General features: G+C 67.0%; 104 protein-coding genes, 1 tRNA gene and 2 riboswitches (2 of these 107 only partly in view). Of the genes, 53 read left to right on the plus strand and 52 right to left on the minus strand.

The features are described 5' to 3' along the window. The 3 genes from ABE463_RS07615 to ABE463_RS07625 form a co-directional block, all read right to left on the minus strand. Positions 1–161, minus strand: the beginning of a protein-coding gene (locus ABE463_RS07615; RefSeq protein ID WP_346467731.1) for a nuclear transport factor 2 family protein. The gene continues 286 nt to the left of window position 1, outside the view; the window shows 161 of its 447 coding nt (coding positions 1–161); the start codon lies at positions 159–161; its stop codon lies beyond the left edge, outside the window. A 24-nt stretch (positions 162–185) separates the two neighbouring features. Continuing rightward, positions 186–1,031, minus strand: coding sequence for a type 1 glutamine amidotransferase domain-containing protein (locus ABE463_RS07620; protein ID WP_346467732.1), 846 nt, complete (start codon positions 1,029–1,031; stop codon positions 186–188). Positions 1,032–1,121: 90 nt separating this feature from the next. Then, on the minus strand, positions 1,122–2,138 hold the full coding sequence (locus ABE463_RS07625; RefSeq protein ID WP_346467733.1) for a helix-turn-helix domain-containing protein: 1,017 nt from the start codon (positions 2,136–2,138) through the stop codon (positions 1,122–1,124). A 68-nt stretch (positions 2,139–2,206) separates the two neighbouring features. Between ABE463_RS07625 and ABE463_RS07630 the strand changes: the two genes are divergently transcribed. Further along, positions 2,207–2,950, plus strand: coding sequence for a hypothetical protein (locus ABE463_RS07630; protein ID WP_346467734.1), 744 nt, complete (start codon positions 2,207–2,209; stop codon positions 2,948–2,950). Here the strand turns inward: ABE463_RS07630 and ABE463_RS07635 are convergent. From ABE463_RS07635 to ABE463_RS07645, 3 genes are all read right to left on the minus strand, one after another. Next, a complete protein-coding gene (locus ABE463_RS07635) occupies positions 2,945–3,394 on the minus strand; it encodes a nuclear transport factor 2 family protein (RefSeq protein WP_123730020.1) in 450 nt (149 codons plus the stop codon). The genes ABE463_RS07630 and ABE463_RS07635 overlap by 6 nt on opposite strands. A 105-nt stretch (positions 3,395–3,499) precedes the next feature. Beyond that, positions 3,500–6,295, minus strand: a complete 2,796-nt coding sequence (locus tag ABE463_RS07640; protein WP_346467735.1) for a PAS domain-containing protein — start codon at positions 6,293–6,295, stop codon at positions 3,500–3,502. Positions 6,296–6,425: 130 nt separating this feature from the next. Continuing rightward, positions 6,426–7,493, minus strand: coding sequence for an SDR family oxidoreductase (locus ABE463_RS07645; protein WP_346467808.1), 1,068 nt, complete (start codon positions 7,491–7,493; stop codon positions 6,426–6,428). A gap of 83 nt (positions 7,494–7,576) precedes the next feature. Here ABE463_RS07645 and ABE463_RS07650 point away from each other — a divergent pair, with 83 nt between their 5' ends. The 3 genes from ABE463_RS07650 to ABE463_RS07660 are packed head-to-tail and all read left to right on the plus strand — an operon-like array spanning position 7,577 to position 9,816. Beyond that, positions 7,577–7,957 carry a helix-turn-helix domain-containing protein gene (locus ABE463_RS07650; RefSeq protein WP_346467736.1) on the plus strand — a complete coding sequence of 127 codons (381 nt, stop codon included), beginning with the start codon at positions 7,577–7,579 and terminating at the stop codon, positions 7,955–7,957. A 57-nt stretch (positions 7,958–8,014) separates the two neighbouring features. Further along, a complete protein-coding gene (locus ABE463_RS07655; protein ID WP_346467737.1) occupies positions 8,015–9,046 on the plus strand; it encodes a histidine kinase in 1,032 nt (343 codons plus the stop codon). Further along, positions 9,043–9,816: a LytTR family DNA-binding domain-containing protein gene (locus ABE463_RS07660; RefSeq protein WP_346467738.1), complete on the plus strand. Its 774-nt coding sequence runs from the start codon at positions 9,043–9,045 to the stop codon at positions 9,814–9,816. Before ABE463_RS07655 ends, ABE463_RS07660 begins: the two co-directional genes overlap by 4 nt. Here ABE463_RS07660 and ABE463_RS07665 read toward each other — a convergent pair. The 3 genes from ABE463_RS07665 to ABE463_RS07675 all read right to left on the minus strand — a co-directional run bounded on the left by ABE463_RS07665 (position 9,725) and on the right by ABE463_RS07675 (position 11,837). Further along, the gene (locus ABE463_RS07665; RefSeq protein WP_346467739.1) at positions 9,725–10,204 is read right to left on the minus strand and encodes a hypothetical protein; all 480 of its coding nucleotides are present in this window, start codon (positions 10,202–10,204) and stop codon (positions 9,725–9,727) included. The genes ABE463_RS07660 and ABE463_RS07665 overlap by 92 nt on opposite strands. A 9-nt stretch (positions 10,205–10,213) precedes the next feature. Then, positions 10,214–11,128 (minus strand): serine hydrolase domain-containing protein, encoded by a 915-nt coding sequence (locus ABE463_RS07670; protein ID WP_346467740.1) that lies wholly within the window; start codon positions 11,126–11,128, stop codon positions 10,214–10,216. Between the two features lie 115 nt (positions 11,129–11,243). Beyond that, positions 11,244–11,837: a TetR/AcrR family transcriptional regulator gene (locus ABE463_RS07675; protein WP_346467741.1), complete on the minus strand. Its 594-nt coding sequence runs from the start codon at positions 11,835–11,837 to the stop codon at positions 11,244–11,246. 111 nt (positions 11,838–11,948) lie between these two features. On the opposite strand from ABE463_RS07675, the gene ABE463_RS07680 reads away from it, so the two are divergent. Both ABE463_RS07680 and ABE463_RS07685 read left to right on the plus strand, forming a co-directional pair. Continuing rightward, positions 11,949–13,157, plus strand: a complete 1,209-nt coding sequence (locus ABE463_RS07680; protein ID WP_346467742.1) for an MFS transporter — start codon at positions 11,949–11,951, stop codon at positions 13,155–13,157. 40 nt (positions 13,158–13,197) lie between these two features. Beyond that, positions 13,198–14,391, plus strand: a complete 1,194-nt coding sequence (locus ABE463_RS07685) for an MFS transporter (RefSeq protein ID WP_346467743.1) — start codon at positions 13,198–13,200, stop codon at positions 14,389–14,391. Positions 14,392–14,604: 213 nt separating this feature from the next. On the opposite strand, the gene ABE463_RS07690 is transcribed toward ABE463_RS07685, so the two are convergent. Continuing rightward, complete coding sequence (locus tag ABE463_RS07690; protein WP_184997192.1) at positions 14,605–14,778, minus strand: hypothetical protein; 174 nt, start codon at positions 14,776–14,778, stop codon at positions 14,605–14,607. Positions 14,779–14,803: 25 nt separating this feature from the next. After that, positions 14,804–14,944, minus strand: a complete 141-nt coding sequence (locus tag ABE463_RS07695; RefSeq protein WP_184997194.1) for a hypothetical protein — start codon at positions 14,942–14,944, stop codon at positions 14,804–14,806. 198 nt (positions 14,945–15,142) lie between these two features. Between ABE463_RS07695 and ABE463_RS07700 the strand changes: the two genes are divergently transcribed. Next, positions 15,143–17,767: an excinuclease ABC subunit UvrA gene (locus tag ABE463_RS07700; RefSeq protein ID WP_346467744.1), complete on the plus strand. Its 2,625-nt coding sequence runs from the start codon at positions 15,143–15,145 to the stop codon at positions 17,765–17,767. 14 nt (positions 17,768–17,781) lie between these two features. On the opposite strand, the gene ABE463_RS07705 is transcribed toward ABE463_RS07700, so the two are convergent. The 5 genes from ABE463_RS07705 to ABE463_RS07725 form a co-directional block, all read right to left on the minus strand. Next, on the minus strand, positions 17,782–20,301 hold the full coding sequence (locus ABE463_RS07705) for a sulfite reductase flavoprotein subunit alpha (protein ID WP_346467745.1): 2,520 nt from the start codon (positions 20,299–20,301) through the stop codon (positions 17,782–17,784). A gap of 179 nt (positions 20,302–20,480) precedes the next feature. Continuing rightward, complete coding sequence (locus ABE463_RS07710) at positions 20,481–21,041, minus strand: TlpA disulfide reductase family protein (RefSeq protein ID WP_346467746.1); 561 nt, start codon at positions 21,039–21,041, stop codon at positions 20,481–20,483. Next, the gene (locus tag ABE463_RS07715) at positions 21,038–23,410 is read right to left on the minus strand and encodes a protein-disulfide reductase DsbD domain-containing protein (protein WP_346467747.1); all 2,373 of its coding nucleotides are present in this window, start codon (positions 23,408–23,410) and stop codon (positions 21,038–21,040) included. The genes ABE463_RS07710 and ABE463_RS07715 overlap by 4 nt, the downstream gene beginning before the upstream one ends. After that, positions 23,410–23,748 carry a divalent-cation tolerance protein CutA gene (cutA, locus tag ABE463_RS07720; RefSeq protein ID WP_346467748.1) on the minus strand — a complete coding sequence of 113 codons (339 nt, stop codon included), beginning with the start codon at positions 23,746–23,748 and terminating at the stop codon, positions 23,410–23,412. Before cutA ends, ABE463_RS07715 begins: the two co-directional genes overlap by 1 nt. A gap of 72 nt (positions 23,749–23,820) precedes the next feature. Then, entirely contained in the window at positions 23,821–25,608 is a 1,788-nt protein-coding gene (locus tag ABE463_RS07725; RefSeq protein ID WP_346467749.1) for an endonuclease, read from the minus strand. Between the two features lie 293 nt (positions 25,609–25,901). On the opposite strand from ABE463_RS07725, the gene ABE463_RS07730 reads away from it, so the two are divergent. Further along, a complete protein-coding gene (locus ABE463_RS07730) occupies positions 25,902–26,189 on the plus strand; it encodes a co-chaperone GroES (RefSeq protein WP_019183551.1) in 288 nt (95 codons plus the stop codon). Positions 26,190–26,280: 91 nt separating this feature from the next. Further along, complete coding sequence (gene groL / locus ABE463_RS07735; protein ID WP_019183552.1) at positions 26,281–27,930, plus strand: chaperonin GroEL; 1,650 nt, start codon at positions 26,281–26,283, stop codon at positions 27,928–27,930. 105 nt (positions 27,931–28,035) lie between these two features. Here groL and ABE463_RS07740 read toward each other — a convergent pair whose 3' ends face one another. Beyond that, positions 28,036–28,935: a LysR substrate-binding domain-containing protein gene (locus ABE463_RS07740; RefSeq protein ID WP_346467750.1), complete on the minus strand. Its 900-nt coding sequence runs from the start codon at positions 28,933–28,935 to the stop codon at positions 28,036–28,038. 166 nt (positions 28,936–29,101) lie between these two features. Between ABE463_RS07740 and ABE463_RS07745 the strand changes: the two genes are divergently transcribed. Then, a complete protein-coding gene (locus tag ABE463_RS07745) occupies positions 29,102–29,737 on the plus strand; it encodes a glutathione S-transferase family protein (RefSeq protein WP_346467751.1) in 636 nt (211 codons plus the stop codon). 7 nt (positions 29,738–29,744) lie between these two features. Further along, the gene (locus ABE463_RS07750; protein WP_346467752.1) at positions 29,745–30,803 is read left to right on the plus strand and encodes an LLM class oxidoreductase; all 1,059 of its coding nucleotides are present in this window, start codon (positions 29,745–29,747) and stop codon (positions 30,801–30,803) included. Positions 30,804–30,844: 41 nt separating this feature from the next. On the opposite strand, the gene ABE463_RS07755 is transcribed toward ABE463_RS07750, so the two are convergent. Continuing rightward, positions 30,845–31,129: a hypothetical protein gene (locus ABE463_RS07755; protein ID WP_346467753.1), complete on the minus strand. Its 285-nt coding sequence runs from the start codon at positions 31,127–31,129 to the stop codon at positions 30,845–30,847. Positions 31,130–31,259: 130 nt separating this feature from the next. Between ABE463_RS07755 and ABE463_RS07760 the strand changes: the two genes are divergently transcribed. The 6 genes from ABE463_RS07760 to ABE463_RS07785 all read left to right on the plus strand — a co-directional run bounded on the left by ABE463_RS07760 (position 31,260) and on the right by ABE463_RS07785 (position 35,125). Continuing rightward, positions 31,260–31,754, plus strand: a complete 495-nt coding sequence (locus tag ABE463_RS07760) for a MarR family transcriptional regulator (protein WP_346467754.1) — start codon at positions 31,260–31,262, stop codon at positions 31,752–31,754. Beyond that, positions 31,751–32,491, plus strand: a complete 741-nt coding sequence (locus ABE463_RS07765) for a DNA alkylation repair protein (protein WP_346467755.1) — start codon at positions 31,751–31,753, stop codon at positions 32,489–32,491. The genes ABE463_RS07760 and ABE463_RS07765 overlap by 4 nt, the downstream gene beginning before the upstream one ends. Before the next feature lie 14 nt (positions 32,492–32,505). Beyond that, a complete protein-coding gene (locus ABE463_RS07770; protein WP_346467756.1) occupies positions 32,506–32,853 on the plus strand; it encodes a DUF6616 family protein in 348 nt (115 codons plus the stop codon). A 271-nt stretch (positions 32,854–33,124) separates the two neighbouring features. Further along, positions 33,125–34,198, plus strand: a complete 1,074-nt coding sequence (gene aroG / locus ABE463_RS07775; RefSeq protein ID WP_346467757.1) for a 3-deoxy-7-phosphoheptulonate synthase AroG — start codon at positions 33,125–33,127, stop codon at positions 34,196–34,198. Between the two features lie 177 nt (positions 34,199–34,375). Then, positions 34,376–34,645, plus strand: a complete 270-nt coding sequence (locus tag ABE463_RS07780; RefSeq protein ID WP_346467758.1) for a DUF1778 domain-containing protein — start codon at positions 34,376–34,378, stop codon at positions 34,643–34,645. A gap of 3 nt (positions 34,646–34,648) precedes the next feature. Continuing rightward, a complete protein-coding gene (locus ABE463_RS07785) occupies positions 34,649–35,125 on the plus strand; it encodes a GNAT family N-acetyltransferase (protein ID WP_346467759.1) in 477 nt (158 codons plus the stop codon). A gap of 117 nt (positions 35,126–35,242) precedes the next feature. On the opposite strand, the gene ABE463_RS07790 is transcribed toward ABE463_RS07785, so the two are convergent. The 4 genes from ABE463_RS07790 to ABE463_RS07805 all read right to left on the minus strand — a co-directional run bounded on the left by ABE463_RS07790 (position 35,243) and on the right by ABE463_RS07805 (position 43,396). Further along, complete coding sequence (locus ABE463_RS07790; RefSeq protein ID WP_346467760.1) at positions 35,243–38,308, minus strand: efflux RND transporter permease subunit; 3,066 nt, start codon at positions 38,306–38,308, stop codon at positions 35,243–35,245. Further along, on the minus strand, positions 38,305–41,412 hold the full coding sequence (locus ABE463_RS07795; protein ID WP_346467761.1) for an MdtB/MuxB family multidrug efflux RND transporter permease subunit: 3,108 nt from the start codon (positions 41,410–41,412) through the stop codon (positions 38,305–38,307). The genes ABE463_RS07790 and ABE463_RS07795 overlap by 4 nt, the downstream gene beginning before the upstream one ends. Beyond that, entirely contained in the window at positions 41,409–42,524 is a 1,116-nt protein-coding gene (locus tag ABE463_RS07800; protein ID WP_346467762.1) for an MdtA/MuxA family multidrug efflux RND transporter periplasmic adaptor subunit, read from the minus strand. The genes ABE463_RS07795 and ABE463_RS07800 overlap by 4 nt, the downstream gene beginning before the upstream one ends. Before the next feature lie 254 nt (positions 42,525–42,778). Beyond that, complete coding sequence (locus ABE463_RS07805; RefSeq protein WP_019183564.1) at positions 42,779–43,396, minus strand: trimeric intracellular cation channel family protein; 618 nt, start codon at positions 43,394–43,396, stop codon at positions 42,779–42,781. Positions 43,397–43,488: 92 nt separating this feature from the next. Continuing rightward, positions 43,489–43,580, minus strand: a riboswitch (glycine riboswitch). An 8-nt stretch (positions 43,581–43,588) separates the two neighbouring features. After that, positions 43,589–43,682: riboswitch (glycine riboswitch) on the minus strand. A 44-nt stretch (positions 43,683–43,726) separates the two neighbouring features. On the opposite strand from ABE463_RS07805, the gene ABE463_RS07810 reads away from it, so the two are divergent. Beyond that, positions 43,727–43,996, plus strand: a complete 270-nt coding sequence (locus tag ABE463_RS07810) for a GIY-YIG nuclease family protein (RefSeq protein ID WP_121040315.1) — start codon at positions 43,727–43,729, stop codon at positions 43,994–43,996. A gap of 86 nt (positions 43,997–44,082) precedes the next feature. Further along, the gene (locus ABE463_RS07815) at positions 44,083–44,427 is read left to right on the plus strand and encodes a ribonuclease E inhibitor RraB (RefSeq protein WP_346467763.1); all 345 of its coding nucleotides are present in this window, start codon (positions 44,083–44,085) and stop codon (positions 44,425–44,427) included. On the opposite strand, the gene ABE463_RS07820 is transcribed toward ABE463_RS07815, so the two are convergent. Next, positions 44,428–45,720, minus strand: a complete 1,293-nt coding sequence (locus tag ABE463_RS07820) for an NAD(P)/FAD-dependent oxidoreductase (protein ID WP_259258941.1) — start codon at positions 45,718–45,720, stop codon at positions 44,428–44,430. It abuts the gene before it with no gap. A 162-nt stretch (positions 45,721–45,882) separates the two neighbouring features. On the opposite strand from ABE463_RS07820, the gene ABE463_RS07825 reads away from it, so the two are divergent. After that, entirely contained in the window at positions 45,883–46,644 is a 762-nt protein-coding gene (locus tag ABE463_RS07825; protein WP_102788585.1) for an NYN domain-containing protein, read from the plus strand. Between the two features lie 9 nt (positions 46,645–46,653). Here ABE463_RS07825 and ABE463_RS07830 read toward each other — a convergent pair whose 3' ends face one another. Beyond that, positions 46,654–46,857, minus strand: coding sequence for a hypothetical protein (locus ABE463_RS07830; RefSeq protein ID WP_259258942.1), 204 nt, complete (start codon positions 46,855–46,857; stop codon positions 46,654–46,656). Between the two features lie 101 nt (positions 46,858–46,958). On the opposite strand from ABE463_RS07830, the gene ABE463_RS07835 reads away from it, so the two are divergent. After that, positions 46,959–47,579: a glutathione S-transferase gene (locus tag ABE463_RS07835; protein WP_346467764.1), complete on the plus strand. Its 621-nt coding sequence runs from the start codon at positions 46,959–46,961 to the stop codon at positions 47,577–47,579. Between the two features lie 35 nt (positions 47,580–47,614). Here ABE463_RS07835 and ABE463_RS07840 read toward each other — a convergent pair whose 3' ends face one another. Then, complete coding sequence (locus ABE463_RS07840) at positions 47,615–49,795, minus strand: primosomal protein N' (protein WP_346467765.1); 2,181 nt, start codon at positions 49,793–49,795, stop codon at positions 47,615–47,617. Positions 49,796–50,232: 437 nt separating this feature from the next. Here ABE463_RS07840 and ABE463_RS07845 point away from each other — a divergent pair, with 437 nt between their 5' ends. The 4 genes from ABE463_RS07845 (at position 50,233) to sppA (ending at position 55,260) form a co-directional block, all read left to right on the plus strand. Continuing rightward, positions 50,233–51,237, plus strand: a complete 1,005-nt coding sequence (locus tag ABE463_RS07845) for a hypothetical protein (RefSeq protein WP_259258944.1) — start codon at positions 50,233–50,235, stop codon at positions 51,235–51,237. After that, positions 51,230–51,793: a DUF3106 domain-containing protein gene (locus ABE463_RS07850; protein ID WP_259258945.1), complete on the plus strand. Its 564-nt coding sequence runs from the start codon at positions 51,230–51,232 to the stop codon at positions 51,791–51,793. Before ABE463_RS07845 ends, ABE463_RS07850 begins: the two co-directional genes overlap by 8 nt. A 119-nt stretch (positions 51,794–51,912) precedes the next feature. Next, positions 51,913–53,277, plus strand: a complete 1,365-nt coding sequence (locus ABE463_RS07855) for an MATE family efflux transporter (protein ID WP_259258946.1) — start codon at positions 51,913–51,915, stop codon at positions 53,275–53,277. Between the two features lie 75 nt (positions 53,278–53,352). Further along, positions 53,353–55,260, plus strand: a complete 1,908-nt coding sequence (sppA, locus tag ABE463_RS07860) for a signal peptide peptidase SppA (RefSeq protein ID WP_123730052.1) — start codon at positions 53,353–53,355, stop codon at positions 55,258–55,260. A gap of 73 nt (positions 55,261–55,333) precedes the next feature. Here sppA and ABE463_RS07865 read toward each other — a convergent pair whose 3' ends face one another. Beyond that, a complete protein-coding gene (locus tag ABE463_RS07865; RefSeq protein ID WP_259258948.1) occupies positions 55,334–55,570 on the minus strand; it encodes a hypothetical protein in 237 nt (78 codons plus the stop codon). Between the two features lie 154 nt (positions 55,571–55,724). Between ABE463_RS07865 and ABE463_RS07870 the strand changes: the two genes are divergently transcribed. Next, entirely contained in the window at positions 55,725–56,501 is a 777-nt protein-coding gene (locus ABE463_RS07870) for an SDR family oxidoreductase (protein ID WP_259258949.1), read from the plus strand. A gap of 94 nt (positions 56,502–56,595) precedes the next feature. Here ABE463_RS07870 and ABE463_RS07875 read toward each other — a convergent pair whose 3' ends face one another. The 9 genes from ABE463_RS07875 to ABE463_RS07915 all read right to left on the minus strand — a co-directional run bounded on the left by ABE463_RS07875 (position 56,596) and on the right by ABE463_RS07915 (position 66,065). Further along, positions 56,596–57,246, minus strand: coding sequence for a DUF4124 domain-containing protein (locus ABE463_RS07875; RefSeq protein ID WP_346467766.1), 651 nt, complete (start codon positions 57,244–57,246; stop codon positions 56,596–56,598). Positions 57,247–57,271: 25 nt separating this feature from the next. After that, positions 57,272–58,021 carry a DUF4124 domain-containing protein gene (locus tag ABE463_RS07880; protein ID WP_346467809.1) on the minus strand — a complete coding sequence of 250 codons (750 nt, stop codon included), beginning with the start codon at positions 58,019–58,021 and terminating at the stop codon, positions 57,272–57,274. Between the two features lie 96 nt (positions 58,022–58,117). After that, positions 58,118–58,678, minus strand: a complete 561-nt coding sequence (locus ABE463_RS07885) for a Sua5/YciO/YrdC/YwlC family protein (protein ID WP_346467767.1) — start codon at positions 58,676–58,678, stop codon at positions 58,118–58,120. 64 nt (positions 58,679–58,742) lie between these two features. After that, complete coding sequence (locus ABE463_RS07890; protein WP_346467768.1) at positions 58,743–61,250, minus strand: DNA topoisomerase I; 2,508 nt, start codon at positions 61,248–61,250, stop codon at positions 58,743–58,745. Positions 61,251–61,444: 194 nt separating this feature from the next. After that, a complete protein-coding gene (locus ABE463_RS07895; protein WP_259258955.1) occupies positions 61,445–62,353 on the minus strand; it encodes an RDD family protein in 909 nt (302 codons plus the stop codon). A 45-nt stretch (positions 62,354–62,398) separates the two neighbouring features. After that, positions 62,399–63,166, minus strand: coding sequence for a pilin (locus ABE463_RS07900; RefSeq protein ID WP_346467769.1), 768 nt, complete (start codon positions 63,164–63,166; stop codon positions 62,399–62,401). Between the two features lie 38 nt (positions 63,167–63,204). Further along, on the minus strand, positions 63,205–63,678 hold the full coding sequence (locus ABE463_RS07905) for a DUF494 family protein (protein WP_088433666.1): 474 nt from the start codon (positions 63,676–63,678) through the stop codon (positions 63,205–63,207). Positions 63,679–63,720: 42 nt separating this feature from the next. Next, positions 63,721–64,860, minus strand: a complete 1,140-nt coding sequence (gene dprA / locus ABE463_RS07910) for a DNA-processing protein DprA (protein WP_346467770.1) — start codon at positions 64,858–64,860, stop codon at positions 63,721–63,723. Positions 64,861–64,934: 74 nt separating this feature from the next. After that, on the minus strand, positions 64,935–66,065 hold the full coding sequence (locus ABE463_RS07915; protein WP_346467771.1) for a LysM peptidoglycan-binding domain-containing protein: 1,131 nt from the start codon (positions 66,063–66,065) through the stop codon (positions 64,935–64,937). A gap of 126 nt (positions 66,066–66,191) precedes the next feature. On the opposite strand from ABE463_RS07915, the gene def reads away from it, so the two are divergent. From def to ABE463_RS07940, 5 genes are all read left to right on the plus strand, one after another. Beyond that, positions 66,192–66,704 carry a peptide deformylase gene (gene def, locus ABE463_RS07920; protein ID WP_123730063.1) on the plus strand — a complete coding sequence of 171 codons (513 nt, stop codon included), beginning with the start codon at positions 66,192–66,194 and terminating at the stop codon, positions 66,702–66,704. A gap of 99 nt (positions 66,705–66,803) precedes the next feature. After that, complete coding sequence (fmt, locus tag ABE463_RS07925; RefSeq protein WP_259258962.1) at positions 66,804–67,727, plus strand: methionyl-tRNA formyltransferase; 924 nt, start codon at positions 66,804–66,806, stop codon at positions 67,725–67,727. 1 nt (position 67,728) lies between these two features. Beyond that, entirely contained in the window at positions 67,729–69,072 is a 1,344-nt protein-coding gene (rsmB, locus tag ABE463_RS07930) for a 16S rRNA (cytosine(967)-C(5))-methyltransferase RsmB (RefSeq protein ID WP_346467772.1), read from the plus strand. 26 nt (positions 69,073–69,098) lie between these two features. Further along, positions 69,099–70,820: a glycosyltransferase family 39 protein gene (locus ABE463_RS07935; protein WP_259258964.1), complete on the plus strand. Its 1,722-nt coding sequence runs from the start codon at positions 69,099–69,101 to the stop codon at positions 70,818–70,820. Between the two features lie 36 nt (positions 70,821–70,856). Next, positions 70,857–72,158 (plus strand): O-antigen ligase, encoded by a 1,302-nt coding sequence (locus ABE463_RS07940; protein ID WP_259258966.1) that lies wholly within the window; start codon positions 70,857–70,859, stop codon positions 72,156–72,158. Here the strand turns inward: ABE463_RS07940 and ABE463_RS07945 are convergent. Next, positions 72,143–72,961, minus strand: coding sequence for a glycosyltransferase family 2 protein (locus ABE463_RS07945; RefSeq protein ID WP_346467773.1), 819 nt, complete (start codon positions 72,959–72,961; stop codon positions 72,143–72,145). The genes ABE463_RS07940 and ABE463_RS07945 overlap by 16 nt on opposite strands. On the opposite strand from ABE463_RS07945, the gene ABE463_RS07950 reads away from it, so the two are divergent. Beyond that, entirely contained in the window at positions 72,960–74,018 is a 1,059-nt protein-coding gene (locus ABE463_RS07950; protein WP_346467774.1) for a CDP-glycerol glycerophosphotransferase family protein, read from the plus strand. The two genes, ABE463_RS07945 and ABE463_RS07950, sit on opposite strands and share 2 nt — an antisense overlap. A 38-nt stretch (positions 74,019–74,056) precedes the next feature. On the opposite strand, the gene ABE463_RS07955 is transcribed toward ABE463_RS07950, so the two are convergent. The 4 genes from ABE463_RS07955 to ABE463_RS07970 form a co-directional block, all read right to left on the minus strand. Continuing rightward, positions 74,057–75,574: a PH domain-containing protein gene (locus ABE463_RS07955; protein WP_346467775.1), complete on the minus strand. Its 1,518-nt coding sequence runs from the start codon at positions 75,572–75,574 to the stop codon at positions 74,057–74,059. Then, complete coding sequence (locus ABE463_RS07960; RefSeq protein WP_346467810.1) at positions 75,571–76,023, minus strand: PH domain-containing protein; 453 nt, start codon at positions 76,021–76,023, stop codon at positions 75,571–75,573. The genes ABE463_RS07955 and ABE463_RS07960 overlap by 4 nt, the downstream gene beginning before the upstream one ends. 158 nt (positions 76,024–76,181) lie before the next feature. Continuing rightward, the gene (gene ribA, locus ABE463_RS07965; RefSeq protein WP_346467776.1) at positions 76,182–77,315 is read right to left on the minus strand and encodes a GTP cyclohydrolase II RibA; all 1,134 of its coding nucleotides are present in this window, start codon (positions 77,313–77,315) and stop codon (positions 76,182–76,184) included. Between the two features lie 68 nt (positions 77,316–77,383). Further along, positions 77,384–78,301 carry a lauroyl acyltransferase gene (locus ABE463_RS07970; protein ID WP_346467777.1) on the minus strand — a complete coding sequence of 306 codons (918 nt, stop codon included), beginning with the start codon at positions 78,299–78,301 and terminating at the stop codon, positions 77,384–77,386. An 85-nt stretch (positions 78,302–78,386) separates the two neighbouring features. Between ABE463_RS07970 and dtd the strand changes: the two genes are divergently transcribed. The 4 genes from dtd (at position 78,387) to ABE463_RS07990 (ending at position 82,591) form a co-directional block, all read left to right on the plus strand. Continuing rightward, on the plus strand, positions 78,387–78,827 hold the full coding sequence (gene dtd / locus ABE463_RS07975; protein ID WP_346467778.1) for a D-aminoacyl-tRNA deacylase: 441 nt from the start codon (positions 78,387–78,389) through the stop codon (positions 78,825–78,827). Positions 78,828–78,917: 90 nt separating this feature from the next. Then, positions 78,918–80,765: an RNA polymerase sigma factor RpoD gene (rpoD, locus tag ABE463_RS07980; protein ID WP_123730073.1), complete on the plus strand. Its 1,848-nt coding sequence runs from the start codon at positions 78,918–78,920 to the stop codon at positions 80,763–80,765. Positions 80,766–81,058: 293 nt separating this feature from the next. Further along, positions 81,059–82,459: a type II toxin-antitoxin system HipA family toxin YjjJ gene (yjjJ, locus tag ABE463_RS07985; RefSeq protein ID WP_346467779.1), complete on the plus strand. Its 1,401-nt coding sequence runs from the start codon at positions 81,059–81,061 to the stop codon at positions 82,457–82,459. A 56-nt stretch (positions 82,460–82,515) separates the two neighbouring features. Then, a tRNA-Ile gene (locus ABE463_RS07990) sits at positions 82,516–82,591 on the plus strand. Between the two features lie 7 nt (positions 82,592–82,598). Here ABE463_RS07990 and ABE463_RS07995 read toward each other — a convergent pair. Together ABE463_RS07995 and ABE463_RS08000 are read right to left on the minus strand one after the other, a co-directional pair. Then, positions 82,599–83,933, minus strand: coding sequence for a Fic family protein (locus ABE463_RS07995; RefSeq protein WP_346467780.1), 1,335 nt, complete (start codon positions 83,931–83,933; stop codon positions 82,599–82,601). A gap of 266 nt (positions 83,934–84,199) precedes the next feature. Beyond that, positions 84,200–84,856, minus strand: coding sequence for a hypothetical protein (locus tag ABE463_RS08000; RefSeq protein ID WP_346467781.1), 657 nt, complete (start codon positions 84,854–84,856; stop codon positions 84,200–84,202). Positions 84,857–84,965: 109 nt separating this feature from the next. Here ABE463_RS08000 and ABE463_RS08005 point away from each other — a divergent pair, with 109 nt between their 5' ends. Further along, the gene (locus ABE463_RS08005; RefSeq protein ID WP_346467782.1) at positions 84,966–86,021 is read left to right on the plus strand and encodes a DUF5694 domain-containing protein; all 1,056 of its coding nucleotides are present in this window, start codon (positions 84,966–84,968) and stop codon (positions 86,019–86,021) included. A gap of 33 nt (positions 86,022–86,054) precedes the next feature. Here the strand turns inward: ABE463_RS08005 and ABE463_RS08010 are convergent, their stop codons facing one another. Continuing rightward, entirely contained in the window at positions 86,055–88,256 is a 2,202-nt protein-coding gene (locus ABE463_RS08010) for a TonB-dependent receptor plug domain-containing protein (protein ID WP_346467783.1), read from the minus strand. Positions 88,257–88,377: 121 nt separating this feature from the next. On the opposite strand from ABE463_RS08010, the gene ABE463_RS08015 reads away from it, so the two are divergent. The 3 genes from ABE463_RS08015 (at position 88,378) to ABE463_RS08025 (ending at position 93,750) form a co-directional block, all read left to right on the plus strand. Next, positions 88,378–89,262, plus strand: coding sequence for an AraC family transcriptional regulator (locus ABE463_RS08015; RefSeq protein ID WP_346467784.1), 885 nt, complete (start codon positions 88,378–88,380; stop codon positions 89,260–89,262). Positions 89,263–89,438: 176 nt separating this feature from the next. After that, positions 89,439–90,905, plus strand: coding sequence for a SulP family inorganic anion transporter (locus ABE463_RS08020; RefSeq protein WP_346467785.1), 1,467 nt, complete (start codon positions 89,439–89,441; stop codon positions 90,903–90,905). Between the two features lie 250 nt (positions 90,906–91,155). Beyond that, positions 91,156–93,750, plus strand: a complete 2,595-nt coding sequence (locus tag ABE463_RS08025) for a methyl-accepting chemotaxis protein (RefSeq protein WP_346467786.1) — start codon at positions 91,156–91,158, stop codon at positions 93,748–93,750. Between the two features lie 16 nt (positions 93,751–93,766). Here ABE463_RS08025 and ABE463_RS08030 read toward each other — a convergent pair whose 3' ends face one another. The 3 genes from ABE463_RS08030 to ABE463_RS08040 all read right to left on the minus strand — a co-directional run bounded on the left by ABE463_RS08030 (position 93,767) and on the right by ABE463_RS08040 (position 96,474). Beyond that, positions 93,767–94,891 carry an acyltransferase gene (locus tag ABE463_RS08030; protein ID WP_346467787.1) on the minus strand — a complete coding sequence of 375 codons (1,125 nt, stop codon included), beginning with the start codon at positions 94,889–94,891 and terminating at the stop codon, positions 93,767–93,769. A 166-nt stretch (positions 94,892–95,057) separates the two neighbouring features. Then, positions 95,058–96,122, minus strand: coding sequence for an ACR3 family arsenite efflux transporter (arsB, locus tag ABE463_RS08035; protein WP_346467788.1), 1,065 nt, complete (start codon positions 96,120–96,122; stop codon positions 95,058–95,060). A gap of 25 nt (positions 96,123–96,147) precedes the next feature. Next, on the minus strand, positions 96,148–96,474 hold the full coding sequence (locus ABE463_RS08040; protein WP_346467789.1) for a metalloregulator ArsR/SmtB family transcription factor: 327 nt from the start codon (positions 96,472–96,474) through the stop codon (positions 96,148–96,150). Between the two features lie 74 nt (positions 96,475–96,548). Between ABE463_RS08040 and arsC the strand changes: the two genes are divergently transcribed. Then, positions 96,549–96,983: an arsenate reductase (glutaredoxin) gene (arsC, locus tag ABE463_RS08045; RefSeq protein WP_346467790.1), complete on the plus strand. Its 435-nt coding sequence runs from the start codon at positions 96,549–96,551 to the stop codon at positions 96,981–96,983. Between the two features lie 31 nt (positions 96,984–97,014). Here arsC and ABE463_RS08050 read toward each other — a convergent pair whose 3' ends face one another. Continuing rightward, positions 97,015–97,404: a DUF2628 domain-containing protein gene (locus tag ABE463_RS08050; protein ID WP_346467791.1), complete on the minus strand. Its 390-nt coding sequence runs from the start codon at positions 97,402–97,404 to the stop codon at positions 97,015–97,017. A gap of 194 nt (positions 97,405–97,598) precedes the next feature. Here ABE463_RS08050 and ABE463_RS08055 point away from each other — a divergent pair, with 194 nt between their 5' ends. The 6 genes from ABE463_RS08055 to hemC all read left to right on the plus strand — a co-directional run bounded on the left by ABE463_RS08055 (position 97,599) and on the right by hemC (position 103,698). Beyond that, the gene (locus ABE463_RS08055) at positions 97,599–97,778 is read left to right on the plus strand and encodes a hypothetical protein (protein ID WP_346467792.1); all 180 of its coding nucleotides are present in this window, start codon (positions 97,599–97,601) and stop codon (positions 97,776–97,778) included. A gap of 516 nt (positions 97,779–98,294) precedes the next feature. Continuing rightward, positions 98,295–100,202, plus strand: coding sequence for a glucans biosynthesis glucosyltransferase MdoH (gene mdoH, locus ABE463_RS08060; RefSeq protein WP_346467793.1), 1,908 nt, complete (start codon positions 98,295–98,297; stop codon positions 100,200–100,202). A gap of 73 nt (positions 100,203–100,275) precedes the next feature. Then, a complete protein-coding gene (locus tag ABE463_RS08065; RefSeq protein WP_259259629.1) occupies positions 100,276–100,941 on the plus strand; it encodes an alpha/beta hydrolase in 666 nt (221 codons plus the stop codon). Positions 100,942–100,945: 4 nt separating this feature from the next. Continuing rightward, positions 100,946–101,992: a histidine kinase gene (locus tag ABE463_RS08070; protein ID WP_259258995.1), complete on the plus strand. Its 1,047-nt coding sequence runs from the start codon at positions 100,946–100,948 to the stop codon at positions 101,990–101,992. 10 nt (positions 101,993–102,002) lie between these two features. Further along, a complete protein-coding gene (locus tag ABE463_RS08075; RefSeq protein WP_346467794.1) occupies positions 102,003–102,731 on the plus strand; it encodes a LytTR family DNA-binding domain-containing protein in 729 nt (242 codons plus the stop codon). Between the two features lie 55 nt (positions 102,732–102,786). Next, the gene (gene hemC, locus ABE463_RS08080; RefSeq protein ID WP_346467795.1) at positions 102,787–103,698 is read left to right on the plus strand and encodes a hydroxymethylbilane synthase; all 912 of its coding nucleotides are present in this window, start codon (positions 102,787–102,789) and stop codon (positions 103,696–103,698) included. A 111-nt stretch (positions 103,699–103,809) separates the two neighbouring features. Here the strand turns inward: hemC and ABE463_RS08085 are convergent, their stop codons facing one another. Both ABE463_RS08085 and ABE463_RS08090 read right to left on the minus strand, forming a co-directional pair. Then, on the minus strand, positions 103,810–104,586 hold the full coding sequence (locus tag ABE463_RS08085) for a DUF481 domain-containing protein (protein ID WP_123730094.1): 777 nt from the start codon (positions 104,584–104,586) through the stop codon (positions 103,810–103,812). A 122-nt stretch (positions 104,587–104,708) separates the two neighbouring features. After that, on the minus strand, positions 104,709–105,320 hold the full coding sequence (locus tag ABE463_RS08090) for a hypothetical protein (RefSeq protein ID WP_346467796.1): 612 nt from the start codon (positions 105,318–105,320) through the stop codon (positions 104,709–104,711). A gap of 90 nt (positions 105,321–105,410) precedes the next feature. Between ABE463_RS08090 and ABE463_RS08095 the strand changes: the two genes are divergently transcribed. Continuing rightward, positions 105,411–106,376 carry a YafY family protein gene (locus ABE463_RS08095; protein WP_121040104.1) on the plus strand — a complete coding sequence of 322 codons (966 nt, stop codon included), beginning with the start codon at positions 105,411–105,413 and terminating at the stop codon, positions 106,374–106,376. Positions 106,377–106,489: 113 nt separating this feature from the next. After that, positions 106,490–107,284 (plus strand): MetQ/NlpA family ABC transporter substrate-binding protein, encoded by a 795-nt coding sequence (locus ABE463_RS08100; protein ID WP_346467797.1) that lies wholly within the window; start codon positions 106,490–106,492, stop codon positions 107,282–107,284. Between the two features lie 72 nt (positions 107,285–107,356). Here ABE463_RS08100 and glpK read toward each other — a convergent pair whose 3' ends face one another. The 3 genes from glpK to ABE463_RS08115 all read right to left on the minus strand — a co-directional run bounded on the left by glpK (position 107,357) and on the right by ABE463_RS08115 (position 111,179). Beyond that, positions 107,357–108,856 (minus strand): glycerol kinase GlpK, encoded by a 1,500-nt coding sequence (glpK, locus tag ABE463_RS08105; RefSeq protein WP_346467798.1) that lies wholly within the window; start codon positions 108,854–108,856, stop codon positions 107,357–107,359. 48 nt (positions 108,857–108,904) lie between these two features. Beyond that, a complete protein-coding gene (gene glpD, locus ABE463_RS08110; RefSeq protein ID WP_346467799.1) occupies positions 108,905–110,398 on the minus strand; it encodes a glycerol-3-phosphate dehydrogenase in 1,494 nt (497 codons plus the stop codon). Between the two features lie 148 nt (positions 110,399–110,546). Beyond that, complete coding sequence (locus ABE463_RS08115) at positions 110,547–111,179, minus strand: OmpW family outer membrane protein (RefSeq protein ID WP_019183623.1); 633 nt, start codon at positions 111,177–111,179, stop codon at positions 110,547–110,549. 192 nt (positions 111,180–111,371) lie between these two features. Between ABE463_RS08115 and ABE463_RS08120 the strand changes: the two genes are divergently transcribed. The 4 genes from ABE463_RS08120 to lpdA form a co-directional block, all read left to right on the plus strand. Further along, positions 111,372–111,893 carry a DNA-deoxyinosine glycosylase gene (locus tag ABE463_RS08120; protein ID WP_346467800.1) on the plus strand — a complete coding sequence of 174 codons (522 nt, stop codon included), beginning with the start codon at positions 111,372–111,374 and terminating at the stop codon, positions 111,891–111,893. Positions 111,894–112,093: 200 nt separating this feature from the next. After that, positions 112,094–113,503: a dihydrolipoyllysine-residue acetyltransferase gene (gene aceF, locus ABE463_RS08125; protein ID WP_346467801.1), complete on the plus strand. Its 1,410-nt coding sequence runs from the start codon at positions 112,094–112,096 to the stop codon at positions 113,501–113,503. A 29-nt stretch (positions 113,504–113,532) separates the two neighbouring features. After that, positions 113,533–114,147: a hypothetical protein gene (locus tag ABE463_RS08130; protein WP_259259630.1), complete on the plus strand. Its 615-nt coding sequence runs from the start codon at positions 113,533–113,535 to the stop codon at positions 114,145–114,147. Between the two features lie 17 nt (positions 114,148–114,164). Beyond that, a protein-coding gene (gene lpdA, locus ABE463_RS08135) for a dihydrolipoyl dehydrogenase (protein ID WP_346467802.1) crosses the window boundary here: on the plus strand, positions 114,165–114,263 show its beginning. The gene runs 1,719 nt beyond the window's last position; only the first 99 of its 1,818 coding nucleotides appear in the window; its start codon is at positions 114,165–114,167; its stop codon lies beyond the right edge, outside the window.

A 114,263-nucleotide genomic window follows, 5' to 3' on the forward strand; every position in this document is an offset into this window, starting at 1 on the left:
ACGTCCTTGGCCAACGTGTTGTCGGCAGTGATGTAGGCGCGCATGAAGGTCTGCATGACCTTGTCCACCGCCTCACGATCGGTGCTCTGCGCCATGGCCGAGGTGGGGAGCAGCAGGAACAGGCTGGCGGCAAGGCCGACGGATCGAATCGATACTTTCATGGTGTTTCCTCGGGGTTTGGGAGATCAGGGTTGAGCGGCTGCCTGGTTGGACGCCTGCACGGTGTGGATGCGAAGCGCCTCGACCACGGCCTGCGCCACCGGCGTTGCAGAGGCGTAGTTCTGCCCGGTCACCAGCCGGCCATCGACTTCGACATGCGGGTCATCGCTTTCCACCGTCCGGAAGGCACCGCCGCGGGACACGACGGTCTGGCGGATCAGGAACGGGAACTGTTTGAAGTACGGCGCATCCTGGCGTTCGTGCTCTTCGGGATAGCCGCTGATGCGCTTGCCCGAGACCAGGTACTGGCCACCGGCAAGCTGGAGATTCACGATGCCGGCCGTCCCGTGGCAGACAGCCGAGATCACCCCGCCGTTGCCCTCGTAGACCTGCATGGCAATGCGCTGCAGCGCCACGCTCTCGGCGACCCCGTACATGGCATTGCTGCCGCCCACGTAGTACACCGCCCGGTACTGCGTGGGATCGATCTGTGACGGGGTGACGGTGCCGCGCAGCCCGCGCATGATCCGGGCATCGTCCAGACGGTGCGCCACGTCGTCGCTGACGTAGTCATCCAGAATCGGTACGGCGCCGCCGTCGGGCGACACGAAGTCCACCGCGTAGCCGGCGGCATGGAAGACATCCCAGGCATGCACCACCTCGCCAAAGCTGACGCTGGCCGGGAGCGTGGAGGTTCCATGCACCTTGGCGCTGGCGATGATGAACAGGATGCGGTCCTGCTGGCCGCTGGCGGGCTGTCCCATGGCGGTGGGAACCGTGGTCCGCGGCGCAGCGTCGGTGGTGCAGGTACCGCCCAGCCAGACGCTGAGCAGGAGCAATACGAAGGTGGCGATGGTACGTAACGTCTGCATGGCGCTGACTCGCAGGAAGGAGCCAGCACCGTATCCAATCGCTTTCAAATCAATGTATTGCAGCGTCTTCCCGGAGTGCGGAAATCGATTCTAGGAGTGTGTGGCGGCCGTGCGGTAGGCCGCCGGGGTGACGCCCTCGCACTTCTTGAATGCGCTGTAGAAGGTCGACATGGACTGGAAGCCCGCTTCCTGCGCCACGATATCCAGCGGCTTGGGAGGCTGCTGTTGCAGGATCGCCTTGGCTTCGATCACCCGCAGCTGGGTAAGGTACTGCTTGAACGAGGTCTGGTTGTTGTCGTTGAGCAGCTGCGACAGCCGGGTCTGGGGCATGCCAAGCCGGCGGGCGAGGCGGGGCAGGGTCAGGGCAGGGTCCAGATGCAACCGCTCGCGCGCCATCAGCTCGGCCAGGGCCTGCAGTTGAACGGCGGCGTCGGACTCGGGGATCCGACGGTCCTGATAGGGCTCGATCGTTGCCCGGCCCGAGCGCAGGCGGAGCCCGACCAGAACGCTTACCGCGAGAACGAACGTGAAGGACAGCGCGCCGACGATATAGGACGTGTATCCCGCCGTGTAGTACGCGATCCAGATGATCCAGATGCCCCCCAGCGCCCCAAGCAGAAGCGTGGCGGACGGCGAGGACCGCAGCCGCGCACGGTGGCGATACACCTGCACGGTGGTGAGCAGCAGATAGCCCAGCCAGGCATAGTTGATGCCCGGCGTGATGACGTATCGCCACAGTTCGATGTTGCGGGTGTAGGGCAGCAGGACATTCACTACAACGGCGATCCCCAGCAGCGCGGCGAGGTGCCACCGGCCGTTTGTGTCCGTTCCCGCAGTCTCGCGTTGGCTGGAGCGCACCAGAAAGTAGAGGCAGGGGCCGATCAGGAAACAGGCGGTCAGCCCGAGCTGGAGAACGACCAGCGGAATATCCGGCCAGAAGTGGAAGGCCACGGATTTTCCCGTTCGCACACCCACCATCAGGATCAGCAGTGAGAGCCAGCGCTGCGTGGGCTCACCCTTGGCGCGCCACCACAATACCGACGCCGCGACGATGCCATTGAAGGCGCCCAGCATGGCGAAGAAGAAGAGAAAGTGTTGGCTGAGCATTGGCGCAGTATTGAGAAAATACGCGGCCCGTCAAGCGGGTCGCTTTTACCCCCGTGTATTCTCTGCACATGGATGACACTCAATTTCTGGCGCGGCGGCGCCTGCTGTTGGCCGCGCTTGCGGGCGCCGCATTGTTGCCCTCGTGCGCGCGCGGCAATGCCGCGGAGGGGGCGGCGGCCGTGCCGACGCTTGAGTCCGAGCGGGCGGGGATGGCGCCGTATCTGTTCCTGACCGTCACCAGCGCCACACGCAGCGTGGAGGAACTCGCGCAGCTGGTGCAGTCCACGCTGCTGCCGGCGTTGGCACCAGCAGACATCCTGCATGCTTATGGTCCGGTGGCCGGCGCGATACAGCTGTGGATGGCGCTGGAGCCTCACATGCTGGACCACTACGGTGTGAGCGTGGATGCCGCGCTGTCCCTGCTGGCGGGCGCCGTGGACGGCACCGTGGGCCCGGTGCCGGGCCGCAACACACTCGATGCGTGGGCGATCCAGCGCACCCACACCCGGGCCGAGGTGAACGCCAACGACATCACGCTGTCGCTGCCAGGCGAGAGCCACGCACCGTTGTTTGCCTTGGGCAGCTCGCACTACGCGCTGGCGCCCCCGCCGTGGTCGAGCCAGGCCTGTTACTCCTTCATGCTCGAGCCACGCCGTCGCGTGGTCGCACCGTTCGAGCAGCACTGCCAGGCACTGCTCGACGCTGCGGCCGACGTCCTCCCCGATGATCTGCAGATCCAGATGGGACGACTGGGGGATTTCATGAAGGCCGTGCCGACGCTGTACGTGAGCATGAAGGATGAAGACTCATGACGCCGGCGACTTGCGTTGGCCGCTCCATGATTTGCTCACGATCATCCACTTGCCATCGATTTTCAGCAGGGCAAGGTAGTCTTCGCCATCCCAACCAGGGTAGTCCAGCGTCAGCTTCACCTGCGCAGCGTGTGGGGTGACGTCCAGGATCCGGTAACTGCGTTTGCGCTGCGCCTCATCCGTGGCCGGCTCGCCAGTGAAGCCTTTGGCCCATTCTTCCGTGGTCTGCGTGACCATGCGGCCGGCGGCGGGGGAGTAGCCCACCACCACGCCATCTTTCCTGAGTACCTCGAATATCAGCGCCGGGTCGCCTGCCTCGAAGCCACGCAGCATCTTCTGCATGAGCTGGTCTACGGCGTCATGGTCACTGGTCTGTGCCAGAACGGTGGTGGGCGAGAACAGCAGCGCGGCGGAGAAGAGGGCGCAGAGCAGTGAACGTTTCATGGTGGACCCAGGCAGGCAGGAGCCAGCAGGCTGTCTGATCCGTGTCGAATCAAGGGCGTGCACTACGTTCCAGGACTCCGGAATTCGATTCCCGGAGTCCTCGCGTCAGCGCACCTCGGCAAGCACCGCGCGCACTCGCAGGGCCAACTCCTCCAGCGTGAACGGCTTGCCGATCAGGTGGACGCTGGGGTCCAGTACGCCGTCGTGCTCCAGCGCATTGCGGCTGTAGCCGGTGGTGAACAGCACTTTCAGATCCGGCCGTCGCTTGAGTGCCTCATCGGCCAGCTGCCGCCCGTTGACCTCGGGCATCACCACATCGGTGAACAACAGCGCGATGTCCGGATGGCTGTCGAGCAGCGCCAGCGCCGCGGCGGCACCCTCGGCGGCGAGCACCGGGTAGCCCAGCTCGCTCAACGCATCGATGGAGAACTGGCGGACGCCGGGCTCGTCTTCCACGATCAACACACGTTCGCGGCCCCCGCTCAGCGGAGCGGTACCGCTGGTTGTCGGCGAAGGCGCGGCGGCGATGTCGGCCATGAGGCGCGGCAGATACAGGGTCACCGTTGTTCCCTGCCCGACGGCAGAGCGGATCTTCACGTGACCGGCCGACTGTTTGACGAAGCCATACACCTGCGACAGGCCAAGCCCCGTGCCTTGTCCCACCTTCTTCGTTGTGAAGAACGGATCGAATGCCTTGGCGATGACCTCCGGCGGCATGCCGCTGCCGTTGTCGGTGACGGTGATCAGAACGTACTGGCCGTCGGGAACATCCGCCGGCGCGGAGGCTGTGCCCGCCGTGATCTCGCCGTTGGCGGTTTCCACCGTGAGGCGCCCACCGCCAGGCAGCGCATCGCGCGCATTGACGGCCAGGTTGAGAATCACGTTCTCCAGCTGATTGGCATCGGCGAACGTCCGCCACGGGTCGGCGGCCAGTACGGTCTGCAAGCGGATGCTGCTGCCCAGGGAATGCACCAGCAGGTCGGACATGCCTGCCACCAGCTGGTTCACATCCAATGGCACCGGCTGCAATGGCTGCTGGCGCGAGAACGCCAGCAACCGCTGGGTGAGCTGTGCCGCCCGGGTGGCGCCATCGATGGCCATGTCGATGTAGCGCTTGGCGCGCGGGTCGTTGTCGCCGAGCCGCATCGCCAGCAGATCCAGCGGGCCGATCACGGTCGCCAGCATGTTGTTGAAGTCGTGGGCGATACCGCCGGTGAGCTGGCCGACGGCCTCCATCTTCTGACTCTGCCGAAGCGCATCTTCCACGCGGGTGCGCTCGGCGACCTCTTCGAGCACGCGGCTTTCCAGGTGCTCGTTCAATTCTTTCAGGCGCGCATCGGCGATCTTGCGCGCGGTGATCTCGATCACCACCCCCACCACGCGCACGCAGCGGTCGCCCTCGAAGTGACCGCGGCCTTTGGCTGCGACCCAGCGAACGACGCCGTCCTCTTTGCCGATCGTGCGGTACTCCACGTCGTAGAGGGCACGCTGCACCGGGTCGGCTGCGGCGGCGAAGGCGGCCAGGGTCGCTTCGCGGTCGTCGGGGTGGATGCCGTCGTTGAAGTCACGCAGTGACACCGGGACATCGGGAGAGATGCCGAACATCGCCTTGGTCCGGGGCGGCCAGATCAACGCATCGCGGACCAGGTCGACATCCCAGAAGCCCATGTCGCCTGCCTCGGTGGCAAAACGCAGGCGCTCCTCGCTTTTGGCCAGGGCGGCCTCGGCGGCTTCACGTACGGTCAGGTCCAGCATCGCGCCGATCATCCGCAGCGGTTCGCCGCCTCTGCCCCGCAGGACGGTCCCGCGGTCGAGCACGGAGGCGAAGCTGCCATCGGTGCGTCGGAACCGGTATTCGTTGTTCCACGCGGTGCCGTCGCCTTCGATCACGGCATGGATATCCGCATCGACGCGCGCACGGTCATCGGGGTGGATATGGTCCAGCCACCACTGCGCACTGGTTTCACTAAGCGCATGGCCGAACAGGGTGGTCAGCGCCTCGTTCCAGATCACGTGGCCATCGGAGATACGCCAGTCCCAGATCGCATCGTTGGTGGCGTGGGCCGCCAGCCGGTAGCGCTCTTCCGCCTCCAGATGACGGGCTTCGGCGGCCTTGCGGTCGGTGATGTCCAGTGACGTGCCGACCAGCCCGATCACCGTGCCGTCGGGGTCGCGAAGCGGCGACTTGGTCGACAACCAGTGGGCGCGCCGGCCATCGCGGAAACTCACTTCTTCTTCCAACTGCTCGGTCTGCCCACTGGCCATGACCCGTTCGTCGGTAGCCATGACGGTGGCGGCCTGCACAGGATCGGCAAGCAGCTCGGCATCGGTACGGCCCACGTAGGCGTCGGGCGGCAGGCCGATCAGATCGGTGGTGCCGCGGTTGCCGATCAGGATCCGGCCCTGCCGGTCCTTGGCGTAGACCACGCCGGGCGCCGCTTCGACGAAGGAACGCAACAGGGTCTGTGCCTGATCGCGTTCGGCCTCCACGCGGCGGCGTTCATCGATATCGATCAGGACGCCCGGAAACCCGACCGCGTTGCCCTGGGCGTCCAGGTCGACACGGCCGATGGCCTCGATCCAGCGGTAAGCACCGTCCGGACCGCGGGTCCGGTACTGGTGGGCATAGCGCCCGCCGCGGCGGACGGCTTCGTCGATCGCCTGCGTCAGCCCCTGGCGATCGTCCGGGTGAACCACGGAGACCACCTGCTCCAGGCGCAGTTCGCTGCGGGCCAGCGCCGGGTCCAGGCCATGTGCCTGGGCGAGTGCATCGTCGACGGTGAGGCTGTCCTGGGCAACATCCCAGAACCAGGTGCCGATGATCGCGCCAGCGGCCAGCGCCAGCTTGACGCGCTCGGCATCACGTTCGCCGTGGGTACCGGTGGAGGGTGAGGAGCTCAAGCGGTACCTGCGATCAGGGGGGGCGGTCAGGCTCCCAGGTCTCCCGGACTGCAGGCGACCCGAGGCAGCCGCCATAGCGTATCGCTGCGGGGGGCCGCTGTGGAACCCTCTCAGCGTTGGTGGCAGCGCTTCAGGGAATCAACCTGGCCGCCCGCAGCCTGGCGAACAGCGCAAAGAAGGCATCGTCGCTGGGCTGGTAATCCAGGAACCCCATCCGGCGGCTCTTGGACATGTCCGTGATCACCTCCAGCGGGCGCCCGAGATCGGCATCGGTGTGCCAGGGAGAGATCAGCCGGTGGATATCCGGCTCTGCCAGACCGTGCGTGGCGGCCAGTGCAGACCATGGCGCAGCATCGTTGGCCATCTGCACCGCCAGCGGCTGCACCTCACCGCTGAACGGCACGGCCTCGATATCGAACCACGCGGCGATCCGGCCCCACATCCAGCGCCAGCGGAATACATCGCCGTTGACCACGTTGAAGGCCTGATTGGCCGCCGCCGGGGTCCGGGTGGCCCACAGCAGGTGCCGTGCCAGCACGCCGGCATCGGTCATGTCGGTCACCCCTTCCCACTGCGCGCGCGAGCCCGGGAACTGGAACGGGCGCCCGGTGTGGCGGCACAGGGTGGCATGCACGGCCACCGTGGTGCCCATGTTCATGGCATTGCCGACCGCCGCACCGATCACCGTATGCGGGCGATGCACGCTCCAGTGAAACCCATCGCGCGCGGCGGCGGCGAACACCTCGTCTTCCTGTGCGTAGTAGAAATTGTCCACCGGCAGGCGCGGTTGTTCTTCACGGAATGGGGTCTGCGGCAGGTTGCCCTGCGCATAGGCTTCGAACGGCCCCAGGTAGTGCTTCAGGCCCGTGACCAGTGCTACATGCTGCACCGTGCCGGCCGGCTGCAGTGCATCCAGCAGATGGCGCACCATCGCGCTGTTGACCCGGATGTTCTCGGCCTCGTTGGCCTGCCGGGACCAGGTGGTGATGAACACATGCGTGGGTGCCAGTCCGGAAAGCGCTTCACGTGTGGCCTGGGCATCACGCAGATCAGCCGAAACGCCGTGGGCGCCCGCCGGCAAAGACGCGGGCCGACGCGCCAGGCCATGCACCTCCCAGCCTTCCTGCAGCAACTGCTGGATCAGCGCACTGCCGACGATCCCGGTGGCACCCACCACCAACGCTTTCTGCCTCACGATGTTGCCTCTTTCATTGCTTTACAGGCGCACACCTTAGGATATCGAGGTACGCCTCGAAAGAAGGCACCAAACGGTAACCACACATGAAAGCCGGCAGTCCCGAAGAACACTGGCAGGAGGATTGCGCGCCCCGGCGGGTGCTGGAGCTGTTCAGCACCAAGTGGACCTCGATGGTGCTGCATACCCTGGCCGTGCGCCACGACGGCACGGCCCGCAGCAACACCCTGCACCGCAGCCTGCCGGCCATTTCGAAGAAAATGCTGATCCAGACCCTGCGCGACATGGAGCATGCCGGGATCGTGCTGCGCACCGAGTACCCCACCGTGCCGCCCTCGGTGGAGTACTCGCTGACCCCGCTGGGGCGGCAACTGGTGGAACCGATCGAACTGATCTACGACTGGGCGCGCCGCAACGCCAGCGCCCTGGACGCGCTGCAGCCGCGGATGACGTCGCGCCGGCGCTGAGCGGGGGCGGCCAGCCGGATCGGGTAGAGTACGGCTCCCCTCCAGCGGATCGATGCAGTGACCCCACGCTTCTGGCTCCTGCACGTGCTGGGTTGGTCGCTGTTCGCGCTGATCGCCTTCATTGCGCGACCGAGTGAAGCGTCCGTGCCGGACGCGCTTCAGTTCCTGGCGGTGGCTGCGGTCAGCATCGGTGGCCTCCTGGCCAGCTTGGGGCTGCGCTGGTTGTACCGCAAGGTGCAGGCCGACGGCTATGGGGAGCTGCGCTGGCTGGGCATGCTGCTGGTCGCCAGTGTGCTCGCCGCGGTTGGTGTGGACGTGGTGGTGTATCTGCTGCTCTCTTTGCTGGCAGGCCTCTCGCCGGGGCTGGCGGCTCTGCACGATGCACAGCCGATGATCTCGCGTGCGCCACTGCTGGCGCCGGCCTTCATCGCCTGGAGCCTGCTGTATCTGGCCATCAGCCGGCAGACCCGGTTGGCCGAAGCGGCCCGTCACCAGAAGGATCTGCAGCTGGCGCTCAAGGAAGCGCATCTGCAGCGCCTGCTCGGGCATATCAGCCCGCACTTCACCTTCAACACCCTCAACAACATCCGCGCGCTGATCCTCAAGGATCCGGACCTGGCACGTGAGCAGATCACGCGGTTTGCCAGCACGTTGCGTTACCAGTTCACCGGCAGCGAGGACGCGCTGGTGACCGTGGAAGAAGAGATGGCGGTAGTGCGCGATCACCTGAGTCTGGTCGGTCTGCAGTTGGGTGCACGGTTGCGCTACAGCGAGCGGGTGGACGCGGTGGCGCTGCACCGGCAGGTGCCGCGTTTCTGCGTGCAGTTGCTGGTGGAGAATGCCGTCAAGCATGGGCTGGGGCTCAGCAGCACCGGCGGGGATCTGCACGTCGCCATTGCCGCGCCGGCCGGCGGGTTGCGCATCGAGGTGCGCAACAGTGGCCAGCTTCGAGCGCCCGATGGCACCGGCACAGGCTTGAACAATCTCAGGCAGCGGCTGCAGTTGTCCTTCGGCAGCGATGCAGGCCTGAGCCTGGAAGAACAGGGCGACAGCGTCGTCGCCCGTGTCTGGATCGGGAGCGCAGCATGATCGACGCCGTCATCGTCGAAGACTCGGAACTGGCGCGTTTCGAGCTGGAGCACCAGCTCAAGGCGTACCCACAACTGAGTGTGGTTGGCCATGCCGGCGATGTGGATGCCGCCATCGCCTTGATCGAGTCCACCACACCGGACGTGGTGTTCCTGGATATCGATCTGCCCGGCGGTAATGCCTTCGATGTGCTCGCGCGGCTGACCCAGGTGCCGCGCATCGTGTTCACCACTGCCTTCGATGCACATGCGCTCAAGGCCTTCGGCTACAACACCGTGGATTACCTGCTCAAGCCGATCGAGCCGCAGCGGCTGGCGCAGGCCATCCACAAACTGACCGAGGCAGTGGCCGTCACGCCGGTACGGCGTTCGATGGACAGCCCGATCTTCATCAAGGATGGCGAGCAGTGCTACCTGGTCAAGCCGCGCGACGTGCGGGTGATCGAGGCGGTCGGCAACTACAGCCGGGTCTACTTCCAGCAGCACGCACCGCTGCTGTATCGCCCGCTGGGCGCGATTGAAACGCAGCTGGCACCGGAGAAGTTCTTCCGGGCCAACCGCCAGTACATCGTCAACCTGGATTACGTGGAGCAGGTGGCGCCCTGGAGCAATGGCGGGCTGATGCTCACCCTGCGCGGCGGGCTCGAAGTGGAGGTCTCCCGCCGCCAGAGCGCGCGCTTCAGGGATGTGCTGAGCCTGCAGCCGGGGCGGTCACGGCCGGCGCACGGTAGCCGACGGTATCGCCCATCAGGCGGTCGTGCACGGTCATGACCGCGCGGCCGTCGTCGGCAGTGGCGAAGCTCAGGGCATCCAGACCGCCATCGAAGTAGTAACGGCCATCGGTGCCGGGGCTGACCGCGACCGGCTCCTCCCCTTCGCCCTGGCGAAGCAGCTGCAGGTGACCATCGACCAGCGACAGCACCCGCACGTCATCGTCGGCCAGCACGTAGCGGCCGAGCCAGACGGCGTCCTTCGCACTGGGTGCCACGGTGGCCGCATACGGGACATCGGCGGCAATCGCGGCCAGGCGTACGGTCAGCGTGGTCGGATCGAGAAACTCCGCATTGGTCAGCACCGTGGCGAACACATCCGGTGCCTTGAGCTGCACCACGTAGCTGTTGAAGCCGTTGATGAAGCCGCCATGCTCCACATCGGCCACGCCCTGTACCTAGCCGATGATCCAACCGAAGCCGTACGGCGATGCCTTGCCGTCGGCCAGCGCGGTCTTGCTCATGGCCTGCGCCAGCAACGCGGCGGGTACGAGCGTGCCGTCGCGCAGTGCCTGGTGCCAACGTGCGAGATCGTCCACCGTGCTGATCAGGCCACCCGCGCCCTGGGGCTGGGTCATGCTGATGAAGTCCGCGTTCTGCAGCACGCCCTGCGCTTTCCGATAGCCATGCGCACGGCCCGGGATGATGGCCAGGTGGGTGTCATAGCGGGTGTGCTGCATGCCCAGCGGCTGGAAGATCGCCTGCTGCATGTATTCGGCATAGGACTGGCCGGACAGGCGCTGGATCAGGTGGGTCAGCACGATGTAGTTGGAGTTGCTGTAGCGGAACCGCGTGCCGGAGGCGAACTCCAGCGGCAGATCCTTGAAGTAGCCGATCAGGCTGAGCGCATCGGCCTCCTCGCGACGCGCGGCCCGCGATGCCGGAATGCTGCTGACGTTCTTGATGCCGGAGGTATGGGTGAGCAGCTGCTGGACGGTTACCTTGCCCATCGGGCCTGCCAGGCTTGGGTCCAGCGTGTCGAGCGGGGCATCCAGGCGCAGCGTGCCGGCCTGCACCAGCTGCAGCACGGCAACGGCGGTGAACTGCTTGGTCACCGAGGCCAGCCGCAGCGTGGCCTCCGGTCGCATCGCCACGCCATTCTCGATATCGGCCATGCCATAGGCCCGGCGCAGCAGGACCTGGTCGCCCTGGGTCACCAGGACCACGCCGCCCGGCTGCTGGTCCTTGAAGAACGCATCGGCCTCGCGGACCAGCGCCGCTGTCCGGTCCGTGGCCGGGGCAGCGTTCTTTGCCGCGGTCGGGCCGCTCATCACCAGCGCCGATGCCATCAGCACAACACCCAGAATCTTCATGCGTCCTCTCCTTCAGTAGATGGGAGAAGCGTAGGGGTGGCCCTGCGATCACATGGAGCGATATATGACCTGCGGTCAGGGACTGGATCCAATGGCGGCCTGACCGGATGAGCGGTCAGTGCTGTGGGGTGACCCGCAGCCCACGCAGCAGCAGGTCGAGCGCCGCCACGCTCTGTGCCAGCCGCGCATCGCCATCGTCGCCATCGGCGATCCAGAACGCTGCCTCGGCCAGGCTGCCGTACACCAGCGAGGCGAGGGCCTGCGGGTTGGCCTCGGCGACCACGCCCTGATCGATCAGGCAGGCGAGCAGGCGCTGCATGGAATCGATGCAGTGGCGCTGCGATTCCGGCGAGGCACCGCCCAGTACCGCGCGCGCGTCGCGCAGGACAATGCGCTGGATGGTCGGCTCCAGTGCCATCTCCAGGTACCCCATGCAGCGCAGACGAAAGCCCACCCACGGGTCCTCGGCGGCGTCGGAGATGGCCTTGAGGCGGTCGTCCATCTCGGCGTCGATCTGATCGACGACGGCCGCGAGCAGGCCCTGCTTGTCACCGAAGTGGTGATACAGCGCGCCACGGGTGAGTCCGGCCTGCGCGGTGAGATCGTCCATGGAGGTCTCGGCGTAGCCACGCGCGCTGAAGACCGCGCGGGCGGTGGCCAGCAGCGTGGCACGGGTCTGCTCCATGTCGGCGCGGGTGCGGCGAACCATCATCATCTCCTTACATACGTGACGGATGATTGTTTACATCCGATGCGTATGTATATAGGATTTTAAACATACGATGTGTATGTAAGTGGCGCAAAGGCAGTGCAGAGAACCGTGACCAACCCCTATCGACAGCTGTTCGCAGCCCCGGGCAGCCTCGGCTTCGCGTTGGCCGGCCTGCTGGCGCGGCTTCCCTTGCCCATGACCGGCATCGGCATCATTACGCTGCTCGCCCAGGTGCGGGGCAGCTATGCCCTGGCCGGCGCGGTGGCGGCCACCTTCGTGCTGACCTACGCGCTGCTCTCACCGCAGGTCTCCCGTCTCGTCGACCGGCATGGACAGCGCCGGGTACTGCCGCTGGCCACCGGCGTCAGCGTGGCCGGGCTGCTGCTCCTGCTCGGCGCCTCGTGGTGGGAGGCGCCGACCGCGCTGCTCTTCGTCGGCGCACTGCTGGCCGGCGCGATGCCCAGCATGTCCGCGATGGTGCGCGCGCGCTGGACCGCGATCTATCGCGGCCAGCGGCAGCTGCAGACCGCGTACGCGCTGGAAACCGTCTTCGATGAGGTCACCTTCATCGCCGGGCCGCCGCTGTCGATCGGCCTGGCGGTCGCGGTGCTTCCCCACGCCGGTGTACTCGCCGCTGCGGTGCTGTTGCCGATCGGCGTGCTGGTCTTGATCGCCCAGCGCCGGACGGAGCCGCTCATCGAGGCAGTCCTGCCGACCGCCATGCGCGACGGGTCTGTCATGCACCTGCCCAGCGTGCGCTGGCTCGCGCTGTTGATGGTCGCCATGGGCGTGATCGTGGGCACGGTGGATGTCGTCAGCGTCGCCTTCGCCGCGCACGTTGGCCAGCCGGCGGCCGCGAGCCTGGTGTTGTCCGCCTATGCCGCCGGCTCCTGCCTGTCCGGGGTAATGTTCGGCGCCTTGAAGCTGCCGGCGCCGTTGCACCGCTGGTTGCTGCTGGGCGGTCTGGCGACCGCACTGACGACACTGCCGCTGTGGTGGGCAGGCAGCCTGTTCGGCTTGGGCGCGGCGGTGTTCGTGGCCGGCGTGTTCTTCGCACCGACCATGATCGTGGCGATGTCGCTGATCGAGCAACAGGTGCCGGCGCGTCAGTTGACCGAAGGCATGACCTGGCTGCTGGCGGCATTGAACGTCGGTGTCGCATTGGGTGCCGCCGCGTCCGGCCAGTGGGTGGATGCCCATGGGGTGCGCGCGGGATTCCTCATCGCGGTGTGTGCCGGCGGCGCGGTGCTGCTGGCCGCGATGTCCGCGCATCGCAGGTTGCGTCTGCCCCCGGCACACGCCTCGGGGGATGCCTGATGCAATTACCTGGAACACTCACACCACACGGAGCTGCAGCATGACGCCCCCCCTTCCCGGACGACAGCCCGATGCACGCCACCCCTGGTGGGCGGTCACCGCCGTGAGTCTGGCCACGTTCTCGGTCGTGACCACCGAGATGCTGCCGGTCGGGCTGCTGACCCCGATCGCCGACGCCCTGCAGGCCAGCACCGGCACCGCAGGCCTGATGGTCTCGCTGCCGGCGTTGCTGGCGGCGTTGTTCGCCCCGCTCGTGGTCATCGCCTCCGGCCGGCTGGACCGACGCGCGCTGCTGTGCGGGCTGCTGGGCCTGCTGGTGATCGCCAATCTGGGCGCGGCCTTCGCACCCACGCTGGGCTGGATGCTGGCGGCGCGCGTGTTGGTCGGGTTGTGCATGGGCGGCATCTGGGCGATTGCCGGCGGGCTGGCCATGCGGCTCGTGCCGACGCGATCGGTCGGTCTGGCCACCTCGCTCATCTTTGGCGGTGTGGCGGCGGCCTCGGTGCTGGGCGTTCCCCTCGGCGCCTTGATCGGTGAGCTGTTGGGATGGCGCTGGGCCTTCGGCAGCATGGCCCTGCTCAGCGCTGCGGTACTCGGCCTGCACTGGGCTGTCGTGCCCAGGCTGCCGTCCACCCATACCACCACCGTGCGCCAGTTCGGTGAGCAGCTGGGCAACCGGGGGCTGCAGCTCGGGCTGCTGCTGACCCTGCTGCTGGTCGCCGGACACTTCACTGCCTTCACCTTCGTGCGGCCGATGCTCATGACAGTCTCAGGATTCGACGCGCGCTGGGTGGGGCTGCTGTTGTTCTGCTACGGCGCTGCCGGGATGGCCGGGAATTTCCTCGCGGGCATTGTGGCGGCGCGATACACGGCACCGACGGTGGTGCTGATCGCGGCGGGCCTGGTGCTGGCGCCGCTGCTGTTTCTGTCCATCGGTGACGCGCGCGCCGGCGGTGCCATCGCGCTGATCGCGTGGGGGCTGGCCTACGGCGGCGTATCGGTCGGGTTGATGACCTGGATGATGAAGGCTGCGCCCGGCGCGGTGGAGGTGGCTTCCGCGGCCTACGTCGGCGTCTTCAACATCGGTATCGCGTCGGGCGCATGGCTGGGCGGTCAGGCGCTCGACCGGCACGGTTTGAGCGCCAATCTCTGGCTGGCCGGCGGCTTCGCGGCGACCGCAGTGCTGGTGTGCGTTGTGGGGCGCCGGCTGCAACGACCCGCCCGGGTGATCTGAGCCGGGGCGTGCATGCCGCACCGATGCGTTGAAACGCCCCGGATGTGCCATGCTGCGGAACATCCAACCGGGAACGCTGCCATGGCCAAGGGCCTGAACAAGCAGAAAGAAACGAAAAAGAAGCCTGCCAAGACGGCGAAGGAAAAGAAGGCCGAGAAGAACGAAAAGAAGACCACCCGCGGTTTCGCACCGGTCTGATCGATCCCGGCACGTCTAGAGCGTGCTGGAATCCACAAGCTGGCGACCGGCCTGGGTCAGGTCGATGTCGCCATCTTCGGCCTGGGCTGCATAGCCGGCCTTCACCGCCCAGTTGGCGTCCTCGTCACTGACCGGCCGCGTGGCATTGATGTCATCGAGGATGCGGCGCTGTTCGTCGGTCAATGGCATTCGGCAGTCCTCCCGGCAGCGTCGCTCATGGCGCAGGGGCATCCACGCTGATCACGCGCTGGGCCAGCCGGGCGCGTTTGGCCCGCCGATGATTCACCCACCACACCAGCCCCGGCAGGCCGTAAAGCAGTGCACCGGCGAGCAGGAAGATTTTCAAGGCGGTCATGGCGGTCTCTCTCCGTACGGCGTGGCGTGTTGGCGGCAATCCACCGCACTCCCAGCGGTAGTTCAGCGCAATCGCTGTGAAGGTGCTGTTCCCTTCTTCACTCTCGCACGTTCGGACCGGCGTGGCCGGTGCCGGATCAACGCGCCCTTCACGGGCCCTCACCGGCGGTGAGCCAGTGCGGTTCGCTATCCTGCGCCCATGAAGAAGCCAGCGCGTCGTACCCCGCCCAGCACCGCCGTCGTCCGCGTCCGCGGCGCACGCGAACACAACCTCAAGAACGTGGATGTCGACATCCCGCGCGATGCGCTGGTGGTGTTCTCCGGCATCTCCGGTTCGGGAAAGTCATCGCTGGCGTTCGGCACGCTCTACGCCGAGGCACAGCGCCGCTACCTGGAATCACTGTCGCCGTATGCGCGCCGGCTGATCGACCAGGTCGGCGTGCCGGATGTGGATGCGATCGAAGGGCTGCCGCCGGCCGTGGCCTTGCAGCAGCAGCGCGGCACGGCCAGCGTGCGCTCCAGCGTCGGCAGCGTGACCACGCTGTCGAGTCTGCTGCGGATGCTGTACTCGCGCGCCGGTACCTATCCGGCCAAGCAACCCATGCTGTACGCCGAAGACTTCTCGCCGAACACGCCGCAGGGCGCCTGCCCGAACTGCCACGGCCTGGGCTACGTGTATGAGGTGACCGAGCAGTCCATGGTACCCGATCCGTCGCTGAGCATCCGCGAGCGCGCCATCGCCGCATGGCCGCCGGCGTGGCACGGGCAGAACCAGCGCGACATCCTGGTCACGCTTGGCTACGACGTGGATGTTCCCTGGCGCGATCTACCGAAAAAGCAGCGCGACTGGATCCTGTTCACCGAGGAACAGCCGGTGGTGCCGGTGTATGCCGGCTTCACCCCGGCCGAAACCCGCGCCGCCGTGCGTCGCAAGGAGGAGCCCAGTTACATGGGCACCTTCAGCGGAGCCCGCCGTTACGTACTGCATACCTTTGCCACCACGCAAAGCGCGATGATGAAAAAGCGCGTGGCACGTTACATGATCGGCGCAAAGTGCCCGGTCTGTGATGGCCGCCGGCTGAAGCGCGAAGCGCTCTCGGTGACCTTCGCCGGCATGGATATCGGCACGTTGTCGCAACTGCCGCTCAGCGCCATGGCACAGGCATTGCGTCCGGCGGCAGAGGGGCATTTCGAGGTAGCGGCAGCAACCGCCACGCGCAGCCGCAGCGCCGGCAAGCAGGCCACGGCCAAGCGGGTAGCTGCCGGTGGCAACGCGCACGCCGGCGGCAGCGACGTACGTAGGACGCCGGATCTGTCCGAAGAGAAACGCATCGCGGCCCAGCGCATCGCGCACGATCTGGTCGAACGGATCGGCACGCTGCAATCGCTCGGTCTGGGCTATCTGTCGATGGACCGCGCGACCCCGACGCTGTCGCCGGGCGAACTGCAGCGCTTGCGCCTGGCCACGCAGATCCGCTCCAGCCTGTTCGGCGTCGTGTACGTGCTCGATGAGCCCACCGCCGGCCTGCATCCCGCCGATGGCGAGGCCCTGTACGACGCACTGGCCCAGCTCAAGGCTGGCGGCAACACGCTGTTCGTGGTGGAACATGATCTCGAGATGCTGCGCCGCGCGGACTGGTTGGTGGATGTCGGCCCGGGTGCGGGTCAGCACGGCGGCCAGGTGCTCTACAGCGGTCCGCCCGACGGCCTGCGCACGATCAAGGCCTCGGCCACGGCGCCGTATCTGTTCCAGGACGCCGCCGGTCCGCGCCGCACGCCGCGCGCGCCGTCCGGCTGGCTGGGCCTGCAGGGCGTTCACCGCAACAACCTGCATGGCGTGGATGCACGCTTTCCACTTGGGGCGTTCACGGCGGTGACCGGTGTCTCCGGCTCGGGCAAGTCGAGTCTGGTCAGCCAGGCGCTGGTCGAGCTGGTCGGCGAGCACCTGGGGCAGGAGCCGGTCATCGAAGAGACCGACACCGACCTGCCGCAGCCCAGCCGCATCGAACGCACCCGTGGCCGGTTGAGCGGGGCCAAGGCGATCAAGCGTCTGGTCAACGTCGACCAGAAACCGATCGGGCGGACGCCGCGCTCCAACCTGGCCACCTACACCGGCCTGTTCGATCATGTGCGCCGTCTGTTTGCCGGCACCCGCTCGGCCAAGGCACGCCGCTACAGCGTGGGCCGCTTCTCGTTCAACGTCGCGGCAGGCCGCTGCGAAACCTGCGAAGGCGAGGGCTTCGTCCACGTCGAGCTGTTGTTCATGCCCAGCGTCTACGCGCCATGCCCGACCTGCCATGGGCAGCGCTACAACGCCAAGACGCTGGAGGTGCAGTGGAACGGCCGCAACATCGCGCAGGTGCTGGCGATGACGGTGGAGGAAGCCTTGGCCTTCTTCGCCGAAGAGCCGCCCGTGCAGCGGCCGCTGCAACTGCTGCGGGATATCGGCCTGGGCTATCTGCGCCTGGGCCAGCCCGCCACCGAGCTGTCCGGTGGCGAGGCGCAGCGGATCAAGCTGGCGACAGAGCTGCAGCGCAGCCAGCACGGCAACAGCCTGTACGTGCTGGATGAACCGACCACCGGCCTGCATCCGGCCGATGTGGACAAGCTGATGACGCAACTGCACGGCCTGGTCGATGCCGGCAACACGGTGGTGGTGGTCGAGCACGACCTGCGCGTGGTGGCCGATGCGGACTGGGTGATCGATGTGGGGCCAGGCGCGGGCGAGGAGGGCGGCCGGATCGTGGCCGAAGGCACGCCGGCCCAGGTCAGTCGCGCCAGGCAGGGGGCTACCGCACGCTATCTGCGCCGCTGGTTTCCCTGAGCGGCGCAGGCCCCTCAATACACGTCGCGGCGATAGCGTCCGTCGTTGAGCAGGGCATCGACCGGATCGTCGCCCAGCACCTCGCGCAGCACCGCATCGACCCCTTCGGCCATGCCGTGCAGCGAGCCGCACACGTAGAGGCTGCCGCCCAGATCCACCCACGCGCGCAGTGCCTCCGGCGCGGCACGCAGGCGGTCCTGCACATAGCCGCCGCCGTGGGGATCGCGCGAGAACGCCAGGTCCACCCGGCTCAGATGGCCCTGTGCCTGCCACGCCTCGATCTCCCCGCGGTACAGGAAGTCGTGCGCGCGGGTGCGTTCGCCGAACACCAGCCAATGCCCGCGATCACCACGCGCGTCTGCCTCACGCAGCAGGCTGCGCAAACCGGCGATACCGGTGCCGTTGCCGATCAACAGCATCGGGGCATGTTCGGGATGGCGATGGAACCCGCTGTTCGGGCGCACCCGGGCGCAGATGATGTCCCCATCAGCGGCATGTACGCACAGCCAGCCCGAGCCAAGGCCGTGGCGGCCATCGGGCAGGTCGGTCAGCCGGATCACCAACTGCACGACGTCATCGCTGGGGATCGAGGCCATGGAGTACTCGCGATGCGGCAGCGCCGGCAGACGCGCCAGCCAGCGTGCGGCATCGGTCGTTGCAGTGGTATCAAACGCCTCCGCGGTCTGCTCCGGCAGCACCCGCGCGGCGGCGGCCTCGGCCAGCGTCGTGATGCGTCCATCCACCGTCACCGGTGCCTGCGGATCCAGACCGTTGCGGGTGAGCACGGCCAGCACCTGTGCCTGCCCATGGCGCGGTGCGATCTCCAGAATGTCACCGGCCTGCCAGTGGGTGTGTGCCGGCGGCCGCAGTGACACTTGCCAGATGGCCCCGGCGGCGCTGCCGGGATTGAGCTGCGCGCGCGCGTCCAGCGCCCACGGTTGCAGGTCGACCGGCGCGGGCAGCGGCGTGTGGTCCTCCACCCCGGTCACCGTGGCCAACTGCTGCTGCCACTGCCCCAGCGCGACGGCATCGGTGCGGTCCATCTCGATGCTGGCAAACAGGCGCTGGGCGCCCTGCGTGGCCAGCCAGGTGTCCACCTGCCGCGAGAAGCCACAGAAACGCGCGTACTCGCGGTCGCCCAGCCCCAGCACGGCGTATGCCAGCCGCTGCAGTGACCTGGATGACATCAGTACCTGTCGCTCGAACGCACGCGCGGCATCGGGCGCTTCACCATCGCCGAAGGTGCTGATGACGAACAACGCCTTGTCCGTGGTGGCCAGCAGTGCCGCGTCCACCTGCGCGAGCGGGCGCACCTGCACCGGCAGGCCGGCCGCCTGCAACTGGGCGGCAGCACGCCAGGCCAGCTGCTCGGCAAACCCACTCTGGCTGGCGAACGCGACCAGCCACGGCTGTCCATTGCCCATGGCCGCGGCGAGAGGCAGGCGTGAGGCACGCACCTCGCGTTTCTTGCGGCGGCGGTCCAGGTACAACATCCAGCCGGTGATGAAGAACACCAGCATGCCCAGGCTGGACAGCATCACGATGATCCGCCCGGGCAGGCCGAAGAAGCTGCCCGAATGCAGCGCGAACATGCTGACGATGATCTTGCCGCCGGAGTTTTTGGCGGCGTATGGCTCCAGCGAGAGCAGCGCGCCAGTCGCCGGATCCAGTTGCACGATGTCCTGCGCGCGGTCATGCGCGGCATCGGCGCCCTGCACGCGGCTGGTGAGCGCGCGGCCGGGCTTGGCCGGGAAGCGCAGATCGATGTAACCGTGGCGAACGCCGTCCAGCGCGTACAGGGTGGCCTGCACCTTGTGCAGATCCAGTGGGCCGCCGCGGGTGCGCGGTTGGCTCTGCTCGGCGCTCGAGCCGCCGAGCAAGGTGGTCACGCTCTTGCGGTACCAGTCGAACGACCACCACAGCCCGGTCAGTGCGATCAGCAGGTACACCAGCAGTACCCAGGTGCCGACCACCGAGTGCAGGCTCCACAGGAAACTGCGCCCCGTGCGCGACCATTCCACTGCCAGCCAGGTGCGCCAGTGCCACCAGCGTCGCGGCCAGCGCAGATACAGCCCGGACAGGCAGAAAAACACCAAGGTGATCGCGCAGCTGCCGGTGATCAGGCGGCCACGTTCGCCGCTGACCAGCTGGCGGTGCAGGTCTTCGACGAAGGCGAAGAACGCCAGCCCCCGCAACCCGGTGAGTACGGTGCCGGTGTACGGATCGAAGTAGCGCCAGTTGGCCTGGCCGCCTTCGAAACGCGCGACCGACAGGCGCTGCCCGGTGGCATCCACGCGCAGCCGCTGCAGCGCGTGCGGCATGTCCTGCTGCAATCGCGGTAGCAGCTCGGTGAGCGCCAGCGGCTGATCACCGGCTGCATGGCGTTCCACCACCTGCGCAAGCGCCGGATTGGCCACGCGCATCAGCTCATCTTCAAAGGACAGCGTGGCGCCGCTCAGCCCCATCACCGCCAGCACGGTGCCGGCGGTGATGCCCAGCAGCCAATGCAGCTGGAAAAGAACGGTCTTCAACATGGGGCGGTTCCGGCGGCAGAAGGCAGCGCGGCCAGCCACGCAGGCGGCGTGACACTGCCCGGCAGCGAATGAGAATGAATCTCGTCATTGTTGGGGGTGCCGCAACGGCGGTCAAGACCTTCGGCGAGGTTGCGCGGCATCACCATCAACGGCCACGCTGTCGACGATGGCAGACGGCCTTAGTGCCGCGCCCACGGCTCGATCTCGCCTGCGGAGAACGGCCCCAGCTTCTGTTTTACGATGCGCCCTTCGGCATCGACCAGCACCGAATAGGGCAGCAGGCCCTGTGCATTGCCCAGGCGCACGCTGGCATCGGCAGGGCCGGGTGTGTCGAGCACGATCGGGTAGGTCACGGGAATGCGGGCCAGGAAATCGCGCACGCCCTCGGGGGTATCCAGCGCCAGCCCGAGCACCTGCACACCGCTGGCGCCCTGGGCGTCGGCAAACGCGGTCAGCGCGGGCATTTCCTCCACGCAGGGGCCGCACCAGCTGGCCCAGACATTGATCAGCAGGGGGCGGCCACGGAAGCGGGCCAGATCCACGGGTTGTCCGTGGATGTCGGGCAGGGTGATCGCCGGCATCGGATCGCCGGGTTGGGCTGCGGCCACCGCCGGGCGCTGCGGTGGTGGGGCGATCGCCGGGCGGGTGTCATCCCCGGCGAACCACACCCCCGTGCCGATGCCCAGCACGGCCGCGATCACGACCACCACGACCATCTGCCGTGGTGGTCGCAGGCTCATCGTGCGGTCCGCAGCAGCGCTTCTTCCACCAGCGCCTGGGTCAGCACGGTCGGCAGCACCGTCGGCGGTGCGCCCGGGCCGTAGACCACATACAGCGGCACGCCGACGGCCTTGTGCTCATCCAGGAAGGCGGTGATCTGCGGGTCGACATTGGTGTAGTCGCCGCGCATGTAGACCGCGTTGGTCCGGCGCAGGGTGTCGCGGAAGGCATCGGTGCCCAGCACCGCGCGCTCGTTGGCCTTGCAGGTCACGCACCAGTCGGCGGTCATGTTGACGAACACCACGCGGTTGTCCTGGCGCAGGCGGTCCAGCATCTGCGGTGAGTACTCCACCACGTTGTCGCTGGCGGGCTGCGCGGCCTTGGCCGGCGGATCCAGGCGGGTCACGCCCCAGACCGGATACAGCGCGGCCAGCACCAGCAGCAGGGCCAGCAGGCCGCCCACGCGCTGGCTGCGCCAGCGGCTGCGCTCGAACCACCACAGCGCCAGCGACAGGATCACCAGACCGCCCAGCACCAGCGCCATCGCATCCACGCCGCGCTGCTTGCCCAGCACCCACAGCAGCCAGATCGCCGTGCCGTACATCGGGAAGGCCAGCACCAGCTTGAGGGTTTCCATCCACGCGCCGGGGCGCGGCAGGCGACGGGCCAGCGACGGCACGAAGCCGATCAGCAGGAACGGAAGGGCCAGGCCCAGGCCGAGTGCCAGGAACACCAGCATCGCCTGCAGGCCGGGGGCAGCAAAGGCATAGGCCAGTGCCGGGCCCATGAACGGGGCCACGCACGGGCTGGCGACCACACAGGCGAGCACGCCGGTGAAGAAATCGCCGACCGGGCCGCTGCGCGAGGCCAGCGACTGGCCGACCCCGCCCATGCTGCCGCCCAGGGTGAACACGCCCGACAGGCTCAGGCCGACGGCGAACATCAGATACACCAGCGCGGCGATGAACCACGGGTGCTGCAGCTGGAAGCCCCAGCCCGCGGCCTGGCCCGCCGCACGCAGCGCGATCACCAGTGCGCCGATCGCAGCGAAGGCGACCAGCACGCCGGCGGTGTACCAGAGTGCATGGCTGCGTGCGCGCTGGCGGCTCTCGCCACTCTGTGCCACACCCAGCACCTTCAGCGACAGGATCGGCAATACGCACGGCATCAGGTTGAGGATCAGGCCACCGGCCACGGCGAACAGCAGCAGCACCAGCAGGTTGCCCGGTGCGGCGGCCGGTGAGGCCGGCGGCGGGGTGCGCTGTGCGTTGTCGGCGCTGGCATCCGGGGTGGCGGCGGTGTCGCCCGGTGCGGCCAGGGCGGGCTCGTTCGGACGGATCAGCATCGGCTGGCTGCCGGTGCCGGCTTCACCGCGCTCACGGGCGAGGGCTCGCTTGTCGCGATTGGGCAGGGGCGCGATGACCTCGGTCTTCTGCGCGACGTCATTCGCCTTGGCGTTGATCGTGCCGGCCGGCAGCGCCAGCTTCACCCGGCGCGTCATCGGCGGGTAGCAGATGCCATCTGTCTGGCAGCCCTGGAAGGTGATCACCAGCGTGGCATCGGTTGCACTGGCCGTACTGCGGCGCAGCGGCAACGGCACGTCGATCTGATCGAAGTACACCGCCACATCGCCGAAATGCTCATCGCGGTGCGATTTGGCGGCCGGCCATGTCGGCTTGTCCGCGCGGATGCCCGGCGCGCCTTCCAGCGCCAGCGAGGTGCGGTCGCGATACAGGTAGTAGCCCGGCGCCGGCGTGAAACGCAGCAGCACGGTGTTGCCATCGCCGACGATGGCATCGAAGCCGAAGGCGCGCTCGGAGGGCAGCGGCAACGCCTGGGCGTTGCTGGTGCCGGGCAGGCGCAGCCCGCTGCCGGTGGTGTTGGCGAGTGGGGTGTTGAACGGCGAGGCGGCAGCGCTGGCGGCGGCCGGTGCGGCACTGGCCGTTCCGCTGCCACCGGCCGGCAGCTTCACCTGCAGCGTGCGCTTCTGCGGCGGGTAGCACACGCCCGCATCGGCGCAGCCCTGGTAGCGCACTTCCAGCGTGACAGTGTCGGTGCCATCGGCGGCCTTGCCCGGCAGTACGCCGGTCAGGCGTTCGCGGTAGGTCTCCACCTCGCCGAAGAAATCATCATGGTGCTTTTTGCCGGCCGGCAGCTGCAGCGCCTCGGCGTCGAATCCGGCATCGGCCTTGACCGTGGTGCGGTGGCGATACAGGTAATAGCCCGGGGCGATCTTCCAGCTGATCTCCACGCGATCGCGGTCGCGCGCCTGCGCGGTAAGCCCGAAGGCCTCATCGACCGGGAGCAGATCCTTTTCGCTGACCGCCCAGGCCGGCAGGGAGACCACGAGCAACGCGCACAGCGCGGCAACACGACGAAACAGCGTCATCAATCACTTTCCTCACGGGTCTGCGCCCGAATCCAATCCAGGTACGCCGGCAGGCCGGCGCGGGTTTCGACCGCGATGCACTCGGGGAGTTCATACGGGTGCAGGGCCTGCACGCGCGCGATCGCCGCGTCCAGGCGGCTGCCGGTGGTCTTGATCAACAGTTGGACCTCATGGTCCTCGGTGACCTCGCCCTGCCAGCGGTAAGTCGAATGCGCCCCGTCCAGGCGTGTCACGCAGGCCGCCAGGCGTTCGTCCACCAGCACGTGTGCCAGCCGCGTGGCGCAGGCCACGTCGGGGCAGGTGGTGAACAGCAGGAAGACGGGATCGGCAATCGACATGACCGCCGAGTATAGGACCGCCAGAGGCCAATGGTCCGACCGGCACCGCGAGGGGGCGCCGGTCGGCCGGGCTCAGTTGGCCAGCTGGCAGGTGGCCGGCTTGGCCGAGGTGAACAGCGTCGGGGTGGCCCACTCCGGGTGGTCGATGAACGGATTGCGGTTGCCCTGGAAGCTGAAGATCACTTCGTTGCGAGCGCGTTCTGCCGCGTCCGGCGGGTCGGACAGGTGCCAATCGATCAAGGTCGAGAGCAGGCCCATGTAGGCCGGCGAGGCCGATGTCTTGACGATCTTGCTGCGGTCGTCGGTCAGCTCCAGGTCCGGCTCGGACTGCCCGGTTTTGGCATCTTTACCGCCTTCATAACGGATCGCCATGTACATCACCGCACGCGCCATATCGCCCTTGCGGTGGCCCCACACTTCGAACGAGCCGCCATTGCCATCCGGCGTGCGCACCCAGTTGGAGGTGCCCGGGTAGCCACCACTGCCGCCGCCGAATCCGTTGTTGGCCTCGGTCGCGCGTTCACCGCAGTTGCTGTCGCATTTGGCAAAGGGCTTGTTGCCGCGGTCCGCATTCCACTGTGCATCGGTCAGATACAGCATGTGGGTGTCGGTATAGGGCGCGTAGGGCAGGCCCTTGTCGCCGGTGGTGCTGGCAAAGCCCAGCGAGTTGGGCCAGGTGTGTTCGCGGTTGTAGGTCAGCCCGCTGCCGGTGCCTGCGCGCCCGCTGACCTTGGTGTAGCTGCGGTTGCGGTAGGCATCGAGGATCTTGCCGCTGTTGTTGGGATCTTCGTCGGCGATTTCCAGGATGGTCCAGGTGCTGGTGCCCGAGCCGCTGTATGGATAGGCGGTGTGACCCTTGATGGTCTCGTGCAGCGAGCAGCGCAACTGGCTGGGGGTGGAGGTGTTGACCCGGGCGTAGTACTCCCCGGGCGTGCCGGGGTTGCCCGGATCGGGCGTGGTGGCGGTGGCCACGGTGAAGGCGATGCGTGTATCGGCGGCCGGGCGGGCGCCCTGGGCATCCTTCACGCGGGTAGCGCGGATGTCGAAGCGGCAGGCTTCCCCCGCCACCAGCGCGGTGTTGGTGGCCAGGGTGAAGCGGGTGCCGGTGGTCGGGTGGCTCAGCGCGACCGTGCCGGACTGGCCGCAGCTCAGCGCGAAGGCGCCGCTGGACAGGGTGACCGGCTCACTGAAGGTGACGCTCAGGTCGGCAGCGGCCGGGAAGGTGCTGGCGCCCTGCTCGGGCGTGGTGGCGGTGACCGAGGGCGCCGTATTCGGGCCGGTTGGGCCTCCGCCACCACTGAAGGTCTGGCCGTGGTTGCAGGCGCCGAAGGTCTGCGTGGCCGATTCGGCCCAGGTGAAATGGGCGTACTGGCTGCCACTGCCGGTCAGCTGCAGGGAGGTGCCCGGGGCGGTGCTGTTGGTCTCGCTGACCGGGATGTTCTGGCTGGTCAGGCCCGCGGCGGGGCCGCCGGCGGCCGTGATGGTGCCCTCATAGCTGAGGAACTGGACCACCTTGCCGGTGGGATCGACCAGCGCGATGCCGTCGTTGGGACCGTTCTGGATCCCGTTGGTCGGGTAGCTGACCGTGGCCAGCCGGGCGCCGCCGCAACTGGCGGTGCCGGCCGGGACCGCGTTGTTGGCGTAGACCGCGGCAGCCGAAGGGTTGCTGCCGTTGTAGAGATAGAGCCGGTAGCCGGACAGGTCCTCACCGGCGGTGGCGACCACTTCGATCGCCTCGCCGACGTCCCCGGCCGGGGTGCTGTCGTCGTAATGCAGTTCATTGATGAATACATCGGCCCGGGCCGGGCTGGTGGCCAGCACCAGCAGGCAGGCCAGGGACAGCGGCGTCAGCAACCTCATCTACGGCTCCTTGTGATTGGTCAATGCCGATCGAATCTACTCACTCCAGATGACACATCCGTAGGTCTGTCGGATTCGACCTTTCGCGTTGAGAACTGCGTCAAACATTCACATCCAGGCCGGGGTCCGCGAAAAAATCCGGCCCACTGCCCTTGAAAGGGGAGGGGCCAGCACCATCTCTGCTCTGTCCCGCACCGTCGGGTTTTTTCGTGAGCGTGGCTGGCAGTCGCCCTGTGCGAGTGCTAACATCGCCAGACTTTCCTAGACCAATCAACAACTTAAAAGGGTCTCACATGAGCATCAAGCCGCTTCATGACCGCGTCGTAGTCAAGCCGATCGAAGCCGACGAAATCTCGTCCGGCGGCATCGTGATTCCGGATTCCGCCAAGGAAAAGTCGACCAAGGGTGAAGTCGTGGCCGTCGGCCCGGGCAAGCCCCTGGACAACGGCAGCGTGCGCGCGCCGTCGCTGAAGGTCGGTGACAAGGTCATCTACGGCCAGTACGCCGGCAGCAGCTACAAGTCCGAAGGCGTCGAGTTCAAGGTCCTGCGCGAAGACGACATCCTCGCCATCGTCGGCTGAGTGATGCGGCCGGCCCCGTGCCGGCGCTTCCGCACTTCCTCCCGTTCAAGCAGCCGGGCATCGCCCGGCTCTACATAAAAAGGTAATCGCAATGGCTGCCAAAGATATTCGTTTCGGTGAAGACGCCCGCGCCCGCATGGTTCGCGGCGTCAACGTTCTCGCCAATGCCGTCAAGGCTACCCTGGGCCCGAAGGGCCGCAACGTCGTGCTCGAAAAGAGCTTCGGCGCGCCGACCATCACCAAGGACGGCGTGTCTGTCGCCAAGGAAATCGAACTGGCTGACAAGTTCGAGAACATGGGCGCGCAGATGGTGAAGGAAGTCGCGTCGCGCACCAACGATGACGCCGGCGACGGCACCACCACCGCCACCGTGCTGGCCCAGGCCCTGATCCGCGAAGGCGCCAAGGCCGTCGCTGCCGGCATGAACCCGATGGACCTCAAGCGCGGTATCGACAAGGCCGTGATCGCCGCCGTCGCCGAGCTGAAGAACATCTCCAAGCCGACCGCTGACGACAAGGCGATTGCCCAGGTCGGCACGATCTCGGCCAACTCGGACGAGTCGATCGGCAACATCATCGCCGAAGCGATGCGCCGCGTGACCAAGGAAGGCGTCATCACCGTTGAAGAAGGCTCGGGCCTGGACAACGAGCTGGACGTCGTGGAAGGCATGCAGTTCGACCGTGGCTACCTGTCCCCGTACTTCATCAACAACCAGCAGTCGCAGACCGCTGACCTGGATGATCCGTACGTGCTGCTGCACGACAAGAAGATCTCCAACGTGCGCGATCTGCTGCCCGTGCTGGAAGGCGTCGCCAAGGCCGGCAAGCCGCTGCTGATCATCGCCGAAGACATCGAAGGCGAAGCGCTGGCCACCCTGGTGGTCAACACCATCCGTGGCATCGTCAAGGTTGTGGCCGTCAAGGCACCGGGCTTCGGCGATCGTCGCAAGGCGATGCTGGAAGACATGGCCGTGCTGACCGGCGGCACCGTGATCTCCGAGGAAATCGGTCTGTCGCTGGAAAAGGCGACGATCAAGGACCTGGGCCGCGCCAAGAAGGTGCAGGTCTCCAAGGAAAACACCACGATCATCGATGGCGCCGGCGAGAAGGCCAACATCGAAGCGCGTGTCACCCAGATCAAGACCCAGATCGAAGACACCTCCTCGGATTACGACCGCGAGAAGCTGCAGGAACGCGTGGCCAAGCTGGCCGGCGGTGTTGCCGTGATCAAGGTCGGTGCCTCGACCGAAATCGAAATGAAGGAAAAGAAGGATCGCGTCGACGACGCCCTGCACGCGACCCGTGCAGCCGTTGAAGAAGGCGTGGTCCCGGGCGGCGGCGTTGCGCTCGTTCGTGCGGTCACCGCGCTGAGCGGCCTGAAGGGTGCCAACGAAGACCAGAACCACGGCATCCAGATCGCCCTGCGCGCGATGGAAGCCCCGCTGCGCGAAATCGTGGCCAATGCTGGCGAAGAGCCGTCCGTGATCGTCAACAAGGTCAAGGAAGGCACCGGCAGCTTCGGCTACAACGCCGCCACCGGCGAATTCGGCGACATGCTGGAATTCGGCATCCTGGACCCGACCAAGGTGACCCGTTCGGCGCTGCAGAACGCAGCCTCGATCGCTGGCCTGATGATCACCACCGAAGCCATGGTTGCCGAAGCCCCGAAGAAGGATGACGGCGCTGGCGCAGCTGGCGGCGGCATGGGCGGTATGGGTGGCATGGGCGGCATGGACTTCTGATGTAGAGGCCGGCCTTCGGTCGGCACGCATCGGAGCAGTAATGCGCCAACGCAGTACGAAAAACCCCGCCGGAAGGCGGGGTTTTTTTGTGCGCGTATCACGGGCTCACAGCGCGCTGGTCGGCGCCTCGACCTCTTCCTGCAGCCAGCGCAGGAATGCCGCGATGGCCGGGTTCTCCTCGGCGCAGGGCAGGGTCACGGCGTAGTACGCAAACCGCGTCGGCCAGGGATGATCCAGCACGACGGCCAGCCGCCCGCTGGCCACTTCGGCTTCCACATACAGGTCACGCACCAGCGCGATGCCCTGGCCCGCTTCTGCGGCACGGATCAGCAACACGTCGTCATCGAATGCCGGGCCACGTTCGACGCGCGGATCGGGTGGCAGGCCCAGCGCGCGGAACCACAGCGACCAGTCGCTGCGGTCCGAATCCTGCAGCAGCGGGTACTGCAGGCAGTCCACGGCCGAGTGGATCGGCGGGCCCTCGGCGAGCAGCGCCGGGCAGGCCACCGGCAACAGCACCGGCGCCGCCAGTGGGCGTGAGACCAGGCCGGGATAGTCACCGAGACCGTGGCGGATGGCGATGTCGATGCGGTCGCGACGCAGATCCGCCAGCGCCGATGAGGCCTCCACACGCACTTCGATCGCCGGGTGGCGTTCGGTGAACCGCCCCAGCCGCGGCACCAGCCAGGACGCGGCGAAGCTGGGCACGGTGCTGAGGGTGAGCGTCTGCCGGGCATGGATGGCCTCCAGCGTCGCCATGCTGTCCTGGATCTGATCGAACGCGCGCAGCAGGGCCGGGTGCACCTGTGCGCCGGCCGGGGTAAGCGCGACCCCGTGAGGGGTGCGGGTGAACAGCACAACGCCGGTGCGCGCCTGCAACAACTTGAGCTGCTGGCTGATCGCGCCCGGGGTGACCCCCATGACCGCAGCAGCGGCCTTGAGGCTGCCATGACGGCCGGTTTCGACGAAGGCGCGCAGCGCGAGCAGGGGAAGGACGGCGCCCATGACCTTAGATTTTCTCTCTTGGCAGTGCAGGAAGAATCGTTCTACAGGGCGCGTTGGCCTGCGTAGCATCGTGATCATGTTGAATCGATGCCGTTTAGTCCAGCTGCATTGATCCAACACTGCTACGCGAACCCTGCCCGCTGTTCCGCCTGCCAAGGAGACCGCTGTGTCCCCCGTTTCGCTGCACCTGTACACCGACAGCTCCCCCAATGGTTTCAAGATCACCATCGCGCTGGAAGAACTCGGCATCCCTTACGTACTGCATCACGTGCGTATCGACGAAGGTGAGCACCGCCATCCCGATTTCCTGCAACTGCATCCGCACGGCCGCATTCCGGTGCTGGTCGATGACGCGACCGGTATCACCGTGTTCGAATCCGCCGCCATCCTGCTGTATCTGGCCGAGCAGAGCGGACGGCTGTTGCCCGACGCGCCACGCGCGCGCTGGGAGGCCATCACCTGGTTGATGTTCCACTCCGCCAGCGTCGGGCCGATCCTGGGGCAGCGTGTGCACGTTGAGATGTTCGCCAAGGAGCGGCATGCGCCTGCGATCGAACGCTACCGGCGCCTGAGTGCCGAATTCTTCGCCACGCTGGATCAGCGCCTCGCAGACCGTCCATGGCTGGCCGGTGAGGCGTATTCGATCGCCGATATCGCCGGCTATGGCTGGACCCATATCGCGCGGCTTATCGGCTTCGATTTCAGCGCCTACCCGCACGTGAGTGCATGGCACCTGCGCATGGCACAGCGGCCTGCGGTGCAGCGCGGCGTGCAGCTCCCCCAACCGGCCACCGGCCCCTGATCCAGGCATGACCATGATGACGCAGTTGACCGATATCACCGCGAAGCAGGCTCCGCTGACCGGCGCCTCCGCCCCGATGTTCGCCCGGCATACCGGCTACCAGCGCATGTTCCGCGAGGGGGCGCTGACGCTGGGTGTGTTCCTGCCCCTGCGCTTCTATCACGGCGACATGCAGGTGCTGGCCGGGCAGGCGGATCTGGTGAGCCAGCTGGACCGCGATGGCTTTGCCGCGACCTGGGTACGCGATGTGCCGTTGTTCGACCCGTTGTTCGGCGACGCAGGGCAGGTGTTCGATCCGTTCACCTACCTGGCCTACCTGGCCGCGCGCACCGAGCGGCTGGCGTTGGCCACCGGCAGCGCGATCTTCTCGTTGCGGCACCCGATCGATCTGGCCAAGTCGGCTGCCACCATCGACCAGCTCTCCGGCGGACGCCTGGTGCTGGGCATCGCCTCCGGTGATCGGCCAGTGGAGTTCCCGGCCTATGGCTTGGAGCATGCAGACCGCGGCGAGCGCTTCGCCGCATCGGTGGCGTACGTGCGCCAGCTGATGCAGCACGGGCCCCTGCAGATCGACTCGCCACTGGGCGCACTGCAGGGCGTGGAGCTGCTGCCCAAGCCGGTGGCCGGCGCGATCCCGCTGCTGATCACCGGCACCTCGCGGCAGACGCTGGACTGGGTCGGGCAGCATGCCGATGGCTGGCTGACCTATCCCGAAGCCACCCACGATGCGGCCGGGCCGAAGCGACTGGCAGCCAAAATCCAGGCGTGGCGTCGTTTGATTCCCGACGGTGGCTTCCGTCCGCACGTCACCAACGAGTGGCTGGATCTGGTCGAGGGCCCGAACCATCCCCGCACGCCGCTCAGTGGCGGCTACACGCTGAGAACCGGCCGCAACGGATTGATCGATCTGCTGGGCGAGTGGCAGCGTGCCGGCGTGAACCATGCTGCGCTGGGCATCCAGTTCTCGCAGCGCCCGGCGGCCGAGGTGCTGCAGGAACTGGCCGAGTACGTGCTGCCGTTGTTTCCTTCGCATGACGCGCCGCTGCCGGCCGGCACGCGCTGGTAGGCGTGCACTCCGCTCCGCCATGAGGGGCAGCGCGGTACCTGTCAGGCCGGAGAACGCACCGCGCGCCGACGCTCGCGCCAAGCGAGGGCGAGATGCGCAAGCAGGAACGACAGTGCGCCGCCCACCATCATTCCCTGCGCGTACGCCATGGGCAGCCATATCGCTGCCGCTGCCCCCAGCGCCATGCCGACCATGCTGAAGGTGACGGCAACGCGTTGTCGCGCCAGATGTTGCGCCTGTGCGCGCTGACGCTGCTGTACGGCCTCGCGCTTGTTATCCGGCCGCAGGATGGCCTGGGCAATGGCGTCAGCTTGGGAAGGGGTCATCTACGCATCCTTGTGGGTGATCCTGTCCCGGATCTTCGCCTGTCACCGGGGCGACGTAAAGTGCGGAGGGGTTCCAGATATGTCGCAGTGGCGATATAATTAGCCGCCGTACTATGTAGGATCTGCCTGCATGCTGGAAATCAAACACCAGGCTTTCCTGACCGAGATGGAACGTCGTGGCCAGCCGGATACGGGTGAGTTGGCGTTGTGTTTCCAGGTGCTGTCGTTGGCCAGTGCGATCGACCAGGACTGCGCGAGTCGTCTGGCACCGCTGGGCCTGAGCGAAGGGCGTTTCGTGCTGCTGTTCCTGCTGCGCGGCGCGGACACGGCACTGTCGCCGCACCAGTTGGCCGAGCGCGCCGGTGTCACCCGCGCCACCGTGACCGGCCTGCTGGATGGCCTGGAGCGCGAGCAACTGGTGAGCCGCCACAGTGATCCGGACGACAAGCGACGCATCCAGGTGCAGTTGACTGCAGCGGGCCAGACGTTGGCTGCGCAACTGTTCGACCAGCAAACCCACTGGATCGCCTCGCTGTTCGCCGATATCAGCCCCAGGGAACGGCGCACGCTCGGCACGCTGCTGCAACGCGTGTGGTCGCGCACTGACGCAGGACGTGCCGCATGAAACCGCCCGTCACCCGCGAGCGACGCGGACAGCTGGATCGCGGTGAAACCGAAGCCACGCACTTGGCCGAAGTGCTGGCCGTCGATTTCGCCAAGCTGATGGCCCATGTCGCACCCGGTTTGCCAGCCTCTGCGATCACCCCGATGCGCAACGCCGCCAAGCGCGGCATCACCCTGCGCATGCAGGGCGCAGCCACTCTGCTGCGCGTGCATGGTCACGGCGATCACGCGCAGTGGTCACGCCATGCCAGTGACACGGTGCGTGGCTGGGCCTGCTATCTGATCGGCAGCGAGCCTGGGTTGTCACTGGAGCACAAGCTGGATGCGCTGCGCGCGCTTGCCGATGACGCGCATTTTGGCGTGCGCGAGTGGGCGTGGCTGGCCGTGCGTCCGCATATCGTCTCCGAACCGCTGCGCGTGCTGACGCACCTGCACGGCTGGAGTACCGACGCCTCACCCAACGTGCGCCGCTTTGCCTGCGAAGCATTGCGCCCGCGTGGCGTATGGGCCGCGCACATCACGCTGTTCAAGCAGGAGCCACACCACGCCCTGCCGTTGCTGCAGGCGCTGTGTTGTGACGCCTCGCGGTACGTGCAGGATTCAGTAGGCAACTGGCTCAACGACGCCGGCAAAAGCCAGCCCGACTGGGTCCGCGCGCTGTGCAGCGAATGGCAGCAGCACCACGCCGATGATCCGGCCAACACCTATATCCGCAAGCGCGCACTGCGCTCGCTCTGACCTCAAGGACTGCCATGTCGCACATGTTGATCGAGCTGTACACCGCCACCCCTGCCTGGACCGCGCTGGACCCGGTGTCGCGCGGGGCGCTCTTCGCCCGCATCGGTGCGGGCATGCAGAACGTGGATCCCGCACGCGTCACACCGGTAGCGATGGGCCGTATCGAGCAGGACGTACCGCACACCACGGTCGAGCAGTTCTATGCGGTGTGGCAGTGCGCCGAGCGGCTGGATGCCGATGCCTTGCTGGCCGCGATCGGCGCGACCGGCTGGCATGAGTACTTCACCACCACGCACGCGGTAGGTGCAGCGGGCACCCTTCAGCAGCATCTGGCCGAGCTGGCGGCGTTGCCGCCGGGGTGATGCAGCAGGCCGGGTCGGCAGCGGCTGAATGGTCATCGCAGTTGCGAATGAAACAGTTGGCACCTCCAAACCCCTGTGTTATCAATACTCCCCAATGAACGCACGCCCCGCCAATTCCTACTTTTGGTATTACTTTCCGAAGCCACCGGCGGAGGAAGGCATGCGCTCACCCTGAAGAAAATTTCAGACGCATTCCCGAAAGCCGCCAGCGCACTTGGCGGCTTTTTTGTTGCCGCCGCGCTGGGGACCCCCACTGCCAAGGAGTTACCCCATGCCCCCCCATACCGACGACCTGCGCATCCGCAAGATTGAACCGTTGACCCCGCCGGCGCAGCTGCTGGCGATGCTGCCCTGCGACGACGAAGCCTCCGATACGGTCAGCGCCTCGCGCGCGGCCCTGCACGAGATCCTGCACGGCCGCGACGACCGCCTCGCGGTAGTGATCGGCCCGTGCTCGATCCATGATCCGGTGGCCGCCATCGAATACGCCCAGCGCCTCAAGCCGCTGCGCGACGCCTATGCCGATGAGCTGGAAATCGTCATGCGCGTGTACTTCGAAAAGCCCCGCACCACGGTGGGTTGGAAAGGCCTGATCAACGATCCGGACCTGGACGGCAGCTTCAACATCAACAAGGGCCTGCGCGTGGCGCGTGGTCTGCTGCGCGACATCAACAAGCTGGGCCTGCCCGCCGGCGTCGAGTTCCTCGATGTGATCTCGCCGCAGTACATCGCCGACCTGGTCGCTTGGGGCGCCATCGGCGCGCGCACCACCGAAAGCCAGGTGCACCGCGAACTGGCGTCGGGGTTGTCGTGCCCGGTCGGGTTCAAGAACGGCACCGACGGCAACATCAAGATCGCCGCCGATGCGATTGGTGCCGCGTCGAATCCGCATCACTTCCTGTCGGTGACCAAGGAAGGCGGCACCGCCATCGTCGCCACCGCCGGCAATCCGGACTGCCACGTGATCCTGCGCGGCGGCAAGACGCCCAACTATGATGCCACTCACGTGGAAGCGACCAGCCAGACCCTGGCCAAGTCGCACCTGGCCGCGCGCATCATGATCGATGCCAGCCACGCGAACAGCAGCAAGAATCCGGAAAACCAGCCCAAGGTCATCGCCGACATCAACGCGCAGCTGGCCAACGGCGAAGAGCGCATCGTCGGCGTCATGGTCGAGAGCCATCTGGTGGCCGGCCGGCAGGACCTGGTCGACGGCCAGCCGCTGACCTACGGCCAGAGCATCACCGACGGCTGCATCGGCTGGGACAGCTCGCTGGCGGTGCTGGAAAGCCTGGCCGAGGCGGTGCGTGCGCGGCGGGCGGTGCGGATCAGCAAGGCCGCCTGAGGGGTCGGAGCGCCCCTGCGCGGGAAGTTGCGGCCTACCAAATTCTGGGGAAACTCCCTATTTTTCATTGAGAACCAACGGCATACCCTTGCCTCACCGTTTGCAACGAGGGGTGTGCCGTTGAGCGATCATCCAGTTGTGTGTACATTGTATGCACAGACATCCGGAGTGCCTCCTGTGGCCCTCGCCAGCAAAGTCATCAACTTCCGGGCGCCCGCCGACAAGCAGGCGCTGATAGACCGTGCCGTCGAGATTGCCGGGGTAAGCCGAACCGAGTTCATTCTGGATGCGGCCTGTGAAAAGGCGCGGGAGGTACTGGCGGACCAGACCCAGTTCTCCCTGAGTCCTCAGGAGCTGCGGCGCTTCAATGCACTGCTGGATGCACCGCTGGAAAGCAACGCCGCTATCAGGAAGCTGTTGAGCACGCCCGCACCTTGGGAGCGCTGAACAGTGCGGTTGTCTGCGCCGCAAGCGCTTGCCCAAGGGCATCGACTGGAGCAGTTCCGATGCAGCGCCGCGGAGCTGACCTCGTGGTTGGTGGAGCGTGCGCATCAGAACCAGGCATCGGGTGCATCGCGGTGTTTTGTTGTCTGTGATGCGCAACACAACGTGGTCGGTTACTACGCACTTGCTGCCGGCGGCGTTTCACATCACGTGGTTCCCGGCCGCCTTCGCCGGAACATGCCGCATCCCATTCCGGTCGTCGTGCTGGGCAGGCTGGCCGTCCATGCCGACTGGGTCGGCCAAGGCGTCGGCGCGGGGCTGCTGAAGGACGCTGTACAACGCACGCTGCAGGTCTGCGGGCAGGTCGGCGCGCGTGCCTTGTTGTGCCATGCGTTCGACGAGACGGCCAAAGCGTTCTATCTCAAGCATGGCTTCATCGAGTCGCCGATGGATGGCATGACGCTGATGTTGCCGATGGCCTAAGGTGTCCAGCCCGGGTATAACCACCCCATGGGTGGCTGCGCGGAGTACCGCAGCGCCATATGCAGAAGCAGCCACGCATGGCGTGGCTCTACCCGCAGTGCGTCACGCACCCGCTGATCATGAGGCGCGCCGCAGCTTCGCCAACGCCAGATAGATCGCTGGCGTGGTGTACAGGGTCAGCCACTGGCTGACCAGCAACCCGCCCACGATCGCAATGCCCAGCGGCTGGCGCATCTCCCAGCCTTCGCCGGTGGCCAGCATCAGCGGCAACGTGCCCAACAGCGCGGCCACGCTGGTCATCAGGATCGGCCGGAACCGCAGCCGTGCCGCCTCGCAGATCGCGTCGTACGGCGACAGCCCGCGCTCGCGTTCGGCCGACAGCGCGAAATCGATGATCAGGATGGTGTTCTTCATCACCACGCCCACCAGCAGGAACAGGCCGAGCAGCGAGATCAGGTTCAACTCATTGCCGAAGGCCATCAGCGCCAGCAATGCACCAACACCCGCCGAGGGCAGCGTGGACAGGATCGCCAGCGGTTGCACGAAGCTCTCGTACAGCACGCCCAGCACCAGATACACCGCCAGCATCGCGCCGAGGATCAGCCACAGCTGGCGCTCGCGCAGCTTCTCAAAGCCGCCGGCCTCGCCACTGAGCCGCGCCTGAACATGGGTGGGCAGCATGATCCTGGCCATGGCCTGGTCTACAGCCTTCACCGCCTGGTCCAGGGTGACGCCGGGCGCCAGCGCGAACTCGATCCAGACCGAGGCGAACTGCTGGCTGTGATAGATCCGGTCCGGCGCCATGCCGTAGTCCCACCGCGCGATGGATGACAACGGCAGGCGCTGGCCGTCCTTGCCGATCACATGGATCTGTTCCAGCGTGGAGGGATCCTGGGTGTAGCGTGGGTCCAGCTCCATCACCACGCGGTATTGGTTGAGGGTGTCGTACAGCGTGGCGACCTGGCGTTGGCTGAAGGCGTTGTTGAGCACCGAAGCGATCATGCGCATGTCCACGCCCAGGCGGGCGGCGGCATCGCGGTCGATGTCGAGCACCACCTGGCGCATCCCTTCATCGCCCTTGGATTCCACATCGACCAGCTCGGGCAGGGCGCGCAGTGCATCGGCCACCCTGGGCGTCCATTGCCGCAGCGGTTCCAGTTCGCCGGAGAGCAGCTGGAACTCGTACTGGCCGCTGTCGCCACTGCCTTCCAGCTTGATGTCCTGGTCCACCCACAGGAACATGCCGCCACCGGGAATCTTCGGCATGTTGGCGCGCAGGCGGTCGATCACCTGCTGGCTGGAGACCTTGCGCTCGGCGAGCGGCTTCATCTTGATCATGATGAAGGCGTTGTTGACCCCGCTGCGGCCGCCGATGTACCCGATGATGTCGCTGATCGCAGGGTCCGCCAGCAGCAGTTGGCGGTAGGCCTCGATCTTGGGCTGCATGACCTGGAACGAGAGGCCGTCGTCGCCGCGCGCGAAGCCACGCAGCTGGGCGGTGTCCTGCTTGGGCACGATGCCCTTGGGCACCTGCTGGAACAGCCACACATTCAGCGCGATCACACCGGCGAACAGCAGCAGCGGCAGCGCGAGCCAGCGCAGCATCCTCTGCAGGCTGCTCACGTAGCCGCCGCGCAGTCGCTCGAACAGCGCGGTGCCGGCGCGCTGCAGCCCATTGCCGGGACCGGGCCGGGGCTGCCCGAGCAGGCGTGCGCACAGCATCGGGGTCAGGCTCAGTGAAACCAGCAGCGAGACGCCCATCGCCGCCACCAGGGTCAGCGAGAACTCGCGGAACAGCCTCTCGACGAAGTCATCCAGGAACAGGATCGAGATGAACACCACGGCCAGCGCGATGTTCATCGACAGCAGCGTGGCACCGACTTCACCCGCGCCCCGCAGCGCGGCGGTCATTGGCGAGGCGCCTTCTTCGCGATGGCGGGCGATGTTTTCCAGCACCACGATCGCATCGTCGACCACCAGCACCGCGGCCACGATCAGCGCCATCAGCGAAAGCGTGTTGAGCGAGAACCCGAGCAGGGCGATGATCGCCAGCGCGCCCAGCAGCGAGACCGGGATCGCCACGGTCGGCACCAGCGCCGCGCGCCAGTGACCCAGGAAGGCCAGCACCACCAGCACCACCAGGGCGATCGCCAGCAACAGCGTCAGCTCGGCCTCGCGCAGCGTGGCGCGGATCACCGGCGAGCGGTCCATCACCACCTGCATGTCGATGGTGGCCGGCAGCAGTGCCTGCAGCGTGGCCATCTGCGCCTGGATGGCGTCGACGGTCTCGATGATGTTGGCGTCCGGCTGGCGGCTGACGATCAGCAGCACCGCCGGGCGCTCGTTGTGGAAGCCGCTGGCGTAGCGATCCTCGACGCCTTCGCGGATCCCGGCCACATCCTCCAGGTACACCGGGCGGCCGTCGCGCATCGCCACGATCAGGCGGCGGTACTCGCCAGCGGTGCGCAGCTGCAGCGTGGCTTCCAGCTGCCATTGTTGGGCCTGGCTGGCCACCGTGCCCAGCGGCTTGAGCGCGTTGGCGTTGCGGATCGCTGCGGCGATGTCGTCCAGCGCGATGCGGTGATGGTTCAGGGCATTGGGGTCGAGCGAAACGCGCACCGCGGGCAGTGAGCTGCCGCCCACCTGCACCTCGCCGACGCCGGGAATCTGCGCCAGCTTCTGCGCGATCACGGTGGAGGCCACGTCGTAGATCTGCCCCGGCGCGAGGCTGTCCGAACTCAGCGCCAGCGCCATGATCGGCGCCTGCGAGGGGTTCACCTTGCGGTACTGCGGCATGCCCGGCATGCCGCTGGGCAACTGCGCACGTGCGGCATTGATCGCTGCCTGCACGTCGCGCGCGGCATCGTCCACGTTGCGGCCGAGCGCGAACTTCAGCTCGACCTGGGTCGAGCCCTGGGTGCTGGCCGAGTCGATCCCGGTCAGCCCCGGGATGGTGCCCAGCGCACGTTCCAATGGCGTGGCGACGTTGGCCGCCATCGACTCGGGGCTCGCGCCCGGCAGGCTGGCGCTGACGTTGATCGCCGGGTAGTCGACCTGCGGCAGCGGCGCGACCGGCAGCAGGCGCAACCCGAGCAGGCCGGCCAGTACCACCGCCACTGCCAGCAGCACGGTGGCGACGGGATGCTGCACGAACCAGCCGATCGCCCGCGACAGCGGGCTCACGCCAGCGCCTCGTCAGCCTTGTCGGTCACCGGCGCGGGGCGCTGGCGGAAGCGGTCGAAGAACAGGTAGATCACCGGCGTGGTGAACAGGGTCAGCACCTGGCTGACGATCAGCCCACCGACCATCACCAGGCCCAACGGCTGGCGCAGCTCGGCGCCCGAGCCACTGGCGAACATCAGCGGGATCGCGCCGAACAACGCGGCCAGCGTGGTCATCAGGATCGGGCGGAAGCGCAGCAATGCGGCCTGATGGATGGCCTGGCGCGGCGCCATGCCGTGCTCGCGCTCGGCCTCCAGCGCGAAGTCGATCATCATGATCGCGTTCTTCTTGACCAGCCCGATCAGCAGCACGATGCCGATCACCGCGATCAGGTCCAGGCTGCGCCCGCTCACCAGCAGGGCAAGCAACGCGCCCACCGTGGCCGAGGGCAGGGTGGAGAGGATGGTGATCGGGTGGATGAAGCTCTCGTAGAGCACGCCCAGCACCAGGTACATCACCACCACCGCGGCCAGCACCAGCCACAAGGTGCTCGACAGCGAGGCGCGGAACGCATCGGCCGCGCCCTGCAGGCGAAGCTCTACGCTGGCCGGCAGGCCGATCGCGGCGCGGGCGCCTTCGATGGCATCCACCGCTTCGCCCAGCGATGCCTCCGGGGCGAGGTTGAACGAGAACGTCACCGCCGGGAACTGGCCGACATGGTTGATCAGCAGCTGCGCGGGGCGCTGTTCGATCCGCGCGATGCCGCCCAGCGGCACCTGCCGACCATCCGGGCCGGTGACGTGCAGGCGTGCGATCGCATCCGGGCCGAAGGCCACGTCCGGGCGCGCTTCCAGCACCACGCGGTACTGGTTGGCCTGGGTGAAGATGGTCGAGATCTGGCGCTGCCCGAACGCGTCGTACAGCGCATCGGCGATGGTCTCCACGCTGATGCCCAGGCGCGCTGCGGCGACCCGGTCGATCACCACATGTGCCTGCAGCCCTTGGTTCTGCAGATCGCTGGCGACGTCGGCCAGTGCCGGTGCCTGCTGCAGATGCTCGAGCAGGCGCGGCGCCCACGTCTCCAGCTGCGCGATATCCGGGCTGGTCAGAGTGAACTGATACTGGGTACGGCTGATCCGGTCCTCGATGCCCAGTTCCTGGACCGGTTGCAGATACAGTTTGATGCCCGGGACATGCGCCACGCGCTGCTGCAGCCGCGCGATGATCGCCTGTGCATCGGCAGCGCGCTGTGCGTGCGGTTTCAATTCGATCAGAAGACGCCCACTGTTGAGGGTGGCGTTGTTGCCGTCCACGCCGATGAACGAGGACAGGCTGGCCACGTCCTCATCTTCCAGCAGCGCCGCCGACAAGGCCTGCTGGCGCTGCGCCATCGCCTGGAAGGAGATCGACTGCGGCGCCTCGCTGATGCCCTGGATCAGCCCGGCATCCTGCACCGGGAAGAAGCCCTTGGGCACCCACACGTACAGCAGCGCTGTCAGTACCAGCGTGGCGACAGTGGCGGCCAGCATCAACGGCTGGCGCTGCAGCACCCAATGCAGCTGGCGATCATAGACCGCCACGACGCGGTCGAACGGGTCGCCCTGCTGGGCCGATTCCTGCCCATCGGCATCGCGACGGGTCGCATGGCCGGCCTTGAGCAGGCGCGCGCACATCATCGGCGTCAGCGTCAGCGAGACCAGCAGCGAGATGCCGATCGCCACCGCCAAGGTGATCGCGAATTCGTGGAACAGCTTGCCGACCACGTCGGCCATGAACAGCAGCGGGATCAACACGGCGATCAGCGACAGGGTCAGCGAGATCAGCGTGAAGCCGATCTGCCTGGCACCCTTCAGCGCTGCCTGCATCGGCGTGGCACCGCGCTCCAGATGACGGGCGATGTTCTCCAGCATCACGATCGCATCGTCCACCACGAAACCGGTGGCGATGGTCAGCGCCATCAGCGTGAGGTTGTTGAGCGAGAAGCCGGCCAGCAGCATCACCCCGAACGTGCCGACCAGCGACAGCGGGACCGCGATGCTGGGAATGATCGTGGCCGGGATGTTGCGCAGGAACAGGAAGGTGACCATCACCACCAGTGCGATCGCGATCAGCAGCTCGTGCTGCACGCCACGGATCGAGGCGCGGATCGATTCGGTGCGATCGCTGAGGATGGCCACATCCACACCGGCCGGCAGCGAGGATTGCAGCTGCGGCAGCAGCGCACGCACCTGGTCGACCACGGCGATCACGTTCGCGCCGGGCTGGCGCTGGATGTTGATCAGCACCGCCGGGGTGGTGCCCGACCACGCGGCCAGCTGGCGGTTCTCGGCGCCATCTTCGATGGTGGCGACATCGCCCAGACGCAGCGGTGCGCCATCCTTCCAGGCCAGGATCAGGGCGCGGTACTCGGCCACCGAGCGCATCTGATCGTTGGCATCGAGCATGATCGCGCGGGTCGGCCCGTCGAAGCTGCCCTTGGGCATGTTGACGTTGGCCGTGCCGATCGCGGTGCGGATGCTGGCCATGCTCAGCCCGTTGGCGGCCAGCGCGGACGGATTGACCTGGATGCGGACCGCCGGGCGCTGCCCACCAGCGAGGCTGACCAGCCCGACCCCAGGCAGCTGCGAGAGCCGCTGCGCCATGCGGGTATCGACCAGATCGTGCACCTGCGGCAGCGAGAGGCCCTGCGAGGTCACTGCCAGGGTCAGGATCGGGGTGTCAGCCGGGTTGACCTTGCGGTACACCGGCGGCACCGGCAGATCGTCGGGCAGGAAGCTGTCGGCGGCGTTGATCGCGGCCTGCACTTCCTGCTCGGCCACGCCGAGCGCGACCTCCAGCGAGAACTGCAGGGTGATCACCGACGCGCCGCCGGAGCTGGTCGAGGACATCTGCTTCAGGCCGGGAATCTGCCCGAGTTGCCGTTCCAGCGGCGCGGTGACCGCGCTGGTGGTGACGTCCGGGCTGGCGCCGGGATACAGCGTGGTGATCTGGATGATCGGGTAATCGACCTGCGGCAGTGCCGCGACCGGCAGCAGGCGATAGGCCATCACGCCGGACAGCAGCAGCGCCACCATCAGCAGCGTGGTCGCGACCGGGCGCTCGATGAAGGGGCGCGAGAGGTTCATGCGCCGGTCCGCGGCGGGTCCTGCTCCACCACCTCGACCTTGGCGCCTTCGCGCAGGCCGTCGATGCCTTCCACCACCACGCGCTCGCCCGCCTTGAGGCCTTCGCGCACCGAGACGCGTTCGCCATCGGCCGGGCCGAGCACCACGGTGCGCAGCGACGAGGTGTCATCGGCCGCGATCACGTAGACGTAGCTGCCCTTGCTGCCGAACTGCACGGCGGCATTGGGAATCACCACCGCATCACTGCTGCTGACCTGCAGGCGCACGTTGACGAACTGGTTGGGGAACAACGATTCATCCGCGTTGGCGAACTGCGCGCGCAGTTTGAGCGTGCCGGTGGCGGTATCGATGCGGTTGTCCAGGCTGGAGAGCACGCCATCGCCCAGCGCGGTGCGCTCCTCGCGGTCCCAGGCTTCCACGGTCAGCTGCGGATTGGCGCGTGCGGCAGCCACCACCGCCGGCAGGTCCGGCTCGGGCACGGTGAACAGCACGCTGATCGGGGTGGTCTGGGTGATGGTGGCCAGCGGCTCGGTATCGCCACTGCGCACCAGGTTGCCGACATCGACGTTGCGCAGGCCCATACGCCCGGCCACCGGTGCGGTGATGCGGGTGTACTGCAGCTGCAGGCGTGCTTCATCCACCGCCGCCTGGTCGGTCTGGCGACGGCCCTGCAGCTGGCGCACCTTGCTCTGCTGATCACTGAGGTCCTGCGCGGAGACGAAGTGCTTGCTCTGCAGTTCGGCGAAGCGCTTGAGCTGGCTTTCGGCATTGTCCAGCTCGGCCAGGTTCTGCTGCTGGGTGCCCAGCGCACGCGAGAGCTGCACCTGGAACGGGCGCGGATCGATCTCGGCCAGCAGCTCGCCGGCGGTGACGTGCTGGCCCTCGGAGAATGCCAACCGAAGCAGTTCGCCATCCACGCGGCTGCGGATGCTCACCGTATGCAGCGGGGTCACCGTGCCCAGCGCTTTCAGGCGCACCACCAGATCTTCCTGCGTCGCAGTGGCCACACGCACCGGGGTCGGCTGCGGCCCCCCGGACGGGCCGGCGGCGGGGGCGGGCGCGAGCAGTTTCCATGCAGCGATGGCGGCCAGGCCGACAGCGGCAGCGATCAACAGCGGTGTGACCAAACGACGGCGAGACGACGGGGGCGTTGAAGCGGACATACGCATCCTGCGCACCCTCCACCGGAGCAGTGCGTCCATGGGGACCGGCCGACGGCGGCAGGTCAACGGGGGAGAGGGTGTCTGGCGGGGCAGCGGGTGGTACACCGCCGCGTGGCTGGATGCCGTTCGAATGGAACGGGAGCGCCATGATACAGGGCCGGGCCGCTCAAGCTCCCGTGACCTTGGTCATGCCCGCGGGTGCGTCAATGCACCTCGTCGCGGTACACGAACTTCGGCATTTCCCACTTGAAGTGGATGGCCAGCAGGCGGAACAGGAAGCCGCCGCCCAGGCACCACAGCGTGGCGGCGTTGAGTGACACGCCGAGTTCCAGCAGGGTCAGGTAGGCCGCACCGGTGAGCAGGGTGATCACGGCATACAGTTCTTTCTGGAAGATCAGCGGCACCTCGTTGCACAACACATCGCGCAGCACGCCGCCGAACGCACCGGTCAGCATGCCGGCGATCAGGATGATCGGCACGGTGTGCCCGCCTTCGCGCGCGACCGCGCACCCGATCAGAGTGAACGCGATCAGGCCCAGGCCATCGAGCACCAGGAAGGTGCGCCGGAAGTGATGCATCCAGCGCGCCACCCAGGTCGCGATCAGTGCTGCGCAGATGGTGAAGCCCAGGTACTCCGGGTGCTTCACCCAGCCCAGCGGGTAGTGGCCGAGCACGATGTCGCGCAGCGAGCCGCCGCCGAGCGCGGTGACGCAGGCGATGATGACCACGCCGAACAGGTCCATGCGGCGGCGGCCGGCCGACAGCGCGCCGGTCATGGCTTCGGCCGAGATGGCGATGAGGTAGATCAGGGAGAGCAGCATGGGGGGGCTCCGGGAAACACGTCAGGCGGGGACGGAAACGCGCACGCATCACGCCAGCGCCGCTGCACTGTCGTGGGGTGGGATTCCGTTGCCGCTCCCGCTGTCCTTTTGCCTGAGAGTTCGGTGGCCAAGGCCACGTGCCCCTTCGGCGGGTCATTGAAGACCTCTCTCCAGATCGGCGTGTCGGATGCATGGTTGGTGGCTGTGCAGCCACCGGCCTGAGCGATTATGGGAGCCTGCGCCTTCGGCGGGCGCCAGCGCGGCGCCTCTCTCCTGCATCCGGGGCGGATTCTAGCAGCCGCCGGGCCCGTGCCGGGGGATAATCCCGGTATGCCCGCTGAACCCGCCCTCTGGTACCTGTACCTGCTTGAATGCCGCAACGGCAGCTATTACGCCGGCATCAGCAACGACGTGGACGCACGCTTCCAGGCCCATCTCGCCGGCAAAGGGGCGAAATACACGCGGGCCAACCCACCGGTGAAGGTGCTGGCGATGCGCGCCTACCCGGACCGCGCGGCCGCGTCGAAGGCCGAGTGGCAGCTCAAGCGGCAACCGCGCGAGCGCAAGCTGGCGTGGCTGGCGCTGCCCGATCCCACGTAGCCGCGCGTGCGGGTTGTTCGGGCCTTCGTTGGCGGCATACCATCGACCCTCGTTCGTTGATCCGCTTGCCCAAGCCCTGGAGTGCCATGTCCCGCGATCTGTCGTTGTACCCGGAAGATGAGAATGGCGATGTGCTCTGGAACATGCTGCAGGATGGCGACGATCTGTCGATTCCGCGCGAGGTGGATTTCGCGCTGATCTTTCCGACCCAGGATGTGGCGATCGCCTTCGCCGTGCACCTGCTCAAGAACGACCAGAAGGTGTCCTTCGCCGCCTACGAGGGCAACGACGACTACCCCTGGCAGGTGGTGGTGCATCCGCTGATGCTGCCGACCCACCAGAACATCGCCGGCTTCGAAGGTCTGCTGGCCAGCGAGGCGGTCTCCTACAGCGGCCAGGTGGATGGCTGGCGATGTCTGTCGCAGGGATGATCAGGGCGTGGGCGGTCGTTTCGGCCGGCGATCGTCCTGTGCATCACCGAAGATGATCCGTGCGCTGCGCTGGTAGCTCCAGTACGCCACCGCCCAGTTCAACAGCACCACCACGCGGTTGCGGAAGCCGATCAGGAAGAACACGTGCGCGGCCAGCCAGAACCACCAGGCCAGCACGCCGGAAAGCTGCAGCCGGCCGAGGTGGACGATCGCCGCCATGCGGCCGATGGTCGCCAGGTTGCCGAAGTCCTGGTATTTGAACGCACCCGGCGCGGGCTTGCCGGCCAGGCGTGCCTGGACGGTGGTGGCCACGTGCTTGCCCATCTGCTTGGCCGCCGGCGCGACGCCGGGCACCGGCTTGCCGTCGGCCTGGGTCAGTGCCGCCAGGTCACCGGCAACGAAGATCTCCGGGTGGCCCTCCAGGGTGAGGTCAGGCTGCACCGGCACGCGGCCGGCGCGGTCCAGTGGTACGTCCAACGTACGTGCCAGCGGTGAGGCGGCGACACCGGCGGCCCAGACCACGGTGCGGGCCTCGACGAAGCGCTCGCCGAGCTGGAAGCCTTCGGCAGTGATGTCGCTGACCGGCGTGCCGGTGAGCACTTCCACGCCCAGCTTTTCCAGCTGCCGCCGCGCCTTGAGCGAGAGCACCTCGGGGAAGGTGGACAGCACGCGCGGGCCGGCTTCGACCAGGCGGACCTTGGCCGAGGCGGGATCGATATGGCGGAACTCATTGCGCAGCGTATGCCGTGCGATCTCGGCCAGGGTGCCGGCCAGTTCCACGCCGGTGGGGCCGCCACCGACCACGGCGAAACTCAGCCACGCCGCTTTGCGCGCGGGATCGGGTTCGGCCTCGGCACGCTCGAAGGCGAGCAGCAGCTTGCGGCGCAGCGCGATGGCATCGTCCAGCGTCTTCAGGCCCGGCGCATCGGCGGCCCATTCGTCGTGGCCGAAATACGCGTGGGTGGCGCCGGTGCACAGCATCAGGGTGTCGTACGTAATCTGCGTGCCATCGGCCAGCGTCGCGGTGCGCGCGGCCTTGTCGATGTCGGTCACTTCGCCCAGCCGCACTTCGACATTACGCTGGTGACCGAGGATGTGGCGCAGCGGTGCGGCGATATCCGGCGCGGACAGGCCTGCGGTGGCCACCTGGTAGAGCAGCGGCTGGAACAGATGATGGTTGCGACGGTCCACCAGGGTGATGCGCACGTGCGCCGAGGCGAGGGCACGGGTGGCCCAGAGGCCGGCAAAACCGCCACCTATGATGAGCAGGTGGGGCGTGGGATCGCGGGTCATGCTTCACTCCTTGGCGGGCGCCGGCGGGGGGCGGCGCAGGTCGTCTCGTGATGCGGCCCATGGTCGCACGTGAAGCGCGATGTTCACGTCGATGGCCGATACTGGGTTCAGGGGCCATCGCGCTTGCCCGATGGCCGATCCGATCCTGTCCAGGAGACCGAGATGTCCGAACCGGAAAAGCGCATCGCCCTGTTGATCGATGCCGACAACGCGCCCTCATCCAAGATTGATGCGGTGCTGGCCGAAGTGGCCCGCTACGGCGTGGCCAATGTCCGCCGTGCCTACGGCAACTGGAAGAGCCCGCGGTTGAAAGGGTGGGAGTCCGTGCTGCACGAGTACGCGATCCGCCCCATCCAGCAGTTTGCCTACAGCCGCGGCAAGAACGCCTCGGACATGGCGATGGTGATCGACGCGATGGACATGCTGTACGCCCGCAATCTGGATGGTTTTGCGATCGTCTCCAGTGATGCCGACTTCACCCCGCTGGTGATGCGCCTGCTGACCGACGGGGTCAAGGTGTACGGCTTCGGCGAGAAGAAAACGCCCGAGCCATTCGTCAACGCGTGCTCGAAGTTCACCTACATCGAAGCCCTGGGGCAGCCGCATGCGGCCGATCAGGAGGTGGAGCAGGACAACGAGGAAACCCGCCCGCGCAAGAGCGGCCCGGAGCTGCGCAATGACACCCGCCTGGTGCAGATGCTCCGGCGCGCGGTGACCTCGGCCGAAGCCGAGGATGGCTGGTCACACCTGGGCCCGGTCGGCAGCCAGATCGGCAACCAGGCCTCGTTCGATTCGCGCAATTACGGGTACGGCAAACTCAGTGATCTGCTGGCCGCGACCGGTTTGTTCGAGATGAAGAAGGACGGCAAATCGACCTATGTGCGCGCGCTGCCCAAGAAGAGTGCGGCCAAGGCGACGAAGTAAGCGCTGGCCTCAACGCAGCAGCGCGGCCAGCGGGCGGGCCGTGCTGCCGTTGAAGCCATCGGAGAAGCCTCGCACGGCGTCAGGCAGCATGCCGCTGGCCAGCAGCAACAGCGCGGCGCTGAGCAGCAGATTGCGATGGTGGCGGCGATAACCGACCACCAGGGCACCGATGCCGGCAACGAGCAACACGATTTCGAGTGCGTAGAGGATCATTGTTTTTCATCCATGACATGACGGTGGGCCCGCCGTTGGGCGTATCGTAGCGGCACCGCGCGACCCCGCTGCCGCGCATCGAACGATACGGGAATCCGATCATGCTGAACATCTGGGGCCGTCGCAATTCCAGCAACGTGCGCAAAGTGCTGTGGTGTGCCGAGGAGATCGGCGCGCCTTACGAGTCGATCGAGGTCGGCGGTGCATTCGGTGGCACGCAGTCGCCGGAATACCGGGCGATGAATCCGAACGGGCTGGTGCCGGTGATCGAGGACCAGGGCCTGCCGCTGTGGGAATCCAACACGATCGTGCGCTATCTCTGCGCGCGCTACGCGCTGGGCACGCTGTACCCGGAAGACGTGGTGGCGCGCGCGCAGTCGGAGAAGTGGATGGACTGGACCACCTCGACCTTCGCCGGCGTGTTCCGCGATCTGTTCTGGGGCACGTTGCGGACCGCGCCCGCTGATCGGGATGAGGCGCGCATCGCTGCCGCACTGGTGCGCTCGGGCGAGTTGCTGGCGATGGCCGATGAGGCCTTGTCGCGGCAGCCGTATCTGTCCGGCGAGCAGTTCGCGATGGGCGATATCCCGCTGGGTGCCTTCATCTATGCCTGGTTCGAGATGCCGATCCAGCGGCCGGACCTGCCGCACCTGGCCGTCTGGTACGAGCGGTTGAAACAGCGGCCGGCGTATCAGCGCGGGGTCATGACCGCGCTGACCTGAGCGGCCGTGCCGACCCACGGTCGGCACCTACCGGCCTAGTACAGATCCATCGGATCCACATCCAGCGACCAGCGCACCTTGCGTGCCTGCGGCAGCGCGGAGATCTGCGGCGTCACCTGATCCAGCACGCCATGCAGTGGGCGTCGCGCGGGTGAGGACAGCAGCAGCTGGGTGCGCTGGTAGCCGGCGCGGCGGGGCATCGGTGCCGGCATCGGGCCGTAGCGTTCCACCGCGGCATCGTCGGGAATCAACGCGCGCACCGCACTGAGCATCGCGTTGGCATGCTCCACCTGCTGCGCTTCGGCACGCAGCAGCGCCAGGTGCGCGAACGGCGGGAAACCGGCCGCTTCGCGCTGCTGCAGTTCCGCCTCGGCAAAGGCGTGATACCCACCGTTGACCAGCGTCTCCAGCAGCGGATGCCCCGGGTGGTGGGTCTGCAGCCAGACCTCGCCGGCATCCACCGCACGCCCGGCGCGGCCGGCGACCTGGATCAGCTGCTGCGCGAGTTTTTCACTGGCGCGGAAGTCGGCCGAGAACAGGCCTTCATCGATGCCGACCACCACCACCAGGGTCAGCTTCGGCAGGTCGTGACCTTTGGCGAGGATCTGCGTGCCGACCAGGATCCCCGCGCGATCGCCGAGCGAGGCCAGCTGGGTTTCCAACGCCTCCCGCTTGCCGGTGGTGCCGCGGTCGATGCGGATCACCGGGAACTCCGGGAAGGCCTCGACCAGGTGTTCTTCCAGCCGCTCGGTCCCGATGCCCTGCGGCTGCAGCGCCAGGCTGCCGCAGTCCGGGCACGCCAGCGGCGCGGACTGGCGTGCGCCACAGTGGTGGCACTGCAGGCGCCGGCCGCCGGCATGCACGGTCATCGGCGCATCGCAGCGCTGGCACGGCGCGGTCCAGCCGCAGTCATGGCAGAGCAGCACGGGCGCATAGCCGCGGCGGTTCTTGAACACCAGCACCTGGTGCCCGGCCTGCAGATGCTGGGTGATGCCGGCCAGTACTTCCGGCGAGAGCCCATCGCGCAGCGGGCGTTTACGCACATCAAGCACGCGCACCACCGGCGGACGCGCGGCGCCCGCGCGCTGCTTCAGGCGCAGGTGGGTGTAACGGCCGGCATGCGCGTTGTGCAGCGATTCCAGCGACGGCGTGGCGCTGCCGAGCACCACCGCCACGTCCAGTGCCTTGGCGCGTACCAGCGCGAAATCGCGTGCGTGATAGCGGATGCCGTCCTGCTGTTTGTAACTGCCGTCGTGCTCTTCGTCGATCACGATCAGGCCCGCATTCGGCAGCGGCGTGAATACCGCCGAGCGCGTGCCGACGATGACCTGTGCTTCGCCTCGCGCGGCGGCGGCCCACACGCGGGCGCGCTCGTTGTCGTTCAAGCCCGAGTGCAGCACATGCACCGGAATGCCCAGGCGGTTGCGGAAGCGCGACAGCGTCTGCGGGGTCAGCCCGATCTCCGGCACCAGCACCAGCGCCTGCTTGCCGCGCGCAAGGCACGCCACGATCGCCTGCAGGTAGACCTCGGTCTTGCCACTGCCGGTCACGCCATCGAGCAGATAGGCGGCAAAGCCGTCGGCGGACGTGATCGCGGCGATCGCCTCGGCCTGTTCGGCATTGGGCGCGGGGCCGCTGGCCGGCGACGCGACGGCCGGGCTGTGCGCCAGCGCGATCCGTTCGACCAGCTCCCGCTTGGCCAGCGACCGGGCAGCGCTGCGCCAGTCGTCCATCAAGGTATCCAGGCGGTCTTCGTTCACCACGCCCTCGGCCAGGCACGCTGCCAGGCGTTGCGGACGGGTACCGCTGCGCAGCTTGGGCTGCGGGTCGTGGCCGGCCGCCGTCAGCTGCCAGCCCCACTGATGGGTGTCCGGCACGGCCTCACCCCGCCGCAGCGGACCGGGCAGGGCCGTACTGATCACTTCGCCCAGCGGGGCATGGGTGTAGCGCGCCAGCCACTGCAGCGAGCGCCACAGCTCACCGGTCACCAGGGGCGTGGTGTCGATCCACTCGATCGCGGCGCGCAGGCTGCCGGGGTCTTCGACCTGGCCGATCCCGGCCACCACGCCGACCAGCTCCCGGGAGCCGAACGGCACCCGGACCCGTTGCCCGGTCATCCCCGGGTCCGGGGCCGGCCCGGGCGGCGGGGCGTAGTCGAACAAGTGCGGCAGCGGCACCGGCAGGGCGACGCGCAGGGTCGAAGACGAGGAGGTCATCGGGCCAGTGTAGCGGGCAGGGGCGGACCGGATCACGCCCATTCACCGTCTCAACCGGGTGCGCGCCGAATCATAAATCCCACCTAAATATCCGACTTGATTGGAGATTCAGGCTTATCCACATCTTCTGTGGATAAGTCTGTGCGCCACTGCGTATGTGACCGCCTTGCGTCAGGAACTTCCGACGTTCTGCTCAGGTTGGTCAAAAAATAGCCACGCAACAATGATCAATAAAAACAACAAGATAGCTGTGAAACAAAGTTGAAACAGACTTGACGCGGGGCTCACGTGTGGTTCTACCCCGGTTTTACGTGGTGCTGTGCACAACCTTTTGCGCCGGAAGGCTTTGCGCACCGTGGCCGCTCACTGGAAATGAACATCCGCGCGCCGCTGGAGTGACGCAATCGCTATCATTTCCACACAATGATGGAGTTGCTATGACGGCTGCGCCCGCCCCCGTTTCTTCTACCGCAGCCGGCGCGCTGTCGGCGTTTCTCCGTGGCGTTGAACGCCGCGCCCTGGTCGTGGCCGAGCTGCAGTGCGGCGACCCGACCGTCGCCGAACAGGCGCTGGTCGCCGTCATGCGTGCCTTCGCCGGGATCGCCAGCGATCTGCCCATGGCCCAGTGGCCGGAGCGGTTCTGGTCGCTGCTGGTACACCGTGCGCCGTTGCGCGAGCCGGCCGGAGGCACTTGGCCCGCGTCGCTGGAGCACCTGGCCGGGCTGGCCGCGCCGGCGCGACTGGCGTTCCTGCTGCGGATCGGTGGCGGGCTGGATGAAGCCGCGGCCGCACAGATCCTGGATCTGCCGATGGCCGACTACCAGCACGCACTGGCCGATGCCTGCCCGCGCGATGCCCATGGCAACCCCGATGCCGCTGGCTGGCGCGCGCTGGCCGAACAGGTCCAACTGCGCATCCGTGATCTGCCGGCCACCCGCCTGCAGCGCCTGCAGCAGCCGGTGGCCGCGCCGGCCAGCCAGCAGCCCGATGCCGCCTCCTGGCGCACCCCGGTCAAGTCCGATGCGCCCACTCAGCGCCGCCCGCTCAAGCGCCAGCGTGGCCGTCGTTTCCCCTGGAAGGGCGTGCTGATCGTTGCGGTGACGGTGGGCGTGCTGCTTGGCGGGGCGGCATGGTGGAAGCACGCCCGCCAGGCCGGTGAGCCCGCAGCGGAGATCCCCGAGGGGGCGGTCGCCGATGACGCCCAGGTCACCGTGGAAGACCTGCCTGCCGACGACCTGCCAACCGTGGCCCCGACCGCCTCGCCCTACGCAGCTACGGACGCGGCGATGCTGGCCGATCCGGATCTGCCGACCGCTCGCGATGCCGATCTGTACGCCTGGTTCGCCGCAGGCGGTCCCGTGCCCGTGGACGAATCCCAAGCCCAGCCGAGCCGCCCTGAACCCGCTACCGCCGGCCTGGAGACGGCTGCCGCCGATGAGTAAGCCCGCCTTCCTGCTGATCGCCCTCGGGCTCTCCAGTGCGGCCATCGCCGCCCCCAACCGGGTGGAGGTGCCGCTGGCGGTGCCGGCCCCGCCCAGCGCCACGGCGCCGGCCATCCCGGCCACCCCCGCGGCGCTGGATCCGGCCCAGCTGCGCGAGCTGCGCAGCCGCTATGCCGCCTGGCAGGCCATGAGCGAGAGCGAGCGCGCCCGCGTCCGTGCAGCAGCGGCACGCGTGGCAGCACTGCCGCCAGCCCAGCAGCAGGCCTTGCGCCAGCGCTTCGCCGAGCAGGATCAACGCTTCCGCGATGGCTGGTTGCTGGGTCCTCAGCTCGGGCATGAATTCACCAAGCTGCAGGGCCTGTTCGGTTACCTGCCGGCCGAGCAGCGCCCGACCGCGCTGGCGGTGCTGCGCCAGCTCACGCCCTCCCAGCTCACCCAGCTGACCCTGGTCGCGCAGCGCACTCCGCCGCAGGACCGCGATCGCGTACGTGCCGAGTTCCTGGGCGTGGCCCCGGCTGCGCGCGACACCTGGCTGCGCGAGCACGTCGGCCACTGACGGCATCGCCCCGTTTACCTGAAAGCGCGGCTTTTCCCCGGCCGCGCGCGTAAGATGTCGGGCCGCAACCCGGTGCCTGTGCCTTCCGCGCGCGACCGTAGTTGCCGTCTGTGACGTCCATGTCTACCGCTTCCTCTACGCCGCGCCTCTCCCGGGAAGTGCGCGCCACCGGTCTGCTCGCGCTGCCGCTGGTTCTGGGCCATGTCTCCACCGGCCTGATCTCCTTCGTCGACAACGTGATCGCCGGTCACCACGGCACCCACACGCTCGCCGCCGTCACCATCGGCACGGCGCTGCTGTGGCTGCCCATGCTGATCCCGATCGGCACCCTGATCTCGCTGACCGCCTCGGTCTCGCAGCTGCACGGTGCTGGCCGCGAGCGCGAGATCGGCCCGCTGTTCCGCCAGGCGTTGTGGCTGGCGCTGGGCCTGGGCCTGATCATGTTCACCTTCCTCACGGTGGTGCCGCCGCTGCTGCCGGCGTTCGGCATCGCGCCGGACATCGTGCCCGGGGCGACCGCGTTCCTGCATGCGGTGCGCTGGGGCGGCCCGGCGCTGACGCTGTACTTCTGCATGCGCTACCTGAGTGAGGGCATGCACTGGACGCTACCGACCATGCTGCTCGGCTTTGGCGGCCTGCTGGTGCTGGCGCCGCTGGGCTATGTGCTCTGCTACGGCAAGCTCGGCTTCCCCGAGCTGGGCGCCGAAGGCCTGGGCATGGCCTCGGCGATCATGATGTGGCTGCAGGCCCTGTGCTTTGCCGGCTATCTCTGGAAGACCAAGCGCTTCGCCCATCTGCAGCTGTTCGCGCACTTCGAGGCGCCGCGCTGGAGCGCGATCTGGGAGCTGCTGCGGACCGGCCTGCCGATCGGTATCACCGTGCTGATGGAAGGTGGATTGTTCATCGTCACCGCGCTGCTGATCGGGCGCCTGGGCGCGACTGAAGCGGCGTCGCACCAGATCGCCATCAACGTGGCCCAGCTGTGCTTCATGATCCCGATGGGTGTGGCCGAAGCGACCACGGTGCGGGTCGGCCATGCGGTCGGCAGCGGCAACGGGCTGGGCGTGCGCCGCGCGGCGATCGCCGGGCTGCTGATCATCCTGGGCACCCAGACGCTGTCGGCGCTGGTGCTGCTGCTTGGCCATGACGCCATCGTCGGGGTCTACACGAACGATCTGGGCGTGGCTGCCCTGGCCTCGACCCTGCTGTTGTATGCGGCCGCATTCCAGTTCCCGGATGGCGTCCAGGTGCTCTCGGCCGGCGCGCTGCGCGGGCTGAAAGACACCCGCGTGCCGATGTTCATCGCCATGTTCTCGTACTGGGGCCTGGGCATGCCGCTCGGCGCCGGGCTGGGCCTGGGCCTGGGCATGGGGCCGCAGGGCATGTGGCTGGGGCTGATCCTGGGCCTGACCGCTGCCGCCATCCTGATGGCCTGGCGCCTGCGCGTGAGCAGCGCCCGGGCCGGCCTCCCTTCGACACCCTGACTTGTGTCCGATGCCGACGCGCCCGGCACCGGCTATTCTGGCACCACGGCAAGAAGCCACTTTGGAGTTACCCCCATGAATCAACCCGCGCGTCGCAATCCCGTCGCCAGCTTCTTCATCGGGCTGTGGGATGTGATGAACTTTACCCGCCGGCTCATCCTCAACCTGGTGTTTTTCGGGCTGCTGTTCCTGATCCTGATCGTGTTCATCGTCGCGATGGGCAAGAGCGCGACCTCGAAGACGTCGCTGCAGGACCGCACGACCCTGGTGATCGCACCGGAAGGCCGGCTGGTCGAACAGTTCAGTGCTGATCCGGTCAGTCGCGCGCTGGGCAAGGCCGTGGGCGACAAGAGCGCCGAAGAGATCCAGCTGCGCGATCTGATCCGCGCGCTGGAGGCGGCCAAGACCGACAAGAAGATCGAGCGCGTGGTGCTGGAGCTGGACAAGCTGCAGCCGAGCGGCTTCGCCTCGATGCGCGAAGTGACGGTTGCGCTGCAGGAGCTGCGCGCTGCCGGCAAGCAGGTCGTGGCCTTCAGCGAGAACATGAGCCAGTCGCAGTACCTGCTCGCCTCGCAGGCCAACGAGGTCTATCTCGACCCGATGGGCGGCGTGGTGCTCGAGGGCCTGGGCCGCTACCGCCAGTACTTCCGCACCGGCCTGCAGGACAAGCTGGGCGTGGACGTGCACCTGTTCAAGGTGGGCGAGTACAAGTCGGCCGCCGAGCCGTATGTGCTCGATGCCGCTTCGCCGCAGGCCAAGGAAGCCGATCTGTTCTGGATGAACGATGTGTGGCAGCGCTACCTGGCTGACATCGCCAAGGCACGCAAGTTGGATCCGGCACAGCTGGCCGCCGGCATCGACACCATGCCCGAAGGCATCGCCGCCGCCGGTGGCGACCTGGCCAAGTTCGCCCTGCAGCAGAAGCTGGTGGACGGCCTGAAGACGCGCGAGGAAGTGGATACCCTGCTGACCGAGCGGGGTGTCGCCGATGATGACGCAGACGGTGGTTACCGCAACGTCGATCTGGATGCCTATCTGAGCGTGCTCGACGGCCGTCGTTCGCCGGTCGATTCGCGTCCGCAGGTGGCGGTGATCGTGGCGGCCGGTGAAATCTCCGGCGGCGATCTCCCGGCCGGCCGGATCGGTGGCGAGTCGACCTCGGCGCTGCTGCGCGAAGCGCGCGACGACAAGGACGTGAAGGCGGTGGTGCTGCGCGTGAGCTCGCCGGGCGGTGAGGTGTTCGCCTCCGAGCAGATCCGCCGCGAAGTGGTCGCGCTGAAGGAAGCCGGCAAGCCGGTCGTGGTCTCGATGGGCGATCTGGCCGCCTCGGGCGGTTACTGGATCAGCATGAATGCCGATCGCATCTACGCCGACCCGTCCACCATCACCGGTTCGATCGGCATCTTCGGCATGATCCCGAACGTGGCCCGCTCGCTGGACAAGATCGGCGTGCATACCGATGGCGTGGGCACCACCCGCTTCGCCGGTGCGTTCGACATCACCCGCCCGATGGACCCGGCCGTGGGCCAGGTCATCCAGTCGGTGATCAACAAGGGTTACGCCGATTTCACCGGCAAGGTCGCCGCCGCGCGCAACAAGCCGGTGGAAGCGGTCGATGAAGTCGCCCGCGGTCGCGTGTGGAGCGGTGCGCAGGCCAAGGAACGTGGCCTGGTCGATGACTTCGGTGGCCTGAAGGCCGCCGTGGCCGACGCCGCCAGCCGCGCCAAGCTGGGCGCGGATGACAAGTTCCGCGTGCGCTACATCGAGAAGGGCGCGACCCCGTTCGCGCAGTTCCTCAGCGGCTTCGCCGGCAGTCATGCCGGTGCCTGGATGCTGGGCGAATCGGGCATGGCCCGCCTGATGCTGGCCCGTTCGATGCCGGAGCTGGACACCCAGCTGCGCTTCGTCGAAGAGGCCGCACGCGACCCGCGCAACAACGCCGCGCCGGTCAAGACGCTGGTGTACTGCTTCTGCGGTCTGTAAGCGGCCTCAGCGGTACTGTGTGACACCCGAACGCCCGGCTTGTGCCGGGCGTTCTGCCATCCGGGCGATGGGGTCAGGGGCTGGGCGGTGGCGTGTCACCGCTGACGCGGTCGGCGTCGGCAGCGCGGGCATCGGCGGACTGCTGCAGGGTATCGCTGACCGCCTTGGCGCGGTTGATCGGTGTCTGGATCGCATCGCGCAGTTCGGTGGCCTGCGGTTCCGGCGGTGTATCCGGTGCCGGGGGCACCGGGCGGTTGCAGGCGCTCAGCGCGATCATCGCGAGCAGCGGCAGGGCAATACGGATTGTCATGGCAACCTCCCTCATTGAGCCGGTAGCGGAGCATCAGTGTCCCACCGCCTCGCGCCTCGCGCGTGATGGCGCCCGGCGTGCCGGCCATCGCGCGTTATCCTATCCGGGCCGCACCGTGGGTGCCGCATCCCATGGATCACCGCAGGAGAAGTACGTGAGCGCGCAACGTTGGCGACTGGATGGACAGACCGCATTGATCACCGGCGCCAGTGCCGGCATCGGCTTGGCGATCGCGCGCGAGCTGCTGGGCTTCGGTGCGGACCTGTTGATCGTCGGCCGCGATGCCGATGCGCTGGAGATGGCCCGCGATGAACTGGCCGATGCCTTCCCGGACCGCGAGATTCATGGCCTGGCTGCCGACGTCTCCGATGACGAGGACCGCCGCGAAATCCTGGACTGGGTGGAAGACCACAGCGATGGGCTGCACATCCTGGTCAACAACGCCGGTGGCAACATCAGCAAGCCGGCCACCGAATACACCGAAGACGAGTGGCGCGGGATCTTCGAGACCAACCTGTTTTCGGCGTTCGAGCTGTCGCGCTATGCGCACCCGTTGCTGGCGCGGCACGCGGCCTCTGCGATCGTCAACGTCGGCAGCGTGTCCGGCCTGACCCATGTGCGCAGCGGCGCGGTATACGGCATGACCAAGGCCGCGATGCACCAGATGACCCGCAACCTGGCCGTGGAGTGGGCCGAGGACGGAATCCGTGTCAACGCCGTGGCGCCGTGGTACATCCGCACCCGGCGCACGTCTGGCCCATTGTCTGACCCGGACTACTACGAGCAGGTGATCGAGCGTACCCCGATGCGCCGCATCGGCGAGCCGGAAGAGGTGGCGGCGGCGGTCGGCTTCCTGTGCCTGCCGGCCTCCAGCTACGTCACCGGCGAGTGCATCGCGGTGGATGGCGGGTTCCTGCGTTACGGGTTCTGAGACGGCCAGCAGCCGTCACGACCGGTCACAGGGTGCGCGGCAGAACGCGGTGATGGCGCACGGAGAATCCAGTCACGACGCGGGGTAACCCCGGTCATGGCACGGGGCAATCGCTCTCGGCCAACACCGCTTCAAGACGCGCGCGCTCGGCGGTCGCGGCGGCCTGATTGTCCGGCGTGGCGAAACGCTCGCGGCCCCGTGCATCGCGGAAACGCTGCTGCCAGCTGCTGCAGCGCTGTGCTTCGGCTACCGGCTCGCAGGCATCGCGCACCACTTCGCAGCTTGCCGCGTTGCTCGGCGCATGGCTGCCCCCCAGGCCGGTGAGGGCCAGCGATTCGCAGCGTGACGGGGCGGGCTCGCGTTCGTGCAGGTAGCGGCCGCCATCGGCGGCGATGCACTGATAGATCTCCGGCAGCGGCGGCTTGGGCGGGGCGGTCTCGTCATGTTCCGCCGCCGGTGTCTGCGGGCGCAGCGATGCACTGTCGAGCAGGCCGCTGTCCTCGTCACCGGCCAGTGACAGCGGCGGCATGGTGTGTTCGGTGGTGGGTGCGGCCGGGGTACCGTCGACCACGGCCGGGGCACGCACCGGCGCACTGATCCGTTGCATGCGTTGTTCGCTGCCGGCCGGACAGGGCACGCTCTGGATGGTCAGGTTGCCACCTGCATCGGTGCAGCGGAAGAACACCGCTTCGTCGGCGGCGGCCGGCAGCGATAGCAGCAGGGTGAGCAGCAGGCAGTGCTTCATCGCATCAGTGTAAAGCGCAGCACCATCAGTGCCCGCCGCAGTCCTGGTCCAGGCGCGCGTCGATCCCGCGTTGCTCGCGGGTCAGCGCATCGCGCTCGCCCTGCAGCGCACTGTTGTAGCGGCGGATCAGGTCCCAGCGCCGATCCTTCAACCGCGAACAGACTTCCTGTGCGGGCAGCGCATGGCATTCGTCGCGGACCAGCACGTTGCCGGCCGGTACCACCACGCTGTGGCCCACGCCGGGATACGGATAGCCACCGCCTTCCCACTGCGAGCTGCCACCGCCGATGTTGATGCTGCCGCCGACCCGTGAACCGCCGCCGCTGACGGAGAGCGAGCCGCCACTGCTGCGCACCGAACCGCTGCCCATCGGCATGATCGGCGGCAGCGGACGCGACGGTGGATAGCCACCCGAGGGCGGCTGCGGGCCGGGCCGATAGGGCAGATAGGCATTCGTCCAGATCGGCACCCAGCGCGGATTGCCTTCGTTGCTGTCGCTGACGTAGGTATCACCCTCGCTGGTGGTGCACTCGTACATCGGCTGCGGCGGCTGCACGTGCACGTAGCGCACTTCGCGCTCGGGTGCTCGCGGTGCAGGTGCCGGGTCGGGCGCGCGGTCGCTGCGTACCACGCGCGGAGCGGGATCGCGCGGGCGCTGGAGCTCGCGCACTTCCTGCCGGCCTTCACGGCACGGTGCGTCCTGCAGCGAGACGGCGCCGTTGCTGCTGACGCAGCGATAGACACGCACGTTGTCGCTCTGCGCCGCGGCAGGCATGACAGGGCTCAGCAGTGCGAGCAGGGACAACCACAGGGCAGGGCGCGGGGTCATGCGCTCAGTGTGCGGGTTTGCCCGCCGCCACGCAAAGCCGGTTCAGCTGCGCAGCACCTGGCCGCTGAGCGCATCGCGGATCGGCGTGGGCTGTGCCAGGCCACCGGTCTGGCCATCGATCAGGCCATCGAGCAACGCCAGCAGGCGCGGGTCCAGTTCGGCGCGTGTGCGTGCCGGCGGCTCGCCGGCGAGGTTGGCACTGGTGGAGACCAGCGGGCCGCCCCAGGCGCGGCACAGCACGGCGACCAGGGGGTGCGCGCTGATGCGCACCGCGATGCCGCTGTGTTCGCCGGTGATCCAGCGTGGCGCACGTTCGCCGGCGGGCAGGATCCAGGTATTGGCACCGGGCCAGCTGGCCAGCACCGCGCCTTGGCGATCCAGCGGCAGGGCCTCCATCCGCACCCAGCCATCCAGCTGGGCCGGATCGGCGGCGACCAGGATCATGCCCTTCTCGACCGGGCGCTGCTTGAGCTGCAGCAGCTTCCTCACCGCGGCCTCGTGCGCGGGGTCGCAGCCCAACCCCCAGACCGCTTCGGTGGGATAGGCGATCACCCCGCCGGCGCGCAGCGCAGGCAGGGCAGTGTCCACAGTGAGTTCGTTCATGACAGGCGACCCGGGTGCATGGCCCGCATTATCCTCCCGCCGTGGCGGGAGGGGTCAACCAGGCTCAGCTGGCAGCGACCTTCTTGACGGCCTTCTTCACGGCTTTCTTGGCCACCTTCTTGGTTGCCTTCTTCGCCGTGGCCTTCTTGGCAACCTTCTTCACCGCGGCCTTCTTGGTGGTGGTCTTCTTGGTCGCTTCGCCAGCGGCGGCTTTCTTGGCCGGGGCCTTCTTGGCGACGACCTTCTTGGCGGCTTTCTTGCCGAAGCCCTTGCGCACCGGCTTGCCGGTTTCTTCCATCAGCTTCTGCACTTCTGGCAGGGTCAGCGAGGCCGGCTCACGATCCTTCGGGATCTTGCCGTTCATCTTGCCGTCGCTGATGTACGGGCCGAAGCGACCGTTCAGCACCTGGATCTCGCTGCCCTCGAATTCCTTGATGATCCGGTTGCGCGCGATCTCTTCCTTCTCTTCGATCAGGAACACGGCGCGGGCCAGGTCGATGGTGTACGGGTCGTCTTCCTTCTTCAGCGAGGCATAGGTGCTGCCACGCTTGGCGAACGGACCGAAGCGACCGATACCGACGCTGACGTCCTCATCTTTGTCCTGGCCGAGCGCACGCGGCATCAGGAACAGTTCCAGCGCGTCTTCCAGGGAGATGGTGTGCATCGACTGGCCGGGGCGCAGCGAGGCGAACTTGGGCTTGTCCTCGGCGTCCTCGGCGGTGCTGCCGATCGCCGCGTACGGCCCGAAACGGCCCAGGCGCACGCTGACCGGCTTGCCGGTCTTGGGATCGGTGCCGAGCTCGCGCGCGCCACTGGCTTCGGCGCGGTCGACCGATTCGTTCTTTTCGCCGACCAGCTTGTGGAACGGTTCCCAGAACCGCGCCATCAGCGGGATCCAGTCTTCCTCACCCCGCGACACGGCATCGAGCTCGTCTTCGAGCTTGGCGGTGAAGTCGTAATCCACGTACTGGGTGAAGTGGCTGGACAGGAACTTGGACACCGCACGGCCGACGTCGGACGGGCGGAAGCTGCGGCCTTCCATCTCCACGTACTTGCGGAACAGCAGGGTCTGGATGATCGAGGCGTAGGTCGAGGGGCGGCCGATGCCGTACTCCTCGAGCGCCTTGACCAGCGCCGCTTCGGTGAAGCGCGGCGGCGGCTGGGTGAAGTGCTGTTCGGCCAGGATGCGCTCGAGCGGCACGCGGTCGCCGGGCTTCATCGCCGGCAGCTTGCGGCCTTCATCGTCGTCGTCGGCACTCTTGTTGTCCTTGCCTTCCTCGTACACGGCCAGGAAGCCGGGCACGACCACGGTGGTGCCGCTGGCGCGGAACACGTGCTCGCTGCCGGCTGACAGGTCCACGCTGACGGTGTTGAGCGTGGCCGGGATCATCTGGCAGGCGACAGCGCGCTTCCAGATCAGCTCGTACAGCTTGCGCTCGTCGTCGGTGAGGAAGCGTGCCACCTGGGCCGGGGTGCGCAGTGCCGAGGTCGGACGCACGGCTTCGTGCGCTTCCTGGGCGTTCTTGGATTTGGTCTGGTAGGTGTTCGGCTGGTCCGGCAGCGAGCCGATGCCGTAATCGCGTGCGATCACGTCGCGGATTTCAGCCAGCGCGTCCTGCGAGAGGTTCACCGAGTCGGTACGCATGTACGAGATCAGGCCGACGGTGCCTTCTTCTTCACCGATCGCCATGCCTTCATACAGCTTCTGCGCGACCTGCATGGTCTTGCGCGTGGTGAAACCGAGCTTGCGCGAGGCTTCCTGCTGCAGCGTGGAGGTGGTGAACGGCGGCGCCGGGCGGCGCTTGCGCTCCTTGCTGACCACGTCGGTGACGTGCAGGGCGCCTTGGGCGGCCTGCTGGATGCGCATGCGCGCGGCCTCGGCGGTATCGCCGTCGGTCACGGTGAACTGTTCGAACTTCTGCCCGTCCAGCTTGATCAGGCGCGCGTTGAAGTGCTGCGAGGGATGCGCGCACAGCGCATCGATGCTCCAGTACTCGCGGGCGATGAAGGCTTCGATCTCTTCTTCGCGCTCGACGATCATGCGCAGCGCCGGGCTCTGCACGCGGCCGGCGGACAGGCCGCGCTGCACTTTGCGCCACAGCACCGGGGACAGGTTGAAGCCGACCAGGTAATCCAGCGCGCGGCGCGCCTGCTGCGCATCGACCAGGTCACCGGCGATCTCGCGCGGGTGGCCCATCGCTTCCTTGATGGCGCGCGGGGTGATCTCGGTGAAGACCACGCGCTGCATGGGCTTGTCCTTGACCAGCCCGCGTTCGCGCAGGATTTCGGCGATGTGCCAGCTGATCGCTTCACCCTCGCGATCCGGATCGGTCGCCAGGAAGATGTCGTCGGCGCCCTTGGCGGCCTTGACGATGGCATCGACGTGCTTTTCGTTCTTCTCGATGAGGTCGTACCGCATCGCGAAGTTGTTGTCGGGGTCGACCGCGCCTTCCTTGGGCACCAGGTCACGCACATGCCCATACGAGGCCAGGACAGTGAAGTCCTTGCCGAGGTATTTGTTGATCGTCTTGGCCTTGGCGGGCGATTCGACGATGAGCAGGTGCTTGGGCATGGCGTCAGGATTCTATGGGCAGGGCCCCGGGGAGGGCCGCTAGGGTGGAGCAAATGGCCGCATTAGTGAAGCGGCGCGGGCGATATACATAAACCGAACGCCCGGGGGTGGGCCGGGCGTTCAGCTTTCTGCCTATTAGTGGAATCACGCCGGGGCCGCTTGTGTCAAGCGGCCGGGTGTGAGGATTGCTCAGATCAGGACATCGAGGCGATCACGCCGATCATCGCGATCATCACGCCGAACAGGGCCACCACGGCCAGTGCGGCAATCACCAGGATCACGATGGTGACCGTACCCAGGCCCCGCTGCTGCAGCTCGGGATGGTCAGTGAAGGCCCACTTGTCCACCACCAGGGTGTCGCACATCATGTCGTGCAGCGCCTGCTTGCGCTCGGTGAAGGCAGCCATGATGAAACCGATCATCAGGATCAGGCTGCTGACGATGGTCGCCAGGTAGCGGCAGAAGGCCCGCAGGAAGCTGATCCGCTCGCCGGTGCCGCGCACGACCTTGATGCCGACGGCCATCTTGCCCAGCGTGGCGCCACCGCGCGAGGCGTGGAAGCCGGCGTAATAGCCGATGCTGATCACCATGCTGAGCAGCATCACCACCAGCGTCAGCGCGACCTGCATGCCTTCACTGCCAGAGCTGACGCCCATGACGTTGATGATCATGCTCAGCGGCAGGGTGACCACCGTCAGCAGGATGTAGTCGATGAAGTAGGCGGCGTAACGCTTCCAGAAGCCGGCATAGACCACGTCCTGGCCACTGACCACGGCGGTGTTGGCATAGCCGGTGGCCGCGGCAGGCGCGGTGTAAGGCGAGTAGGTACCACCGCCGGTGCCCGGCAGCGGTGCGGTGCCGTTGTCGATGGCGGTGTAATCGCCGCGCAGGTCGATGCCACTGCCGACCGTACTGGCCGCGCTGGCCAGATTCTGCAGCTGCAGCTCATCGACGGCCTCGGACAGCGGTGCCCACTGCGCGAACCCTTCCCGCCACACCAGCGTGGTCAGGGTGATGTCACCGCGCTGGAAGCGCTGGCGCATCTCCTCTGCGCTCAGCGGTCCCTGGCGTTCCTGGCCATCGGCGAAATACCACTCAGTCATTGCTTCAATCCCCTGTTGGGTGCATCCATGGACGTGTGTCCGTTATCAGCCGCGGCAGTGCTGCGGCAGGTACTTGTCATCCGGTTCGCCACTGCATTCCCAGTGCTGCTGCTCACCGTCGTAATCCAGCCACAGCAGCTTGCCGTCCAGCGAGGTGCTGCCGGGCACGGTCAGTTCGGCTTCCACGCCGCAGTGGCCATTGTCGAAACGACCGATCCGCACGGCGCCGACCGCACCGTCAGCGTAGCTTTCGGCCGGCTGGAAGCCCTCGTCATCGTTGACCGGGCAGCGGCCATGTTCGCTGGCGAATTCGGCCACGGCCGCCTTGATCGGTTCCAGTGCGGCAATCGCCTCGGTGGCTTTGGCGCGGGCGACATAATCGCGGTAGGCCGGCACGGCCAGCACCGCCAGTGCGCCGCCGATGATCAGCACCAGCACCGCGACCACGGCCGCGACGATACCCACGATCGCGCAGCCACTCAGACCCTGGCGGGGTGGTGGGGCGGCGGTGGGCGTGATGGGCGGGGCGGGATCGGCAGGCGCGGCCGACGCCGCAGGCGCAGCAGGCGCAGCCGGGAGTGCGGGTGGCAGGGTCGGGCCGGGCGCGATCACTTCCACCGCCTCGGCAGCGGGAGCGATGTCCAGGCCGATCTCGGCGGCCACGGTTTCCAGCGGCTGCCACTGCGCCATGCCGTCGCGCCAGACCAGCGTATCCAACGCGATGCGGCTGGAACGGTAGAGCGCGATCAACTCGTCAGCAGGCAGCGGACCGCGCTGCTGACTGTTTCCTTCTGCAAAGAACCACTGGTCCACCGGCCCGCTCCTGAATGCGCAAGGCGCTCAGTGTAAGGTCAGTGGAGCGGTTCCGGTTCGTCCACGAACATCTGGGTTTCCATCCAGGCGTACGCGGCTTCGGCCCCGGGCTGGTTGAACAGCACCATCAGCACGACCCATTTGAGGTCGTCCAGGTCCAGTTCGTCCTGGTCCAGCGCCATCGCACGGTCCAGCACCAGCTCGCGCTGGCTGGCATCGAGGATGCCGTGCTGCTCCAGGAACATCAAAAAGCCACGGCCTTCCACGTCGAGCTTGTCCAGCTCGGGCCCATGGAAAATCCGCACCGGGCCATTGACGCGGCCCAGCACCACGGCCGGGCGCTGCTCGGCGAGCGCGTCCAGCCAATCGAAGGCTTTGTTGATCTCGGTGGGGCTGAAGCCGGCCTGGATCAGGCCGTTCTGGAGGGAGTCGCGGTCGCGGATGAGGTCCGCGTCTTCGCTGAAATAGTGTTCGAACAGGTACAGCAGGACATCCAGAATGCTCTCTTTCATTGCCCCTCGGCCTGCGTCAACGACGCTGTGGAGGTGAAGAAACTAGGGTTTTCGACAGTAGCGACCATAGGCGGCCATTACCTTTCCATCCAGTTCCATGACCAGCAGCATGGCCGACAGCTGGGCCGCCGTCAATCCGCTGCGCTGGATCAATGAATCCATACCCGTTGGGTCGTCATCCAGAGCTTTCCACAAGCACTGGTAGTCCGGGTCGGTGTAGGAGGGGGCGCTCTTGAGCGCCGGTCGTGCCTGTTCAGTGGGGGCATCGAGCCGGGTTCGCAAGGCCCCGGCCAGGGTCTGGGCCAGTGCGGTCAGGCCGGCGGTCACCTCGGCCGGTTCTTCCACCAGCGCCGCCCCCTGGCGGATCAGGCGGTGGCAGCCTCGGGCACGCGCGTTGCGGATCGAGCCGGGCAGGGCGAATACCTCGCGGCCGGCCTCGGCCGCGCAGCGGGCCGTGATCAGGGCGCCGGAGCGCTGGGCGGCCTCGACCACCAGGGTGCCCAGGCTGAGCCCGGCGATGATCCGGTTGCGCGCGGGGAAGTGCGCCTGGATGGCCGGCATGCCCGGCGGATACTCGCTGACCACCGCCCCGCTCGCCGCGATGCGGCCATGCAGGGCGGCATGTTGGCGCGGATAGGTCTGCTCCAGGCCGGTGGCGACCACGGCGACGGTCATCCCGCCGGGCACCTGGAGTGCGCCGTCATGGGCCTGCGCGTCCACCCCGGTGGCCAGCCCGCTCACCACCGACCAGCCGTCGCGGGCGAGGGCCATCGCAAATGTGTGCGCGTGCTCGCGGCCGCTGGGGCTCGGCGAGCGGCTGCCGACCACGGCCACGGCGGGATGCCAGAGCCGGGCCGGCTCCCCATCCACGAACAGCGCCAGGGGCGGTTCCTCGATCTGGGCCAGCAGCGCCGGGTAGTCGGGGTCGGTCAGGCCCAGCAGGTGATGGTGATCCTCGGCCAGCCACGCCAGGCCATGCGCCAGATAGTGTTCGTCCGGCAACGCCAGCAGCGCGCGTTGCGCGGGGGTGCAGCCGGCGGCGCGCCATGCGCTGGGGCCCGCCCGCAGCGCGGCCGCCGCATCCGGAAATGCCCGGAGCAGGCGCAGACGGGGTGGCAGGGCACCGCCGGCCAGGACCAGGGTGAGCAGGGCGGTGGACGAGGCTGGGCAGGGAATCGGCATCCCGACAGCCTGGGGCGCAAACGACGACGGCGCCCTAGGGCGCCGTCGGATGGCGGGGTAGGACTCTGCCGCGCTTACTTGGTATCGGGATGCAGTGCCGAATAGCCAACCTTGACCGGCTTCACCCCTTCCATCACCAGCGCGTAGCTGACGTTCTCAAAGGTGCGGAACACCATCGCATGGGCGGCGTACTCGTCGGGCAGGGTGACCCGGCCGGCACCGCTGGTCAGCGAATCGTCCATCCGCGACGAGTTCGGGTAGTCCATGCGGTGCGCCACATGACGGCCCTGGCGCCACAGCGAGAACACCGTGCCGTTGTCCACGCCGTTGACGCTCCCAGCGGAGATCGCGATCACGTCGCGCGGGCCACCCGAGGTGAAGGTGTCGGCCACGGCCAGCACGCGGACATCCAGATCGGCGGTCTGCGCGGCGGGCACGTGCGGTACGAACTGCAGGTCATAGGGCCGGGCCTCGACCGGGACCAGACGGTCGCCGGCGCGGACTTCACGGCCATCGACCTGGCCCTGCAGCACCAGCGAGGTCACCTCGACGTTGCCGCTCTGGACGCGGGTCACCGTGCCGACGTTGATCTGGGCCAGCTCGTAGCCCAGCGTCTGGTTGCGCTTGCTCGGCACGATGAAGGTCTTCCAGAGGTTGCCGCTGCCGGGCGTGGTGTCGCCACGGGCGTTCAGGTCTTCGGTCGGCTTGGGCAGGGCGTACTGCACGGTCGGGCGGACCACGGCGAAACGCTGGCCGACCTGCGCATTCTCCAGGCCCCGTACATAGGCGGTCTGGCCGGTAGTGGCGCGCAGGCGGTTGTCTTCCAGATTGACCACGTAGGGCAGCGACTTGACCTCGTCGACCACGCTCAGCTGCTTCAGGAAGGGCTCGACCTGCTCCAGCGGGACGCCGCTGATCGGGGCCTCCTGGCGCGGGCCGGGCTGGGCCACGACGCGGTCCAGATAGGCCAGGCTGAGCACGTCACCCGGGTAGATCAGGTGTGGATTCTTGACCTGCGGGTTGGCCTGCCAGATTTCCGGCCACAGCCAGGGTTTCTGCAGGAACCGCGCCGAGATGTCCCACAGCGTGTCCCCTTTGCGCACGACATAGGTATCCGGGTGCCCGCCATTCATTTCCACGGCGGTAGCATAGGTAGCGACGGTCAGCATCGCTACGGCGACGACCGTACGAGTTCGTTCAAACATAGATGTGGTGCCTGATTCCCCAACAGGTTCGCGCACTATAGTCCAGAAACCGGGGCGCGGGGCAAGCGTTGGCGATAGAATCGCCCTGTACGCCGCTTCGACCGGCGCCCCCTACCGGTATTTGCCATGGCTCTCCTGCCCATTCTCGAATTTCCCGATCCGCGCCTGCGCACCAAGGCCGCGTTGATGGATGCCGCCGACGTGACCACGCCGGCGTTCCAGACCCTGATCGATGACATGTTCCAGACCATGTACGACGCCCCCGGCATCGGCCTGGCCGCCAGCCAGGTCGACGTGCACAAGCGTTTCATGGTGATCGACGTCAGTGAGGAGAAGGACACCCCGATGGTGTTCATCAACCCGGAGATCGTCGCCAACGAAGGGGGCCAGGTCTATCAGGAAGGCTGCCTGTCGGTGCCGGGCATCTTTGCCGACGTCACCCGCGCCAACCAGATCACCGTGCGCTACCTGGACCGCCACGGCGTGGCCCAGGAACTGACCACCGACGGCGTGCTCGCCGTGTGCGTGCAGCACGAGATGGACCACCTGGACGGCAAGCTGTTCATTGACTACCTCTCGCCGCTCAAGCGCGAGATGGTGCGCAAGAAGCTGGCCAAGCTGCGCAAGCACGTTGCCTGAGGTGATTGCAGCGACCGCCGCGCGGGTTGACCGCGCGACGTGTGCTGTCGCGCGGCGCCGGACATCGGCGCCGTTTTACGTTCTGTTAGTGGGGTCGCCATGAAGATTGTCTTTGCCGGTACGCCGGCGTTCGCCGTGTCCTCGCTGCGTGCCGCAGCCCGCCACCATGAAGTGGTCGCGGTGTATACGCAGCCTGATCGTCCCGCAGGGCGTGGCCGTGGCCTGGCGCCATCGCCGGTCAAGCTGGACGCGATCGCACGCGGCATCCCGGTGTTCCAGCCGGAAAGCCTCAAGACCCCCGAAGCCCAGCAGCAGCTGCGCGACCTGCAGCCGGATCTGATGGTGGTGGTGGCCTATGGGCTGATCCTGCCCAAGGCGGTGCTGACCATTCCAACCCACGGCTGCTGGAACGTGCATGCCTCGCTGTTGCCGCGCTGGCGCGGTGCCGCGCCGATCCAGCGTGCGATCCAGGCCGGGGATACCGAGACCGGTGTGTGCCTGATGCAGATGGAAGCGGGGCTGGACACCGGCCCGGTGCTGCTCAAGCAGCACATCGCGATCGGCGCCAACGACACCGGCGGTCAGCTGCACGACCGCCTGGCCGCGCTGGGTGAGCAGGTGCTGTCCGATGGCCTGGGCCTGCTGCGTGCCGGCATCAAGCCGATCGCGCAGCCGCAGCCCGAGGCGGGCGTCACCTACGCGCACAAGCTGGACAAGGCCGAAGCCCGCCTGGACTGGTCCGGCGATGCCCAGGCGCTGGCCCGGACCGTGCGCGCCTTCAACCCGTGGCCGATCGCCGAGGCGACATTGGCCGGCGAGCGCGTCCGCATCCATGGCGCGATCGCGCTGGAGGACAACCAGGGCAAGGCCCCGGGCACGCTGCTGGCCGCCTCGCGCGAGGGCATCGACATCGCCTGCGGCCAAGGTGCACTGCGCCTGCGCGTGCTGCAGCGTGAGGGCGGCAAGGCGATCACGGCCGCCGACTACCTCAATGCCCGTCGTGATCTTGGCGTGGGTGCCTGAGATGACCAACGCGCGTTCTGGCAAGCCTGCAGGCCCCTACACCGCCCATACCGCCCCCGGCGTGCCGACCCGCGTGCTGGCCGCGCGCGTGCTGGCCCAGGTGATCGGCCGCGGCCGTTCGCTCAAGGCCGAACTGGCCACCGCACTGCCGACCCTGGACGACAGCCGCGACCGCGCGCTGCTGGAGGCGCTGTGCTTTGCCGTGCTGCGTCGCCGCGCCGCCTATGACGCTGCACTGGCGCAATGGATGCCGCGGCCACTGAGTGTGCGCGAAGACGAACTGCGCGCGTTGCTGCTGGTCGGCTTCGCCCAGCTGGACGCGCTGGAGCTGCCGGCGCATGCCGCGCTCTCGGCCACGGTCGACGCTGCGCGTGCGATGGGCCGTGATCGCCAGGCCGGCATGGTCAACGCACTGCTGCGCCGCGCCCAGCGCGAAGGCATTCCGCCGCTGCCGGCGCGCGATGCGTTCCCGCTGTGGATGGCCGAGAAGATCGAACAGGATTGGCCGGAGGAGGCCGAGGCTGTGTTCAGTGCCAGCCTGCAGGCCGCGCCGCTGTGGCTGCGGGTCAACCGCCAGCACAGCAGCCGCGATGCGATGCTGCAGCAGCTGGAGACGGCAGGCATCGCTGCCGAAGCTTCGACCGTAGGTGCCGACGCGATCTGTCTGCCGGTGCCGGTGGCCGTGTCCGCGCTGCCGGGCTTCGCCGATGGCGCGCTGTCGGTACAGGATCTGTCGGCCCAGCAGGTGGCCGATGCGCTGGCGCCGCGCCCGGGTTCGCGGGTGCTTGATGCCTGCGCCGCACCGGGCGGCAAGGCCGCGCATCTGCTGGAGCGCGATCCCACCTTGGACCTTGTGGCGTTGGATATCGACGCGCGCCGGCTCAAGCGCATCAGCGAAACGTTCGTGCGCACCGGCGTCGGCCAGAATGCGAAGGTGCTCGCGGGTGACGCGACCGATCCGGCCAGCTGGTGGGACGGGCAATTGTTCGACACCATCCTGCTCGATGCCCCCTGTTCGGCCACCGGCATCATCCGCCGCCAGCCGGATGTACTGGCGCATCGCCGCGCGACCGACATCGAGGCGCTGATGGCCCTGCAGGCACGCCTGCTGGATGCCTGCTGGACGATGCTCACCCCGGGCGGAACCCTGCTGTATGCGACATGTTCGATCCTGCGCGATGAAAACCAGTTCCAGGTCGAAGCCTTCCTTCAGCGCACCCGTGATGCGGGCTTCCTGCCGCTGGGCGAGGCGTATGGCCATGATTCCTGGGCCGGGCGCCAGCGCCTGCCGGGTGAGAACGGTGCTGACGGCTTCTTCTATGCGCGTCTGTTAAAGAAGGGCTGATCCGAACCCGGCTAGAATTCCGCCCCATGCTAAAAAACCGCGCATCCCGAGAGTTCTGGCTGCTTGCCCTGATGGCCCTGCTCGTTCTGGGGGCTGGCCTGGGCATGCGTGATCCGTGGCCGTCCGATGAGCCACGCTTTGCGCTGGTCGCCAAGCAGATGGTGGAGAGCGGCGACTGGCTGTTCCCGCATCGTGGCACCGAGCTGTATTCGGATAAGCCGCCCATGCTGATGTGGTCGCAGGCGACCTTGTACACGCTGATCGGCGATTGGCGGGTGGCGTTCCTGTTGCCCTCGTTGCTTGCCGCGCTGGGGACGCTGGCCTGCGTCTATGACCTCGGCCGCCGCCTGTGGACGCGGCGGGTTGGGTTGTACGCGGCGTGGGCGCTGCTGTTCGCGCTGCACTTCACTTTCCAGTCCAAGAAAGCCCAGATCGATCCCCTGGTGGTGTTCTTCATCACCTTGGCCAACTACGGCCTGCTGCGGCACCTGCTCAGTGGGCCGGCGTGGCGATGGTGGTGGCTGGGCTGGTTCGCTGCCGGCCTGGGGGTGATCACCAAGGGCGTGGGGGTGATCGCGCTGCTGATGATCGTGCCGGCTGCGGTGGCATCGCTGCTGGGCTGGCCGCGGGTCAAGCTGCACATCCGCGACTGGCGGTTCTGGGCCGGGCCGCTGGCGTTCGTGCTGGCAATCGCGCTGTGGCTGGTGCCGATGGTGGTGACGGCGCTGGGCAGTGGTTCGGTCGAGTACCGCGCCTATCTGGATGACATCCTGTTCCGGCAAACCGCCAAGCGGTATGCGCAATCCTGGGATCACCACCAGCCGTGGTGGTACTTCCTGGGCACGATGCCGTCGATGTGGATCCCCGCCTTCCTGGCGATTCCCTGGGCGATCCCGGCCTGGCGCCGGCGGCTGCAGCGGCGCGATGCGCGCTACCTGCTGCCGTTGGTGTGGTGGCTGCTGATCGTGCTGTTCTTCTCGATCCCCAACGGCAAGCGCGACGTCTATATCCTGCCGGCGCTGCCCATGTTCTGCCTGGCGTTGGCGCCGCTGTTGCCGGGGCTGCTGCGCAAGCGTGCGTTCCAGTGGCTGCTGGGCGGCTTCGTGGCGCTGCTGGCCGCCGGCCTGCTCGGCATCGGCATCTCGATGCTGATGGGTCAGCCGGGCTTCGAGCGCAAACTCATCCTCGACCGTGGCATCGATACCGCGGTGACCTCGGGCCTGGGCTGGGTCGCGGTCGCGTTGGGCTGCTGGGCCGTGCTCACCTTGTGCGTGGCCGGCGTGCGGCGCTTCCATCTGGCGGTGGTGGCCACCCTGACCATGGCCTGGGTGGCGTTCGGGCTGATCGGCTACCCCTTGTTCAATGACTCCAGCTCCGCGCGTGGCCTGATGCACCAGGTCGGCGAGCGCATCGGCGCCGATGCCGAGCTGGGCCTGGTGGCCTGGAAAGAACAGAATCTGTTGATGGCCGACCGTAACGCGGCAACCTTCGGGTTCAACCGGCGCTGGGACCGGCAGCTCGCTGATGGCGTCGCCTGGCAGGCGGCGCAGCCGCAGCGGCGCTGGCTGCTGGTGCAGGAAGATGCACTGCTGGCCTGCGTGGACCGCACCAGTGCCGAGCTGGCCGGGGTCGCCAACCGCCGCCGTTGGTGGTTGGTAAGGCCGGGCGATATTCATGGCCCCTGCGTGGCCAGTGCCGAGGAACAGGCACGCGAGCGCGCGCTGCACCGGATCGACGGCGATGAGTGATTTCTGCAATGCTGCGTGTGGCAATCGAGGTTGGCAATGACGTTCTCCCCCGCATCCAGGCCGTCCGCGCCTGCCTCCCTGCCGCCGCTGCAGGGGCGCGCCGGGGTGGCTCATTGGATCGCCACCGTGGGCCTGTTCTGCATGCCGGCGCTGGTGTTGACGCTGCCGCAGAACCTGCTGCCCTACGGCATCCTCTTGCTGCTGAGCACGCTGCTGGCGCCGGACGTCCTGTGGCGCGCGCGTGGCCTGGCCGGGCGGCCGGTGGTCGTGCTGTCGTGGATGGTGATGGCGACGGTCGGTTTCGCGCTTATCTCCATACACCTGTTTGACCAAGGGCTGCGCGACATTGATGTACGTTCCCGTTTTGTGGTCATTCCCTGGATCGCGTTGTGGGTGTGTGCATTGCGGCCCGACATGCGCTGGCTGTGGACGGGGGCGCTGGCCGGTTTGATCGGCACGATGGTGCTGTCGATCCTCCAGGTGGCAGGCGGGGCTGCCCGCGCTGAACTGACCACCAATGCGATCGTACTGGCCGACATCGTGCTGGTGCTGATGGTGCTGCTGGTGTTCTGCCGGCCACACAAACGTTGGACATGGGTGATCGTGGGCATGGTCGCCGGCTGCGTCACCATCGTGCTCAGCGGTAGCCGGGGTGTCTGGCTGGCGTTGCTGGCGCTGCTGGTGGTGATGGCGATGAGCCTTCGTTGGCGTACCGGGCCTGCGCGGCTGGGTGTGCTGCTGGCCCTGGTGGCGATCGCCGGTACCTTGATCCTGACCATCCCGAGTCTGCGCGAGCAGGTCCGCCTGACCGAGCTCAAGCACGACGTGGTGCGGATGGAGCGCGGAGACAGCGACTCCTCGGCCGGCGCGCGCGTGGAGCGATTGCAGGTGGCCTATGAGACCTTCCTCGATCATCCGCTGACCGGCGTGGGCATCGGCCATTTCGACAGCGCCATGCAGCGACTGCCGGTTTGCCGGGATGATCCGGCCGAACAGCGCTGCCATCTGGGCCACGCGCACAATGACCTGGCCGAGTGGGCGGCGACGCAGGGCGTGCCGGGCCTGCTGTTGCTGCTGGCCATCTATGGTGTGCCGCTGTGGGTATTCACCGGCCTGCACCGGCGCAGCGGCGAGCAGGCCTTCCGTGGCCCGGCCGCTGCCGGGATCATGGTGGTGGTGACCTACGTGCTGTGCGGGATCACCCAGTCGATGTTCGCGCACCAGATCACGGCCAGCTTCTACGTCACCATCGTCGGGCTGCTGGCCGGACTGTCGATCGTCCAGGGCCATACGCGCCGGCTGGCATTGGCACAGGCCAAAGCTCAGGCGCCGGGCTGATCCCGCGGCGGGTCGGTGACCGGCTGCCCGTTCTGCAGCATCCACAGCATGATGGTCTTCTGGCGCACGTAGTTGGCGCGCACATAGGCATAGACCAGCCCGTGCCAACCATCGCGGAAGCCGCCGCGCAGCAACAGTCCGCGCCAGAACCGCCATGCCGGGGCCAGGATCAGCTTGGGCAGGGTGGCGCGCTTGCCCCGCGCGAACTCGTGCTCGGCCATCATCCGTGCGTAGCGCTGGGTCTTGAGCAGCTGCTGCTCCAGCGAACGGTAGGGGTAATGGATCAGATCGCCGGGCAGGGTACCCACCGCACCATCGACGCTGGCCGCCTCATGGATCTCACGCTTGCCGCGCCAGCCGCCATGGCGGCGGTCGAACAGGCGCAGGACCCGGTCCGGGTAGGCGTTGCCATGCTTCAGGAACTTGCCGAAGTACTCGGAAAGCCGTGCGAACCGGTAGCCGTGGTGGCCGGCGAAACCGTTGGTCTGGGCGGACAGGATCGCCTCGCGCAGGGTGTCGCTGATGCGCTCGTCGGCGTCCAGGCACAGCACCCAGTCATGCGCGGCCTGCTCGACGCAGAACGCCTTCTGGCTGCGGAAACCATCGAACGGGCGTTGCAGCACCCGCGCCCCGGCGGCTGTCGCGATCGCCACCGTGGCATCGGTGGACTGCGAGTCCACCACGATGATCTCGTCGCAGAAGGCCAGCGAGGCCAGACAGTCGCCGATGCGGTCGGCTTCATTGAACGCGATAATGCAGGCCGAAATGCGAGGCCGTTCAGTGGGAGCGGTCGAGGAGGACATGATGGCCGAGTACCTGCTGTTTGCGACGGAGCGTTATGCGCTGCCCATTCTCGCCCCTCTGGCGCAGGCGTTGCACGCATCCGGTCAATCGGTGTCGGCCTGGTTCGCCGATGGCGCCGCCGGCGCGTCGCTGCCTGGCGTGCCCAATGTAGGCCTGAAAGACGCGCTGGCACTGCGCCCGCGCGCGGTGTTCAGCGCCGCCAACTGGGTGCCGCCGTTCATTGCCGGGGCCAAGGTGCAGGTCTTCCACGGCTTCAACGTGCAGAAGCGCGACAGTGCCCGCGGCCACTTCCGGGTGCGCGGCCTGTTCGATCTGTACTGCACGCAGGGCCCGGCCACGACCACCCCGTTCCGCGAGCTGGCCGCGCGCGAGGGCCACTTCGCCGTCGCCGAGACCGGCTGGCCCAAGCTCGATCCGCTGTTCCGCGATGACGGTGGCCTGAGCGCGGGACTGCGCGTGCCGGCACAGGGCCGCCCGGTGATCCTGTTCGGCTCGACCTTCACCGAGCGGCTGAGCGCAGCGCCGCACCTGTACGAGCAGATCGCGGCCGATATCGCCCGCGGTGAGCATTACTGGCTGCTGACCCTGCACCCCAAGTGCGCCCCGGAGCTGTTTGACCGTTACCGTGCACTGTCTGGTGCGCATGCGCGCTTCATCGAGCCGGAACAGGTGATGGCCGCGCAGCGCGCCGCCGATGTGCTGGTCTCGGATACGTCCTCGATCGTCTCCGAGTTCATCGTGCAGCACAAACCGGTGGTGACCTTCCGCAACCGGGTTCCGCAGCCGCACATGATCGATTTCGACGATGCCACCCAGTTGCCGGCGATGCTGGCGCAGGCGTTGAATCCCGCCCCGGCGTTGATGGCCGAAATCCGGCGCTACGCCGATACCATCCATCCGTTCCGCGATGGGTATTGCTCCGAGCGGGTGATTGCCGCCACCGAGGATTTCCTGTCCGGTGAACTCGGCACGCTCAAGCGCAAACCGTTCGGTGCGTGGACGCGTGGTCTGCAGATCCGCAAGGATCTCGGGTATTGGGGGCCAGCGAAGCGGTAGCGTCACCAGGTAGATCCACGCCATGCGTGGATGCGCTCCTACCAGCGCAGGCGACGCTTCGCCAACGCGCGGCCCAACTGGTCGTACACCGCACGCGCCTCCGCTTCCGGCAGGTACTGCAGCACCAGCGGCGTGCCCATGCCTGCACCCGCGGTATCCAGCCATACGCTGGCGGTGCCCAGCCGGCGGTCCAGCGGCGAGCGGGTCAGGCGCAGCGCCTGCAGCTTGTCCAGTTCGGCAAAGCGCCACCAGCGCTGCCACCAGCCACCGCGCACGGCGACGTAGTCGTCATCCAGGTGATAGCCGATGCGCGCCATCTGCCGGTGCGCGCGAAACGCCGACCACGGCAGCCACAGCAGCAACACCGCGCCCCACGGCCCGCCGTACCAGATCGCCGCCGCCGTCAGCAACGGAACGATGCACAGCGCGCCCAGGCACAGCCGCCACCAGCCCCGCATCTGCACCGGCTGCCAGCGCGCCGGCGGCCACTGCAGGTGCGGCAGCAGATGCTGGACCAGCCCATCGCAGACGGCCGGCGTCGCCAGCGGCGCCAGCTCACGCAGGTCACGCCGCTCGCCTTCGCCGGGGTTGCCGGCAGCAATATCGATACGCAGTTGCCGGCGCTGGAACCAGCGCTGCAGCGCGCTCTCGCGCAATGTCCACGCCTGGATACGGCGCCGCGCCACGCTGGTGCGCATGCGGGTCAGAAGCCCACTGGCCACGGTCAGCCGGCGCTCGTGCTCACTGAGCCGGAAGCCGTAGTAACGCAGCAGCGCGAGCACCACCGACAACACCCGCAGCATGACCCAGAAGCCCACCACGGCGACCACCGCGGCCATCGTCCACAGCCACATCCCGGGGTGCAGGTGGCTGGCATACCCGAAGGCCTGGCGGCCGCCGGCTTCGATGACATCGGAGACGCTGCCACGCGGGAACAACTGCACCATCGCGCCCAGCACTGCCACCACCACGACCCAGCCGCGGTTGGAGAGCAGGCCGATACGGACCACCTCGCCCGGGCTCAAGGCGAGCAGCACATCCTCAGCCGGTTCGGGCGCAGCGGCGTCGCCCTCGGCCGTGGCCGGCACTGCCTGACCGCGCTGGCGTACCAGGCGCTCCAGTGCCAGCGCCTGATCCAGTTTGAGCACCCGCATTTCCGCTTCTGGGCGATGGCCGCCGGCCGATTCCAGCTTCAGCTCGGCCACGCCGAACAGGCGGTGCAACGGGTTCTGGTGGACCACCACGTTGTGGATGCGGGCGAAGGGGATCTCGCGACGATTGCGCGCGAACACCCCGCTGCGCACGGTGATGGCCGACGTGCCGATCCGGTAGCGATAGGTGAGGTACTGCAGCACCGAGTACGCAACCAGCGCCACCACGGCGATCACCGGGCCGAGTGAGAGCCACAGCTCATCGCGGTCGCCGCGCTGGCCGAACACCACCAGCGCGATCAGCGGTACCAGGCCCTGGCGCAACTGCATCAGCAGCACGAACAGCCATGACCAGGGATGCAGCCGCTGCTCCGGCGCGGCATCAAGCGGCGGCGGGGTACTCACAGTGCGTCGTCGTCCTGGTCCAGCTGGTGCGCCAGGGTGTCGCGCAGGTGCTCGGCATCGGCGCTGTCCAGCCCACTGAGCGTGACCGCACTGAAGCGGCTGCCGGCGGTATGCACGACCAGCGTGCTCAAGCCGGCGCTGCGTTCGATCGGCCCGCGGCGCAGATCCAGATGCTGCACGCGCGAGGTGGGGACACGGGTTTCGTTCTGCCAGAGCAGGTCGCGGCGCAAGCCGAGGCCTTGGGCATCCAGCCGCCAATACGTGCGGCGCTGGCGGCGGAATGCGAGGGCCGCACCGATCAGCGCGCCGAGCACGACCATGCCGGTTGCGCCCCACCAGCGCCCCGGCAGATCGAACACCACCCACAGCGCGCCGAGCACGCCACCCAGCAGGAGTGCGCCGGCGATCGCACCACCGAACGCGGCCAGCGAGGCCGAACGCAGGGGCATCGCCTGCCAGTCGGGGGCGGCCGGCAACAGCGGCAAGGGCGGCGGCACGGGAGTGTCGAGAAGTTCGGACAAGGCAAGGCGCTCGGCTGGAAAACGGACCGGGCGCATGCGTACAGGTGCAACCGCCCGTGGCGCAGACGGTAGCAGGTTGCCGTGGGCTATTGCGCGGCCTGGATCAGTGCGTCCACATCGAGCAGGTGGCCGGCGCGTTCGGCCTTGGTGCGCAGGTACTGCTCGTTCTCGGCGGTGATGTCGCCGGTCACCGGCACGCAGTCGACCACGTCGATGCCGGCATTGCGCAGGCGCTGGGCCTTGGTCGGGTTGTTGCTGAGCAGCTGCACACGGCTGACGCCCAGGCTCTGCAGCATCGCCACGGCACTGCCGTAGCGGCGCTCATCGGCACCGAAGCCGAGCTGGGCATCGGCGTCGATCGTATCCAGGCCATCATGCTGATAACCGTAGGCGCGCATCTTCGCCGCGATGCCGGTGCCGCGGCCTTCCTGGTCCAGGTACAGCAGCACGCCGCCGCCGAGGTCCTTGAGCTTGCGCAGGCCGCGCCGCAGCTGGTCGCCGCAGTCGCACTTGAGCGAGCCGAACAGATCGCCGGTCAGGCAGGAGGAGTGCACGCGAACCGGCACCACGGCGGACAGATCCGGGGTGCCGACGATGATGGCGACCTGGTCACGCTGGGCCACGCCGCCGCGGAACACCGCGAATTCGGTCATGCCGACCTCGCGCAGCGGCACCGGCGAGCGGGCCACCAGTTCATACGCGTGCGCGGCCTGCTCGGCGCCCTGGCTCAGGTCGCACAGCGAGACCTGCGCGCAGTCGTCGAAGCGGCGGTCATCGGCGGTCAGCAGCACGCCGACCATCGCCGGCAACAGCAGGCCGAGGCGGGCGATTTCCACCGCGCCATCGTCCAGCGCTTCGCCACCGGTCCAGCCCGGCGGCATCGCACCCGGGTCGCGCAGGTAGCTCAATGAGGGCAGGGCATCGAAGTCGATGCCGGCCAGCGGCACGCGCGCGCCACGTTCGGCACTCACCCCGAGCACGCGGGCGCGGGTGGCGGTGAGGAACAGGTAGTGCCGGTCTTCCGCGGCCGCGGCAAAGGCGGTGAAGCTGGTGCGGGTGCTGCTGTCCAGCGCGATGAAGGCCAGGCGCTGGCCCTGGCCATTGTCGATCACCACCGGGCGGCCGGCACGCAGTTCGGCCACCGCACGCTCGCAGCGGATCGCGGCCGGGTCGCCGAACAGGGAAGAAGCAGAGGACATGTCAGGGGCCGTGGGGGACATCGTGGTTTCCACAGTGGGGACGGATCGCGGCGATTCAATCGCACCAAGGGCGCGACGCAGCGTCGCAGTCAGTGCGGATGGTCCTCGGTGGCATAGGGATCGTCCTCGCCGCTCTGCGGTGGGCGCAGCGTATAGCGCTTGTAGGTCCACTGATACTGCGCCGGATCGCGCCGGGCGATGCGTTCGATCCCGGCATTGAGGGCGGTGGCCGCGGTGCGCGGGTCCGGATCGGCCACGGCGGGCGGGGTCGCTTCAATATGCAGGGCGAACTCCATGCCCGGGCCGATCCGCTCGCACCAGCCGTACAGCACGGTCGCGCCGGTGCGCTCGGCCAGCCGGTTGACCAGAGTCATGGTCAGCGCCTCCACCCCGAAGAACGGCGCGAACACCCCGTCGCCGGCCTTGGGCTGCTGGTCGGGCAGGATGCCGGTGGCACCGCCGTCCTTGAGCACCTTGAACAACTGGCGCACGGCCGGGCCCTCGGCGCGCACCTGCTGCACGTTGTCGCCGCCGCGGACCAGCTGCAGGAAGGCATCGCCCACTGCTTCATCCGGGGCCTTGTAGACGATCGCGATCGGCCCGCGCGAGGCCAGCCACTGGTTGAGCAGCTCCCAGTTGCCGTAATGCGGCGCGGCCACGATCACGCCCTTGCCGGCGGCCAGGGCCGCGTCGTACAGCGCCTCGCCGTGGCGCTCGGTCAACCGCGCGAGATTGCGTTCGCGCGGCTGGGTCCACAGGCGCAGGGTCTCGATGGCCTGCAGCGCGGTGGAGCGCAGCACGTTCCGGTGCAGCACCGCGCGCTCGGCGTCGCTCAGCTCGGGGTAGGCCAGTTCGAGGTTGCGGCGGGTCACGCGACTCTCACGGGCGTTGAGACGGATCCACAGCCAAGCCAGCCCATTGGCGAAGGCACGCAGCCAGGACCAGGGCAGACGGGTGAACTGGGCAGCGGCGCGGTAGGCCAGGCGGGCAGTGGTGTGCGGTTTCATCACCGCAAAGTCTAGCCGCTGGCGGCCTGCCTGTCGGCGCGCGGGCACGTTAAGGTAGGCCGCCTTCAGTTGCGGAGCCGTGTCCATGCTTGTTCTGATCCAGCGCGTCAGCGAAGCCAGCGTCCGTGTCGAGGGGGCGGTCATCGGCCAGATCGGCTCCGGTCTGCTGGCCCTGGTGGGCATGGAACCGGGCGACACCGAGGCCCAGATCGAGCGGATGGCCGATCGCCTGCTTGGTTACCGTGTGTTTGGCGATGAGGCCGGAAAGATGAACCGGTCCCTGCGTGATACCGGTGGCGGATTGCTGCTGGTCAGCCAATTCACCCTGGCGGCCGACACATCCAGTGGGATGCGGCCGGGCTTCAGTACCGCCGCGCCGCCGGCGGAGGCTGAACGCGGATTCAACCGGCTCGTCGATATCTGCAGACAAAAACACGCCCCGGGGGTGGAAACAGGCCAGTTTGGTGCCCATATGGTTGTCAGCCTGGTCAACGATGGTCCCGTGACCTTCCTGCTCAGACCCTAGCCCCCGGGACCACCGCCCGGGAACGCGGGGCGCCGGGCTGGTATAATGCTAGGTTCTATTCCCTCTCCCAGCCGGTGGCGCGAGCACTACATGGCCAACGAACGTCCTGCCCAGCAAAACGACATCAAGCTTCTGATCAGCAAGGGCCTGGAACAGGGCTACCTGACCTACGCCGAAGTCAATGACCATCTGCCCGACGACATCGTCGACCCGGAGCAGATCGAAGATATCATCGGCATGATCAACGGCATGGGCATTGATGTCCATGAAGTTGCGCCCGATGCAGAAACCCTGTTGCTCAACGATGGCAACACCGGCAACCGCGAAGTCGATGACACCGCGGCCGAAGAAGCCGCCGCCGCGCTGAGCGCGCTCGACACCGAAGGTGGCCGCACCACCGACCCGGTGCGCATGTACATGCGCGAAATGGGTACCGTCGAGCTGCTGACCCGCGAAGGCGAAATCGCCATCGCCAAGCGCATCGAAGAAGGTCTGGGCCAGGTCCAGGCCGCACTCGGCACCTTCCCGGTGTCGGTGGAATCGCTGCTGGCCGACTACGACGCGCACAAGGAAGGCAAGAAGCGCCTGGCCGAAGTGATCGTCGGCTTCAACGACCTGGTCGAAGAAGTCCCGGCCCCGGCCGTGGCCGAAGACACCAGCGACGACGCTGACGATGACGCCGATGAAGAAGATGACGGCGACGACGTCGAGGAAGAGGCCGGCCCGACCGGTCCGGATCCGGAAGAAGTCGCACGCCGCATGCAGGCCCTGAGCGATGCGTACACCGCGTTCAAGAAGGCTGCTGCCAAGGGCGACCGCAAGCCGCTGGCCAAGCTGCGCGACGACATGGCCGCCGTGTTCGTGACCCTGAAGCTGCCGCTGCCGCTGACCGATGTGCTGGTCAAGCAGCTGCGCGACGTCATGGCTTCGATCAAGTCCCACGAACGCCGCGTGCTGAACCTGGCCACCGTGACCGCGCGCATGCCGCGCAAGGACTTCATCCGCTCGTGGGAAGGCAACCAGACCAACCTGGAGTGGGTGGAAGACGCACTGAAGCGTAAGCAGAAGTGGTCCTCGGCCCTGCGTGACGTGAAGGATCAGATCATCTCCGAACAGCAGGCGACGATCGACATCGAGAAGACCACCTGGCTGGAACTGGACGAGCTGAAGGAAATCAGCCGCGCCATGGCCTACGGTGAAGCGCGCGCGCGCAAGGCCAAGAAGGAAATGGTCGAAGCGAACCTGCGCCTGGTCATCTCGATCGCCAAGAAGTACACCAACCGCGGCCTGCAGTTCCTCGATCTGATCCAGGAAGGCAACATCGGCCTGATGAAGGCCGTGGACAAGTTCGAATACCGCCGTGGTTACAAGTTCTCCACGTATGCGACCTGGTGGATCCGCCAGGCCATCACCCGTTCGATCGCCGATCAGGCGCGCACCATCCGTATCCCGGTGCACATGATCGAAACGATCAACAAGTTGAACCGCATTTCCCGTCAGATGCTCCAGCAGTATGGCCGTGAGGCTACGCCGGAGGAGCTGGCCAAGGAAATGGACATGCCGGAAGACAAGATCCGCAAGGTGATGAAGATCGCCAAGGAGCCGATCTCGATGGAAACCCCGATCGGCGACGACGAGGATTCCCATCTGGGCGACTTCATCGAGGACACCAACGTGGAGTCCCCGATCGAGAACACCACCAACATCAACTTGTCTGAAACCGTGCGCGACGTGCTGGCCGGCCTCACCCCGAGGGAAGCCAAGGTGCTGCGCATGCGCTTCGGCATCGACATGAACACTGACCACACCCTTGAGGAAGTGGGCAAGCAGTTCGACGTCACCCGCGAGCGCATCCGCCAGATCGAAGCGAAGGCGCTGCGCAAGCTGCGTCACCCGAGCCGGTCCGAGCAGCTGCGCAGCTTCCTGGATATCGATTGATCGATTCCAGCGCACCGCGTTGAAACCCGACAGACCCCGCGCAAGCGGGGTTTGTTTTTTGGGGCGGGTGGCGGCGCAGCGGATGGAGCGGATGGAGCGGATGTTCGAGGGGTGGGGATCGCTAGGCTGATCGTGTGATTTCGTTGTGTGTTTCGTAACTTAATTACGGATGTGTTTTCGGTGTTCTCCGGGGTGATGTTATTTTAATCAATGGCTTATAAGTTTAATGGGGTTGCGGTTCGCCGAAGACTGGCGTATAGATTCGTAACTTAACTCGTCCCGAAACTCAGGCCATGGCCCGTCCCCGTACCGTCCAGCTCCAGTCGCTGTTCGACAACCTGCCTGCTGGCGAGGTCGTCCCAGCTGCCGATCTCATCGATCGCCTGGGGGTTACCCGGACAACGTTGAGTCGTCTTGTCGCCGAGGCCGGGGACCGCCTGGTGCGACTTGGCCGCACCCGCGCCACGGCCTATGCCGTCCGCCAGCAGACCGCCGCGGGCAGCGAGTGGCCGCTGTTCCGGCTGGGGCCGGACGCCACCCTTGAGGAACTGGGCACGGTCGTGGCACTCACGGGCGAGACCTTCCACGTGGCGACCACCGCCGCACGCCCCAATCTGACCCGTCCGCCAGACGAGACCGTCGAAGGCCACTTCCCGGGGCTGCCGTGGTATCTGGATGACCTGCGGCCACAAGGCTTCCTCGGGCGTACGTTCGCGCATCGTCGCGGGCGTGACCTGGGCGTCCCCGACGACCTCAATCGATGGCAATTGGGTGACACCCTACAGGCGCTGGTGCGTGCAGGCGGCACCGAGATCGGTGATCTCCTGCTGGGCGGCGATGCCGTGCAGATGGCGTTGCGCGCGCTCGACGCGCCTGGCGATCACGTCCTGGCCGTGCAGCGCGCGCGTCGTTATCCCGAGCGCGCCGCAGCGGCACTGGAAGGCGAAGACGTCGGATCGTCGCCCGGTGGCGAGCAACCGAAGTTCACTGCCACGGTGGAACATGAGGGGGGGCGCTATGCGGCGCTGGTGAAGTTCGCGCAGCCCACCGCAGGCGAGGCCGCAGAACGCTGGGCGGACCTGCTGGTCTGCGAGCACCTCGCCCTGCAGTGCCTGCGCGACGCCGGCGTGCAGGCAGTGGTGTCCGAGATACTCCAGACCGACACGCATACGTTCCTGGAGGTGCAGCGCTTCGACCGCACCGTCGACGTGCTGGGCCGGCGCGGCTTCGTCTCGCTGCTGGCGCTGTCCTCGGCCTTCGTCGGTGACGTGACCGTGGACTGGGGGACCGCCGCCGACGCGCTGCTGACGCAGGGCTGGGTCGATCGCGACGCGCACGCCGCCATGGGCAGGCTGCACGCGTTCGGCCGGCTGATCGGCAACAGCGACATGCATCAGGGCAATCTGGGTTTCCACCTGGTCGACCGCGGCCCGCTGCCGTTGGCGCCCGCGTATGACATGTTGCCGATGTCACTGGCACCCTCGCGCACAGGGGTGCTGCGTGTGGCTGCGCCGCTCGCCTCCATCGCGCCGGAGCGCAGCGGCCAGCTCGCGCACCTGCACTGGGCGGCGCCGCTGGCGGTCGACTACTGGCAACGCGTGGCGGGTTCGGCGCTGCTGCGCTCGGGCGGGCTGCGTGAGCTGGCTGCGGAGAATGCGCGTCGGGTGCAGGCGATGGGGCAGCGTTTTGGCTGATGTGAGGGTTGCAGTGGAAAGCGCCTGCGGGCCTCCACTACACTGTGCGACCGCAAGGGCCTATAGCTCAACGGTTAGAGCAGAGGACTCATAATCCTTTGGTTCCAGGTTCGAATCCTGGTGGGCCCACCAAAAAGCGCTACTGCTGCAGCATCGTCGCGATGTCTACTACCGGTACGAACTCATTTGCACGCCCGACCTTGTGCTTCTCCAGCAGGCCGGCGTCCACAAGGGCCGTCAAATCGCCCAATGCGGTCGGGTAGGAAATCTGATGGGCAGCTTGGTGGGTCGCCACGGTGTACCCCCGATCTGGATCCTTGATGGCATTCGCGAGAATCGCCCGCTGTCTGTGATTGAGCTCGATGCCGGCCACCTGCGCCTTGCGTAGCACTCGGCGCGCTGCCCTGTCCTGCTCGCTCTTGCTTAGGATGTACCGGTGCAGAGCGGTGATCGACTGTTCAATCGCATCCAGCTGCTGTGCGACGAAGTACGTCATATCAACATCGTCATGCTCGGTGTACAGATACGCGCGCATGTAGTTGCCGGGGGACTTTCTGAGCACGCTGGAGATGGAGAGGTACTCCGTCAGCCAGTAACCTGCATTCATCATTGCCCAATAGAAGAGAACGCGTGCGGTGCGTCCATTTCCATCGCAGAAGGGGTGGTCATATCCGATCTGGAAGTGAATCGCGATGGCGCGGATCACCGGATGTACGAACGGCTCGTCGTCCTGGCTGTTGGCAAAGTCGCACAGACGTTGCAAGCGTTCGCGCGCTTCCCGTGCAGGCGGTGGCGTGTGAAGCACGGTGTCCGATCCACGGTCGAAGATCAGTACGTTGTCCTCTGCGGTCCGCAGCCGGCCGCAGTGCTCCTCGGACTCGAGTGTGCCGTCGGTGAGCATCGCATGCAGTTCGAGAATTTCATCGACGGTGAAGGGGCGCTTGCCGCGCTCACGGATCGCCTTCATCGTGATGTAGTTGTTGTAGATCATCCGCTCGCTTTGGTCGCGAGGTTGTCGACCCGTGCTGAGCATCTCCTTGGCCACCACTCGCGTGGTCGCAGCACCCTCGAGTTGGGAGGATGTCATGGACTCCTCGATCAACGAGCGCATGAGGAAACGACCCTGCCCACCAGAGCGTTCCATGCCCTGGATGGCACCGGCCGCTTCGCGGTCAATGAAGTGAAGGCGCTTCTGGAGGGTGTCGGTAATGGACACCGAGAAGTTCACGGCATGCTTATCGAGCAGTGGCAGGTTGCGTTTCAATCCCAGCCTGGCCAACTTGATGCTGGCCCACCAGGTGCGCGAGGTCAGCCCCTCAGGCGGGGTTTTGTGCCGGAGCCTATCCCAGTGAATGTACTCTCCATTGACCTCGGCAGAGGTTTTGCCGGACATGATGATGCCGAGGAAGCCGGGGTGCTGGGCTGCCTCTTCCATGATTTCGTTCAGCTTTGGCGGGTCTACCGGGATCTTCATGGATGCTAACTATAAAGTTTGTATAAGTTTTATAGCAAACTGGGTTTCAGGGCAAAGGGCTCTTTGCAGGCGCATCGGGCCTGACTTGCAGCCATACCTGTTCAGATTCAATGGGTTCAGACACAAGAGGGGTGCTCTATTGCCCCCAGGGTGCGCGGCGATGCTTCTTCTGGCTCGTCCTGTTGTGATCTGGGCGTCAGGCTTATAGGTAACTGGGCCGCTGCGCCAGCATGACGGAACGGCCTCCGCCTCACTCCTCGTATCATTCAACGCAACAACGATGGCGCCTGGTCAATCCGCCACGCGCCATTCAACGCAAGCACCACTGCGAACTTCCCGCATAGCAGCACGTCGGCTTCATTGTCCGCGCGCACGCAGCGATCAGCCCCCGGCAGCATCAGCACCTCGACCTCGCCGATGAAGTCATGCCGCTCATGGTGCTGGCCACGCACCATCACGCGATACGGTCCGCGAAGCGTGCGCACCACCGGGCGACGGCCCGCTGCCTGTGCCGCCCCTGCAAGATCAATCGCGTTCCCGCGGGGCATGCGCCAAACGATGCGCTCGGGCTGACCGAACCACTCCAATGCTCTCACCTCGCGCGTCTGAAGGGCCCGCGTGGGCGGCGTGCGGCGCAGTGCGGCCGCGGCCCGCTGACTGCGCAGTGCGGTCCACAGCATGCTGCCCACGATGAACAACCCGGCGGCCATGATGTAAACGAACACCAGGCCGAACCACGGCGAACTGTTGGGAATGCCGAACAGCATGGCAAGTAAGACGAGCAGCAGTGCCCATCTGATCCATTCGCGCGAGTCCTTTCCCGTTGTCACATTCGCTTCCTTGAGCACGGTCTGCAGGCGCGCAGACCGTGGAATTCTGACACTGGTGGAAACGCAATGCATTGCAGGGGGCGGAACGCGCATCAACGCAGCCCTCTTCGCCGTCGTCGTTGGTCACCCTGCCATTGGGCAGGTGCCCCCGCGCAGGTGCAGTGCTAGAACATCCAGCAACACCCCGCTCAGGCTCTGGATGATGACGCAACGCTACTCAACGCTGTCGGCCTGTCTGACGCTTCTGCTGCCCACGGTCGCGTACGCCGGTGTCGACCTCGCCTCACTCGACAAAGACATGGTCGGCCCACGCACCCAGATCCTCGTGCTGGGCAGCATCCACCTGAGCGAGCACGAGGCCTTCGATCCCAAGGCACTGGATCCACTGCTGGACAGGCTGGCGGCGTTCAAGCCCGGCTACATCACCATCGAAGCCATCAGTGGTGAGCAGTGCGATCTGGCCAAGCGTCATGCAGCGGTCTACGGCGAGGATTACTGCGCCAGCACGGAGATGGCGAAAGCGGCCACGGGACTGGAGGTGCCGACCGCGATCGTGCACGTCAACACGACGTTGGCGGCGTGGCCGGCTGCCCCCACCGCCGCGCAACGCCGCCAACTCGCGGCGCTGTTCCTCGCCGCTGGCGAGCGAGCGTCTGCGTACGTGCAATGGCTGCAGCTGCCCGTGGCCGAGCGACGGGCAGGTGATGGGCTGGACGACAGCCTGGTCGAACTGCTCAAGCAGCTTGGCACCCGCAAGAACGAGAGCTATCAGATCGCCGCAGTGCTCGCGGCGCGACTCGGCCAGCAGCGTGTGTACGCCATCGATGACCACACCGGTGATAACCACCAGATCGCGGATCGCAAGGCGTTCGGTACGGCGCTCCAGCAGGCGTGGAGCACCTACGGACCTGCGCTGGATGCCATGACTGGACGCGAAGCGGCCTTCATCGCCACCAACGACGTGCTCGGGTTGTATCGCAGCGTCAACGATCCCGCGGCGCTGCAGGTGCTCGCCGAGTCCAACGTGCGCCCGACACTGGCCGCCGTGTCACCGCAGCAGTACCCGCAGATCTGGGTGCAGGGCTGGGAAATCCGCAATCTGCGCATGGTCGCCAACATTCTCGAGGTCGTGCGCGACCACCCCGGCTCCCGCGTGCTCTCCATCGTCGGCGCCTCGCACAAGCCGTGGTTCGACGGTTGGTTGGGGCAGATGTCCGGGGTGGATATCGTGGATGCACAGGACGCTCTCAAGGAGTAGGAGGGCACCGCCCGCAGCACCCTCCACGCTGCCTCAGAACCGATAGCCTACCTCCGCACCGACGATGCGCGGCCGGTCGATGGGGCCGTAGTAGTTGCCGTCGCGCCCGAACGCCAGGTTGTCGAAGATCAACCCGTTGATGCGCCGCTTGTTGGTCAGGTTGTCGACGTACACCCGGGTGCTCCACGGCCCGGTTTCATAGCCGAACTGCACGCCGAGGATGGCCACAGCCGGTTGATAGGCACGGTTGCGCTCATCCAGGGCCATGCGCCCGTTGAACGAGGATTCCACGCGCGCGAACAGCCCGGAGCGATGCTGGTAGCGTGCGGCAAGGTAGGCCGTGTACTGCGGGGTGAGTTTGACGTCGTTGCCGGCCAGGCTTTCATTGGCGCCGACGAACAGCTTGCGGTACTCGGCGTCCACGTAGCCCGCGTTGGCGGTCAGCGTCAGGCCCGGCAGGACCTCCAGCGCGCCTTCCAGCTCCACACCGCGCGAGCGGATGGACGCATCCGAGCCGACATAGTCCGAGGAGATCGGCCGGCCGTTGGCATCGGTCGCCAACTGGATCTCCTGCCAGTTGTCCGAGGTGATGTGGAACACCGCGGCACCGATATGCCCGCGCCCGTTGAGCACGTTCATCTTGAAGCCGAGCTCGTGGCTCCACATCATTTCCGATTCGTAGCGCAGCACTTTGTCGTTGACCACATCGCTCTGCGCGGCCGCCAGATTGAAGCCGCCCGGAATGTAGCCCTTGGCGGATGCGGCGTAGAACGAGAGCGTGTCGCTGGCGTCGTAGCGCAGTGAGACGCGCGGGAGCGTGGCGGTGAACGTATGTGCGAGTTCGGCATCGCGATAGAACACCAGCCCGCCCGGGCCCAGATCGAGCGTGCCTTCGCGCTGGCGGGTGGAACGTTTGGCCTGCTCATGGCGCAGCCCCAGACTGGCGGTCAGTTTCGGCAGTGAGGGCGGGGTGTAGCTGGCCGTGCCGAACACGCTGTAGTCCTGGCCATCCGAGCCCTGCAGCGGGGCGAGGTCATAACTGCCCAGGCCACGTAACGGTGGGCCGACCAAGGTGCCGAGGATGGAGTCCTTGTGGTGCCGGTAGGTGGAGATGCCGGCGATGTAGGTCAGCGCTTGATCGCTGGGGGAGCTGAAGCGCAGTTCGCCATTCCAGCTGTGTTGCTTGTCGTAGATGCGGCCGGCCAGCGCGGGTGTGGCGGTCATGTCGAAATCGTAGCCGGCGGAGGTGTCTTCCTCTTGGCGGTAGGACAGTGCCGCGTCCAGCGTGCCACCGGACAATTGCCATTGCGCGCTGGTCCCGGCCACGGTTTCATTCTTGGTGGTGCGCTTGGGCGCATCGTTGATGTAAGTGAAGTCACCGGTACGACGGCCGCCGTTGTAGAGATCGCCGTAGGTGCGGTTATACAGGCCGACATCCAGCGGCAGATATTCGTATTCGAACATCCCGGGTGCACGCGTGCCCAGGTGATAGGCGATCGCGTTGATGGCGAGCGTATCAGTCGGCTCCCAGCGCAGCTTGCCCTGCAGATAGGTTTCCTTGACCTTGCCCTTGACACCGTTGAAGGGCGTGAGGTTCTTGAGGTGGCTGTCTTCGTCCGAGGCCATGAAGGCCACCGAGCCGAACAACCGGTCGCTGTTGCCCAGCGCGCCGCCGAGGAAACCATCTACGCTGCTGCCGTGGCCGTTGCCGAACGAGGTGACGCCGACATTGACCTCGCCCTCGGTCGTTGCAGACGGTGCACGCGTGCGCACCAGCACCAGCCCGGATTCGCTGTTGGCGCCGTAGAGCGTGCCCTGCGGCCCGCGCAGGATCTCCACCGACTCCACATGGTTCAACACCGCGTTGCTCAACTCGCGGAACGGAATGCCATCGATATAGACCGAAGCCCGGTTGACCAGAAACGGGTTGGACTCGATACCGCGGATGGAGATGAACATATCGCTGAGCTGACCCATCACGTTGAACTTCACGTTGGGGGCCAGCTTGTCCAGGTCGCGGAACTCGGTGACGTGTGCCTCTTTGAGTGCTTCGCGGTCGAGTACGGTGACCGACATGTCGCTCTTGAGGTACGGGGTATCGCGTTTGCTGCCGGTCACTACGATGCCGTCCAGCTCGGTGGCCGACGCGGGCGGGGTGGACTGGGCGCGGGCGGACGCACTGGGCAGCAACTGAAGCGCGGCGAGCACGGCGCCGGCAAGTACAGCGTGTTTCACGAGGAGCCTCTGGGGTGGTGGCGCGCACCACGGTGATGGGGAGGAATCGCGAATGTTATTGTGTAACAATCAAGTGCCGCTGCTCCATTTCCGGAGCGGTCGCTCCAGAACGGGACACCCGATGACCTGCGCCTCTGCCTCACCAGCGACTGCCGTGGCCGCACGCGTGGCGGCCGAAAGCGGCGGTCCGCTGGACGCGTGCGTGGGCAATGCCGACGGCTCGGTGCTGATGCTCCGCCACACGTTCGCCGCGGCGCAGGGCACGATGGGTGAGGGCGGTGCGTTGCGCATCGGGCTGCTCATGGCGGGCGGCGGCGCCCTGTATCAGCGCACGGCGCTCGGATGCATCGCGCAGCCCTGGCGGGCAGGCGCGTTCAATGTGGTGTTGCCGGACTGCCCGGGCGAATTCCGCAGCCCACCACTGGCGCTGCTGGGTCTGGCCATCGACGCGCGGCATCTGCAGGGGCACGGCGTGCGCTTGGAGCAGTTGCATCGCGCAGCATCGGCGCTGCAGGAGGACCCGGTGATCGCCTCGGTGATGGGGGCGTTGTGGCACTGCGCCGAGGCACATGCCGGTTCTGCCGCGTTTTTCGAGCACGGTGTCGATCTGGTGCTCAAGCGGTTGGCGGGGCTGCCGGTTGCGGCGCCCGCGACGCGACGCGCGTTGTCGCCCACGCACCTCAAGCGCGTGCAGGAACTGATCGATGCCCATCTCGGCGACGATCTGGGCGTCGCACGCATGGCGCAGGAAATCGGGCAGGAGGCCAGCGGATTCAGCCGCGGCTTCCGGATCGCGACCGGCATGACGCCTTACGCGTATCTCACGTGGCGCCGGATGCAGTCGGCCAAGCCGATGCTGCTGGCCGGCCGCAGCGTCACCGAGGTCGCCCTGGCGATGGGCTATGCGAACCCCGGCAAGTTCGCCGCGGCGTTCCGGCGGGTGACCGGGCAGGCACCGTCGCGTTGGGCAGGCAACGCGCGAGGTGAACTGGCTGGCCATGTTTGAGGCCATCGGAGGACTGCGCTATCCTGCGCGCCGCTTCCGCTGCCCCGGCAGGACCCTTGTGATGACCCCACCCTGATACCGCGTTGACGACGCGCCGGCCCTTGCGCTGGCTCAGGGAGTGCTTTGTCTTCATCACACAACGCGCCGTGCGCATCGCCGGTGCGTGGAGTCTGTCCATGTCTGTGTCCTATCCGCTGCGCCAGCAATGGCTCGGCAACATCCGCGGTGATCTGCTGTCCGGCGCCGTGGTCGCCCTCGCGCTGATCCCCGAAGCGATCGCCTTTTCCATCATTGCCGGGGTCGACCCCAAGGTCGGCCTGTACGCCTCGTTCTGCATCGCGGTGGTCACCGCCATCGCCGGTGGCCGGCCGGGCATGATCTCCGCCGCCACCGGCGCGATGGCGCTGGTGATGGTCGATCTGGTCCGCGACCACGGCCTGCAGTACCTGTTGGCTGCGACCATCCTGGCCGGACTGCTGCAGATCGTCGCCGGCGCGCTGAAACTCGGCGCCCTGATGCGCTTCGTCTCGCGCTCGGTGATCACCGGCTTCGTCAACGCGTTGGCCATCCTGATCTTCCTTGCGCAGTTGCCCGAGCTGATCGGGATGCCATGGACGGTGTACGCCGTGTGCGCGGCGGGCCTGGCGATCATCTATCTGCTGCCGCTGCTGACCCGGGCGGTGCCCTCACCGCTGGTGGCGATCGTAGTGCTGACCGCGCTGTCGATCTGGCTGGGCCTGGACATCCGCACCGTCGGCGACATGGGCGCGCTGCCGGACAGCCTGCCGACCTTCCTGCTACCGGACGTGCCGCTCACCTGGGAGACGCTGCGCATCCTGCTGCCGGTCTCGGCCACGCTGGCGGTGGTGGGGCTGCTGGAGTCGATGATGACCGCGCAGATCGTGGAAGACATGACCGACACCCCCAGCCAGCGCAATCGCGAGTGCGCCGGGCAGGGGCTGGCCAACATCACCGCCGGGCTGTTCGGCGGCATGGGTGGCTGCGCGATGATCGGGCAGTCGGTGATCAACGTGTCCTCCGGCGGACGTGGCCGGTTGTCCTGCCTGGTCGCGGGCGTGCTGTTGCTGCTGCTGGTGGTCTACGGCGCGGACTGGGTCCGGCAGATTCCGATGGCCGCGCTGGTCGCGGTGATGATCATGGTCAGCATCGGCACCTTCCACTGGCGCTCGTTCGCCGAGTTCCGGCTGCATCCAAAAAGCTCCTCGGTGGTGATGCTGGGCACGGTGGTTGTGACCGTGGCCACGCACGATCTGGCCAAGGGGGTGCTGACCGGGGTGCTGCTGTCGGCGCTGTTCTTTGCCCGCAAAGTGGGCCGGATGCTGGATATCGCCGAAGCGGACACGGTCGACGGTACCCGTGTCTACACAGTCAGCGGGCAGGTGTTCTTCGCCTCGGCCGGGCAGTTCGCCGCGGCCTTCGATCTGCTGCATGTGCCCGAGCGCGTGGTGATCGATCTGACCGATGCGCACTTCTGGGACCTCAGCGCGGTAGGTGCGCTGGAGCGGGTGACCGGCAAACTGCGTGCACGCGGAGCGCAGGTGGAGGTGATCGGACTCAACGCGGCCAGCCAGACACTGGTGGAGCGGCTGGGGCGGGGCGATGCCTCTGCCGGCGGACACTGAACACGGTCAGAAAGCCGTGCTAAACATCGCGGGCCTATCGCCGTTATCCAACTGAGTCCCCTCTCTGGGCGGGCACCGTCGCGGTGCCGGCAGGCGGCATCTTCACAGGGCGGGACGGTGGCATCGATCCCGATCTCCGCTGGCCGCGCCGTGATTGCACCGCGCGCGTGCCGGTCCGCAATGGACTGCGTGTTTCCGTGGCGGCGCATGTCTGCGTCCGCCGGTATGCCCTTTTTCCGGAACCGCCCCCATGCCCGTGTCCCGCCCCACCGCGTCCAAGCGCCCTGGCAGCATCGCCAACCGACTGATGCTGGGTACGGCGTTGATCGCCATGCTCTGCTTCGGTGTCACCGCCGCCATCAGCTACCGGGAAGCCAGCGCGTCGCTGGTGGATGCCTCCCGCCACACCATGCAGAGCGAGGCCCAGGCCGAAGCCCTGCGGGTGAGCGGTGATCTGTCCAACGCCTTCGCCACCAGCCAGGCGCTCGCGCAGAATCTGCTCGTCCAGCGCGCTGCGGGCACGCTGTCGCGGGCGACGGTGTCTGCGGTGATCCACCAGCAGGTGCAGGTGCACCCGGAATGGGTGGGCTTTGGCACGTTGTGGGAACCCGACGCTTTCGATGGCAAGGATGCCGAGTTCGTTGGCGCCGAGGCACACGATGACACCGGCCGGTTCATGAGCTACTGGGCGTGGCACGACGGCGCACCGATGCAGGATGCGCTCACCGGCTATGACGTGCCCGGCGATGGCGACTGGTATCTCAAGCCGAAGGCGCTCAAGCGGCAGACGGTGGCCGAACCGTACACCTATGAAGTCGGCGGCCAGAAAGTGCTGATGACCACGCTCTCCACCCCGGTGATCGACCAAGGGACGTTCGTTGGTGCGGTGACGGTGGATTTCGCGCTGGCCGCATTGCAGAAGCACCTGGCCGCATTGCGCCCGATGGGCGAAGGCCATGTCGAACTGATCTCGCCCGGTGGCATCGTGCTGGCCGCGCAGGACCCGCAGGAAATCGGCAAGCGCCGCGACGACGCCCTGACCGCGGCGATGCTGGCAGCGGTCAAGGCAGACAAACCCTTCGATGCCTTCGAGCCGGATGCGGCAGGTAATGTGAAGACCTATGTTCCGTTGCGCATCGGCGGCAGCCAGGAGCACTTCGCGCTGGGTGTGATCGTGCCGCATGCGCTGATCACCGCGCAGGCGCGCGCGCTGTGGTGGATCATCCTGGCTGTTGGCCTGGGCGCGGCACTGGTGCTCAGTGGCAGCGTGTACGTGTTGCTGCGCCGACAGGCGATCCGCCCGCTGGCCGATGCGGTCCGTCTCTCGGCCGACGTCGCCGAGGGACGTCTGGATACGCCGCTGCCGCCCGCGCGCAATGACGAGGTCGGCCGGCTGCTTGAATCGATGCAGCGCATGCGCAGCCAGCTGCGCGCAGTGATGGCCGCGCAGGGTGAAATGGCCCAGCGACACGAGGCGGGTGAGCTGAGCTACCGCATGGACGCGCAGACCTTCCCGGGCGAGTACGGCAAGATGGTGGAAGACACCAACCAGCTGGTCGGCGCCAACATCGCGGTCACGCGCCGTCTGGTCGAGGTGATGCAGCGTTACGCGGTCGGTGACCTGAGCCAGGACATGGATCGCCTGCCCGGCGAGCAGGCCGCGTTCACTGCCGCGATGGATACCACCAAGGCCAACCTGCGCGCGATCAATACCCAGATCGGCGATCTCGCCGGCGCCGCGGCGATGGGCGATTTCAGCCAGCGCGGCGACGTGGTGCGCTTCGATCACGACTTCCGCGCGATGGTCGAAAACCTCAACACCATGATGCAGGTCAGCGATGACAACCTGCAGCAGATCTCCGCGCTACTGCGTGCGATCGCCGCCGGCGATCTCACCGCGCGCATGCAGGGCGATTTCCACGGCGTGTTCGCGCGGATGCGTGATGATGCCAACACCACCGTGGTGCAGCTGACCGACATCGTCGGCCGCATCCAGCAGGCCACCGGCAGCATCAACCTCGCTGCCGGTGAAATTGCCGCAGGCAACAGCGACCTGTCGCGCCGTACCGAACAACAGGCCGCCAGCCTGGAAGAAACCGCCGCCTCGATGGAGGAACTGACCTCCACCGTGCGGCAGAACGCAGACCATGCGGTGCAGGCGAACCAGCTCGCCGCGGGCGCAGCCGATGTGGCGTCGAAGGGCGGTGAGGTGGTCGGCAAGGTGGTGACCACCATGGCCGGGATCGAGGCGTCCTCCAAGCGCATCGCCGAGATCATCTCGGTGATCGACGGCATCGCGTTCCAGACCAACATCCTGGCCTTGAACGCTGCGGTGGAAGCGGCGCGCGCGGGCGAGCAGGGGCGCGGTTTCGCGGTGGTCGCCACGGAAGTGCGCGCACTGGCGCAGCGCTCGGCGGGCGCGGCGAAGGAGATCAAGGGGCTGATCGACGATTCGGTCACCCAGGTCAGCGCGGGCTCCGCGCTGGTCCACACCGCCGGCCGCACCATGGAAGAGATCGTGACTGGCGTGCGCCGGGTCAACGACATCATGGCCGAGATCTCGGCGGCGTCGAAGGAGCAGTCCGCCGGCATCGAGCAGGTCAACCAGACCATCACGCAGATGGACGAAACGACGCAGCAGAATGCCGCACTGGTCGAGGAGGCCACGGCGGCGGCGCGCGCGATGGAAGAGCAGGCGCAGCAGCTGGGCACGGCGGTGGCGATCTTCCGGCTGCAGGCCCATCCGGGCACGCCGGCCGCACCGGTGCGTCGTAGTGCGCCTGCGCGCGGTACCTCGCGCGTACCGGTGGCGGCGGTGGCGAGTGAGGAGTGGCAGACGTTCTGAGGCCGGATCCTGCCGATTACTCCCGTTGGTCGGCGCGCTGCATCGCGGTGGTACGTCGGGCGTTTATGTAAGCCAGCAGGCGGTGCCCGGCCCGTATGCCGGGTACTTCAATGAAGCGATAGCCAAGGTGCGCAAGTGGTAGCGCGATGGCGAGGGTCAGTGCTGCGCAGATGAGATACGCCAAATCGGCGTGAGGCACGAACGCCTGGATACGGCGGAACATCGGTATGAGCAGCGCAATGACGATGGGATGGCCCAGATAGAGCGAGTAGCTCACCTGTCCCAAATAGGTTGTGGCGCGATTGACCACCACTGACAGCGGTAGCAACGACATGGCAACCAGCAACACGGCATACGTTGCCCCGAACAGGCCCCAGCCGATGCCCGGTGCGATGATGGCTTGTGCACTGCCGAGCGTCAGGACCGCCAGTAGGCTGCCAACGGCGACAAGAAGCGCCATCCCACAGCGCTTGGCCTTGCCCGTCGACATCGCTTGCATTGCCTTGAAGGCATGGTAGGCAAGGATTCCGTAGAGGAACACAGGCAAGTGGCGCAGCAGGCCGTAGTCGCCAGTCCCCGCCAACCCTGGTGCGCCAAGCACTCCCGTGACCGCAAGCAGGCTGATGATGGTGCCCAGAAGCGCCGCCACGCTGGCTCGCGTCAGGGTGTGGATAAAATGGAACAGTAGTGGAAATACTGCGTAGAAGAGCATTTCTACGCCAATGGCCCAGCTGGCCCAGACGATCCCGGCTTCCCACCCGTCAAACAGGTTGAACGTGAACGTCACATTGGCCAGGATTTCAGTCGCAGAGTGACCGGAGTGGCTGCCACGGCCATCGCGCCAGATCGAGAAGGCCAGCAGCACGAAGAACAATGGTGCGATACGAAACACCCGATGCAGGTAGAAGCTCAGCAGGGGCCGTGGAGTCGCTGCGTGACGCGGCATCGTATAGGCCAGCGAAAACGCGCTGATGACGAAAAAGAGCGCGACGCCGGTACCCCCCATTGCCAGGATCGCGCCCATTACTGGGCCTGTCGCCAATGCAGGTGATGGCATTGCCATTACATGGAAGATCACCACATAGACGGCAGCAAGCCCACGCAGGGCATCGAGGAACGCGAGTCGGTTTGACGGAGCCATGACGGTCCTTGTCCAGGCAGGTGGCGACCCTCCTTTTCGGCAGGAGGTCTACATGCGGGCGGGAGATGAACTCCGTGCATGCTATCACCCGCATAAGGCGCTGCCAGAGTGCGGGCTGCTCAGTTTGCTTGGCCGGTAAGGGCATCAACGACGGACGCGATTCGTTTCAATGCGGGAGTGAGGCGGTCTCATTGAAGCAGCGGCGTCCAAGTCGCAGCGCCAGATGGACCAGTACGATCAACACCGGCACCTCCACCAAGGGCCCGATCACGGCAGCGAATGCGACCGGTGAGCCCAGCCCGAAGGCGGCGATCGCCACGGCGATGGCCAGTTCGAAGTTGTTGCCCGTCGCGGTGAAGGCGATGGCGGTGGTGCGCGGATAGTCGCGTGCGATCCAGCGGCCCATGAAGAAGCTCAGCAGGAACTGCACGAAGAAGTAGATCGTCAGTGGGATGGCGATACGTACCGCATCCATGGGAATGCGCACCAGATCGCCGCCCTTGAGGCTGAACATCGCCACGATGGTGAGCAGCAGTGCGACCAAGGTGATCGGGCTGATGGCGGGCAGGAAGCGCGTTTCGTACCAGTCAACCCCGCGCACGCGCAGCAGCAGGCGTCGCCCCAGATAGCCTGCCGCAAAGGGAATGCCCAGATACACCAGCACCGCACCGGCAATCGTCCAGGTGCTGACATCGATCACGCTGCGCTGCAACCCGAACAGCGGCGGCAGCACGGTCAGAAACAGCCACGCATAGACGCTGAAGAAGGCGATCTGGAACAGGGAGTTGAACGCGACCAGGCCGGCCACGTACTGATTGTCGCCGCGCGCGAGCTGGTTCCAGACCAGCACCATCGCAATGCAACGGGCCAGACCGATCAGGATCAGCCCGGTCATGTACTCCGGCCGGTCGTGCAGGAACAGCGCGGCCAGCGCGAACATCAGCACGGGCCCGACCACCCAGTTCTGCAGCAGCGACAGGGCCAGCACGCGCTTGTCGGCGAAGACGGCGGGCAGCGCCTCGTACTTCACCTTGGCCAGGGGCGGGTACATCATCAGGATCAGACCTGCTGCGATCGGCAGGTTGGTACCGCCGATGGTCATCGCGTCCAGCGCGGCGGGCAGGCCATCGAAGACGGTGCCCAGCACCACGCCGAGCGCCATCGCCGCGAAGATCCACAGGGTAAGCCAGCGGTCCAGAAAGGACAGGCGGGAGGTGGCACGCGTCGTCATCGCGATGGGCCCGGCAGTCAACGGATCAGCACGGCTGCGCGCATTGGCCGGTGGGACCGCAGTCCGCCTCGCCGGCACAGCAGTTCTCGGTGAGGTAGCTGATGAGGCCATTCATCGCCTCGAAGTCGGCGCGGTAGCAGATGCTGCGCCCGCGCGATTCGGCGCTGACCAGGCCCGCCGCGCTCAGTTCCTTGAGGTGGAAGGACAGCGTGGCACCGGGAAGGCCGAGGTCGGCGGCGATTTCTCCGGCCAACCGGCCACCCCGGCCGGCCTGGACCAGCAGGCGGAAAACGCTCAAGCGGGTGTTATGACCCAGGGCGGCAAGGGCGTGGGTTGCAGTGTTGTGTTCCATGTTTCTAGAATAGTCGAACAATTAGGCCGGAGCAATCTTATGTCCTTGCTGCCCAACCCGATCCGCAACCACGCATGAAGGCCGTGATCTATCACAACCCGGCCTGCGCGACCTCGCGCAATGTGCTCGCACTGATGCGCCATGTCGGCGTGGCGCCGGAGGTGGTGGAGTACCTGCGCACCCCGCCGGATCGTGAGCGCTTGATCGCACTGATCGCCGCTGCCGGCCTGCAGGTCCGCGACGCACTTCGCCAGAAAGGCACCCCGTACGCCGCGCTGGGCCTGGCCGATCCAACGCTGGAGGACACCCAACTGCTGGATGCGATGCTGGCCCATCCAATCCTGATCAACCGGCCGTTCGTGCAGACCGAACTCGGAGTGTGCCTGGCGCGGCCCTCGGAGACCGTGCTGGAGATTCTGCCGCCGGTGCAGGCGCCGTTCCGCAAGGAAGATGGGGAGGTGGTGATCGACGCCCACGGCCGACGCGGCACAAAAAAGCCCGGTCAATGACCGGGCTTGTTCATCCAGGCGTGCGCAGTACTTACCAGCGCATGCCCGCAAAGGGGTTCCAGCTGGTGTCGCCCTTCACTTTTTCCAGGTAGTACGAATAGTTGGTGGTCAGCGCGATCAGCACCGACCAGGCCATGCCGATCGCCCGGCCGACCACGTCCGGCAGGAACGCCACGATCACCATCAGCACCAGGGTGATGCCCAGAATGGTGAGCGCCTTGCGCCACATACCCAGGATCAGCAGGTAGATCCAGCTGAAGAACAGCGCGAAGAAGTTGAAGTTGATCTTGATCCTCTGGCCGAAGGTCAACGTCTTGAACGCGGCCTTGAAGCCAGGCGAATTGGGGGCGCCGTGCTGTTCGAAGAAGTTGAAGCGGAACTTCCACTTGGGGCTGAGGGGGGAAGCAGTGTTGGAATCCATATCCGAATCATTGTTTGAAAACGATTACATGATAGCGGTGCGACCTGGAAAAGCGCCAATTTTTTGGTGCACTCCACCCCCTCCAGCAGGTACTGCGGGCGCCGTCACACATTCGTCCCGGTTTTCCGATAGGGTGCGCAATCCGCGCGGCCGGAAGCCCCGCGGGCAATGCGACGTCAACGAGATGCCCTTTCATGTCCACTGATGTAATGACCCCCGAGCGCCCCCAGGCAGGACCGCAGATTGCGCCGTGTCCGGTGGCCACCCAGGCGCAGCATCTGCTCGCCCAGCTGCAGTTCTCGCAGGTGAGCGCGCGCGCGCTGTCGCGCCTGCCGGTTGATGCCGACCTGGCCGTCGCCGCGCCCACCGTCTGAGTGGATGGACCTCGCCAGGCCCTCGGCCCGGCGACCTGCTTGCCTTACCTGCTGCCTCGATTGCGGGGCGGCCCGGTCATGTACGGCCGACTGACGAACTGCGCAACGCCGGCAGCTGCTGGGCCCGGGACAGGCGTGAGACGTCCCTTCTCCGGGCTGTCGTGGCCGATGACGATCATCTGTAAGATGAATGGGGAGAGGCCCATGGCACAGGGCCTGCGCCTCCATGGTCCTGCGGGGCTGCACACTTGGCTCGATCCAAAAGCTGAATGCGGAGAAATCACCGGTGAAACCTTCGCACCCACCTTACATTTCGCGCCATAGACTGAGCCGCATTTTTCGTCTCAAGTCGGTTGGAGAGTTCGTGGGTTTCGGGAGTCACAGACAACAGCGACGTGCCGGTGATCGGCCCGCACCGACAGGACGAATGCGCGCCATCGAGCGCGCCGGGCTCAGGACGCCCCTTTCCGCATCTTGCATCTCCGGCCTGGCACGCCCTGCACAGGGACACCGCGCATGAGTACCCAGACCCTCCACGCCCGACTGGACGCCGGCCGGGCGACGCTGCCGGCCGAGTCGCCGTTGCCGATGCCCGAGCAGTCCCTCCGCGAAGGGGAACTGCAGGTCCGGCGGCAGCGCACGTCGCCGCGGATGATCGGCCTGCGCCGTTTCTACATCCTGGGTGGCACCGCCGCGATGACCGCCGCCGCCAGCCGGATGATGTGGAAGGTGCTGGCCGTCAACGGCATCAGCGTGCTCGAAGCCTGCCTGCTGGTGTTGTTCGTGGGCCTGTTCGCGTGGATTGCGCTGTCCTTCGCCGGGGCGGTGGCCGGCTTTCTGACCGCCGTGTTCGATCGTGGTTACAAGCTGGGAATCGATCCGGACGCGCCGCTGCCGACCGTGCACACCCGCACCGCGCTGCTGATGCCCACCTACAACGAGGACCCGCGTCGGCTGTTGGCCGGCCTGCAGGCGATCTATGAGTCGGTCGCCGAGACCGGCCAGCTCGAGAACTTCGATTTCTACGTGCTCAGCGACACCCGCCGCGACGACATCGGGCAGGCCGAGGAAGAAGCCTTCCACGCGCTGTGCGATGCGGTGGGCGGCCATGACCGCATCTTCTACCGTCGCCGCGGCGACAACAGCGGGCGCAAGGCCGGCAACATCGCCGATTGGGTCCGTCGTTTCGGCGGCGCCTACCCGCAGATGCTGATCCTGGACGCGGACAGCCTGATGACCGGCGACACCATCGTGCGGCTGGTCGCGGGCATGGAACACAACCCGGATGTCGGGCTGATCCAGACCCTGCCGGCGGTGGTCGGTGGGCGCACCCTGTTTGCCCGCATGCAGCAGTTCGGCGGGCGCGTGTACGGCCCGGTGATCGGGCGCGGCGTGGCCTGGTGGCATGGCGCGGAGAGCAACTACTGGGGGCACAACGCGATCATCCGCACCCAGGCGTTCGCCGAACAGGCCGGTCTGCCGTCGCTGCCCGGCCACGAGCCATTCGGCGGGCACGTGCTAAGCCACGACTTCGTCGAGGCGGCGCTGATGCGCCGCGGCGGCTGGGCGACCCACATGGTGCCGTATCTCAAAGGCAGCTATGAGGAAGGCCCGCCGACGCTCACCGATCTGCTGGTCCGCGATCGCCGTTGGTGCCAGGGCAATCTGCAGCACGCCAAAATCGTCGGCTCAAAGGGCCTGCACTGGGTCAGCCGCATGCACATGCTGGTCGGCATCGGGCATTACTTCACCGCGCCCATGTGGGCGATGCTGATGCTGATCGGCATCGCCATTCCCCTGTTCCAGGGCGGCATCGACATCAACGAAGTGCTGCATCTCTCGCCGGGCGTATACTGGCGCCACCAGGATGAGACGCAGGTGATCCGCATGTTCGCGATCACCATGGTGGTGCTGCTCTCGCCCAAGGTGCTGGGCTATCTGGCGATGTTGCTGGAGCCGGTCGAGCGCCGTGGCTGCGGGGGCACGATCCGCGCCTTCATCTCGATGCTGCTGGAGACCATCCTCGCTGCACTGATGGCCCCGGTGGTGATGTACGTGCAGTCCCGTGGTGTGGCCGAAGTGCTGGCCGGCAAGGACTCGGGCTGGGATGCGCAGCAGCGCGACGATGGCGGTGTGTCCTGGTCGGCATTGGCGCGCGGTTATGGTGGCTTGAGCGTGTTCGGCTTGTTCATGGGCGCGCTGGCCTACGCGGTTTCGCCCTCGCTGGCCGCGTGGATGGCCCCGGTGGTGATCGGCATGGTGCTGGCGATTCCGGTGGTGGGCTTCACCTCCTCGCGTACCGCCGGCGTCTGGATGCACCGGCTGGGGTTGATGGAGATTCCCGAAGAATCGGCGCCGCCCAAGGTGCTGGTGCGCGCGGCCGAACTGCGCCGCGCCGCTGCCGAGGCACACCCCGCCGGCTGATCATGGCGCTCCAGGCATTGCCCCCATTACGGTGGGGCGCGGTCATAATGCGGCTTGAACGTACTGGAGCCGCCTGATGCTGGATACCGTGGAAAACGAAACCGGCGCCGACCCGCAGTGGTCGGTGCTGTGGCTGCATGGCCTGGGTGCCGATGGCCATGACTTCGCCCCGATCGTGCCCGAACTGGTGCGTCCGCACTGGCCGGCGATCCGCTTCGTGTTCCCGCATGCCCCGGTGCAGCCGATCACGATCAACAACGGTGTGCCGATGCGCGCCTGGTACGACATCGTCAGCGCGGACTTCCGCTCCCGCGCCGACAGCGCCGGTGTGGACGCGTCCATCGTGGAGCTGGAGCTGCTGATCGAGCGCGAGGTCGCCCGTGGCATTCCGGCCGAACGGATCCTGCTGGCCGGTTTCTCCCAGGGCGGGGCGGTGATCCTCAGCGCACTGCTGCGTCGTACGCGTCCGTTGGCCGGGTTGATCGCGTTGTCGACCTATCTGCCGGACCCGGCCAAGGCGGCGGCTGCCCGGGTGGCCGATGCGATCAGCGTGCCGGTGTTCATGGCCCACGGCACGCAGGATCCGGTGATCCCGGTGGCGATCGCCCGGGACACCGCGCAGACCCTGGAAAATCTCGGTCTGCCGGTGGAGTGGCACACCTATACGATGGCCCACCAGGTATGTGCGGAAGAAATGCACGCGCTGGGCGAGTGGCTCGAGGCGCGCTTCGCCGCCTGACGCCATGAACGACCCGCGCCAGCAGTCCTGGTTGCCCGAGCTGTGCCGCCTGCCGCGACTGGCGGCGATGCTGGGGTTGGCCGAGCTGGTGGTGGTGGTGGTGGCGCTGGCACCCGACGGCAGCCGCCACTGGACGCTGTCGGACTTCCTGTCCGCCAGCGGCTTCGCGCTCTGGCTGGCGCTGGCAGTGACGGTCAGCCTGTGCAGTCTGCGTGCGGTGCTCTCGCGGCTGCCGGAAGTGCCGGGCATGGTGCTGGTGGTGGTGATGACCGGGCTGATCGCCGGTGCCTGTGCGGCGATCGTGCACGCGCTGTATGGCGTGCTCGGTGGCAGCAGCTTCGCCCAGGCGGTGGGCTTCTGGCGGTTTACCCTCGGCAGCGCGGCGATGACGGCCTTGATCACGGCGCTGGCGCTGCGCTACTTCTACGTCAGTGACCGCGGCAGCGCGCAGATGCTGGCCAACGCCCGGGCCCAGGCCGACGCGCTGCAGGCACGGATCCGCCCGCACTTTCTCTTCAACAGCATGAACCTCATCGCCAGCCTGCTGCGCCGCGATCCGGACGTGGCCGAGCGCGCGGTGCTCGATCTGTCCGACCTGTTCCGCGCCGCGCTCGGTGCCGGCGATGGCGATTCCACGCTGCAGGCCGAGTGCGAACTGGCCGAGCGCTACCTCTCGATCGAGTCGCTGCGCCTGGGGGACCGCCTGAAAGTGATCTGGCTGCGCGACGAACCGCTGCCCTGGTCACTGCCGATGCCGCGGCTGGTGCTGCAGCCGCTGGTGGAAAATGCCGTGCTGCATGGCATCTCGCGGGTACCCGCGGGCGGCACGATCGTGCTGGCACTGTCCAGTGACGGCACGAATCTGCGCATCCGCGTGCGCAATCCCGCACCGGATCCGGCCACGCGCGGGTTGCCGCTGCTGCAGGGGGCCGGCCACGCGCAGCGCAACATCGCCCATCGCCTGGCCTGGCGCTTCGGCCCGGCCGCGCGGATGACGGGGGCGTGGGCCGACGGCTACTATGCTTGCGAAATCACGGTCCCGGTCCAGTGAGGAAACTGTCTTGAAGGTGGTGATCGCCGACGACGAACCGCTGGCCCGCGAGCGCCTGCGCTCCCTGCTCGCTGACCAGGCTGGCATCGAGGTGGTGGCCGAGGCCGAGAACGGCGAACAGGCCCTGCACGCCTGCGCCGAACTTCAACCGGACCTGGTCCTGCTCGATATCGCGATGCCCGGCCTGGATGGACTGGAGGCGGCCCGCCACCTGGCGACCTTCGAGCCGCGTCCGGCCGTGGTGTTCTGCACCGCCTACGACGCCCATGCGCTGTCCGCGTTCGAGGCGGCGGCCATCGATTACCTGATGAAGCCGGTGCGCCCCGAGCGCCTGGCCGCCGCACTGGAGCGGGCCCGTACCTTCCTCGCCGGCCGCAGCGGTCCACCGACGGCCGCCAGCCAACAGGCGCGCACGCTGCTGTGCGCACGCCTGCGGGGCAGCCTGCGGCTGATCCCGGTCGAGGACATCCACTACCTGCAGGCCGAAGAAAAGTACGTGGTCGTGCACCATGCCCGCGGCGAGGACCTGCTGGAAGAATCGCTGAAGTCGCTGGAAGAGGAGTTCGGCAACCGCTTCGTGCGCATCCACCGCAATTGCCTGGTCGCCCGGCATGAACTGGTCGAGCTGCGACGAAATGGCGCAGGCCAGGTCCAGGCGGTGCTGCGCCATGGGCATGCGCCGCTGGAAGTCAGCCGCCGCTGCGTGGCCAGCCTGAAGCAGGACCTCAAGCACCTTTGAGTGCGGGTGTGCCGGACCATTGGTCGATACGCCCCTGTGCGTCGATAATGGCGCCATGAAGACCCTGCGCATCGCCACCCGAAAGAGCCCGCTTGCCCTGTGGCAGAGCGAATACGTCGCCGATCGCCTGCGTGAGGCGCATCCGGGGCTGGAGGTGGTGCTGATCCCGATGAGCACGCGCGGCGACGAGGTGCTGGACCGCTCGCTGGCGGCGATCGGTGGCAAGGGCTTGTTCCTCAAGGAACTGGAGCTGGCGATGCTGCGCGGTGACGCGGATTGCGCCGTGCATTCGCTCAAGGATGTGCCGATGGAGCTGGATGCGCCGTTCGCGCTGCCAGCGATGCTCCCCCGGCATGATCCTGCCGATGGCTTCATCTCCAATCTGTATGCCTCGCTGGACGCGCTGCCGATCGGTGCACGCGTGGGTACCTCGTCACTGCGCCGCCAGGCCCAGCTGCGCGCGCTGCGTCCGGATCTGGAACTGTCGGACCTGCGCGGGAACGTCAACACACGCCTGGCCAAGCTCGACAACGGTGGCTACGACGCCATCGTGCTGGCCGTGGCCGGGCTGGAGCGCCTCGGCCTGGGCAACCGCATCGTGGCGCGCCTGGCCGCACCGGCGTGGTTGCCGGCACCGGCGCAGGGCGCGGTCACGGTGGAATGCAATGGCGACGATGCCGGTGTGATGGCGTTGTTCGCCGCGCTCGACGATGCCGACACGCGCGCGTGCGTGGAAGCCGAGCGCGCCATGAACCGCGCGCTGCATGGCAGTTGCCACGTGCCGGTCGCCGGCTTTGCGCAATGGGAAGGCGAGAATCTGTTCCTGCAGGGCCTGGTCGGCGGTGTCGCCGATGGCCGCATCGTGCGCGCGGAGGCGCGTGGCCCGGCCAGTGATCCGGAGACGCTGGGCCAGCGCGTGGCGCGCGGCCTGCTCGATGCCGGTGCCGGGGAACTGCTCGCGGTCTGAGGCGCGTAATGCCGGCCGCTGGCCGGCAGTCCATGCTGCACAAGGTACGCGATGAGCCGGCCAGCGGCCGGCACTACATCACGACGGCGGGCGCACAGGCGCCCGCAGCGATTACTTGAACTTGTAGACCACGTTCATGGTGGTCAGCGTGTCGGTCTTGCGCTTGTCTTCAGCGACGTCGCTGTTGTGACGTGCCTGCCAGCCGGCCTTCAGCGCCAGATGTTCGTTCATGCTCACCGACACGCCGAAATCGTTCTGCGCGAAGGTGTTGTACGAGCCCGACTCGACCAGCAGCGTGTTCACCAGATCGGTGTTCGGGGTCAGCGTGTACTTGAGATCGAACAGGCCGCGGCCGATCAGGCCGGTACGGGTCGCGTCGTCTTCGGTGTTGTGGGTGCGGCGCACACCGGGACCGATCTGCGCGTCCATGTAGAAGCGCTCACCGTCGATGATCCGGGTGCCGTAACCCAGACCGAACGAGCTCTGGCGGTCGTAGGTGGCGAAATCGTCGCGCTCGTAACGCACCGTGGCGGTGATCTGGCGATGCTCGCCCAGCTGCAGCGCGCTGCCGGCACTGCCGGTGTAGCGGTTGGCGGTGGTGTTGCGGCGGCGGATGGTGGTGCCGTCGTCTTCGGTATCGGTGTATTCCGAGCGCGAGCGCAGGCCGAACAGGTCCATGCTGTGCACCCAGTCATCGTCGGTGTAGCGCAGGCGCAGACGACCGTTGAAGCTCTCGGTATTGCTGTTGCCACGGGCCGAGGCAAAGCCCAGTTCACCGCCACTGCCGCTCCAGGGGGAGGTCATCGCTGCCAGTTCGGCAGCGTCCTGTGCATAAACCGCCGGGGCGCAGAGCAGCAGGGGAACAAGCAACGAAACGCGCAGGGACATCAACGGTTCTCCGTGATCGGACAAGGGGGAGGGACAACAAGGGGGGGATGATACTTGATGCGTTCTGCGTCACATTCGGCGGCGGGCCCCGGCTTTAGGGCCCGTTCGGCCTTGATCCCTGTTCAGGGAACATCGATACGCAGTGAGGCGTCGTCGAAGCGCGAGTAGGTGACGGTGATGCGGAACGGCTGACCGTTCGTCTCGCCCTTGCGCTCGATCTGCACCGGCAGGCCCTGCGCATTGACCCAGTACAGCAGGCCGTCGGGGGCCGCAGTGGCGTGGCGCACCTCGTATTTATGCGCGCGCTGGCCACCGGCGCGGTCCTCGCCAAGGTCGCGCACCGTCAGCTGCGCTGGCTCAAGATCGTCCGGCAGCGGGCTGCGCCACTGCGCCAGCATGCCTTCGGGAACCGGAATCTGGCGCACTTCGCCAGCACGCTGCAGGAAGAAGGTGCCGCCGATGATCGTCTGCGGGCCATCGTCGGTGATCAGCCGATAGCGGTCCGGAGCCACGTAGTCCATCTGCGCCTCCAGCGCGCGCGGGCCCTGCATCTTCATCACCGCGTGGAAGCTGCGCAGCTGGCCGAAGCGCTGGCTGGCCGCCAGCACGGTGGCCACCGGATCGGCGGCCGGTGTCGTTGCGGCAGGCACGGCGGCCGCCGGCGTTTCAGTGCGCCCACAGCCCCCCATCAGCAGGGCGGCGGCGGACAGGGCAAGGGCGGGCAACAGGCGCATGACGGGCGGCAGCAGGCGATGGGGGCCCCACGATAGCCGAAGATGCAGCCGAAGCCGCCACAACGACGGCGACTCGGACATAATCGGGTCATGGACCGATATGAACGCATCAACGCCCTGCATCGCCTGCTCAAGTCCGCCCGTTACCCGGTAACGGTGGCGGCCCTGCAGGAAAAACTGGAGTGTTCCCGCGCGACTGTCTACCGCGACCTGGCCTTCCTGCGCGATGCGCTGATGGCGCCGGTGGAAGGCGACGGCGAGGCGGGCTTCCGCTACCAGGCCGACGAGAGCGACCGCTTCGAGCTGCCGGGCCTGTGGCTCAGCTCGGAAGAACTGCACGCGCTGCTGGCCTCCCAGCACCTGCTCTCGCGCACGGGGGGCGGCGTGCTGTCCTCGGTGCTGGCCCCGCTGCAGCAGCGCATCGAAGGCCTGCTGGCCGCACAGGCCGGCGTCTCGACCTGGCCAGTTGATCGGGTGCGGGTGATTCCGCACCGCGGCCGCAAGTTCGATGAAGCCAGCTTCCGCGCCGTCGCCTCGGCGGTACTGGAGCGCAAGCAGCTGGCCTTCGAGTACCGGGCCCGCTCCACCGATGAGGCCACCCAGCGCACCGTGTCGCCGCAGCGCATGACCCACTACCGCGACAACTGGTACCTGGATGCGTGGGATCACGGTCGCGAAGGCCTGCGCAGTTTCGCGGTGGACCGCATCTACAAGGCACGCGTGATCGATACCACCGCGCGCGATGTGGATGAGACCGAGCTGGACGAACAGCTGGGCGCCAGCTACGGCATCTTCTCCGGGCCGCCCAAGGGCTGGGCCACCATCGTGTTCAGTGCCAAGGCTGCGCGCTGGGTGGCCGATGAGCACTGGCATTCCAAGCAGCAGGGCCGCTTCCTGCCCGATGGCCGCTATGAGTTGAAACTGCCTTACAGCGTCTCGCGCGAACTGCTGATGGACGTGCTGCACTACGGCTCGGACGCGGAAATCGTGGAGCCGGTGATGCTGCGCGAACAGGCCAAGGCGCTGCTGGCGCTGGCGCTGACCAGTTACGAGTAAGCCGGCCGGGCCGGCATCGGCTCATGCCGTGGGGTCATATGCCCCGGATTCCGCAAGGGCCGGGGCGTGCGGTATCGTGGGGCGTTGCTGCCCTTATGGATCCCGCTGCCCCCATGAAAAAGTACCTGCTGCTCCCGTTGCTTGCCGCTTCGCTGGCTCTGGCCGCCTGCGGCAAGCCGGCCAATGATTCCAAGAAGCTGGTGGTCGCCGCCACCGCGGTGCCGCACGCCGAGATCCTCGCCGTGGTCAAGCCGATCCTGGAAAAGGAAGGCCTGACCCTGGACGTGCGCGTGTTCAACGACTACGTGCAGCCCAACGACCAGCTGGTCCAGAAGCAGGTCGACGTGAACTACTTCCAGACCGAGCCCTATCTGGACGCCTACAACCGTGACCGCAAGACCGACCTGGTCAAGGTGATCGGCGTGCATATCGAGCCCTTCGGTGCGTACTCGCGGCGTTTCAAATCACTGGATGCGCTGCCCAACGGTGCCGACGTGGTGATCCCCAACGACCCGAGCAACAACAGTCGCGCGCTGATCCTGCTGCACAAGGCCGGCGTGATCACGCTCAAGGACCCGACCAATGCGTTGGCGACCCAGCGCGACATCATCGCCAACCCGAAGCAGCTCAAGTTCCGCGAGCTGGATTCGGCGATGCTGCCGCGCGTGCTGAACCAGGTGGATCTGGCCCTGATCAACACCAATTACGCGCTGGATGCCGGGCTCAACCCGACCCAGGATGCACTGGCGATCGAAAGCAAGGATTCACCGTACGTGAACTTCCTCGTCGCGCGCCCGGACAACAAGGACGATGCCCGCGTGCAGCAGCTGGCCAAGGCCCTGACCGGCCCGGAAGTGAAAGCCTTCATCGCCGAAAAGTACAAGGGCGCCGTCCTTCCGGCATTCTGACCGGCATCCACGGCAGAGCCACGCCATGCGTGGCTGGCCGCGCCCGCGCGGCAATGATCGCCGCCGCGGGCGTCACCCCACGCGGAACCCCATCGTCGCCTCCACCGCCTGCTGCCAGCCGGCGTACAGCGCCTCGCGCTGATCCACCGGCATCTGTGGGGTGAAGCGGCGATCCACCGCCCATTGCTCGGCGATCTCCGCCCGGCTGCTCCAGAAGCCAGTGGCCAGCCCGGCCAGATAGGCCGCGCCCAGCGCGGTGGTTTCGGCCACCTGTGGGCGCAGCACCGGCACCCCCAGGATGTCGCTCTGGAACTGCGCCATGAAGTCGTTGGCGATCGCGCCACCATCGGCGCGCAGCTCCCTCAGTTCGATCCCCGCGTCGGCCTGCATCGCCGCCAGCACGTCGCGGGTCTGGTACGCCATCGATTCCACCGCCGCGCGGATGAAGTGCTCCTTGGTGGTGCCGCGGGTCAGCCCGAACATCGCGCCGCGCACATCGCTGCGCCAGTACGGGGCCCCAAGCCCCACGAACGCGGGCACCAGGTAGACGCCGCCATTGTCCGCGGCACGCTCGGCGTAGGCTTGGCAATCGCTGGACTTGCCGAACATGCGCAGCCCGTCGCGCAGCCATTGCACCACCGAGCCGGCGACGAAGATCGAGCCCTCCAGTGCGTACTCCACACGTCCATCAATGCCCCACGCGATGGTGGTCAGCAGGCCGTTGCCGGAGCTCACTGCCTTCTCGCCGGTGTTCATCAGCATGAAACAGCCGGTGCCGTAGGTGTTCTTGGCCATGCCCGGCTCGAAGCAGGCCTGGCCGAACAGCGCGGCCTGCTGGTCGCCGGCGATGCCGGCAATGGGCAGGTGCTGATCGAAGAAGAACTGCGCCCGGGTGGTGGCATACACCTCGCTGGAACTGCGCACCTGCGGCAGCATTGCGCGCGGGATGTTGAACAGGGCCAGCAGTTCATCGTCCCACTGCAATGCATGGATATCGAACAGCAGCGTGCGCGCAGCATTGGTGACATCGGTGACGTGCGCCTGGCCGCCACTGAGGTTCCAGATCAACCAACTGTCGATGGTGCCGAACAGCAGTTCGCCGCGCTCGGCGCGTGCCTGCGCACCCTCCACGTGATCGAGGATCCAGCGGATCTTCGTCGCCGAAAAATACGCATCGATCAACAGCCCGGTCTTGCGCCGGATCAGCGGCTCGTGGCCATCGGCCTTGAGCTGTTCGCAGATCGCATGGCTCTGCCGCGACTGCCACACCACGGCGTTGTGGATCGGCTGGCCGGTGGCCTTGTCCCAGACCACCGTGGTCTCGCGCTGGTTGGTGATGCCGATGCCGGCGATCGTGCGCGGGTCCACCTGGTAGCGGTTCAACAGCTCGGTGATCGTGGTGTAGACGCTGGTCAGGATCTCGCGCGGGTCATGCTCGACCCAGCCCGGCTGCGGGAAGATCTGGGTGAACTCGCGTTGCGCGCTGCCGGCGATGCGCCCGGCACGATCGAACAGGATGGCGCGCGAACTGGTCGTGCCCTGGTCGATGGCGAGCACGTAGTGCTTGTCCATGGTCTGCTCCGTGGAAATCGATGCTGTGAGGCGTAACAGGCGTACAGCCTACGGCATCGAAACACGCGCCTGCAGGGTGGCGGCCAATGCCTCTCGCTGTGCCGCGTCCACGCGCAAGCCCAGGTGGCTGCGGCGCCACAGCACGTCGTCAGCGGTGCGGGCCCATTCGTGCGCGATGAGGTAGTCCAGTTCGCGGTCGTAGAGGCCGCCGCCGTGGTCCTGGCCCAATGCGTCGAGTGTCTGTGCGCCGGCGAGCAGCCCGTCCGCACGGCTGCCGTAGCTGCTGGCCAGGCGCTGCAGCAGGACAGGGGGCAGGCGAGGGTGGTCACGCTGCAGCGCCCCGGCCACTTCAGCGGCCGTGCCGCCATTTCCCCCCGGCAACGGCGGCCCACCGGCGGTCCATGCCGCGCCCATCTCCGGCAGTGAGGGGGAGAGCCGCCCCAGCGCTTCCTCGGCCAGTGCGCGGTAGGTGGTGAGCTTGCCGCCCAGCACGCTCAGCAGCGGCGCGCCGGCCGTATCCAGTTCCAGCCGGTAGTCGCGCGTGACCCGCGATGCATCGCGGTGATGATCGGCCAACAAGGGGCGCACCCCGCTGTAGCGCCAGACGATGTCCTCGGCGCGTACCGGAACGCGCACAAACCGGTTCACCGCCTCGAGCAGATAGGTCTGTTCGTCGGCGCGGGGCTGCACCTGCGCCGGGTCGCCGTCGTAGTCGGTATCGGTGGTGCCGATCAGGGTGAAGTCCTGTTCGAACGGAATCGCGAACACCACCCGCTGGTCGGGTTGCTGGAACAGGTACGCACTGTCATGGGCGAACAGGCGCGGCACCACCAGGTGGCTGCCCTGCACCAGTCGCACTCCCAACGGAGCATCGAGTCCGGCCCGTTCCAGCACGGCACCGGCCCACGGCCCACTGGCATTGACCACGCAGCGGGCGCGGATGCGCTGCACGTCGCCGTTGGCGGTGCGCAGTACGGCCCACCAGTGATCGTGGTGGCGGATCAATTGTTCGCAGCGGGTGCGTGTGCGGATGTCGGCGCCGCGCTCATGCGCATCGAGCGCGTTGAGCACCACCAGCCGGGCATCGTTGACGCGTGCATCGGCGTAGGTGAAGCCGGTCCGGTAGGCGGGCTGCAATCCAGCGCCGCTCGGATCGCGCTGCAGGTCGATGCGCTGCGAGCGCGGAAAATGGGGATTGGCATGGCCAAGGTGGTCGTAGAGCCACAGGCCCGTGCGCAGCATCCACGCCGGGCGCAGATGGCGCGCATGCGGCAGCACGAAGCGGGTCGGGGCGATCAGATGCGGTGCAAGCTGGCGCAGCGTTTCGCGCTCGTTGAGCGCCTTGCGTACCAGCGCGAACTCGCCCTGCTGCAGGTAGCGCAGGCCGCCATGGATCAGCTTGGTGCTGGCGCTGGAAGTGTGCGCGGCCAGGTCATCCTGCTCGCACAGGCAGACCGACAGGCCGCGTCCTGCTGCGTCGCGGGTGATGCCAGCGCCGTTGATGCCCCCGCCCACCACCAGCACGTCGAAGGATTCGCTCATCGGCTCCCCGGGGCGGACCGGTCGGGTCCATCGTCACCCCAGTGTCGGCCACCGGCCGGCAACGCCCGATGAAAGTGGCGGTCCCCACAACGACAACGGGCCCGCGAGGGGCCCATTGTGCGTACTGCGTGGAAGCGCAGCGGCGTGCTTAGAAGCGCGCGCCGATGCCGAAGCCCACGGTCCACGGATCCAGCTTGGCCTTGTCGCCGGTGCCTTCACCGTTGACGGTCAGCTCCGGGCGCGAATGCATGTAGCGGGCATCGGCACGGGCGAACCAGGTGCTGTTGATGTTCATGTCCACGCCGACGGTGCCGATCGCGCCCTTGGCGGTCTTCACGCCGATGTGGCCGATGTCGCTGGCGAGGTCTTCATTGCTGAAGTTGGACTCGTAGTAACCGGCGCCCACGAACGGACGGAACACGTTGTCGGCCTGGCCGAAGTGGTACTGGCCGCTCAGCGCGATCGGCTGCTGCTCGACCGTACCCAGGCGGGCGCCATCGGTGCCGCGCACGCGGTGATCGAACTTGTCGGCTGCGCCCCACAGTTCCACGGCCCAGTTGTCGTTGATGTAGTAGCTGAAGCTCAGGGTCGGGGCCGGGCCGCCGTCCACCTTGCGCACGCCATCGAGCGGATCGTTCTTCGGCTGCAGCAGCGAGACGCCGCCGACGACGGCGAAGTGCTTGCCAGAAGCGGTATCAACAGTGCTGTCCTGCGCGAAAGCAGCCGGCGCAAAAGCAAGAGCAGTCAGGGTAGCCAGGGTCAGGGTACGGATGGAGCGCATGGGGGAATCTCCTCAGGATGTTTTTGTTCTGGGCCCCGGTGTTGTGGGGCGAGGCAACCGTAGTCCCCGCAATATGAATCGCATCCGACGCACGTTAAAATTTAGTTGTTTCCATTCAGCGATCAGTGCGAAACCGCTGCATTTACGGGCGATGATGCGATGCCTGACATTCATTCATCTGGTGATGGTGTGATGGAAACCACAACGTGCATCGGCTTCCCTGCGCAGCTGAACGTCGACTGCCGCGTGCTGGTACTCGGCTCGATGCCGGGTGTCGCATCGCTGCAGGCGGCGCAGTACTACGCCCATCCGCGCAATCGTTTCTGGCCGCTGATGGGCGTGCTGTGCGGGATCGACGCGGCGCTTCCTTATCCGGATCGCGTGCGCGCGTTGAACGCGCGCGGTGTGGGCGTGTGGGATGTGATCGGGCAGTGCGAGCGACGCGGCAGCCTGGATGCGTCGATCGTGCGCGGCAGTGAAGTGCCCAATGCGCTTGGGGTACTGATCGACGGACTGCCTGCGCTGCGCGCGATCGCCTGCAATGGGGGCACCGCCTACCGCGCGTTCCAGCGTTTCATCCTGCCCACGCGGGTCGGCGCGGCGCGCGAGGTGACGGTCTGGTCGCTGCCTTCCACCAGCCCGGCCAACGCGGCCTGGCCGTTGACCCGGCTGGTGGAGGCGTGGCAACCGCTGGCCGATGCCATCCGGCGCTGAGGCGGGGACAGCGGCGGACAATACGGTACCGACTGGAAAATTCCGCTTTGCACTGTGCCAAGCCCAATCCGGCCAAAGCAGATGACTGCAACAGCCTGTCCGGGGACAGCGGCGCTGAAAATTCGCCAAGCTGGTTGGCGCTGGCGCGCGAAGCCCCCACAATAGGCGATTCCCTACACCAGATTGCCGGAGTTTTCCCCATGGCCGAAATCAAGGAAGCACTTGTCCCCGATATCGGTGACTACAGCGATATCCCGGTAATCGAGGTGCTGGTCGCCGTTGGAGATACCGTCAAGAAAGACCAGGGTCTGGTGACGCTGGAATCGGACAAGGCCACGATGGAAGTGCCGTCCTCGGTGGCCGGTATCGTCAAGGAAATCAAGGTCAAGATCGGCGACAACCTCTCCGAGGGCAAGCTCGTGGCCCTGATCGAAGTCAGCGAAGCCGCCGCCGCGCCGGCCGCTGCTGCTGCTCCGGCCCCCGCTGCCAAGGTCGAAGCCGCCGAGACCGCGACCAAGGTCGAGCCGGTCGCTGCCCCGGCCGAGCCGGACAAGCTGGCCGCCCGTGATATCGAGCAGTCCGCTGCCAAGCCGACCCAGCCGGCCCCGGCCCCGGCCGCCGCCGCTCCGTCGGCTGGCTCGCCGACCAGCCCGCCGGTGGCCTTCAACGCCGACAGCGTGCTGCCGCAGAAGGTGCCCTACGCTTCGCCGGCCGTGCGCGTGTTCGCCCGCGAGCTGGGCGTGGACCTGAACCAGCTGAGCGGCACCGAGAAGGGTGGCCGCATCACCAAGTCCGACGTGCAGAAGTTCGTCAAGTCGGCCCTGGCCGGCGGCGGCGCTGCCACCGGCGGTACCGTGACGGCCGGTGGCGGCCTGAACCTGCTGGCCTGGCCGAAGGTCGACTTCAGCAAGTTCGGTGAGGTCGAGGTCCAGCCGCTGTCGCGAATCAAGAAGATCTCCGGCGCGAACCTGGCCCGCAACTGGGCGATGATTCCGCATGTCACCCAGTTCGAGCAGGCCGACATCACCGAGCTGGAAGCCCTGCGCGTGGCGCTGAACAAGGAAAACGAGAAGGCCGGCATCAAGCTGACCATGCTCGCCTTCCTGGTCAAGGCCAGTGCTGCGGCGCTGAAGAAGTTCCCGGAGTTCAACGCCTCGCTGGATGCCAGCGGCGAGAACCTGACCCTGAAGAAGTACTTCAACATCGGTTTCGCGGCCGATACGCCGAGCGGCCTGGTCGTGCCGGTGATCCGCGACGTCGACAAGAAGGGTGTGGTGCAGATCGCGCAGGAATCCGGCGAACTGGCCAAGAAGGCCCGCGACGGCAAGCTCGGCCCGGCCGACATGAGCGGTGGCTGCTTCTCGATCAGCTCGCTGGGCGGCATCGGTGGCACCGCGTTCACCCCGATCGTCAATGCACCGGAAGTGGCCATCCTGGGCGTGTCCAAGTCGTCGATCCAGCCGGTCTGGAACGGCAAGGAATTTGCCCCGAAGCTGATGCTGCCGCTGTCGCTGAGCTATGACCACCGCGTCATCGACGGCGCACTGGCCGCCCGCTTCACCACCTACCTCTCGCAGGTGTTGGCCGACATGCGGCGCGTCCTGCTGTGAAGCAGGGCCTGGTCCTGGCCGGGCTGCTGATGGCGCTGCCGATGGCGCAGGCGGGCGCGCGCGAATGCGCGTCCGACCTGGGTCATGGCTGGCCACCGGCGGTCGGCAACTATGGCCAGGCAGTGGAAACCCTGTTCGACGGCAAGGCGCAGCCGGCGCTGTCACTGGTCAGCCTGCCCAAGAGTGGCGTGGAGACCGGCGTGGCGTTGCTGCCCGGTACCCAGGACCAGGAGTGGACCCTGCGCTACAGCCGGGCCGACAAGCGCGTCTACACCTGGAACAGCGGCGCCCGCCAGGGCGGCGTGGAACTGCGTGTGGATCAGGTGCCGGACCAGTACCAGGTCAGCATCCCGGCGCCGTTGGCGCAGCGGTTGCTGCACAGCTGGCAGGCCGCGCTGGCCGCGCAGGTGCCGGGCGACCGCAAGGCGCCGGTGCTGGACGGTGACGTGCTGTCCTTCACCGTGGATGGCCAGCGTTACAGCGGCACCCGGCCGGAGTGCGGCGCGGGCCGGCTGATGATGAAACAGGTGGCGCTGCTGATCGAAGCCAGCGACACCAAGGAAAAGAAGCTCGACCGTCGCTGGAAAGATCTGGACGAGTCGCTCGACGAACTGCAGCAACTGCTCGGCGGCAAGGCCGGCTGAGCACCAGGAGAACACGAATGGCCGCAATTGAAATCAAGGTTCCCGACATCGGCGATTACAGCGGTGTCCCGGTGATCGAACTGCTGGTCGCCGTGGGTGACACGGTGAAGAAGGAC

The sequence above is a fragment of the Stenotrophomonas sp. TWI819 genome (assembly GCF_039673075.1).
Lineage (GTDB): Bacteria > Pseudomonadota > Gammaproteobacteria > Xanthomonadales > Xanthomonadaceae > Stenotrophomonas > Stenotrophomonas rhizophila_B.

Coding starts and splice junctions, on each gene's coding strand:
- ABE463_RS07620 (WP_346467732.1), bottom strand. CDS start 1,031: ATGCAGACGTTACGTACCATCGCCACCTTCGTATTGCTCCTGCTCAGC.
- ABE463_RS07625 (WP_346467733.1), bottom strand. CDS start 2,138: ATGCTCAGCCAACACTTTCTCTTCTTCTTCGCCATGCTGGGCGCCTTC.
- ABE463_RS07630 (WP_346467734.1), top strand. CDS start 2,207: ATGGATGACACTCAATTTCTGGCGCGGCGGCGCCTGCTGTTGGCCGCG.
- ABE463_RS07635 (WP_123730020.1), bottom strand. CDS start 3,394: ATGAAACGTTCACTGCTCTGCGCCCTCTTCTCCGCCGCGCTGCTGTTC.
- ABE463_RS07650 (WP_346467736.1), top strand. CDS start 7,577: ATGAAAGCCGGCAGTCCCGAAGAACACTGGCAGGAGGATTGCGCGCCC.
- ABE463_RS07660 (WP_346467738.1), top strand. CDS start 9,043: ATGATCGACGCCGTCATCGTCGAAGACTCGGAACTGGCGCGTTTCGAG.
- ABE463_RS07670 (WP_346467740.1), bottom strand. CDS start 11,128: ATGAAGATTCTGGGTGTTGTGCTGATGGCATCGGCGCTGGTGATGAGC.
- ABE463_RS07675 (WP_346467741.1), bottom strand. CDS start 11,837: ATGGTTCGCCGCACCCGCGCCGACATGGAGCAGACCCGTGCCACGCTG.
- ABE463_RS07685 (WP_346467743.1), top strand. CDS start 13,198: ATGACGCCCCCCCTTCCCGGACGACAGCCCGATGCACGCCACCCCTGG.
- ABE463_RS07690 (WP_184997192.1), bottom strand. CDS start 14,778: ATGCCATTGACCGACGAACAGCGCCGCATCCTCGATGACATCAATGCC.
- ABE463_RS07695 (WP_184997194.1), bottom strand. CDS start 14,944: ATGACCGCCTTGAAAATCTTCCTGCTCGCCGGTGCACTGCTTTACGGC.
- ABE463_RS07700 (WP_346467744.1), top strand. CDS start 15,143: ATGAAGAAGCCAGCGCGTCGTACCCCGCCCAGCACCGCCGTCGTCCGC.
- ABE463_RS07705 (WP_346467745.1), bottom strand. CDS start 20,301: ATGTTGAAGACCGTTCTTTTCCAGCTGCATTGGCTGCTGGGCATCACC.
- ABE463_RS07710 (WP_346467746.1), bottom strand. CDS start 21,041: ATGAGCCTGCGACCACCACGGCAGATGGTCGTGGTGGTCGTGATCGCG.
- ABE463_RS07715 (WP_346467747.1), bottom strand. CDS start 23,410: ATGACGCTGTTTCGTCGTGTTGCCGCGCTGTGCGCGTTGCTCGTGGTC.
- cutA (WP_346467748.1), bottom strand. CDS start 23,748: ATGTCGATTGCCGATCCCGTCTTCCTGCTGTTCACCACCTGCCCCGAC.
- ABE463_RS07725 (WP_346467749.1), bottom strand. CDS start 25,608: ATGAGGTTGCTGACGCCGCTGTCCCTGGCCTGCCTGCTGGTGCTGGCC.
- ABE463_RS07730 (WP_019183551.1), top strand. CDS start 25,902: ATGAGCATCAAGCCGCTTCATGACCGCGTCGTAGTCAAGCCGATCGAA.
- groL (WP_019183552.1), top strand. CDS start 26,281: ATGGCTGCCAAAGATATTCGTTTCGGTGAAGACGCCCGCGCCCGCATG.
- ABE463_RS07740 (WP_346467750.1), bottom strand. CDS start 28,935: ATGGGCGCCGTCCTTCCCCTGCTCGCGCTGCGCGCCTTCGTCGAAACC.
- ABE463_RS07750 (WP_346467752.1), top strand. CDS start 29,745: ATGACCATGATGACGCAGTTGACCGATATCACCGCGAAGCAGGCTCCG.
- ABE463_RS07755 (WP_346467753.1), bottom strand. CDS start 31,129: ATGACCCCTTCCCAAGCTGACGCCATTGCCCAGGCCATCCTGCGGCCG.
- ABE463_RS07760 (WP_346467754.1), top strand. CDS start 31,260: ATGCTGGAAATCAAACACCAGGCTTTCCTGACCGAGATGGAACGTCGT.
- ABE463_RS07765 (WP_346467755.1), top strand. CDS start 31,751: ATGAAACCGCCCGTCACCCGCGAGCGACGCGGACAGCTGGATCGCGGT.
- ABE463_RS07770 (WP_346467756.1), top strand. CDS start 32,506: ATGTCGCACATGTTGATCGAGCTGTACACCGCCACCCCTGCCTGGACC.
- aroG (WP_346467757.1), top strand. CDS start 33,125: ATGCCCCCCCATACCGACGACCTGCGCATCCGCAAGATTGAACCGTTG.
- ABE463_RS07795 (WP_346467761.1), bottom strand. CDS start 41,412: ATGAACCTCTCGCGCCCCTTCATCGAGCGCCCGGTCGCGACCACGCTG.
- ABE463_RS07805 (WP_019183564.1), bottom strand. CDS start 43,396: ATGCTGCTCTCCCTGATCTACCTCATCGCCATCTCGGCCGAAGCCATG.
- ABE463_RS07810 (WP_121040315.1), top strand. CDS start 43,727: ATGCCCGCTGAACCCGCCCTCTGGTACCTGTACCTGCTTGAATGCCGC.
- ABE463_RS07815 (WP_346467763.1), top strand. CDS start 44,083: ATGTCCCGCGATCTGTCGTTGTACCCGGAAGATGAGAATGGCGATGTG.
- ABE463_RS07820 (WP_259258941.1), bottom strand. CDS start 45,720: ATGACCCGCGATCCCACGCCCCACCTGCTCATCATAGGTGGCGGTTTT.
- ABE463_RS07825 (WP_102788585.1), top strand. CDS start 45,883: ATGTCCGAACCGGAAAAGCGCATCGCCCTGTTGATCGATGCCGACAAC.
- ABE463_RS07830 (WP_259258942.1), bottom strand. CDS start 46,857: ATGATCCTCTACGCACTCGAAATCGTGTTGCTCGTTGCCGGCATCGGT.
- ABE463_RS07835 (WP_346467764.1), top strand. CDS start 46,959: ATGCTGAACATCTGGGGCCGTCGCAATTCCAGCAACGTGCGCAAAGTG.
- ABE463_RS07840 (WP_346467765.1), bottom strand. CDS start 49,795: ATGACCTCCTCGTCTTCGACCCTGCGCGTCGCCCTGCCGGTGCCGCTG.
- ABE463_RS07845 (WP_259258944.1), top strand. CDS start 50,233: ATGACGGCTGCGCCCGCCCCCGTTTCTTCTACCGCAGCCGGCGCGCTG.
- ABE463_RS07850 (WP_259258945.1), top strand. CDS start 51,230: ATGAGTAAGCCCGCCTTCCTGCTGATCGCCCTCGGGCTCTCCAGTGCG.
- ABE463_RS07855 (WP_259258946.1), top strand. CDS start 51,913: ATGTCTACCGCTTCCTCTACGCCGCGCCTCTCCCGGGAAGTGCGCGCC.
- sppA (WP_123730052.1), top strand. CDS start 53,353: ATGAATCAACCCGCGCGTCGCAATCCCGTCGCCAGCTTCTTCATCGGG.
- ABE463_RS07865 (WP_259258948.1), bottom strand. CDS start 55,570: ATGACAATCCGTATTGCCCTGCCGCTGCTCGCGATGATCGCGCTGAGC.
- ABE463_RS07875 (WP_346467766.1), bottom strand. CDS start 57,246: ATGAAGCACTGCCTGCTGCTCACCCTGCTGCTATCGCTGCCGGCCGCC.
- ABE463_RS07880 (WP_346467809.1), bottom strand. CDS start 58,021: ATGCCTGCCGCGGCGCAGAGCGACAACGTGCGTGTCTATCGCTGCGTC.
- ABE463_RS07885 (WP_346467767.1), bottom strand. CDS start 58,678: ATGAACGAACTCACTGTGGACACTGCCCTGCCTGCGCTGCGCGCCGGC.
- ABE463_RS07890 (WP_346467768.1), bottom strand. CDS start 61,250: ATGCCCAAGCACCTGCTCATCGTCGAATCGCCCGCCAAGGCCAAGACG.
- ABE463_RS07895 (WP_259258955.1), bottom strand. CDS start 62,353: ATGACTGAGTGGTATTTCGCCGATGGCCAGGAACGCCAGGGACCGCTG.
- ABE463_RS07905 (WP_088433666.1), bottom strand. CDS start 63,678: ATGAAAGAGAGCATTCTGGATGTCCTGCTGTACCTGTTCGAACACTAT.
- dprA (WP_346467770.1), bottom strand. CDS start 64,860: ATGCCGATTCCCTGCCCAGCCTCGTCCACCGCCCTGCTCACCCTGGTC.
- ABE463_RS07915 (WP_346467771.1), bottom strand. CDS start 66,065: ATGTTTGAACGAACTCGTACGGTCGTCGCCGTAGCGATGCTGACCGTC.
- def (WP_123730063.1), top strand. CDS start 66,192: ATGGCTCTCCTGCCCATTCTCGAATTTCCCGATCCGCGCCTGCGCACC.
- fmt (WP_259258962.1), top strand. CDS start 66,804: ATGAAGATTGTCTTTGCCGGTACGCCGGCGTTCGCCGTGTCCTCGCTG.
- rsmB (WP_346467772.1), top strand. CDS start 67,729: ATGACCAACGCGCGTTCTGGCAAGCCTGCAGGCCCCTACACCGCCCAT.
- ABE463_RS07935 (WP_259258964.1), top strand. CDS start 69,099: ATGCTAAAAAACCGCGCATCCCGAGAGTTCTGGCTGCTTGCCCTGATG.
- ABE463_RS07940 (WP_259258966.1), top strand. CDS start 70,857: ATGACGTTCTCCCCCGCATCCAGGCCGTCCGCGCCTGCCTCCCTGCCG.
- ABE463_RS07950 (WP_346467774.1), top strand. CDS start 72,960: ATGATGGCCGAGTACCTGCTGTTTGCGACGGAGCGTTATGCGCTGCCC.
- ABE463_RS07945 (WP_346467773.1), bottom strand. CDS start 72,961: ATGTCCTCCTCGACCGCTCCCACTGAACGGCCTCGCATTTCGGCCTGC.
- ABE463_RS07960 (WP_346467810.1), bottom strand. CDS start 76,023: ATGCCCCTGCGTTCGGCCTCGCTGGCCGCGTTCGGTGGTGCGATCGCC.
- ribA (WP_346467776.1), bottom strand. CDS start 77,315: ATGTCCCCCACGGCCCCTGACATGTCCTCTGCTTCTTCCCTGTTCGGC.
- ABE463_RS07970 (WP_346467777.1), bottom strand. CDS start 78,301: ATGAAACCGCACACCACTGCCCGCCTGGCCTACCGCGCCGCTGCCCAG.
- dtd (WP_346467778.1), top strand. CDS start 78,387: ATGCTTGTTCTGATCCAGCGCGTCAGCGAAGCCAGCGTCCGTGTCGAG.
- rpoD (WP_123730073.1), top strand. CDS start 78,918: ATGGCCAACGAACGTCCTGCCCAGCAAAACGACATCAAGCTTCTGATC.
- yjjJ (WP_346467779.1), top strand. CDS start 81,059: ATGGCCCGTCCCCGTACCGTCCAGCTCCAGTCGCTGTTCGACAACCTG.
- ABE463_RS07995 (WP_346467780.1), bottom strand. CDS start 83,933: ATGAAGATCCCGGTAGACCCGCCAAAGCTGAACGAAATCATGGAAGAG.
- ABE463_RS08000 (WP_346467781.1), bottom strand. CDS start 84,856: ATGCGCGTTCCGCCCCCTGCAATGCATTGCGTTTCCACCAGTGTCAGA.
- ABE463_RS08005 (WP_346467782.1), top strand. CDS start 84,966: ATGACGCAACGCTACTCAACGCTGTCGGCCTGTCTGACGCTTCTGCTG.
- ABE463_RS08015 (WP_346467784.1), top strand. CDS start 88,378: ATGACCTGCGCCTCTGCCTCACCAGCGACTGCCGTGGCCGCACGCGTG.
- ABE463_RS08020 (WP_346467785.1), top strand. CDS start 89,439: ATGTCTGTGTCCTATCCGCTGCGCCAGCAATGGCTCGGCAACATCCGC.
- ABE463_RS08025 (WP_346467786.1), top strand. CDS start 91,156: ATGCCCGTGTCCCGCCCCACCGCGTCCAAGCGCCCTGGCAGCATCGCC.
- ABE463_RS08030 (WP_346467787.1), bottom strand. CDS start 94,891: ATGGCTCCGTCAAACCGACTCGCGTTCCTCGATGCCCTGCGTGGGCTT.
- arsB (WP_346467788.1), bottom strand. CDS start 96,122: ATGACGACGCGTGCCACCTCCCGCCTGTCCTTTCTGGACCGCTGGCTT.
- ABE463_RS08040 (WP_346467789.1), bottom strand. CDS start 96,474: ATGGAACACAACACTGCAACCCACGCCCTTGCCGCCCTGGGTCATAAC.
- arsC (WP_346467790.1), top strand. CDS start 96,549: ATGAAGGCCGTGATCTATCACAACCCGGCCTGCGCGACCTCGCGCAAT.
- ABE463_RS08050 (WP_346467791.1), bottom strand. CDS start 97,404: ATGGATTCCAACACTGCTTCCCCCCTCAGCCCCAAGTGGAAGTTCCGC.
- ABE463_RS08055 (WP_346467792.1), top strand. CDS start 97,599: ATGTCCACTGATGTAATGACCCCCGAGCGCCCCCAGGCAGGACCGCAG.
- mdoH (WP_346467793.1), top strand. CDS start 98,295: ATGAGTACCCAGACCCTCCACGCCCGACTGGACGCCGGCCGGGCGACG.
- ABE463_RS08070 (WP_259258995.1), top strand. CDS start 100,946: ATGAACGACCCGCGCCAGCAGTCCTGGTTGCCCGAGCTGTGCCGCCTG.
- hemC (WP_346467795.1), top strand. CDS start 102,787: ATGAAGACCCTGCGCATCGCCACCCGAAAGAGCCCGCTTGCCCTGTGG.
- ABE463_RS08085 (WP_123730094.1), bottom strand. CDS start 104,586: ATGTCCCTGCGCGTTTCGTTGCTTGTTCCCCTGCTGCTCTGCGCCCCG.
- ABE463_RS08090 (WP_346467796.1), bottom strand. CDS start 105,320: ATGCGCCTGTTGCCCGCCCTTGCCCTGTCCGCCGCCGCCCTGCTGATG.
- ABE463_RS08095 (WP_121040104.1), top strand. CDS start 105,411: ATGGACCGATATGAACGCATCAACGCCCTGCATCGCCTGCTCAAGTCC.
- ABE463_RS08100 (WP_346467797.1), top strand. CDS start 106,490: ATGAAAAAGTACCTGCTGCTCCCGTTGCTTGCCGCTTCGCTGGCTCTG.
- glpK (WP_346467798.1), bottom strand. CDS start 108,856: ATGGACAAGCACTACGTGCTCGCCATCGACCAGGGCACGACCAGTTCG.
- glpD (WP_346467799.1), bottom strand. CDS start 110,398: ATGAGCGAATCCTTCGACGTGCTGGTGGTGGGCGGGGGCATCAACGGC.
- ABE463_RS08115 (WP_019183623.1), bottom strand. CDS start 111,179: ATGCGCTCCATCCGTACCCTGACCCTGGCTACCCTGACTGCTCTTGCT.
- ABE463_RS08120 (WP_346467800.1), top strand. CDS start 111,372: ATGGAAACCACAACGTGCATCGGCTTCCCTGCGCAGCTGAACGTCGAC.
- aceF (WP_346467801.1), top strand. CDS start 112,094: ATGGCCGAAATCAAGGAAGCACTTGTCCCCGATATCGGTGACTACAGC.
- ABE463_RS08130 (WP_259259630.1), top strand. CDS start 113,533: ATGGCGCTGCCGATGGCGCAGGCGGGCGCGCGCGAATGCGCGTCCGAC.